The organism is Aeromonas sp. QDB20 (genome assembly GCF_027707805.1).
GTDB classification, from domain to species: Bacteria; Pseudomonadota; Gammaproteobacteria; order Enterobacterales; family Aeromonadaceae; genus Aeromonas; species Aeromonas dhakensis.
Window position 1 is genome coordinate 284550 of record NZ_JAPCJC010000004.1, and the last position, 94694, is coordinate 379243.

At 61.3% G+C, this 94694-nt stretch carries 74 protein-coding genes, 2 tRNA genes, 1 pseudogene and 1 riboswitch (1 of these 78 only partly in view); of the genes and pseudogenes, 52 read left to right on the forward strand and 25 right to left on the reverse strand.

The window, feature by feature from the left end:
* Positions 1 to 398, forward strand: the final stretch of a protein-coding gene (locus tag PG897_RS07035; RefSeq protein ID WP_201880508.1) for a DUF945 family protein. Its footprint begins 865 nt before the window's first position; only the last 398 of its 1263 coding nucleotides appear in the window; its start codon lies beyond the left edge, outside the window; the stop codon is at positions 396 to 398.
* Between the two features lie 69 nt (positions 399 to 467).
* Here the strand turns inward: PG897_RS07035 and purU are convergent, their stop codons facing one another.
* Positions 468 to 1304: a formyltetrahydrofolate deformylase gene (purU, locus tag PG897_RS07040; protein ID WP_011705222.1), complete on the reverse strand. Its 837-nt coding sequence runs from the start codon at positions 1302 to 1304 to the stop codon at positions 468 to 470.
* Between the two features lie 199 nt (positions 1305 to 1503).
* Positions 1504 to 1661, forward strand: a riboswitch (FMN riboswitch).
* Between the two features lie 105 nt (positions 1662 to 1766).
* Here purU and ribB point away from each other — a divergent pair.
* Positions 1767 to 2420, forward strand: coding sequence for a 3,4-dihydroxy-2-butanone-4-phosphate synthase (ribB, locus tag PG897_RS07045; protein WP_005298666.1), 654 nt, complete (start codon positions 1767 to 1769; stop codon positions 2418 to 2420).
* 224 nt (positions 2421 to 2644) lie between these two features.
* On the forward strand, positions 2645 to 2887 hold the full coding sequence (locus tag PG897_RS07050) for an Lpp/OprI family alanine-zipper lipoprotein (protein WP_010634682.1): 243 nt from the start codon (positions 2645 to 2647) through the stop codon (positions 2885 to 2887).
* A 143-nt stretch (positions 2888 to 3030) separates the two neighbouring features.
* On the opposite strand, the gene PG897_RS07055 is transcribed toward PG897_RS07050, so the two are convergent.
* Both PG897_RS07055 and PG897_RS07060 read right to left on the reverse strand, forming a co-directional pair.
* Positions 3031 to 3879, reverse strand: a complete 849-nt coding sequence (locus tag PG897_RS07055) for a tetratricopeptide repeat protein (protein ID WP_019839645.1) — start codon at positions 3877 to 3879, stop codon at positions 3031 to 3033.
* Complete coding sequence (locus tag PG897_RS07060; RefSeq protein WP_201880519.1) at positions 3876 to 4598, reverse strand: 4'-phosphopantetheinyl transferase family protein; 723 nt, start codon at positions 4596 to 4598, stop codon at positions 3876 to 3878. The genes PG897_RS07055 and PG897_RS07060 overlap by 4 nt, the downstream gene beginning before the upstream one ends.
* Positions 4599 to 4873: 275 nt before the next feature.
* Here PG897_RS07060 and PG897_RS07065 point away from each other — a divergent pair, with 275 nt between their 5' ends.
* The 3 genes from PG897_RS07065 (at position 4874) to PG897_RS07075 (ending at position 7411) form a co-directional block, all read left to right on the forward strand.
* Positions 4874 to 5362 (forward strand): C40 family peptidase, encoded by a 489-nt coding sequence (locus tag PG897_RS07065; RefSeq protein ID WP_005298673.1) that lies wholly within the window; start codon positions 4874 to 4876, stop codon positions 5360 to 5362.
* A 151-nt stretch (positions 5363 to 5513) separates the two neighbouring features.
* Entirely contained in the window at positions 5514 to 6458 is a 945-nt protein-coding gene (gene rlmF, locus PG897_RS07070; protein ID WP_043170858.1) for a 23S rRNA (adenine(1618)-N(6))-methyltransferase RlmF, read from the forward strand.
* A 233-nt stretch (positions 6459 to 6691) separates the two neighbouring features.
* Positions 6692 to 7411: a MaoC family dehydratase gene (locus tag PG897_RS07075; RefSeq protein ID WP_043170859.1), complete on the forward strand. Its 720-nt coding sequence runs from the start codon at positions 6692 to 6694 to the stop codon at positions 7409 to 7411.
* Between the two features lie 94 nt (positions 7412 to 7505).
* Here the strand turns inward: PG897_RS07075 and PG897_RS07080 are convergent, their stop codons facing one another.
* Both PG897_RS07080 and PG897_RS07085 read right to left on the reverse strand, forming a co-directional pair.
* Positions 7506 to 8501, reverse strand: coding sequence for a DUF481 domain-containing protein (locus PG897_RS07080; protein WP_017785840.1), 996 nt, complete (start codon positions 8499 to 8501; stop codon positions 7506 to 7508).
* Positions 8502 to 8528: 27 nt separating this feature from the next.
* The gene (locus tag PG897_RS07085) at positions 8529 to 9446 is read right to left on the reverse strand and encodes a L,D-transpeptidase family protein (RefSeq protein WP_270828801.1); all 918 of its coding nucleotides are present in this window, start codon (positions 9444 to 9446) and stop codon (positions 8529 to 8531) included.
* Between the two features lie 416 nt (positions 9447 to 9862).
* Between PG897_RS07085 and PG897_RS07090 the strand changes: the two genes are divergently transcribed.
* Positions 9863 to 9952: transfer RNA gene (locus PG897_RS07090), tRNA-Ser, on the forward strand.
* Between the two features lie 240 nt (positions 9953 to 10192).
* On the opposite strand, the gene PG897_RS07095 is transcribed toward PG897_RS07090, so the two are convergent.
* The 4 genes from PG897_RS07095 to PG897_RS07110 form a co-directional block, all read right to left on the reverse strand.
* Positions 10193 to 10435 (reverse strand): hypothetical protein, encoded by a 243-nt coding sequence (locus PG897_RS07095; RefSeq protein WP_052248715.1) that lies wholly within the window; start codon positions 10433 to 10435, stop codon positions 10193 to 10195.
* A gap of 198 nt (positions 10436 to 10633) precedes the next feature.
* A complete protein-coding gene (locus PG897_RS07100; RefSeq protein WP_196249025.1) occupies positions 10634 to 11020 on the reverse strand; it encodes a hypothetical protein in 387 nt (128 codons plus the stop codon).
* 117 nt (positions 11021 to 11137) lie between these two features.
* Complete coding sequence (locus PG897_RS07105; protein ID WP_043170888.1) at positions 11138 to 14266, reverse strand: multidrug efflux RND transporter permease subunit; 3129 nt, start codon at positions 14264 to 14266, stop codon at positions 11138 to 11140.
* Positions 14267 to 14302: 36 nt separating this feature from the next.
* A complete protein-coding gene (locus PG897_RS07110) occupies positions 14303 to 15439 on the reverse strand; it encodes an efflux RND transporter periplasmic adaptor subunit (protein ID WP_201880522.1) in 1137 nt (378 codons plus the stop codon).
* Between the two features lie 155 nt (positions 15440 to 15594).
* Between PG897_RS07110 and PG897_RS07115 the strand changes: the two genes are divergently transcribed.
* Positions 15595 to 16323, forward strand: coding sequence for a response regulator (locus PG897_RS07115; RefSeq protein ID WP_043170890.1), 729 nt, complete (start codon positions 15595 to 15597; stop codon positions 16321 to 16323).
* On the forward strand, positions 16320 to 17399 hold the full coding sequence (locus PG897_RS07120) for an ATP-binding protein (protein ID WP_043170891.1): 1080 nt from the start codon (positions 16320 to 16322) through the stop codon (positions 17397 to 17399). Before PG897_RS07115 ends, PG897_RS07120 begins: the two co-directional genes overlap by 4 nt.
* Positions 17400 to 17768: 369 nt before the next feature.
* On the opposite strand, the gene PG897_RS07125 is transcribed toward PG897_RS07120, so the two are convergent.
* From PG897_RS07125 to PG897_RS07135, 3 genes are all read right to left on the reverse strand, one after another.
* A complete protein-coding gene (locus tag PG897_RS07125; protein ID WP_226009536.1) occupies positions 17769 to 18062 on the reverse strand; it encodes a hypothetical protein in 294 nt (97 codons plus the stop codon).
* A 351-nt stretch (positions 18063 to 18413) separates the two neighbouring features.
* Positions 18414 to 18617, reverse strand: coding sequence for a hypothetical protein (locus PG897_RS07130; protein ID WP_043170893.1), 204 nt, complete (start codon positions 18615 to 18617; stop codon positions 18414 to 18416).
* A 267-nt stretch (positions 18618 to 18884) separates the two neighbouring features.
* Positions 18885 to 19802, reverse strand: coding sequence for a LysR family transcriptional regulator (locus PG897_RS07135; RefSeq protein WP_201882937.1), 918 nt, complete (start codon positions 19800 to 19802; stop codon positions 18885 to 18887).
* A 153-nt stretch (positions 19803 to 19955) separates the two neighbouring features.
* On the opposite strand from PG897_RS07135, the gene fdhD reads away from it, so the two are divergent.
* Positions 19956 to 20762 (forward strand): formate dehydrogenase accessory sulfurtransferase FdhD, encoded by an 807-nt coding sequence (fdhD, locus tag PG897_RS07140; protein ID WP_162518998.1) that lies wholly within the window; start codon positions 19956 to 19958, stop codon positions 20760 to 20762.
* On the forward strand, positions 20749 to 23037 hold the full coding sequence (locus PG897_RS07145) for an FdhF/YdeP family oxidoreductase (RefSeq protein WP_201882939.1): 2289 nt from the start codon (positions 20749 to 20751) through the stop codon (positions 23035 to 23037). Before fdhD ends, PG897_RS07145 begins: the two co-directional genes overlap by 14 nt.
* A gap of 115 nt (positions 23038 to 23152) precedes the next feature.
* Here PG897_RS07145 and PG897_RS07150 read toward each other — a convergent pair.
* A tRNA-Thr gene (locus PG897_RS07150) sits at positions 23153 to 23228 on the reverse strand.
* A gap of 85 nt (positions 23229 to 23313) precedes the next feature.
* Positions 23314 to 24054 (reverse strand): phosphatase, encoded by a 741-nt coding sequence (locus PG897_RS07155; RefSeq protein ID WP_094698106.1) that lies wholly within the window; start codon positions 24052 to 24054, stop codon positions 23314 to 23316.
* A 479-nt stretch (positions 24055 to 24533) separates the two neighbouring features.
* On the opposite strand from PG897_RS07155, the gene PG897_RS07160 reads away from it, so the two are divergent.
* From PG897_RS07160 to PG897_RS07175, 4 genes are all read left to right on the forward strand, one after another.
* Positions 24534 to 25187 (forward strand): TetR/AcrR family transcriptional regulator, encoded by a 654-nt coding sequence (locus tag PG897_RS07160; protein WP_005298722.1) that lies wholly within the window; start codon positions 24534 to 24536, stop codon positions 25185 to 25187.
* 48 nt (positions 25188 to 25235) lie between these two features.
* On the forward strand, positions 25236 to 27560 hold the full coding sequence (locus PG897_RS07165) for an acyl-CoA dehydrogenase (RefSeq protein WP_017781125.1): 2325 nt from the start codon (positions 25236 to 25238) through the stop codon (positions 27558 to 27560).
* A 170-nt stretch (positions 27561 to 27730) separates the two neighbouring features.
* Positions 27731 to 30793: an efflux RND transporter permease subunit gene (locus PG897_RS07170; RefSeq protein WP_017781126.1), complete on the forward strand. Its 3063-nt coding sequence runs from the start codon at positions 27731 to 27733 to the stop codon at positions 30791 to 30793.
* A gap of 15 nt (positions 30794 to 30808) precedes the next feature.
* Entirely contained in the window at positions 30809 to 31855 is a 1047-nt protein-coding gene (locus PG897_RS07175; RefSeq protein WP_017766576.1) for an efflux RND transporter periplasmic adaptor subunit, read from the forward strand.
* Positions 31856 to 31921: 66 nt separating this feature from the next.
* Here the strand turns inward: PG897_RS07175 and pyk are convergent, their stop codons facing one another.
* Together pyk and PG897_RS07185 are read right to left on the reverse strand one after the other, a co-directional pair.
* Complete coding sequence (gene pyk / locus PG897_RS07180) at positions 31922 to 33361, reverse strand: pyruvate kinase (protein WP_201882920.1); 1440 nt, start codon at positions 33359 to 33361, stop codon at positions 31922 to 31924.
* 163 nt (positions 33362 to 33524) lie between these two features.
* Positions 33525 to 34379: a MurR/RpiR family transcriptional regulator gene (locus tag PG897_RS07185; protein ID WP_005298732.1), complete on the reverse strand. Its 855-nt coding sequence runs from the start codon at positions 34377 to 34379 to the stop codon at positions 33525 to 33527.
* Positions 34380 to 34728: 349 nt separating this feature from the next.
* Here PG897_RS07185 and glk point away from each other — a divergent pair, with 349 nt between their 5' ends.
* On the forward strand, positions 34729 to 35697 hold the full coding sequence (gene glk, locus PG897_RS07190) for a glucokinase (RefSeq protein ID WP_017780203.1): 969 nt from the start codon (positions 34729 to 34731) through the stop codon (positions 35695 to 35697).
* Between the two features lie 316 nt (positions 35698 to 36013).
* Here glk and PG897_RS07195 read toward each other — a convergent pair whose 3' ends face one another.
* From PG897_RS07195 to PG897_RS07215, 5 genes are all read right to left on the reverse strand, one after another.
* Positions 36014 to 37396, reverse strand: coding sequence for an ATP-binding protein (locus PG897_RS07195; RefSeq protein WP_005298736.1), 1383 nt, complete (start codon positions 37394 to 37396; stop codon positions 36014 to 36016).
* Entirely contained in the window at positions 37396 to 38070 is a 675-nt protein-coding gene (locus PG897_RS07200) for a response regulator transcription factor (protein WP_010634645.1), read from the reverse strand. Before PG897_RS07200 ends, PG897_RS07195 begins: the two co-directional genes overlap by 1 nt.
* A 127-nt stretch (positions 38071 to 38197) precedes the next feature.
* The gene (locus PG897_RS07205) at positions 38198 to 40366 is read right to left on the reverse strand and encodes a type I secretion system permease/ATPase (protein ID WP_236660734.1); all 2169 of its coding nucleotides are present in this window, start codon (positions 40364 to 40366) and stop codon (positions 38198 to 38200) included.
* Positions 40367 to 40368: 2 nt separating this feature from the next.
* Positions 40369 to 41733 (reverse strand): HlyD family type I secretion periplasmic adaptor subunit, encoded by a 1365-nt coding sequence (locus PG897_RS07210; protein ID WP_201882922.1) that lies wholly within the window; start codon positions 41731 to 41733, stop codon positions 40369 to 40371.
* On the reverse strand, positions 41730 to 43817 hold the full coding sequence (locus PG897_RS07215) for a peptidase domain-containing ABC transporter (RefSeq protein WP_201882923.1): 2088 nt from the start codon (positions 43815 to 43817) through the stop codon (positions 41730 to 41732). The genes PG897_RS07210 and PG897_RS07215 overlap by 4 nt, the downstream gene beginning before the upstream one ends.
* Before the next feature lie 307 nt (positions 43818 to 44124).
* Between PG897_RS07215 and rtxH the strand changes: the two genes are divergently transcribed.
* Genes rtxH through rtxA form a run of 3 tightly spaced genes read left to right on the forward strand, consistent with a single transcriptional unit; the run spans position 44125 to position 59104 of the window.
* On the forward strand, positions 44125 to 44523 hold the full coding sequence (rtxH, locus tag PG897_RS07220; protein ID WP_201882924.1) for a protein RtxH: 399 nt from the start codon (positions 44125 to 44127) through the stop codon (positions 44521 to 44523).
* Between the two features lie 20 nt (positions 44524 to 44543).
* On the forward strand, positions 44544 to 45005 hold the full coding sequence (rtxC, locus tag PG897_RS07225; protein ID WP_010634639.1) for an RTX toxin-activating lysine-acyltransferase RtxC: 462 nt from the start codon (positions 44544 to 44546) through the stop codon (positions 45003 to 45005).
* 17 nt (positions 45006 to 45022) lie between these two features.
* Positions 45023 to 59104 (forward strand): MARTX multifunctional-autoprocessing repeats-in-toxin holotoxin RtxA, encoded by a 14082-nt coding sequence (gene rtxA / locus PG897_RS07230; RefSeq protein WP_270828805.1) that lies wholly within the window; start codon positions 45023 to 45025, stop codon positions 59102 to 59104.
* Between the two features lie 147 nt (positions 59105 to 59251).
* On the opposite strand, the gene rimO is transcribed toward rtxA, so the two are convergent.
* Positions 59252 to 60580, reverse strand: coding sequence for a 30S ribosomal protein S12 methylthiotransferase RimO (gene rimO, locus PG897_RS07235; RefSeq protein WP_270828806.1), 1329 nt, complete (start codon positions 60578 to 60580; stop codon positions 59252 to 59254).
* Positions 60581 to 60597: 17 nt separating this feature from the next.
* Here rimO and PG897_RS07240 point away from each other — a divergent pair, with 17 nt between their 5' ends.
* The 4 genes from PG897_RS07240 to PG897_RS07255 all read left to right on the forward strand — a co-directional run bounded on the left by PG897_RS07240 (position 60598) and on the right by PG897_RS07255 (position 64886).
* Positions 60598 to 62442: a recombinase family protein gene (locus tag PG897_RS07240; protein WP_270828807.1), complete on the forward strand. Its 1845-nt coding sequence runs from the start codon at positions 60598 to 60600 to the stop codon at positions 62440 to 62442.
* Positions 62443 to 62597: 155 nt separating this feature from the next.
* The gene (locus tag PG897_RS07245) at positions 62598 to 62861 is read left to right on the forward strand and encodes a hypothetical protein (RefSeq protein ID WP_270828808.1); all 264 of its coding nucleotides are present in this window, start codon (positions 62598 to 62600) and stop codon (positions 62859 to 62861) included.
* 52 nt (positions 62862 to 62913) lie between these two features.
* On the forward strand, positions 62914 to 63384 hold the full coding sequence (locus PG897_RS07250) for a hypothetical protein (protein WP_270828809.1): 471 nt from the start codon (positions 62914 to 62916) through the stop codon (positions 63382 to 63384).
* A 239-nt stretch (positions 63385 to 63623) separates the two neighbouring features.
* On the forward strand, positions 63624 to 64886 hold the full coding sequence (locus PG897_RS07255) for a primase-helicase family protein (protein WP_270828810.1): 1263 nt from the start codon (positions 63624 to 63626) through the stop codon (positions 64884 to 64886).
* A gap of 530 nt (positions 64887 to 65416) precedes the next feature.
* Here the strand turns inward: PG897_RS07255 and PG897_RS07260 are convergent.
* Positions 65417 to 65995: a recombinase family protein gene (locus tag PG897_RS07260; protein ID WP_270828811.1), complete on the reverse strand. Its 579-nt coding sequence runs from the start codon at positions 65993 to 65995 to the stop codon at positions 65417 to 65419.
* Between the two features lie 643 nt (positions 65996 to 66638).
* Here PG897_RS07260 and PG897_RS07265 point away from each other — a divergent pair.
* On the forward strand, positions 66639 to 67730 hold the full coding sequence (locus tag PG897_RS07265) for an HD-GYP domain-containing protein (RefSeq protein ID WP_139725475.1): 1092 nt from the start codon (positions 66639 to 66641) through the stop codon (positions 67728 to 67730).
* 213 nt (positions 67731 to 67943) lie between these two features.
* On the opposite strand, the gene PG897_RS07270 is transcribed toward PG897_RS07265, so the two are convergent.
* Both PG897_RS07270 and PG897_RS07275 read right to left on the reverse strand, forming a co-directional pair.
* Positions 67944 to 68465 carry a NifB/NifX family molybdenum-iron cluster-binding protein gene (locus tag PG897_RS07270; protein ID WP_270828812.1) on the reverse strand — a complete coding sequence of 174 codons (522 nt, stop codon included), beginning with the start codon at positions 68463 to 68465 and terminating at the stop codon, positions 67944 to 67946.
* A complete protein-coding gene (locus tag PG897_RS07275) occupies positions 68462 to 68770 on the reverse strand; it encodes a DUF134 domain-containing protein (RefSeq protein ID WP_025201994.1) in 309 nt (102 codons plus the stop codon). The genes PG897_RS07270 and PG897_RS07275 overlap by 4 nt, the downstream gene beginning before the upstream one ends.
* Positions 68771 to 68962: 192 nt before the next feature.
* On the opposite strand from PG897_RS07275, the gene PG897_RS07280 reads away from it, so the two are divergent.
* The 28 genes and pseudogenes from PG897_RS07280 to PG897_RS07415 form a co-directional block, all read left to right on the forward strand.
* Positions 68963 to 69331 carry an ArsR/SmtB family transcription factor gene (locus PG897_RS07280; RefSeq protein WP_270828814.1) on the forward strand — a complete coding sequence of 123 codons (369 nt, stop codon included), beginning with the start codon at positions 68963 to 68965 and terminating at the stop codon, positions 69329 to 69331.
* Positions 69332 to 69335: 4 nt separating this feature from the next.
* Complete coding sequence (gene arsD, locus PG897_RS07285) at positions 69336 to 69704, forward strand: arsenite efflux transporter metallochaperone ArsD (RefSeq protein ID WP_216974050.1); 369 nt, start codon at positions 69336 to 69338, stop codon at positions 69702 to 69704.
* A 39-nt stretch (positions 69705 to 69743) separates the two neighbouring features.
* On the forward strand, positions 69744 to 71507 hold the full coding sequence (arsA, locus tag PG897_RS07290; protein ID WP_270828819.1) for an arsenical pump-driving ATPase: 1764 nt from the start codon (positions 69744 to 69746) through the stop codon (positions 71505 to 71507).
* A gap of 84 nt (positions 71508 to 71591) precedes the next feature.
* Complete coding sequence (gene arsB / locus PG897_RS07295; protein ID WP_017785772.1) at positions 71592 to 72656, forward strand: ACR3 family arsenite efflux transporter; 1065 nt, start codon at positions 71592 to 71594, stop codon at positions 72654 to 72656.
* 63 nt (positions 72657 to 72719) lie between these two features.
* Entirely contained in the window at positions 72720 to 73145 is a 426-nt protein-coding gene (arsC, locus tag PG897_RS07300) for a glutaredoxin-dependent arsenate reductase (protein WP_185450537.1), read from the forward strand.
* 112 nt (positions 73146 to 73257) lie between these two features.
* On the forward strand, positions 73258 to 74034 hold the full coding sequence (befA, locus tag PG897_RS07305; protein WP_010634629.1) for a beta cell expansion factor BefA: 777 nt from the start codon (positions 73258 to 73260) through the stop codon (positions 74032 to 74034).
* A gap of 148 nt (positions 74035 to 74182) precedes the next feature.
* Entirely contained in the window at positions 74183 to 74572 is a 390-nt protein-coding gene (locus PG897_RS07310) for a hypothetical protein (protein WP_024942923.1), read from the forward strand.
* Between the two features lie 118 nt (positions 74573 to 74690).
* Complete coding sequence (gene fliE / locus PG897_RS07315) at positions 74691 to 75008, forward strand: flagellar hook-basal body complex protein FliE (protein WP_005298759.1); 318 nt, start codon at positions 74691 to 74693, stop codon at positions 75006 to 75008.
* A gap of 55 nt (positions 75009 to 75063) precedes the next feature.
* Positions 75064 to 76776: a flagellar basal-body MS-ring/collar protein FliF gene (fliF, locus tag PG897_RS07320; protein WP_005298761.1), complete on the forward strand. Its 1713-nt coding sequence runs from the start codon at positions 75064 to 75066 to the stop codon at positions 76774 to 76776.
* On the forward strand, positions 76769 to 77830 hold the full coding sequence (fliG, locus tag PG897_RS07325) for a flagellar motor switch protein FliG (protein WP_005298762.1): 1062 nt from the start codon (positions 76769 to 76771) through the stop codon (positions 77828 to 77830). Before fliF ends, fliG begins: the two co-directional genes overlap by 8 nt.
* Before the next feature lie 64 nt (positions 77831 to 77894).
* Complete coding sequence (fliH, locus tag PG897_RS07330) at positions 77895 to 78701, forward strand: flagellar assembly protein FliH (RefSeq protein ID WP_270828822.1); 807 nt, start codon at positions 77895 to 77897, stop codon at positions 78699 to 78701.
* A 63-nt stretch (positions 78702 to 78764) separates the two neighbouring features.
* Complete coding sequence (fliI, locus tag PG897_RS07335; RefSeq protein WP_005298767.1) at positions 78765 to 80096, forward strand: flagellar protein export ATPase FliI; 1332 nt, start codon at positions 78765 to 78767, stop codon at positions 80094 to 80096.
* Positions 80097 to 80122: 26 nt separating this feature from the next.
* Positions 80123 to 80563: a flagellar export protein FliJ gene (gene fliJ, locus PG897_RS07340; protein ID WP_005298769.1), complete on the forward strand. Its 441-nt coding sequence runs from the start codon at positions 80123 to 80125 to the stop codon at positions 80561 to 80563.
* 91 nt (positions 80564 to 80654) lie between these two features.
* Positions 80655 to 82661 carry a flagellar hook-length control protein FliK gene (locus PG897_RS07345; protein ID WP_270828823.1) on the forward strand — a complete coding sequence of 669 codons (2007 nt, stop codon included), beginning with the start codon at positions 80655 to 80657 and terminating at the stop codon, positions 82659 to 82661.
* Between the two features lie 57 nt (positions 82662 to 82718).
* Complete coding sequence (gene fliL, locus PG897_RS07350; protein ID WP_270828824.1) at positions 82719 to 83237, forward strand: flagellar basal body-associated protein FliL; 519 nt, start codon at positions 82719 to 82721, stop codon at positions 83235 to 83237.
* Between the two features lie 9 nt (positions 83238 to 83246).
* On the forward strand, positions 83247 to 84317 hold the full coding sequence (gene fliM / locus PG897_RS07355) for a flagellar motor switch protein FliM (protein ID WP_005298775.1): 1071 nt from the start codon (positions 83247 to 83249) through the stop codon (positions 84315 to 84317).
* 51 nt (positions 84318 to 84368) lie between these two features.
* Positions 84369 to 84761, forward strand: coding sequence for a flagellar motor switch protein FliN (gene fliN / locus PG897_RS07360; protein ID WP_005298791.1), 393 nt, complete (start codon positions 84369 to 84371; stop codon positions 84759 to 84761).
* Entirely contained in the window at positions 84758 to 85141 is a 384-nt protein-coding gene (fliO, locus tag PG897_RS07365) for a flagellar biosynthetic protein FliO (RefSeq protein ID WP_010634624.1), read from the forward strand. Before fliN ends, fliO begins: the two co-directional genes overlap by 4 nt.
* On the forward strand, positions 85128 to 85907 hold the full coding sequence (gene fliP / locus PG897_RS07370) for a flagellar type III secretion system pore protein FliP (protein WP_201882533.1): 780 nt from the start codon (positions 85128 to 85130) through the stop codon (positions 85905 to 85907). Before fliO ends, fliP begins: the two co-directional genes overlap by 14 nt.
* Positions 85908 to 85934: 27 nt before the next feature.
* Positions 85935 to 86204 (forward strand): flagellar biosynthesis protein FliQ, encoded by a 270-nt coding sequence (gene fliQ, locus PG897_RS07375; protein WP_005298799.1) that lies wholly within the window; start codon positions 85935 to 85937, stop codon positions 86202 to 86204.
* Positions 86205 to 86253: 49 nt separating this feature from the next.
* A complete protein-coding gene (gene fliR, locus PG897_RS07380) occupies positions 86254 to 87045 on the forward strand; it encodes a flagellar biosynthetic protein FliR (protein ID WP_017766596.1) in 792 nt (263 codons plus the stop codon).
* A 125-nt stretch (positions 87046 to 87170) separates the two neighbouring features.
* Positions 87171 to 88301: a flagellar biosynthesis protein FlhB gene (gene flhB / locus PG897_RS07385; protein WP_201882534.1), complete on the forward strand. Its 1131-nt coding sequence runs from the start codon at positions 87171 to 87173 to the stop codon at positions 88299 to 88301.
* A gap of 107 nt (positions 88302 to 88408) precedes the next feature.
* Complete coding sequence (gene flhA, locus PG897_RS07390) at positions 88409 to 90511, forward strand: flagellar biosynthesis protein FlhA (protein ID WP_005298806.1); 2103 nt, start codon at positions 88409 to 88411, stop codon at positions 90509 to 90511.
* A gap of 16 nt (positions 90512 to 90527) precedes the next feature.
* Positions 90528 to 91940, forward strand: coding sequence for a flagellar biosynthesis protein FlhF (gene flhF / locus PG897_RS07395; protein WP_005298808.1), 1413 nt, complete (start codon positions 90528 to 90530; stop codon positions 91938 to 91940).
* A 1-nt stretch (position 91941) separates the two neighbouring features.
* Entirely contained in the window at positions 91942 to 92817 is an 876-nt protein-coding gene (locus PG897_RS07400; RefSeq protein WP_010634619.1) for a MinD/ParA family protein, read from the forward strand.
* The gene (locus PG897_RS07405; protein ID WP_117405197.1) at positions 92810 to 93529 is read left to right on the forward strand and encodes an RNA polymerase sigma factor FliA; all 720 of its coding nucleotides are present in this window, start codon (positions 92810 to 92812) and stop codon (positions 93527 to 93529) included. The genes PG897_RS07400 and PG897_RS07405 overlap by 8 nt, the downstream gene beginning before the upstream one ends.
* A 123-nt stretch (positions 93530 to 93652) precedes the next feature.
* On the forward strand, positions 93653 to 94024 hold the full coding sequence (cheY, locus tag PG897_RS07410; protein ID WP_005298814.1) for a chemotaxis response regulator CheY: 372 nt from the start codon (positions 93653 to 93655) through the stop codon (positions 94022 to 94024).
* Positions 94025 to 94036: 12 nt separating this feature from the next.
* Positions 94037 to 94618 (forward strand): annotated as a pseudogene (locus PG897_RS07415) (protein phosphatase CheZ); the annotation flags it as partial.
* Between the last annotated feature and the right edge of the window lie 76 nt (positions 94619 to 94694).

The window sequence follows — 94694 nt, forward strand, 5'->3', positions numbered from 1 at the left end:
ATCTGGAAGGCTATCAGGCGCTGCAGGCCTCCAGCGGCCAGGGCGTGGAAGAGGAGGCTATTCAGCAGGCGCTGGACAAGATGCTCAAGCGTGGCGCCACGCTGGAGCTGGTGGACTTGAGCTCCCATCTCAACGGCGAACCGGTGGCCATGAAGGGCGACATCAAGCTGGCGAGCACCTCGCTCGAGCAGCTGTTCAACAGCGAAGAGGGGATGCACGCCCTCTCCGGCCTGCTGCACGCCAACCTGAGCGGCAAACTGGGCAAGGCGGTGCCGCAGCTGGCACCCATGCTGGATCAGTTCGCGGCCATGGGGTATCTCAAGGCAGACAAGGAGCAGCTGACGGCCGAGATCAAGCTCGACAAGGGCGCCATGACCATCAACGATCTGCCGCTCTGATTGACGTCTCGTCAGTGCACATGGAACAAAGGCTCCCGCGGGAGCCTTTGTCGTTTTCAGGGGCCGGAATTACTTGAACACCACCGTCTTGTTGCCGTAGACGAACACCCGTTCGTTCAGCACTAGCTCGAGGGCCCGGCTCAGCACGGACTTCTCCACGTCGCGGCCGGCCTTGGCCATGTCGTCGGCACTGAAGGTGTGATCGACGTGGATCACATCCTGCTCTACGATGGGGCCCTCATCCAGATCGTCGGTGACGAAGTGGGCGGTGGCACCGATCAGCTTGACCCCGCGATCGAAGGCCTGACGATAGGGGCGGGCACCGATGAAGGCGGGCAGGAAGGAGTGGTGGATGTTGATGATCTTGCGTGGATAGGCCTCGACGAAACTCGGGGTCAGCACCCGCATGTACTTGGCCAGCACCACGTAGTCGGGCTGGTAGCCGTCGATGATGGCGCGCACCTGCTCTTCATGCTCGGTGCGGCTCAGATCCTCGTGGCTGACGGTGTGGAACGGAATGTCGAACTTGCCGGTCAGCTCGGCGAGGGTGTCGTAGTTGCCGATCACCGCCACTATGTCCATGTCCAGCGCACCGGCGTAGTTTTTCATCAGGATGTCGCCGAGGCAGTGGGTCTCCTTGGTCACCAGGATGACGATGCGCTTCTTGCCGGCCTTGACCAGCCGGCGCTGGGCGCCGGCGGGCAGGGCATCATCGAGGTCGGCCAGCAGGGTCTCGTCGTTGAAACGCCCCTCCAGCTCTGTGCGCATGAAGAAGCGGCCGTTTTCGTGATCCACGAACTCGTCGTTCTTGTTGATGTTGAGCTGATGCTTGTAGCAGATGTTGGTGATCTTGGCGATGAGGCCCTTGGCGTCCGGGCAGTCCGTCAGCAGTATTTTCTTTTCCATCTCTGTCATGATTCCGTTGGTGTTGTTGGCGCCTGAGTCTGCGCAGGCCGCGCGTTTTTTCTGGCACTATGCCACAAACAAAATCAGAAAGGACAGCGCGCCGTGCATCCGGGCGATCCGTGCCCAGGAGCAGGCATGCTATTCATCCTTGATGGGTTTTGTGCTGGTATCCGGCGCCGTTTTTCTTTAGGCTGTCTGCGCTTATTCTCAGGGCGGGGTGAAATTCCCCACCGGCGGTATCCCGATTTGACTCGGGGAGCCCGCGAGCGCCCGACCCGGTTTTCAGCCGGGACGGGGTCAGCAGATCCGGTGAGATGCCGGAGCCGACGGTCACAGTCCGGATGAAAGAGGATAAGACAGACTATTGCAGGCAAGCCCCCCGCGGGCCGGCCGCTGCATGCCTATCTCTGTCTGCCTTTCCATGCCCTGATTCTGGTCCTTGTCTTGTTTAGGAGTCTTACCATGAATCAGTCTCTTCTCAGTGAATTTGGTGATCCCATTGCCCGTGTCGAAGCGGCGCTGGCAGCTCTGCGTGCCGGCCGCGGCGTGCTGGTGGCCGACGATGAAGATCGGGAGAACGAAGGGGATCTCATCTTCGCCGCCGAATCCATGACCAATGAACAGATGGCCATGATGATCCGCGAGTGCTCCGGCATCGTCTGCCTCTGCCTGACCGACGAGCGGGTACGCCAGCTCGAACTGCCGATGATGGTGGAGGCCAACTCCAGCCACTATCAGACCGCCTTCACCGTGACCATCGAGGCGGCGCAGGGGGTGACCACCGGCGTCTCGGCGGCCGATCGCATCACTACCATCCGGGCCGCCATCGCCGACGGTGCCAGACCCTCCGACCTGCATCGCCCGGGCCACGTCTTCCCGCTGCGGGCCCGCACTGGCGGGGTGTTGACCCGCCGCGGCCATACCGAAGCCACGGTCGATCTGATGCAGCTTGCCGGGCTCAAACCCTTCGGTGTGTTGTGCGAATTGACCAAGGAAGATGGCTCCATGGCCCGCTTGCCGGATCTGGTGGCATTTGGCCGCCGCCATGACATGCCGGTGCTGACCATCGAGGATCTGGTGCAGTATCGTCAGTTGCTGTCAGAACGTTCAGCCTGAGCCTCATACGAAATTGTAATAAGCACAAAATTTGGTTACGCTTTGTGCGAACCTCATCCAGTGACCCTTATTTTTGACTGAACTTTGCACAAAAAGTGTACGTTTAAAAAAAAATGAGGGTTTTAATGCATTTATCTGTGATGGGGCCTATCCAAACTATGATTTTTTTGTGCCATAATCACGCCGCTTGCTAAACGTCTGGCGAGTTAAAGGGAGCTTTTAAAATGAAAAAAATGTTGTTGGTAGGTGTTGTTGGTCTGTCCGCTCTGCTGGGCGGTTGTGCAAACACCAGCGAACTGGAAACTTCCGTTCAGAATCTGTCTAACAAAGTTGACCAACTGGCTCAAGATGTTAGCGCTGTTCGTGCTGATCAGTCCAAGATCGCTGCTGATGTTGCAGAAGCCAAGCAAGAAGCTATGCGTGCTAACCAGCGCATCGACAACATGGCTACTTCCTACAAGAAGTAATCCATGCGAAAAAAATGGCGCAGTTATGCGCCATTTTTTTTTGCCTGAAATTCATCAAATTCCCGCATTTTCCTCGCTGATCCCCGCCTGACAAGGCAATGCCGATCGCTCGGCATCACCCCGTTGCTCATCTTCCTTTCAAGTCAGTAGAGCAGGCTGTAGAGCTTGCGACGGTAACCCTGTGCCGCCGGGTTGGATCCCATGGTGGTCAGGATGTCGAGATAGGTCTTCTTGGCATCGCCGAAGGCGAGATCCCGCTTGAGGATGGTGAACAACAGCGCCAGCGCTTCTTCCTGGCGGCCGGCCTGGCTGTATTGCACCGCCAGCTCCTGGGCCAGGGCAAAGTTGTCAGGCTCCTGCTGGTGGCGGGCTTCCAGCGCCCGCAGCTCCGGGCTGTCCGCGGCCTGTTGGGCCAGCGCCAGACGGGAGACAAGCGTCTGGTAGTGGTCATCCTGGGCGATCATCGGGATCTTGCCGAGCAGCTCCTGAGCCTCATCAAGCAGATTGAGATCGAGTGCCGCCTGGGTCAACCACAGACTGATGTCGTGGCGATCCGGTGCCAGCTGATGGGCCTTGCCGAAGTGGCCATAGGCCACGCTCGTCTGGCCGTCCGCCAGTGCCTGTTGCCCCTGTTCGAGCAGCAGCTCCTCCTCCTTGGGGGCGAAGGCGGCGAAATAGCCGCGCAGGGTGGCCTCGTCCTGCGGGCCTTCCAGAATGGCCTGCTCGTCAGGGCGGCCCTGATGGAACAGCACCAGCGCCGGCAGGGCGCGCAGACCGAGCTGACCGGCCAGCGGTTGCAGCTGCGGATCGTTCATGTCGACCTTGGCCAGGGTCACCTGGGGATTGGCCGGGCCGACCAGCGCCTCCACCTGCGGGGTCATGGCCTGACACTCCGGCATCTGGGGGGCGTGGAAATAGATGACGATCGGCTTTTTCATGGAAGCATCGATCAGGGCGGCTTGGAAATTCTGGGGATTGATGTCGACGATCATGAGGCTGACTCTTGGAAAATGGTGTGAGTTAACATGGGGTTGATGGGCACAGAATTCAAGCTGCCATCGAGCAGCCAGCCGTTGACGGCCAGGGTCGGCGCGGCCAGGCTGAGCCAGCCCTGGCCGATGGCCCAATCCTGCACCCGGTAATCCTGTTCATCGAGCTGGTTGTCGAGCCGCCACTCTTCCTCAGGCACGAAGCGCACCTTGTCGAGGCCGGCGGCGATGCCGGCGCCGTGGGCTTTCAGCACCGCCTCCTTGCGCGACCAGAGCCGATAGAAGGCCGACTCTTGCTCCGCTTCGGGCAGGGCGAGCAGCCACTCATATTCACTGCGTGCATAAAAGCGGCGCGCCAGTGGCAGAGTCTGGCGGCGGCGCTGACCCATCTCGATGTCGACCCCGAGCGGGCCGGCGGCGCAGAGGGCGATCACCAGCCAATCCCCGCTGTGACTGAGGTTGAACTGCCAGCGTTCGTCGCTCAGCACAGGTTTACCGTGCGGGTTGCTGGCAAATTGCAGTGCATCGGGGTTGCACTGCAGCCGCTCGGCCAGCAGCCGTCGCAGCAGCCCGCGGCTGAGCAGGTACTCCTGGCGGCGCAACGGCTGGCCAATCGCCTGCCATGCCTGCCGTTCGGCGGGGGAGAGCAGGGTTTGCAGCAGAGTCAGCTGCTCGGCGTCGACCTTTGCCGGTTTTAACAAATAGAGATCCACAGAGATCATAATTTTTCACTTTAAAAGAGCGGCGAAACAGCGATAAAAGTCAGTTTAATCCGGTCAGGACGGCTTCTTTCGAGATTGTATATTGTTTGGCCACGATCACATTAATCAGGAAAAATAATGCATTTCCTTGCCGAAATGTGAGGTCGATAGGGATTTTCGCTTGCCTCGATAGAATTCTTGGATATAGTCGGGTGCTGTTGCCTTATAAATTGCCCGTTCGGGCCGTATTTTAACAAGTTTTACTATTTTGCGGGGATAAAGGATTGCGCCACCTGATGCTACTGCTGGTCGCGCTCGGAATGGTGGGTTGTGCCTCGGCACCCCAGCCCGAGGTTGCGAGCAAGATCGAAGTTTCCATGATGGAACCCGTAATTGAACCGGAAGCTTCACAAACCCCAGATGTAAACGAAATCCTGACTGTATACAAAGAGTGGCGCGGCGTACCTTACCGCATGGGAGGCAGCAGCCAGCGTGGCATCGATTGTTCCGCTTTTGCCCGTGAAGTGTTCCGCAACGCCGTCGGCATCGAACTTCCCCGCGATACCCGCTCCCAGGTCCATGAAGGCACCCGAGTCTCCAAGCAGGATCTGGTCGAAGGGGATCTGGTCTTCTTCAAAATCAATCGCCGCCTCAACCACGTCGGCATTTATGTGGGCAATGGCGAGTTCATCCACGCCTCCACTCGGGCCGGGGTAACCCGCTCCAAGCTCGACAGCTCTTATTGGCGCAGCAAGTTCTGGCAGGCACGCCGGATCGACATCTGAGTCAGGCTGGACAAACGGCTCGCAGTACGGACTGTTTTTCCAACCTCACTTGAACCGGGCTCCCGCAGCCCGGTTTTTTATGGCTGCGATTTAGACTTTCGGGGGCCGAATCACTATAGTGTGGGCCCGTTTTTTCCCCGGCAGGCCCAGCATGAAGACCCGTTCAGACCATAAATCCGGATTGCACCCGCGCAATCGCCACCAGGCTCCCTACGACTTTGCCGCGCTCTGCCTGCGTACTCCCGAGCTGCAGCCCTTCGTCTTCGTCAATCCCTACGGCGCCAGCACCATCGACTTTGCCGACCCCGCCGCCGTCAAGGCGCTGAACAAGGCCCTGCTGGCACTGCATTACGGTATCCAGCACTGGGATCTGCCGGCTGGCTACCTTTGTCCGCCCATTCCTGGGCGTGTGGACTATCTGCACAGAGTGGCTGACTTGCTGGCCGAGAGCGCGGGCAAGGTGCCGACCGGCAAGGGCGTGCGGGTGCTGGATGTTGGGGTGGGGGCGAACTGTATCTACCCCCTGCTGGGCGCCCGCGAATATGGCTGGCGCTTCGTCGGCTCCGACATCGACCCGGTGTCGGTCAAGGCCGCCTCTCTGCTGGCCAACAGCAACGGGTTGGGCAGCCAGATCGAGTGTCGCCTGCAGTGCAGGGCCGGCGACATCTTTCAGGGCATAGTGGCGCCGCGCGAGCGTTTCGCGCTGACCCTCTGCAACCCTCCCTTTCACGCGTCGCTGGCGGAGGCGAGCAAGGGGACTGAGCGCAAGCTGCGCAATCTGGGCAAGGAGGTCAAGGACAAGCCGGTGCTCAACTTCGGCGGCCAGAAGGCCGAGCTCTGGTGCGAAGGGGGAGAGGCCGCCTTTCTGGCCGCGATGATCAACCAGAGCCGGGCCTTTGCCGAACAGTGCCTCTGGTTCAGCTCGCTGGTATCGAAAAAGGATAATCTGCCGGCGGCGAAGAAGGCGCTGACCCGGGTCGGTGCTCGTCAGGTGCGGGTGCTCGAGATGGCGCAGGGCAACAAGGTGAGCCGGGTGCTGGCCTGGACCTTCTTCGATGAGGCAGGGTGCCGCGAGTGGTGGTCAGCAGCGCGCTGATCTCCACACAGGCCCGTGACGGGCCTTTTTCATCTCAATGCCAACATGATCGGATAAAAAACAGGCAATCGTTTTCTTCGTTGGTTCATCATGCTGTTATGTAGCTATCCTGTAGTGATTTTTGCCTTGGTACAGCTGTACGCCGAGATTTTTTTGCACTTTCAGCTGTAACTTTAATAAAATAGGACTGGTTAGACCTCTTTACAGGCTTTGAATCGAATAGGGATCGGTACATGAAAGTTGTCGATTTTCTGAAGCGCAAGCGCGAAATTCTGGCGCAGCACCCCTTTGAGCTCAAGGATTGGCTCTCCCCGGCTATCCGCGACTACTGGCGTGAGTTTCAGCAAAAGGCACACCTCCACCCTCTGCTGGGGCGAGTGCTGGATTTGCAGGGCGACAACCAGTCCATGCTGCAGCAGCAGGGTGCGGCCCAGGCCGTCAACGGCCAGCCCGTGCCACCGCAAGAGTCGATCATCGAACTCGACGGTGAGGCGGCGACCCTGTTTGCCACCTTGCAGGCGCGCATCGGTGAAGAGACCCACGTGGGCGAATGGCTGCATGTCAGCCAGCAGATGATCGATCAGTTTGCCGCCGTGACTGGGGATCATCAGTGGATCCACACCAACCCCGAGCGTGCCGCCGCCGAATCGCCGTTCAAGACCACCATCGCTCACGGCTTCCTGACTCTGGCCCTGCTGCCGCAGCTGACCGGCTCGGTGGACGAGGCCAATCCGGAGTTTCCGACCGCCCGTATGGTGGTGAACTTCGGTCTGGATCAGGTTCGTTTCCCGTACCCCATCAAGGTGGACAGCAACATCCGCGCGCGCACCAAGCTGGCTCGGGTTACCCCGATCAAGGGCGGGTTGGAGCTGCTCAAGGAGATCAAGGTGGAGATCGAGGGGGTACGCCGCCCCGGCTGCGTCATCGAGTCTGTCACCCGACTCTACTTCTAGGCCGCGGCTCACCCCCAGTCTTGCCAAAAATCAGGCCCACCTAGGTGGGCCTGATTTTTTTTGTGGCTGCTGGGTCATCTGTGATCGGTCTGGCTCAGAAACTGGCTCCCAGAGTGAGCAGGTGGCGCCACTCCTTGCTGCTTTTGAGCTCGAAGCCCGGCAAGTGGATGCGATAGTCTTGCCAGTCGAGCTCGCTCGACCAGGAGAGGCGCAGGTGATCGTTGAAGTAGTAGCGTACTCCCAGGTTGCCTTGCACTGTCTGCTCCCGGGTGATGTAGGGCGAGGGCTGGTCCAGATAGCGCTTGTAGCCGCCCTTGCTGAACAACTCCAGCTTCTCCGACCAGAGGTCGACGGGTTGACGATAGTCCCAGCCAAGGCCCAGCAGGGGATAGTTGATGATCCTGTCGTTGAACAGGCTGATGATGAAGAGGGTGTTGAGGTCATCCGGTCTGGTGTATGAGCGCTCCAGCCCGGCCTGGCCGATCAGCTCCAGTCGCCGCCGCTTGTCGTTCCAGAACCGGTAGCCAGGGCCAGAGGAGTAGGCAAGGCTCATGTAGTCGGCTTCCAGCATGCGATATTCGAAGTCGACGGCTGAGCGCAGAAACCAGTTTTGGTCGAAGAAAAAGTCCAACATGGGTTGGAGCCGGTACTCATGGCTGTTGGTGACGTTGTTGGCGGTCTCGTAGATGTACTCCCCGTCCAGCGTATAACGCCAGTCGAGGTTGGCCACCTCGGTGGATGCCTTCAGGTTGACGTTGTTGGTCTTCTTGTCGTTGTGCTTGAGCTTGACGTTCAGATCGCCGCTGCCACTCCACAGCCAGGCCTTCTGATCATCCGGCGTCAGGGCGAGCAGGGTAATGCCGCTCTTGACGGTCGGTTTCGGCTTGTCCTGCTTCTCGATGCGCCAGCGCTTGACCGCCTCGCGTTTGACCGTGACGGGCTCGCTATAAGGGAGCGCGATGCGCACCTCCTCGTCACCTATCTCCTCTATGGTGCCGGTCAGCCGGTCACCGTTGTCCATCCAGAGGATGTCGGCCAGAGCCGCCGGGCTCAGCAGCAGGGCAAGCAGGCAAAAAACGCGGTAGCTCATGAAGATCCTCGTGAACATGGTTGGCTATCAGCCGCTGACGGGACGGGGAATGCCGTTCTTGCTGTTGAGCGCGCTGGCAGCCTTGTCCCCGTCGACTTCTGGTTTGGCGATGAAGGCCTGCGCCTCGGCGGAGAGGATCAGCGGGGCGCCCTGTTTCAGCTCCAGCTCGGTGCGAGAGAGGGGAGAGTGAACCTCCAGCCAGTGGCGGCCATCGGGCTCGATGGCGGTCTTGACCGGCTGGTTGATCACCCGCACCTGAGTGCCGACGGGGACAATCTTGAACAGGGCCTCGATGTCGTCAGGACGCAGTCGAATGCAGCCGGCACTGACCCGCAGGCCAACGCCGAAATCCTTGTTGGTGCCGTGAATGAGATAGTCCTGCTTGCCATAGCCAAGGCGCATGGCGAACTTGCCGAGGGGGTTGTCGGGGCCTGGTGGCACGACCGCCGGCAGGGTGATCCCTTTTTGTTCCAGCCAGGATTTGCGCACCATGGGGCCGGGCACCCAGGTTGGATTGGGGTTCTTGGCAATGATGGTGGTGGTCATTTCGGGAGTCTCCCGCCCTATGTCACCGATGCCGATGGGCAGCACCATCACCTCGTTCTTGCCCTTGGGGAAATAGTAGAGGCGCAGCTCCGGCAGATTGATCACTATGCCTTCGCGGGGCACGTCCGGCAGCAGCATCTGGGTCGGCAGGGTCAGCCGGGTGCCCGGCTTGGGCAAATAGGGGTCGACTCCCGGATTGGCTTCCAGCAGCGCCAAAAAACCAATCTGGGTGTGCTTGCCGATGAGCTCGAGATGTTCATCTGGCTGGACTATGTAGTCCTCCAGCTCGCCGATCAGGCGGCTGCCTGCCGGGGGCAGTGGATAGGTGGTAGCCAAGGCCGGAGCCGTCAGCAGGCTGGCGGTCAGTGCCAGCAATGAGAGGGTTCGTGCGATGAACATGTACTTCCTGTCTGATTGGATGAGAGGCCGCGCCGCGACCTCCTGGGAAAAAGGGGGAAATTGTCAGTCAAATGCGCGCCGATTGCCAGCCTGGCCGACAAGGGCTGCAGCCGGGTCCCTGCACGGCAATCCGTCATGTTGACCCTGTCTTGCCTGTTTTTAATGCAAAGCCAAGTCATCTGCAATGAGCAGAGGAACGCTGACTGGAGGGGGATGGCGGTTCAGCGCCATCGAATGCACGGGACGCAATGCAGGGGGCTGATCGCCCTGGATTGGGTACCAGTACCGGGAGCGACAGGCTCGGACGCCCGTTTGCCTGGTGTGTACTTATCTGCTGGTTTTGTGTGCAGTTGTTTGATCTTTAAAGAGATTCAAGTTGATTTCCAGAGGCGGCTCCGGTAACAATGAAGCCCCGTGGAGAGATGCCGGAGTGGCCGAACGGGATTGACTCGAAATCAATTGTGGCAGCAATGCCACCCAGGGTTCGAATCCCTGTCTCTCCGCCATCTTCAAGGCCCAACCTGTCTGACAGGTTGGGCTTTTTCATTTTGTGATTTTTATAGTACGCCATTAGAAGGTGCTCCCGAACCCCGCCCCTGGTTCATAGACTGTTGCCTCCCTGCACCTCTGTCCGCCTCCATTGCGTCCATGTTGGCAATGGAGGAAGCCGTCAGACCGATGCTGAGACAGAGTCCCAGCAGGGCCAGCGTTGCTGGCATCCTGACATTGGGATGGTGAAAGTCCACCTAGGTCAGATAGCAGAGTGCGGCCGCAGAGATTGCCAGCGATGAGCTGGCGACGGTGCGCAGGCTACAGAGGTTGAAGAGGTAACCTGCGTTCGGGCCGCCCACGGCGGCTGCGGCCATGATGGGGATGATGAACATGCCGGCTTGTAGTGGCGTGTTGCCCAGCACGTATTGCAGCGCCTGCGCCAGGGTCAGCTCGACCCCCGTCAGGGCGCCGAGGATAAGCAGCAGCGCCTGGCCCAATCCCCATCTACCCGACGTCGTCCGTTCGATTGGCGGCAATAGGATGAATACCAGCGGCGCGACCAACAGCATGACCGGGACATAGATAAAAAAGGTCGATCCCCGTCAGTAGTGGGCCAGCCGCACTCCGCCGATCAACGGCCCGAGGACCGTCCCGCAACCCTAACTGTTTCCCACTGGCCCAGCGCAATGGCACGCTCATTTTCCTCTTGGAAGGTGCGACGTATGGTGCCCAGCACGCAGGGCATGATCATCGCGCCCACCAGGGCCAGCAGCCCCTGTGCATTGGTGAGCATGTCTGGCGTCGGCGCAAAGGTGGCCAACAGGGAAGCCATCCCGAAGATGGCAAGCCCGGTCGGTGAGCAGCACACGCCGGTTGCCGATACGATCCGCCAGAGTGCCCATGGCCACCAGCAGTCCCGGCATCAGCAGCGGATAGATGTCGATGATCCACAGTACCTCGGTAGCGGATGCACCGAGGGCCTGGGTCAGCGAAGGTACGGCAATGTGCAATATGGTCATGTCGATGACTACCGGCAAGAAGGCCAGGAGGATCAGCCAGCGGCGTTGAGTGTCAGAAAACATGGCGTGGCTCCTCCGTAATGGTGGGTGAATGAGGGCTGGCAACGCAGACCTCAACCAGAGCTGTCTGGCGGCCCTCGTTCAGGCCGCACAACAGGCTCAGGGGGCAAAGCCTGGCCATTATTGCTCTCCCCATTGCTGAGCACGCCGGGCCAGCCAGACCTGCAGGCGCTCCTGCGCCCCGATGATGAAGACAAAGAAGACCGGCACGAAGAAGATGGCCAGCAGGGTGCCGCTGATCATGCCGCCGAACACGCCGGTGCCGATGGCATGCTGGGTCTCCGCGCTGGCGCCGCTGGCGAGCATCAGCGGCACCACGCCGAGGGTGAAGGCGAGCGACGTCATCAAGATGGGGCGCAGACGCAGGCGTGCGGCGGTCACCGCGGCATCAAGCAGCGTGCGACCCTCGGTGTGCAACTGGCGCGCAAACTCCACGATGAGGATGGCGTTCTTGGCCGACAGCCCGATGATGGTGATCATGCCCACCTTGAAGAAGACGTCGTTGGGCATGCCGCGCAGCATCACTGCCGCCACGGCACCGAGCAGGCCCAGGGGGACCACCAGCATCACGGAGAGCGGGATGGACCAGCTCTCGTAGAGCGCGGCCAGCACCAGGAAGACCACCAGCGCCGACAGCAGCATCAGCATGGGGGCCTGGGCCGCCGACTGGCGCTCCTGCAGCGACTGCCCCGTCCAGGCCAGGGCAAAGCCTGGCGGCAGCTGTGCCACCAGACGCTCCATTTCCGCCATCGCGGCGCCGCTGGAAACCCCGGGGGTGGCACTCCCGGAGAGACGCACGGCAGGGAAGCCCTCGAAGCGCATCATCTGCTGCGGCGACTGGTGCCAGGTTGGCGTCACCACCTCCCGCAGGGGCACCATGCCGCCGCTGGCATTGCGCACCCGCAGGCTGAGCACGTCATCGAGTTGCATGCGCGCCTTGGCATCGGCCTGCAGAATGACCTGCTGCATGTGCCCGCCGTTGGGGAAGTCGTTGATGTAGAGCGACCCCATCGCCGCCGACAGGGTGCTGCTCACGCTGGTGAACGAGAGTCCCATGGCCTCGGCTTTCTGCCGGTTAATCTCGAGGTGAATGCTCTCGCCGGGGGGCAGGCTGTCCGGATAGACATCGCTCACCAGCTCGCTTTGGGTGGCCAGTGCCAGCAGTTGCGCCTGGGCGGCCAGCAGCGCGGCGTCCCCCTGGTTGGCCCTGTCCTGCAGGAAGAGCGTGAAACCCGAAGAGGTGCCCAGTTCGTCGATGGCGGGCGGCAGCAGGCTCATCACTGTGCCTTCCTTGCTGTTGGCCATGGCCGCCTGTGCCAGCTCTGCCTCTTCGGCAGCCGTGGCGCCATGACGCTGATCCCAGTCTTTGAGCATGGTGAAGGCCATGGCCGCATTGGGGCCGGCGCCGGAGAAGCTGAAGCCCTGCACCACCAGGTTGGTGTCCAGCACCTCGCGAGAGGCCACATGGGCCTCGAACTCCTTGATGACGGCCAGGGTGCGCTCGCTGGTGGCACCGGTCGGCAACTGGATGGAGGTCATGAAGTAGCCCTGATCCTCGTCCGGCAGGAAAGAGGAGGGCAGCTGGGCGGCGGCGATGGCCAGCACGGCGCAGAGGGCGCTGAAGGCCGCCATCATGCGTCCGCTGCGCCCGACCAGGCGGGTGACCCGAACGCCGTAGCTCGTCGTGAGTCGCTCGACGCCCCGGTTGAAGGCACCGAAGAAGCCGCGCTTCTCATGATGGCTCTGGCTGACCGGGCGCAGCAAGGTGGCGCAGAGCGCCGGCGTCAGGGTCAGGGCGAGGAAGGCGGAAATCAGGATCGAGACCGCCATCGACAGGGTGAACTGCTGGTAGATGACCCCCACTGAGCCGCTGCCGAACGCCATGGGGATGAACACCGCCGTGAGCACCAGGGTGATGCCGATCACCGCCCCGGTGATCTCCTTCATGGCTCGCGATGTCGCCTCACGGGGCGAGAGCCCCTGGGTGGCCATCAGGCGCTCGACGTTCTCCACCACCACGATGGCGTCGTCGACTATGATGCCGATGGCCAGCACCATGCCGAACATGGTCAGGGAGTTGATGGAAAAGCCGGCGAGCAGCATCACCGCGAAAGTGCCGAGCAGGGCTATGGGTGCGACGATGGCCGGGATCAGGGTGTAGCGCAGGTTCTGCAGGAAGAGGAACATCACCAGGAACACCAGCACCATGGCTTCCAGCAGGGTGTGGATCACCTTGTCGATGGAGACCTTGACGAAGGGGGCCGAGTCGAACGGGATCGAGTAGGCCATGCCCACCGGCAGGGTGGGGGCGAGCTGGGCGAGACGGGTGCGCACCGCATCGGCGGTGCGCACGGCGTTGGCACCCGGGGAGAGCTGGATGGCGGCGCTGGTGGCGGCCACGCCGTTCTCGCGGTTGGCAAAGGCGTAGGATTGCGCCCCCAGCTCGACCCGGGCGACATCGCCCAGCACCAGCTTGGCGCCATCGCCACCGGCCCGCAGCACGATGGCGGCGAACGCCTCTGGGGTCGTCAGTTGCCCCTCTACCGTGAGGGGGACCGTCAGGCGCTGCCCCGGCAGGGCGGGTTCGTCGCCGAGGCGCCCAGGCGCTATCTGCACGTTCTGCTGCTCGATGGCCTGCGCTACCTCGCTGATGGTCAGCCCGTAGGCGGCGAGCTTACCCGGATCCACCCAGATTCGCATGGCCTGCTCTGCGCCGAACAGCTGCACCCGTCCCACGCCCTCGATGCGGCGCAGCTCCTGGACGATATTGCGCGCCATGTAGTCGTTCAGCGCTATTTCATCGAAGCGGCCATCCGGTGAAGTCATGCCGACCATCATCAGAAAGCCGGACGAGGCGGACTCCACCTGCAGGCCGTTTTGCCGCACCGCCTGTGGCAAGCGAGGCTCGACCGCCTTGATGCGATTTTGCACGTCCATCTGGGCCAGCTCGGGGTCGGTGCCCGGCTTGAAGGTGGCGGTGATCTGCGCGCTGCCCGAGGTGTCCACCGACGACTCGAAGTAGAGCAGGTTCTTGACTCCCGACAGCTCGCGCTCGATAAGGCTCACCACCGCATCGTTCAGGGTCTGTGGCGTGGCGCCCGGATAGGTGGCATAGAGGGTCACCGACACCGGCGCCACCGAGGGATAGCGGGAGATGGGCAACTTGGGAATGGCGATGACCCCCGCCAGCACGATGAAGAGGGCTATCACCCAGGCAAACACCGGGCGATGAATGAAAAACTGCGGCATGAAAACGTCTCCGATTCAGCGGGTGTGGGTGCCGGCTTACTGGCCGGCAACAAGGGGCTGCCAGGGATGGGCAATGACTTGCGCCCCCGGGGTCAGGCGGTCGATCCCCTCGATCACCACCCGTTGTCCGGCGCTGAGCCCGGATACGATGCGGTACTGGCGCGCCACCAGCTCACCGGTTGTGACAGCTATTTGCTGTGCCTGCCCCTGGTCATCCACCACCCACACGCTGGTCTGGCCCGATGTACGCACCACCGCCTGCTGAGGCACGCTCAGGGCGTTGGCATAGTGAGCCCGGGGAATGCGCGCCTGCACGTAGAGGCCGGGCAACAGGCGCCGCTCCGGGTTGTCCACCAGCACCCGCAGCAGTACGTCACCGGTACCGGCATCCACCTCGATGCCGGAGAAGAGGATGTGCCCCTGCATGCCGAGCGGCTTGCCATTGCTGCCGAGGATCTCCACCGTCAGTTCAGGCGCCGTCGACCCTGCCTGCTGGCGCAGGGCTTCCAGTACCGAGGCAGGTTGGCGCACATCGACGTAGACCTGATCGATCTGCTGGATCCTGGCCATGGGGGTGGTATCGGTGGGTGACACCAGGGCTCCTTCGCTCACCAGCGCCTGATCGATGCGCCCGGCGATGGGAGCCTCCACGCTGGCAAATTGCAGGTTCAGCTGGTGCCGGGCCAGGGTCGCCCTGGCCTGAGCCACGTCGGCGGCAGCCTGATCCCGCTGGGAGACGGCGTCGTCATAGGTCTGGCGGCTGATGGCCTCGGTGCGCAGCAGCGGCACCAGGCGGTCAATCTGGATGCGGGCACGGGCCAGCACGGCCTCGGCCCGCTGCAATGCGGCGGCGGCGCTGTCGACATCCGCCTTGAAGGGGGCCGGGTTTATCTGGAACAACACGGTGCCTGCGCCGATTTCGGCGCCCTGCTCGAACAGGCGGCGCTGCACAATGCCGCTTATCTGGGCGCGAATTTCGGCGCTGCGCACCGCGGCCACCCGGGCGGGCAGATCCTCGCTGATGACCAGCTCCTGCCCTGCCAGCGTCATCACCGACACCTGAGGAAGGGCTGGCGCGTCTTGCGCTTGCGGCGCCCCATCGCAACCTGCCAACCCGAATACGGCAATGACGGCAAGCAGAGCGCCCGCATACCGCTGTCTGACAAACATCATACTCACCTCGTTAAACCGTCTCCCCGGCATGGTGTTGCCGCGAGAGCACATCGAGCGGGCATTATGGAGAGGGGCTATTGCGAATGATTCGAGGCTTTGTGGAGAATCCATGGAGGCGGTGATAAAGTTCAAACCCACCATTTTCGAGGCCGACCATGTCGTATCTTCCAGCCTCCGCCAGCCCGGCGGCCCAGTCACTGGTACTGATTGCAGAGGATGAAGCCGAGATCGCCGAGATCCTCGCCGCTTACCTGCAACGCCACGGATTGCGCACTTTGCATGCCGCCGATGGCCGCGTAGCCCTGGCCATGCACCAGACATGCAAACCCGATCTCCTGCTGCTGGATGTGCAGATGCCGCAGCTCGACGGCTGGCAGGTGCTCAGCGAGATCCGGGCCCGTGGCGACACGCCGGTGATCATGCTGACCGCCCTGGATCAGGACCTCGACAAGCTGATGGGGCTGCGCATGGGGGCGGATGACTATGTGGTCAAACCCTTCAATCCGGCTGAAGTGGTGGCCCGGGTACAGGCGGTGCTCAGACGCAGCCAGGCAGCAAAACAGGCCACGGCCCGGGTGTTGCGGGTCGGCCCCTTCCAGATCGATCTGGAGAGCCACGAGGCCAGCCTTTGCCGCGATGAGGGGCAACTGGTGCTGGATCTGACCCTGACCGAGTTCAAGTTGCTCGCCTCCCTGATGCGGGCGCCGAAACGGGTGTTCAGCCGCGCCGAACTGCTGACCAACTGCTTGCCCGAGGGGGATACCCAGGAGCGCACGGTGGACAGCCACATCAGCAAGCTGCGCAAGAAGCTGGAGGCACACGGCATCCAGGGGGTGCCCGCCAGTGTCTGGGGCGTAGGCTATCGCTTCGGGGGCGATGCATGACATCGGCCCCCGGCCTGCGCAGGCAGATCATCCGCTCCCTGGGGCTGATGGCGCTTGGCATCATCTCCCTCGCGGTGATCGGCACCTATGTGTTCTACGCCATTGCCGTGACCTATGTGCCTGGCAGCATCTCCGAGAGCTGGATACCCTCCAGGGTCGAGATGCTCTGGATAGGCTCGACCATTCTGATTGCATTGGGGATGGCGCTGTACGTGGCGGTTCGCCTCTCTCGGCGCATCCTGACCCCGCTCAATTCGGTGGCGAACAGCCTGCGCGAGGTGGCAGAGGGCAAACTCGATGCGCGCGTGCCGCTGGATGAACAGGCAATTGGGGAGACGGCGCAACTGGTGCGGGACTTCAACACCATGGCCGAACGGCTGCAGAGCATGACCCGCGAGCGGGAGTTCTGGAATGCCGCCATCGCCCACGAATTGCGCACCCCGGTGACCATCTTGCGCGGCCGCTTGCAGGGGCTGGCCGAAGGGGTATTTCCGCCAGAGCGTGCGCTCTTTGAAGGGCTGCTGCGTCAGGTGGAGGGATTGACCCACCTGATCGAAGACTTGCGGGTGCTCAGTCTCAACGACAGCGGCCACCTGGAGCTGCAACGGACAGAGGTCAGGCTGGCCGATGAGCTAAGTGTGGTGCTTGACGCCTTTGCCACCCCCCTGGCCGCGAGCGGTTTCACGCTGAAGCGGGAGCTCGATGCCGAACTCCTTGTTTGTTGCGATGCACTTCGCATCCGTCAGGCTCTGATGGCGCTGCTGGAGAATGCCCAGAAGCATGGGGTGCCGGGCCTGCTGACCGTGCGCCTGCATCGCTCGGGCGCCCAGTGCATCCTGAGCGTGGAAGACGAGGGGCCCGGCATCAGCAAGGAGGTCGCCGCCCATATCTTCGAGGCATTTCGCCGGGGGGATCCGTCACGTTCGCGCAAGAGCGGCGGCAGCGGGCTCGGACTGGCCGTGGTCAAGGCCATTGTCGAGGCCCACGGTGGCAGTGTGGTTTGCCAACCCGCTAAAAGTGGAGGAACAATGTTCCTTCTCTCATGGCCTATATCGTTCAATTCTCAGTTGTCCTGAAATATACCTTGTTGTTTAAATAGTCAATTTTGTCCCATTGGACTAGGTTTTCGTCATATCCCATAGCTTAATGAGTGTACTAATGGGTTAAAGCATAATTGTCCACGGGCTGGGGCAGGATGGCCCTACATTTTGGCTCCACATAGCAACTTGAGCGTTTGGGCTCTGGCCTAGTTATCGCTAAGCAAGTCGACCAATATGGTTTGTGGTGTCTGGTGGGTTATTGCTCGATGTGGTGTTGTGGTTGCTGGCCGATGGCAGCGGTTATCTGCCGAGGGATCAAAGTCTTGTAATCACGCAAGTCATGCATGGTTGGGCTTCCCAACACCCTAGATGTGAGGAACTACATGACGTTGTGGGGATGATTGTCTACAGCGATTGCTTGAGACGGATGATGTCTCGTTGATAGCTACGGCGGTGGCTATGCCAAATCACCCGCTCGGTAGCAGCCTCCAGTAGCGCAGTGGTCATGGTGCGGGGAAGAACCAGATTTGCGCCATCCCATTTATCCAGGTCCAGCACGCCGGAACGCACCAGACTGGCCAACTGCGTATCAAACTCTTGGGTCAGCTTCAGCGCAATGAACTCCTCGATATGGGCTCGGAGCACGGTAATAGCAGCCTCTGGCGCCATTGGTGATGCATTGGGCGTTGTCATGGTCATGTATGGCAGCTCCAATGCGGCTTGTCATTGGTACCATGGTTGACGTAGGCCCCGACCATTACCCGTTGCCACTCGCCAACCGGCTAACCCGCTGCATTACAGACACAGCGAAAGCGGGCGAAGTTAATCTCTCGCGGCAGATGTTCACGCATATCCCGTGGACTGACAAAGAGCGTGGTCTTGTGCAGCACCGGGTTGGGGGCTATCAGTGGCCCGCCAATTCGTCGCCTCTCCACATCGTGGGCATAGGCAAATCCCGGCATTATCAACTGTTGACAGATGAGCTTGGAGAGAGCTGGATGGGTACACATGGCTTCCGCTACGGCGGCCTGGCTAAAGCTATCGTTGAACTCAATCATTGGTGTTTGAACGGTAGGCCGCTGCCAGCAGCGCAAACTGTTCGACCAGGTGACTGATGCTGATGCCCAGTTCATCACTTACCCCATCACCCAGACGGTGATGCAGGTGTGCCATGTCTTCAGAGATACGTTGGGCTATCTGGGCGGTTGAGCTCGATAGTGAGCTTGTCAGCGTTAGGGTGATGGCGAGATTCATCGCATCTCTCCCCAAGGAACTTGGTCCCACAGTGGCAGTCGGGTCAGCACGTCTTGCGCCAACGCTTGCTGAAACTGCTGTATTACCTTGACCAAACGAGGTGCCTGCTCAGGGCTCCCTCTCCATTCGCTCGACTGGTACAGCTTAGCGCGGCTTGCTTCTCATCTTCTCATCGTTGCCAAGATTCTGGCTTTGTACTCGAGTCATGTCAGCTGGCTGAAATAGACAAAGGTGGATCAATCCAGCGGAGTTTGCGTTCGCCACTGCTCAGCCCTGTGTGCTGGTTTGCTCACTCTCCCTCACCAGCTCGAGGAAGGCGCGCATGGCGGGGGTGATGCTGTGCTGGCGGGTGATGAAGGCGGTGTGGCCGATGTCGCGTTGCGGCGCCAGCGGCAGGCAGACCAGATCCGAGAGCTTGCTGGCGGATCGGGCGAGGCCGGCACTGACGATGGCCCAGCCCAGCCGGTGGCGCACGGCGCTCACCAGGTGAAACAGGGAGTCGGTTTCCAGCACCACGTCAAGCCGGATGCCGGCCCGCTCGGCGGCGCGGTCCAGATACTTGCGAAACTGCATGGTGCGGCTGGGCAGTACCAGCGGCCGCTGCTGCAGTGCCGTCAGGGTCAGCTTATCGCCGGGGAGGCGCTGATCCGCCTCGTCGCGGTTCATCAGCACCGCCATCTGGTTGTGCCCCTGGGGATAGAGGTGGAAGGTCTGTCTGGCGGCACCGATGAGCGGTTCGTCAAATCCCAGTCCGATGTCGCACTGGTGCAGCTCCAGCTGTGACAGCAGGGCTTCGTTGCTGAGCACCGAGAGACGAATGACGATGTCGGGGTAGCGCTGCTTGCAGCGGGCGATGAGCGGCATGATGTCGACATTGGACTGGGGCACTATGCCGATGCGCAGGGTGCCGGATAGTTCGCCATGAAACAGCGCCAGCTCCTGCTTGAGCGCCTCCTGCTCCAGCAGCATCCGCTCGGCATACTGGCGCACCAGCTCGCCCGCTTCGGTGAGGGCGACGAACTGGCTGGTACGTACCACCAGATCGGTGCCGAGGTTCTTCTCCAGCGCCGTGATGCTGGCCGAGAGGGTCGGCTGGGTGATGTGGCAGGCCTTGGCCGCTCTGGCAAAATGCTGATGTTTGGCCAGTTCGTGGAAATAGTGCAACTGCTTGATGTTCATCGTCATACGGGAGGCGAGGGGAGGATGGATTTAAAAATTAATCAATTGAAAAAACGTCGTCAATAGAATGACTCTATTACCATATAGATTTATTTCATTGGTTTTGCGTCTGCCGCCTCTCTAAACTTGAATGCAGTTTGCATTTTTAGGCCAACCTGCATGCCTGCCTACACGCCCGTCGACATCCCCGTAAATTTGCCTGTCTCGCCCGCACTGGATCATCTGGTGGAGGAGGTCGCCGTCGCCATCAACATCAATGGCATCAACCATGCGGTGATGATGGCGACCCCGGACGATCTCGATGACTTTGCCGTCGGCTTTCTGTTTGGCGAGGGGATCATCCGGCACAACCACGAGGTCCACGACATCCAGATTGGGCAGGCCGAGCAGGGGATGGTGTTGGACATCACCATCGCCAACCGCTCCCAGGCCGCTCTGGCCCAGCACAAGCGCCGGCTGACCGGGGCGACCGGTTGCGGCATCTGCGGCGTGGCGGCGGTGGAGCAGGCGCTGCCCGCACTGCCGGTGTTGCCACTGACGCCGCCGCTGGATGGGGCCTTGCTGGCGGGGCTGCGTGCGCAGATCGCCCAGTGGCAGCTCAAGGGTCAGCAGCATGGCGCCCTGCATGCGGCGCTGGCGCTGGATGCCGAGGGGCGGATCCTCCATTGCCGGGAAGATATCGGGCGCCACAATGCCCTCGACAAGCTGATTGGCCTGCTGCTGCGCGGGCACAGTGCGTGCGACACTTTGGTGGTGACCAGCCGCTGCGGCAGCGAGCTGGTGCAAAAAGCCGCCCGTTTCGGTGCCCGTCATCTCATCTGCCTGGCATCGCCCAGCCAGCTGGCGGTCAGGCTGGCCCTCAAATACAACCTCAACGTCGTTCATATTCCCAAGTTTGATGCCCCGGTCAGCTACTCCAGCTATCGCCCGGCGGATCCCATCGGAGAGTGCCATGAGTCATATTGAAAAGCCCGCCAAAGCCGGCGGTTTTTCGTCCCTGCAATCCACCATGAAACAGGTGCTGCGCAGCCAGAAGACCCGTCAGAACATCAAGAACCTGCTGCGGGTCAACCAGACCGACGGCTTCGACTGCCCGGGCTGCGCCTGGGGTGACAACGACCACGGCACCTTCCAGTTCTGTGAGAACGGCGCCAAGGCGGTGGCCTGGGAATCCACCGGCAAGACGGTGGGGGCCGAGTTTTTCGCGGCCCATTCGGTGCGCCAGCTGGCCACCCAGAGCGACTACTGGCTCGAGTATCAGGGGCGGTTGACCGAGCCGATGCGCTACAACCCGGCGACCGATCACTACGAGTCGATAAGCTGGGATGATGCCTTTGCCCTGATTGCCGACACCCTCAAGGGGCTTGCCAGCCCGGACGAGGTGGAGTTCTACACCTCGGGGCGTGCCAGCAACGAAGCTTCTTATCTTTATCAGCTGTTTGGCCGCCTGTTTGGTACCAACAACTTCCCCGACTGCTCCAACATGTGCCATGAGGCGAGCGGGGTAGCGCTGATCCAGTCGGTCGGCATCGGCAAGGGGACTGTGGTGCTGGATGACTTCGACCAGGCCGATGCGGTGTTCGTCTATGGCCAGAATCCGGGTACCAACCACCCGCGCATGATGAATGCCCTGCGCCAGGCGGCACGTGGCGGCTGCAAGATCGTCAGCTTCAACAACTTGAAAGAGGTGGCGCTGGAGCGCTTCGCCAGCCCGCAGAGCCCGCTGGAGCTGCTGACCTCGGCGGCCACCACCATCAGCCACCAATACCTGACGCCGAAACTGGGTGGCGACATGGCCGCCATCCGCGGCATGGCCAAGTACATCCTGGAAGAGGCGCCAGAGGCGGTGGATCGCGACTTCATCGCTCGCCATACCCGCCACTTTGCCGAGTACGAGGTGCAGGTGCGTGCCACCGACTGGGGGGCGATCGAGCAGCAATCCGGCCTGAGTCGCGCCGACATCGTGCAGGCCGCCCGGGTCTTTGCCGCCAGCCAGCGCATCATCAGTTGCTGGGCCATGGGGGTGACCCAGCATCTGCACTCGGTCGATACCATTCGCGAAATCGTCAACCTGCACCTGATGCGCGGCCAGATTGGCAAGCCGGGGGCGGGGCTCTGTCCGGTACGGGGCCACAGCAACGTGCAGGGCAACCGCACCATGGGGATCAACGAAAAGCCGACCGCTGCCTTTATCGAGCGGCTCGAGCGTCACCTGCAGGTGAGCCTGCCGCGGGCCGCAGGTCACAACGTTTACGAGGCGCTCAAGGCGCTGCATGAGGGCAAGAGCAAGGTACTCATCTGCCTGGGTGGCAACCTGGCGGCAGCGGCGCCCGACACCGACTTCACCTACGGGGCGATGAAAAAGGCCGAGCTCAACGTGCAGATCAGCACCAAGCTCAACCGCAGCCATCTGCTGGTGGGCAAGGCGGCGCTGATCCTGCCCTGCCTCGGTCGCACCGAGCTCGATATCCAGCGCACGGGCAACCAGAAGATCACGGTGGAGGACACCTTCAGCATGGTGCACGCCTCGACCGGCGCGGCCGAGCCAGTGTCGCCCCTCTGCCTCTCCGAGACCGACATAGTGGCGCGGATGGCTCATGCCACCGTGGGCGGCGAGCGGGTCGACTGGCTGGCCCTGCGCGATGATTATGCTCGTATCCGTGATCTTATCGAACAGACCATCGCCGGTTTTGCCGATTTCAATGCCCGCATCCAGCAGCCGTGCGGTTTTCATCTCGATAACTCCGCCGCCAAGCTGGTGTGGAACACCGCCAGCGGCCAGGCCGAGTTTCGTGCCAGCACCTTGCCGCACTCTGTGTTGCCGGAGTGTACCCGTCATGCCGAGCAGATGAGCGATCAGCCGGTGTTGCTGCTGCAGAGCCTGCGCTCCCACGATCAGTACAACACCACCATCTATGGCATGGATGATCGCTATCGTGGCATCAAGGGCCAGCGCAACGTGGTGTTCATGAACGAGGCGGATGCCCGCCAGCTTGGCTTTGCCGAAGGGGACAGGGTTGACATGGCGGCCATCTGCAACGACGGGCGCGAGCGCAGCGTGACCGGTTTTGTGGTGGTGATCTACGAGATCCCGCGCGGCAACATCGCGGCCTACTATCCGGAGACCAACCCGCTGGTCCCCATTGACAGCATTGGGGCGGGCTCGTTCACCCCGACCTCCAAGTCCATCCCGGTGCTGGTGACCGCCTCCAATCGGCAGGACAATCTGTTGCTGCTATGAGCCGAGAGGTTTGCAGGCTAGCCGGTTCAAGCCGGCCTGCCCCAGGCAGCAGAACCCGGACATCCTATAAACAACAACGCCGCATAAGCTATGCGGCGTTGTTGTTTTTCAGCTCTGGTGCCGGTAACAGGAGTCGAACCCGCGACCTTCGCATTACGAATGCGCTGCTCTACCAACTGAGCTATACCGGCGTGCCACTAGATTCCTGAAAACCCGGGGGCAAGTCAATGAGCTGCACTCGGTTTTATGAGTGAGCTCATGGAGTTACGGTCAAGGTCAGAGGTCGGTGAACTCCGGAATATGGGCACGGCCGCGGCTTTCGAGAAAATCGAGCAGGGCGCGGGGGGAGCGCGCCAGGATCCGCTCTTCGGGGAAGCCGGCCTCGGTCACCAGCCGGTGGCAGTGCTCGAAATCCCCGAGGCTGAAGGCCACGTGGGAGTCGGAGCCGAAGGTGAGGTAGGCCCCCATGTCCCGCGCCGCCTCGACGATGGCGCGGCAGTTGCCTTCACTGCCCGGGCGGGAGTGGCTGAAGGAGGAGTTGTTGAGCTCCAGCGCTACCCGATACTCTGCCGCCGCCTTGACCACCGCCTGGATATCGATGGGGAAGGCGGGATTGCCGGGGTGGCTTATCATGTCGACCCGGCCGCTCTTAATGGCGTTGATCATGGCCTGGGTGTGGGTGGCCTGGTCGCAGGGGGGGAACACCGGTTCGTGAAAGCCCGCCATGATCATGTCGAGCCGCGACTCGTAGCGCTCGGGGAAGTCGATCTCGCCATCGATGTTCTTGATGTTGGCTTCGATGCCGCGCAGGATGCCGACCCCGTCGACCACCCGTGGCAATACGTGCAGGTTGACGAAGTGCCAGAAGTGGGGGGCATCCGCCATATCGGGGCCATGATCCGTGGTGGCGAACAGCTTGATCCCCTTTGCCTTCGCGATGGGCAGGTAGTCGTGAATGGTGCTGTAGGCGTGGGTGCTGGCGACGGTGTGGGTGTGGGTATCGACCGTGTACTTCATCTTATCTTCCCCTCTGGCGTGAGGGGCCAGCATAGCAAAGGCGGCGGGTCGAGACCATGTGGTGGCTTGTCATACTTTGTCACAAATTGAGGGCAGGTTGACAAAGTTTGAACACGCTTGGCAGCCATGATGGGTGTATCGATGAAAGCCTGAACTCGCATCGATGGGTTGGATCAGGATGGTGCAACCTCATTTCCCCGCCGTCGCGCCCTGCGACGGTTTTTTTTGCCCGTTTGCCAGCGTGCTGGATAGCAGCAGGGTAAAAGCAGGGTAAAAAAATGCCCAACTAGCATGGAGCAGGTTGGGCGAGACTTAATGTTTAATTGCAGTGGCATAGATATAGAGTCCGATTCGTCCGTGAAGTTCCCGCCTTGTTCCCCATTTTCACGAAAAACATTTCACTAACACCTGTTCACATTCTCTTGACACAAAAGGTTGTGAAACGTACTTTTTAAACATTCGTTTAAGTGAGGTGTCCTGTGAGTAAAATCGATACCAAAAACCGCATTCTCGATGCCGCCGAGGTGTTGTTTGCCGAACGGGGGTTCGCCGATACCTCTTTGCGTCTGATCACCAGTGAGGCCGATGTCAACCTGGCCTCGGTGAACTATCACTTCGGCTCCAAGAAGGAGCTGATCCAGGCGGTGCTCGATCGCTATCTGAGCCTGTTCATGCCCGAGCTGGATGCACGCCTGCATACCCTGATGGCGCAAGAGCAGCTGACCCTGCTGCAAGTGTTCGAGAGTTTCGTCGACCCGCTGATGAAGCTGGTGGCGGTGCGCACCAACGGTCCGGCCATCTTCATGCAGCTGCTGGGACGTGGCTACATCGACAGCCAGGGTCACCTGCGCCGCTTCATCACCGCCCATTACGGCCCCATTTTGCAGCGGATCACCCAGGCCATCTCCAAGGCCAACCCGGAGTTGTCGCCGGCGGATCTGTTCTGGCGGCTGCACTTCACCCTGGGTACCGTCGTGTTCACCATGGCTTCGGCCGATGCGCTGCGCGACATTGCCCAGGCCGATTTCGGCCAGCAGCTCGATGTGGAGGGGCTGGTACGCAACGTCATTCCTTATCTGGCGTCCGGTGTCGGGGCGCCCGTGGAGTCGACCAGGCTCTCCCTGGCCGTGTAACAACCAACAATAAATCAACGGAAACAGTGAAATAGAAGGAACTTGAGTATGATCACATTGCTTATCCTGCTGGTGCTGGCGATAGCCGTCGTGCTCGGCGTGCCCTCCATCCGTAAAAAGGTGGTCACCCGCCCGGTGTTCGGCATCTTCAAGAAGATACTGCCGCCCTTGTCTGCCACCGAGCGGGAGGCCATGGAAGCCGGCTCCGTTTGGTGGGATGGGGAGCTGTTTCGCGGCAACCCCGACTGGAAAAAACTGCACGGCTACGGCAAGGCCGAACTGACCGCAGAGGAGCAGGCCTTCATCGACAACCAGGTCGAAACCCTGCTCGCCATGGTCGACGACTTCAAGATCGTCAACGAAACCAAGGATCTTCCGGAGCCGGTGTGGGACTATCTGAAGAAGGAAGGCTTCTTCTCCCTGATCATCCCGAAATCCTACGGCGGCCGTGAATTCTCCGCGATCGCCAACTCCACCATCGTCACCCGCATTGCCACCAAGAGCCTGAGCGTGGCGGTTACCGTCATGGTGCCGAACTCCCTCGGCCCGGGCGAGTTGCTGATGCACTACGGCACCCAGGCCCAGAAGGACTTCTGGCTGCCGGGGCTGGCTAACGGCAAGGAAGTGCCCTGTTTCGCCCTGACCGGGCCGGAAGCGGGCTCCGACGCTGGCGCCATTCCGGACAAGGGGATCGTCTGCAAGGGGATGCACAAGGGTGAAGAGGTGCTGGGTATTCGCCTCAACTGGAACAAGCGCTACATCACCCTGGCGCCGCGCGCTACAGTGCTGGGGCTGGCGTTCAAACTCTATGACCCGGAAAAACTGCTGGGTGACAAGGAAGAGCTCGGTATCACCTGCGCACTCATCCCCACTAGCCACCCGGGCGTGCGCGTCGGCGATCGCCACTACCCCATGGGGCTGGCGTTCCTGAACGGCCCGACCTTCGGCAAGGACGTGTTCATTCCGCTCGACTGGATCATCGGTGGCCCGGATTACGCCGGTCGCGGCTGGCGCATGCTGGTGGAATGCCTCTCCGCCGGGCGCGGCATCTCGCTGCCTGCCCTTGGCACCGCTTGCGGTCACATGGCGAGCCGCACCGTGGGGGCCTACTCCTACGTGCGCAAGCAGTTCGGCATGTCCATCGGCAAGTTTGAAGGGGTGCAGGAAGCGCTGGCTCGCATCGGCGGCCTCACCTATCAGCTGGAAGGGGCCCGTCGCATGACTGCAGGTTCCCTGGACTTGGGTCAGGCACCGGCCATCGTCACCGCGATTTCCAAGTACCACATGACCGAGATGGCGCGCCAGATCATGGATGACTCCATGGACATCCACGCCGGCCGTGCCATCCAGCTGGGCCCGAAAAACTACACCGGCTACGCCTACATGGGCATTCCGGTGGCGATCACGGTGGAAGGGGCCAACATCCTGACCCGCAACCTGATGATCTTCGGGCAGGGGGCCACCCGCTGCCACCCGTACGTGTTTGCCGAGCTGGAAGCGGCGGCCGACACCGACGTGGAGCGCGGCCTCGAGAAGTTTGACGCCCTGCTGATGAAGCACATCGCCTTTGGCGCCGGCAACTTCTTCGGTTCCCTGTTCCAGGGGCTGACCCTGGGCCAGTTCAACAGTGCCCCGGTGGCCGGTGAAACCGCCCGCTACTACAAGCAGCTCTCTCGCATGAGTAAGGGGCTGGCCCTGTGCGCCGACGTCTCCATGCTGATGCTGGGTGGCGATCTCAAGCGCAAGGAGATGATCTCCGCCCGTCTGGGTGACGTGCTGAGTCACCTCTACCTGGCCTCTGCCACCCTCAAGCACTACGAGGATCAGGGCCGCATGGTCTCCGATCTGCCGTTCGTGCAGTACGCGGTGGAGCGCAACCTCTACCTGATTGGCAAGGCGTTCGAGGGCTTCTTCCAGAACTTCCCGAACAAGGTGGTGGGCGCCGTGCTCAAGCGGGTGGTGTTCCCGTTCGGCGTGGGTTACAAGATGCCGGCCGACGATCGCTGCCATGCCATCTGCCTGGCCATGATGAAGCCGGGCGAGTTCCGCGACCGTCTGACCGCGCTCTGCTATGTGGGCAAGGACGAGGCGGACCCGGTCGGCCTGATGGAGCGCGCTTTCCAGGCCATGGTCGCAGTGCAGCCCTACGAGAAGAAACTGGTGCAGGCCCAGAAAGAGGGCAAGCTGCCCCGCAAACTGGCGTTGCCGGAGCTGGTTGCTGCTGCCCTGTCCCAATCCATCCTGAGCAAGGACGAGGCGGACAAGCTGCTGGCCGCCGATGCCCTGCGCTACGAAGCCATTCAGGTAGACAACTTCGCCCCGGGCGAGCTGGAGGGGTTATCCCAGCAAAATCCGGTGGTGCACGCCGCCTGAGAGTGCACTCGCTCCTGAATCTGAAACCGGCCGATATGGCCGGTTTTTTTGTTTGTTAACCATGCATTTACAACCTCGATTAATTCCAGTTTAATGCAATGGCCCCCCACCCTTGGGGCAGGAAGCAAGGCCAGCGGAATGGCCGACAACAACAAACTCAGGAAGAGTGAATGAACCTCGCCAAAACGGCGATCGAACGTCCCATCTGGGTGGCGGTCTCGATCGTGCTGATTTTTCTGCTGGGCCTGCTTAGCATCCGGGGGCTGCCGATCCAGCTGTTTCCCGACATCGATCGCCCGCACCTCAACATCTCGGTGGACTGGCGCTCGGCCTCACCCCAGGAGATGGAGTCGGAGATAACCGACCCCATCGAGCAGGAGATGCAGGGGGTGCAGGGGCTCAAGAATCTCACCAGCAACAGCTTCCCCGGCTTCACCGAGATCGATCTGGAGTTTGCCCTCGGCACCGACATGCAGCGGGCCCAGCTTGACGTCATCTCCCGCCTGAACCGGGTCTCCGGCCTGCCGGACAAGATTGGCGGTCCCTACGTCAACAACTACAGCAGCAACGACACCCTCACCTTCTTCTTCATCCAGCAGCTGCCCGGCGCCAAGGGGCCGATCGACGATCACCAGGCGTTGATCGAGGCGCGGATAAAACCCGAGCTGGAGCGCATTCCCGGGGTGTCGACGGTCGACATCCAGGGGATCAACGAGCGCCAGATCCAGATCCGCTTCGACCCCTACCGCGCCGCCGAGCTGGGGGTGGAGATCCCGGTGCTGGCCAGCCGGGCCAGCACCGGTTGGGATGTCTCCGCCGGCACCCTCGACATCGGCCGCTGGGAGTACAAGCTGCGCTTTGCCGGCCGCTACGACGTGGCGACCCTGGGAGACAAGGTGGTGGACTGGCGCGACGGCCTGCCCATCTATCTGCGGGACGTGGCGGAGATCCAGCTGGCCCGGGAGGAGAACCCGGTGCTGCGCATCCAGAACGGCAACACCGCCATCGCGGCGCAGATCTTCAAGGAGAGTGGGGCCAACGCCCTGGCGGCGCTGGAGGCGATCAAGCTCAAGGTGGGCGAGCTCAACCGCGAGGTGCTGGAGCCGGTCGGTCTGCACATGGAGCAGTCGTTCGACGCCTCCCTCTACATCAACCGGGCGGTGAGCATGGTGACCGCCAACCTGGGGCTCGGCGTGCTGCTCTCCTGCGCCATCCTCTGGGTCTTTCTGCGCCGGCTCAAGGCGACCCTGATGATCGCGATCGCCATCCCCATCAGCATCATGCTCACCTTCTGTCTGCTCAAGGTGCTGGGACGCACCCTCAACGTCATCTCGCTGGCGGGCATCGCCTTTGCGGTCGGCATGGTGCTCGATGCCGCCATCGTGGTGCTGGAGAGCATCTATCGGCGCCACGAGCGAGGGGATCTCAGCAAGGGGGAGGCGGCGCTGGAAGGTGCCAGCCGGGTGTGGACCGCCCTGGTGGCCTCCACCCTGACCACGGTCGCCATCTTCCTGCCGGTGCTGCTGCTCAATGACGTGGAGGGGCAGCTGTTTGCAGACCTTGCGCTCACCATCGCCTGCGCGGTGACCGTCTCCATGCTGGTGGCGGTGACCGTGCTGCCGGCGGTGGCGGCGCGCTGGATGGGGCGCGAGCGGCTGACTGACCCCTATGAGAGGCTGTGGCAGGGCACCACCCGCCACGTGATCCGCTGGACTGCGACGCCCCGCCGGCGCTGGACCGTCATCACCCTGATGATGAGCCTGCCGGCGCTGGCCACCTGGGCCCTGCTGCCGAAGATGGACTACCTGCCGGACGTGAAGCGCGACGCGGTGGATGTCTGGATGAACTTCACCCCGGGCTTCAACCTCAAGGCCCAGCGCGAGGAGGTGATCGACACGCTCATCGCCAGGCTGGATCCCTATATGAAGGGGGAGCAGGAGCCGGCCCTCAAGAACTACTACATATTGCGCTACCCGGGAGGCGCCCAGATCGGGGTACGGCCGAAAGAGGAGGACCAGATCAAGGTGCTGGAGCAGCTGTTGATGAAGCAGTTGCTGGTGGGCATCCCCGACACCCAGGTGTTTGGCGGTCAGGGGTCGCTGTTCGGCGGCTTTGACAGCGAGAACGGTATCTCCCTGTTGCTGCAGGGAGGTGATCTGGTCGAGCTCTATCGGGCGGCGCGGGCCGCCATGGCCATCGTCAAGCAGGATCTGCCGGGGGCCCAGGTCAGGCCGCAGCCGGATCTCGATTTCACCGCCCCCGAGCTGCGGCTGGTGCCGCAAGACAGGCGCCTCGCCGAGGTGGGTTGGGATCGTACCCCCATGCCCGCCATCATCCAGACCTTCGGCGACGGGTTGCGGGTTGGCGAGTATTTCGACGGGGAGGAGCGGCTCGACATCATGCTGATGGGACAGACCTCGGCCAACCCGGACGAGCTCAAGGCGGTGCCGCTGGCGACCCCGTCCGGGCGCATCGTGCCGCTCGGCGAGCTGCTGCGGGTGGAGCACGACATGGGTCCGGCCAGCATCTTTCGGGCCGACGGCCGGCGCAGCATCAGCCTGCAGATCTCGCCCCCGGCGGGGATGAGCATGGAGCAGGTGCTCGATACCCTGCAGAGCAAAAGCTTTGCCGCCATCCGGCCACTGCTGCCCGCCGGTGGCGAGCTGCGGGTCTCCGGCAATGCCGACAGCCTGCAGCAGGCGCTGGGCAACCTGGGGGCCATCTTCCTGTTTGCGGTGATGATCCTGCTGATCCTGTTGTGGGGGGTCTTTGCCTCCCTCAAGGATGCGGTGCTGGTGTTGCTCACCCTGCCGCTTGCCACCGTCGGCGGTGTGTTGGCGCTCTACCTGAGCGGCCTGCTGGTGCCGCTGCCGATGGATCTGCTGACAATCATCGGTTTCGTCATCCTGCTGGGGCTGGTGGTCAACAACGCCATCCTGCTGGTGCACCAGACCCGCACGGCGGAGCGGGAGGGGATGAGCCGCCAGCAGGCGGTGGCCGATGCCCTGCAAAGCCGGATGCGACCCATCGCCATGACCAGCCTCACCAGCATCTTCGGCATGCTGCCGCTGATGCTGAGCCCGAGCGAGGGCAGCGAAATCTACCGGGGGCTGGCCACCGTCATCGTTGGCGGCATGAGTTGCAGCACCCTGTTTACCCTGGTCCTGCTGCCCGCCTTCCTGCGGCTGGGTGAGCGGGTCGACGTGCCGCAGGCCATTCGGCAGCGGGCCTGAGCAAGGAGCTCATCGATGACACACGGTTTTACAAGGATGGTTGTGGGCGCGGCGCTGCTGGCGGGGGGCGTGTTCCCCGCGCTGGCACAGGGCAAGATGGTGACCCTGGCGGACGTGACCCGGGGGGAGGCGGCGGCCAGCATCTGGGTCAGCGGCACGGTGGCGAGCCGCCAGCAGGCCGCGCTCAGCGCCGAGGTGAGCGGCCGGGTGGAGTGGATCGCCGAGTTCGGCAGCCGGGTCAGCAAGGGGGATGAGCTGCTGCGCCTCGACAGCGCGGCGCTGCGGCTCTCGCTGGAGCAGGCCCAGGCCGAGCAGGCCAAGTGGGAGAGCAACGTGCGCTTCGCCCGCGCCGAGTTTGGCCGGCTGGCGACCCTGCATCGCCAGAAGAGCGCCTCCCAGAGCCAGTACGACAAGGCGCGCTACGACGTGGAGCAGGCTGAACTGGCCGAGCGGCTGGCGCGGGTGCAGGTGCGCCAGATTGAGGAGCAGCTGCGCAGAAGCCACATCTTCGCGCCGTTCGACGGGGTGGTGAACAACCACTTCATCCAGCCGGGGGAACATGTGGATGCCGGCGAGCAGGCGCTGGAGCTGGTCAACCCCGATCAGCCCGACATCCGCCTGCAGGCCCCCATCGTCTGGGCCGGCCAGCTGGCGCCCCAGACCCGGCTGCGGGTGGAAGGGGATCAGCTCAGCGGCCACGGGGTCTATTACCAGCGGGCGGCCAGCGCCGATCCCAAGTCGCGCCTCATCGAACTGCGCCTCAAGCCGGAGGGGGGGCGCTTCATCATCGGCTCGCCGGTGCGGGTGGCGCTGCCACTGGCGGAGCAGCAGACCATGCTGCTGCCGCGCGATGCTCTGGTGCTCAACACCGAGGGGAGCGTGGTCTATCAGGTGGAGCAGCACGGCGAAGAGCTCAAGGTGAACCGGGTGCCGGTGACCGTGCTGTTCGGCGACAGCCGGCAGGTGGCAGTGAGCGGGGCGCTCAAGCAGGGGGACAGGGTGGTGGTGCGCGGCGCCGGCAGCCTGCAGGATGGCGACAAGGTGGAGCTGTTTCGCGGCTGATACTGTTTGGTCTCCATGAAAAACGGCTCCCGCGGGAGCCGTTTTTGTTGCAGGCAGGAGGGGCGATTACTCGACCATCATCACCTTGCAGGTGTTGGTACTGCCGACGGTTTCCATCTTGTCGCCGTGGGTGAGCAACACCATGTCGCCGCTTTGCAGCAGCCCCTTGGCCTTGAGCACGTCCAGCGCATCGCGGCACACTTCGTAGACCGGCTTGGTCTCGTCGCCGTCAAACAGCACAGGGGTCACGCCGCGGTAGAGGTTGGTCCAGGCCAGGGTCTTGTTGTGCGGCGACAGGGCGAAGATCGGCAGGCCGGAGCTGATACGGGACATCAGCAGCGGGGTGGTGCCCGACTCGGTCAGCGCCACGATTGCCTTGACCCCTTCCAGGTGGTTGGCCGCATACATGGTGGACATGGCAACCGCCTCTTCCACCGAGGTGAAGGTGTAGCTCATGCGGTGGTTGGAGACGTTCAGGCTCGGATGCTTCTCGGCGCCCACGCAGACGCTGGCCATGGAGGTCACTGTCTCGATGGGGAACTGGCCGGCGGCGGTCTCGGCGGAGAGCATCACCGCATCGGTCCCGTCCAGCACGGCGTTGGCCACGTCCATCACTTCGGCACGGGTCGGCAGCGGCGCGTTGATCATCGACTCCATCATCTGGGTCGCGGTGATGACCACCCGGTTCAGGCGGCGGGAGTGGCGAATGAGCTTCTTCTGCACGCCGACCAGCTCGGGATCGCCGATTTCGACGCCAAGGTCACCACGGGCCACCATGACGGCATCGGAGCCGAGGATGATGTCTTCCATCGCCTCGTCGGTGGCGACGGTTTCGGCGCGCTCGACCTTGGCCACGATCTTGGCGTTGGAGCCGGCTTCGCGGGCCAGCTCGCGGGCGTAGCGCAGGTCATCGCCGCAACGGGGGAAGGAGACGGCCAGGTAGTCCACGTTCATGCGGGCGGCGGTCTTGATGTCTTCCTTGTCCTTCTCGGTCAGGGCCGGGGCGGAGAGGCCGCCACCCTTCTTGTTGATGCCCTTGTTGTTGGAGAGCGGACCGGCCACGGTGACCGTGGTGTGGATGCGGGTGCCTTCGACCTGCTCCACTTTCAGTTGCACGCGGCCGTCGTCCAGCAGCAGGGTGTCGCCGGGCACCACGTCATTGGGCAGGCTCTTGTAGTCGATGCCGACCTGCTCCTGGCAGCCTTCACCCTTGCCGAGGGCGGCGTCGAGGATGAACTTGTCACCGATGGCCAGATAGATCTTGCCGTCCTTGAAGGTGGAAACGCGGATCTTGGGGCCCTGCAGGTCGCCCATGATGGCGACGTGACGGCCCAGCTTGGCGGCGATGTCACGCACCTGGTTGGCGCGCAGGATGTGGTCTTCAGCAGTGCCGTGGGAGAAGTTCATCCGCACCATGTCGGCACCGGCACGGATGATCCCTTCGAGGATCCCTTCGCGATCGGTGGCCGGACCGAGTGTGGTTACAATCTTTGTACGTCTTGGCATGAAAGACTCCAGTTTTGAAGTTGATATGACTTGAGATACTGCCCCGTCAAGCGCATGACCCATTGCACCCGCTTGCAAGCCATCTGGGTGGCTTTTGTTACTAAATTACAATACTACACCAAGGAAGGTGGCAGAGACAGCCGGGGGCCGGGGCCCCCGTTGTTCACGAAGAGTGGGGTGTATCAAAGCGGGATTCGCGCAAACCTTCTTTGACTTTCTTCAGGTTTTCGCGAAATTTCATGCCGCGGCGCAGGGTGAAACCGGTCGCCAGCACGTCCACCAGGGCGAGTTGGGCGATGCGCGAAGCCATCGGCATATAGACGTCGGTGTCTTCCGGCACGTCCATGGAGAGCACCAGGTTGCACTCGCGCGCCAGCGGGGAGTCCTTGGCGGTCATGCCGATGACGGTGGCGTCGTTTTCACGGGCCAGCGCGGCAATCTCCACCAGCGCCTTGGTGCGGCCGGTGTGGGAGATGAGCACCACCACGTCCCCTTCGCTGCTGTTGATGCAGCTCATGCGCATCATGACGATGTCGTCGAAGCTCACCACCGGGATGTTGAAGCGGAAGAACTTGTTCTGGGCATCGCGGGCGACGGCGGAGGAGGCCCCAAGGCCGAAGAAGCTGATCTTCTTGGATTGGGTCAGGATGTCGACGCAGCGATTGATGGCCGAGATATCCAGGCTGTTCTTGGCGGCATCGAGGCAGGCCATGGTGGATTCGAAGATCTTGGCGGTATAGGTATCGGGCCCGTCTTCTGCCTCCACGTGGCGGTTCACATAGGGCGTGCCGTTGGCCAGGCTCTGGGCCAGATGCAGTTTGAAATCAGGAAAGCCCTTGGTATCGAGCCGGCGACAGAAACGGTTGACGGTCGGTTCACTGACGTCAGCCATCTTGGCGAGGGTGGCGATACTGGAGTGGATGGCCGTCTGTGGGGAGGCCAGGATGACCTCGGCTACTTTACGCTCTGATTTACTGAAACTTTCCAAATTATTAGTAATTTTATCAAGGGTATTCATCATCACCACCAGGCGTTTTTGTAATTTAGCTTCAGTGTCTTTGCACTAAATTCATGGCTAAGCAGGTTTCCAATCAACTTGATGACTATACAAGACAAGCTCTTATCGAAACTAATCTTGGCCCTGCAAAGTATGACTCATGTCTAATTATTTCGTTGTTTTGGTTACAAACTTCCAGTCATTCCGTGAAAGCGCTTACAAATGTTGCAAAGCAACAACACTGTGAGCGGGCGCACAGTTGCACCCATCAAACGCGCCGCAAGGGGAGGGGCTCGGGTAGAATTGGCACCAAATAATAAGTGCGGGACGGTAACGGCCGCCCCGACCCCAGTAACGAAGGAGTTGTTTTATGCAGCATACCCATGCGCTGGTCGGCGACGTAGGCGGCACCAATGCCCGGTTGGCCCTGTGCGAGCTGGCAACCGGCACCATTTCCCGGGCCAAGACCTATTCCGGGCTGGCCCATCCCACTCTCGAAGCCGTGGTTCGCCTCTATCTGGATGAGCACAAGGTGCAGGTGGGCGAAGCCTGCATTGCCATCGCCTGCCCCATCAACGGCGACTGGGTCGCCATGACCAACCACAGCTGGGAGTTCTCCATCAGCGAGATGCAGGCCAATCTGGGGCTGACCCGGCTGCAGGTGATCAACGATTTTACCGCCGTCTCCATGGCGGTGCCCGTGCTGGAGGAGAGCGATCGCATCCAGCTGGGTGGCGCGGCCCCTGTGGCCGGCAAGCCCATCGCCATCTACGGGGCCGGCACCGGCCTTGGCGTCGCCCACCTGGTGCAGGCGGGTGAGCAGTGGCTGAGCCTGCCGGGCGAAGGCGGTCACGTGGACTTTGCCGCCAACAGCGAAGAGGAGGATGCGGTGCTGCAGGTGATGCGCGCCGAGCTGGGCCATGTCTCGGCCGAGCGGCTGCTCTCCGGCCCTGGCCTCGTCAACATCTACCGCGGTCTGGTGAAGTCCGATGGCCGCGAGCCGCAGGCGTTCGAACCCAAGGACATCACCGAGCGCGCGCTGGCGGGCGAGTGCCTGGACTGCCGTCGCACCTTGAGCCTGTTCTGCGTGCTGATGGGCCGTTTTGCCGGCAACCTGGCGCTCAACATGGGCACCTTCGGCGGCGTCTACATCGCCGGTGGCATAGTGCCGCGCTTCCAGGAGTTCTTCATCGGCTCGGGCTTTCGGGTGGCCTTCGAGGACAAGGGGCGTTTCAAATCCTATCTCAAGGATATCCCGGTTTTCCTCATCACCCATGAAGGGCCGGGCCTGCTCGGTGCCGGTGCCTATCTGCGCCAGTCGCTGGGCATCAAGTTGTAAGCAACGACAGACAGGGCGGGTGACGCAATGGCCATGGTTCAGCCTTGATTCAGTGACCATGGCGTAGAGTGTCCCTACGTACTCAAGAAGAGAGGGCGCCATAAGGAATTGGGACTTCTCTTCATCCGCTGGGTGCGTTTGTCACCTGACAAGCCTGAACTGTTTCACCGGCCCTTGCGGCCGGTTTTTTTATGCCCGCCATTTACTGCCGGTTTGTTTTGCTGGCGATGGCGGCAGCCGGGTCTGTGTGAGGTGGCGGGGCCACAATGCAGTGCGCCTGCCGGCTGGCAGGCGCACTGGGTGGGCAGAGATGGTCTCAGGGCAGGTCGAGGGTGAAGCGGGCGCCGCCTAGCGGGGACTCGTCCACCATGATCTGGCCGCCGTAGCTGTGCACGATTTCGGTGACCACCGCCAGTCCGATCCCCTGACCGGGGGAGCTGTCGGCGCGCACCCCGCGCTGGAAGATCTGCTGCGACTTGCCCGGGTCGATGCCGGGGCCGTCGTCCTCGATCTCGATCCGCAGCCGGTCGAGCCGGCGGCTCACCGTCACCTTGATCTCGCTGATGGCGAACTTGAAGGCGTTGTCGAGCAGGTTGCCCATCAGCTCCATCAGGTCCCCCTGTTCGCCGGCGAAGAAGACGTCGTCGTCGAACTTGAAGCGGGTCTGCAGCTTCTTATGGCGATAGACCTTGGCGAGGCTGGCCAGCAGCTTCTCGATGAGGGGCACCGGCTCGGTCCCCTTGCTGGCGAGCCGCTTGCGGCCGGTGACGGCGCGGCGCAGCTGGTACTGGATGATCTGATCCATGGTCAGGATCTGCTCATTGATGTTGTCGTGAATGTCGCGCCCGAGCTTGACCTCCTGCGCCGTCATCTGGATCAGCGCCAGCCGGGTTTTCAGACTGTGGGCCAGGTCGTTGAGGGCATGCTGGTAGCGCTGGGTCTGCTGGCGCTCGTTCTCCAGCAGCTGGTTGACCGACTCGGTCAGCGGCGTCAGCTCCCGCTCATAGTCGTTGGAGAGCGCCTCCCGCTTGCCGGCCCGGATCTCGTCGATCTGGCGCGCCATGGTGCGCAGGGAGCCCAGGCTCCAGAAGCTGGTGAGCAGCAGCAGGGCGCCGAGCAGGGCGTAGGCGAGCAGGGCCTGGCGGATGCACTGGTAGAGGTAGTCGCGGGTCTGCAGCAGGTAGCGCTTGGCGGAATCGACCATCACCACGTAATAGGTGGTGGGGCCGTCACCGTGGTTGCGCAAGAAGCGCAGGCTGTAGATGAAGTAGCTCTCGCCGTTCTTGATGGTGAGGCGCTTGAAGAAGTAGTCCTGATCCAGCCCGCCCAGGTACTTCATCAGATCGTCGCAGATGGAGTCCTTGACCTGGATCACCTCCGGCATGTGCAGGCTGGACCAGCTCAGCTGGCCGTCGGCCCGGCAGATCAGGGTATCAAGGTTGGGGTCGATGGCATCCGGTGTGAGCCGGCCCAGATCCGTGCTGGCCTGGGCGTCTGGCATCTTGGAGGAGAACAGCTTGGAGAGGTTCTCCTGCATGCGGGTGCTGGCCTTCTGGGCCTGCTCATCGGTGTGGCCCAGATAGAGGATGTAGACCGAGAAGGACATGATGAGCGCGATGACCAGCATGGCGCTCAGCATCAGCTTGATGTGCAGCGAGCGGCGGATGAAGCGCATGGGGCGCGGCAGACGAAAGCCCATCAGCTGCACGACAGATTGAAGATGTAGCCCTGGCGGCGGATGGTGGAGATGGGCTGGATGAGCCCCTCCGGATCCAGCTTCTTGCGCAGCCGGCTCACCATCACCTCTATGGTGTTGGGGTCCCCCTCGCCATCGCCGTAGAGCTGATCCAGCAGCTGCTGCTTGGAGACCACCTGGCGGGCGTTGCGCATCAGGTATTCGAGGATCAGGTACTCAAAGCTGGTGAGCACCACCGGTGTTCCGGCGATGGTCAGCTCCTTGCGGGAGAGATCCAGCTCGTAGTCGCCAGCCTTGACCCTGGGAGAGATGAAGCCGGCGCTGCGGCGCACCAGGGCGTTGAGGCGGGCCAGCAGCTCGTCCTTCTGGAACGGCTTGACCAGGTAGTCGTCCGCCCCCGCTTCCAGCCCCTCCACCTTGTCCTGCCAGTTGCCACGCGCGGTCAATACGATGATGGGGAAGGGGATCTGCTGCTCGCGCAGCTGGCGGATGAGCTGCAGACCGTCCATGTCCGGCAGGCCCAGATCGATGATGGCCACGTCGATGGGGTAGTCGGCGGCGTAATGGAGCGCCACCTGGGCGCTCTCGGTGCTGTGCACCTGATTCTGGGCTTCGGTCAGCAGGGTGGTGAGGTGGTGATTGAGCAGCTTGTCGTCTTCGACCAACAAAATTTTCATAAGGTGCGCGATCATGGGGATCCAGGCTGTCAATTAGAGGGCTTATGACGGGGAGAGTCAATCCGGATCCTAACAGCCCCGCCTGTATCGGGACTGAATCAGCCTGCCATTATTCACAACCCAGTCATTAGCCGGTGCGGGCCATGGCCGGGAGCTCGTCATCAGAGGTCTGCTGGCGCCACAGCCTGGCATAGAGCCCCTCGCGAGCCAGCAGTTCATGGTGGCTGCCCGACTCCACTATCTGCCCCGCCTCCATCACCAGGATACGGTCCGCCTCGCGCAGGGTATTGAGGCGATGGGCGATGCTGATGAGGGTGCGGCCGCGGCGGATTGCTGCCATGTTGGCCATGATGGCCGCTTCCGACTCATAGTCGAGGGCCGAGGTGGCCTCGTCGAGCAGCAGGATCCTGGGGTTGACCAGCAGGGCGCGGGCCAGGGCGATGCGCTGGCGCTGCCCGCCCGACAGGCGGGCCCCCTTCTCTCCTACCTGTTGCTCGAAGCCCTGGGGCAGTTCGCGAATGAAGGTGAGGGCGCCGGCCAGCTGCGCCGCCAGCTCCAGCTCGGCCTGAGTGGCATCGGGGCGGCAGATGCGGATGTTGTCGGCGATGGTGCCGGAGAAGAGCACGCTCTCCTGCAGCACCACGCTCATGTTGCGGCGCAGGGAGACGGGATCGGCGATGGCGAGATCCATGTTGTCCACCAACACCTGACCGTGCTGGGGCACATAGAGCCGCTGCAACAAACGGGTGAGGGTGCTCTTGCCACAGCCGGACGGGCCCGTGATACCGATAAACTGCCCCGGTTCGATGGCGAAGGAGAGGTTGGCCAGCACCTCGGGCGCATCCGGCTGGTAACGAAAGCGGATGTGGCGAAACTCGATGGCGCCTTGAAGGGCTGGCACGGAGGCGAGCCCGTGGTTGCCATGCTCCGGTGCCTCGTCGAGGATGTCGCCGACCCGGCGCAGGGCGATCAGGGTGTGCTGAAAATCCTGCCACACCTGGGCAAGGCGCAGCACCGGCTGGGTGACGTGGCCGGCCAGCATGTTGAAGGCGACCAGCTCCCCCGGGCTCATGCGACCGTTCAGTACCTCGCCGACCCCAAGCCAGAGCAGCAGGGCGGCGGTGAGCTTTTGTACCAGGTCGATGCCCTGGCCGGCCGCCAGCCCCACCTTCTTGGCCTGAAAGCCGCGCCTGAGCTGACGCGCCAGCAGGCGTTGCCACTCCTGGTAGAAGCGGCGTTCGGTGGCCGTGGTCTTGATGGTTTCAATGCCAGTGACCGCCTCGGTCAGGAAGCTGGTGGCATCGGCATCTGCCTGATACTCCGCCTCGACCTTCTTGCGCACCAGGGGGCCTATCAGCAGCCAAAGCAGGAAGTAGATCAGCAGCGAGCCCAGCACGCAGGCGGTCAGGCGCGGGGCATAGTGAAACATGACCCCGACGAACAGCAGAATGAACAGCAGATCCAGCACCAGCATCAGGGTCGAGCCGGTGAGGAATTGGCGGATCTGGGCCATCTCCTTGACCCGGGCGATGATCTGGCCGGTCTGGCGGGTCTTGAAGTAGCCGATGGGCAGTCCGACCAGATGGCGATAGAGCTTGCCGGAGAGCTCGGCATTGACCTGGTTGGCCAGATGGCCGAACACCTGGCCGCGCAGAAAGCCGTAGAGCGGCTCGGCGCAGGCCAGTGCCACCATGGCCAGAGCCAGCACGTGCAGGCTGCCGAGGCTGCGTCCCACCAGCACCTTGTCGATGATGTTCTCGAACAGCAGCGGGCTGGCGAGGGCGATGAGCTGCAGCAGAATGGCGAAGCAGAAGACGTCCCGCAGCTGTTTCTGCTGGCGCAGCACCGCCGGGCTGAACCAGCCCAGCCCGAACTTGACCTCGGCCGGGGTGAGATCCTGCTGGGCCAGCAACAGAAAGTGCCACTGCGCCGCCTCGGCTTGGCTCGGCAGCGGCTGCAGGCTGCTGGTGCCGCTGGCGGGATCAAACAGCTGCCAGCCCGCTGGCGTGATGGCAGTGATGGCAGTGATGGTGTACCAGCGGCCATCCCGCTTGAGCAAGGCCGGCAGCGGCAGCGCCGCGAGCGGGCAGCCAGGCCCCTGTGACAAGGCGCTGCGCAGGCCAAGGTGGGCGGCGGCTTCCCGCACCGTCAGGTCGGGCGGTGCCAGATCGCAACCCAGGGCGTGGGCCAGCTGATCGGCATCGGCGGTCAGCATCAGTTGATGGGCCGCGTGGGTGAGGGCGGCGAGGGCGCCATTGGCGACGGGAGCGCGGTCGGCGGCGTGGGTCTGGTCCATTTTCATCGCTCCCGCAGCGCCTCGGCCTGATACTCGCGAATGGGGCTCAGCAGGTAGTCGATGACCCGGCGCCGGTCGGTCTTGATCTCCGCTACCACCGACATGCCCGGAGTGAGCCTGACGGGCTGGTTGTCGATCAGCATCTCGCCCTGGCTCAGCTTGACCCTGGCGGCAAAGACCAGCCCCAGCTGCTCATCGGCGGTGGCGTCGCGCGACACGCTCACCAGCTCGCCATCTATGGTGCCGTAGCGGGTGTAGGGGAAGGCGTCCACCTTGATGCTCACCGCCTGCCCCTCGTGCACGAAGCCGATGTCCTTGTTGAGGATCTTCACCTCGGCGAGCTGTACCCCCTCGTTGGGTACAATCACCAGCAACTGCTGGGCCGGCTGCACCACGGCGCCCTGGGTGTGGATTGCCAGCTGTTGCACCGTGCCGGCCACGGGGGCACGGATCACCTCCAGGTGCTCCCGCTCGCGCAGCTTGGCGAGCTCCTGCTCGATGGCGGTGAGCTGCAGCCTGGCCTGCTGGCGCTTCTCGATCCACTCCCGCTGCTTCTGTGCCTTGAAGCCGGCCAGCCGCTCCTGCAGGCTCTGCTGCTGGGATTGCAGCACCTCCAGCTCCGCCCGCTGCTGGGCGAGCTGGCGCTGGGTTTCCAGCAGCTCTTTTTCCTGCTCCAGATACTCCACCCGGGAGATTGCCTGGGACTGGCTCAGGGTCTGACGGGCCTGCAGGCGGGGCCGGATGTTGGCCAGCAGGGTAGTGAGGGAGGCCATGTCACCCCGCCTGGCGGCCTGGTTGGCCTGGTTGACCCCGAGCTCGGCCTGCAGATTGCTGAGGGTGCTGTGAAATTCGTGCAGCTCGCTCTGGTAGTTCTCTACCAGTGCCTGCTGCTGCTCCGGGGTGAGCCTGACATAGTCCGGATGCTGGTCGGGTGTCTGCTCCCGGTAAAGCGCCTGGTAGCGGATCAGCGTCTGGTACTGGAAGGCCTGCTGCTGGCGCAAGCGGCTCAGATCCTGGCTGACCCCCAGGGTATTGAGGGTCAGCAGCGGCGCATCGGCGGCCACCACCTGACCGTCTTCCACGTGGATGGTCACCACCCTGGCCTGCTCGTAGGACTGGATCAGCTGGCTGCGGCCAAGCACCAGCAGGCGGCCGCTGGCGGTGGCCTGGATGTCGAGCTCGCCCCAGCAGGCCCACAGCAGGGTCAGCAGCACGCCGGCACTGAGGGTCAGCGCCGTGATGCGGGCAAAGGGAGAGGGGGGCGTCTCGGCCAGCGCCAGGTGGGCCGGCAGAAAGCCGTAGTGGGTATCCGCCTGCCGGGGTGGACGGGGTTGGCGAAAGCGAGCCAGCCAGATACGCAGATTCATGGGGTCTCCTCGTGCAAGTCCTGCTGCAGTCGCCACAAGCGGGCGTAGTGCTCTCCTCGCGCCAGCAGGCTGGCGTGGTCGCCCTGCTCCACTATCTTGCCGCGCTGCAGGACTATGATGCGGTCGCACTGGCGCACGGTGGAGAGACGGTGGGCGATGGTGATGACGGTGCGGCCACAGGCGATCTGGCGCATGTTGCGCTGGATCAGGGCCTGCGACTCATCGTCGAGGGCGCTGGTGGCCTCGTCGAAGATGAGGATCCTGGGGTCGGCCAGCAGGGTGCGGGCGATGGCGAGGCGCTGGCGCTGGCCGCCGGAGAGCGAGCTGCCCCCCTCCGCCAGCACTGTGTCATAGCCAAGGGGCAGCCGCAGAATGAAGTCGTGGGCGCCGGCCAGGGTGGCGGCCCGGATGATCTGGTCCAGGCTGGCATGGGGCACCGACTGGGCGATGTTGTCCCGTACCGACTTGTTGAACAGGTGGTTCTCCTGCAGCACCACCCCCATCTGCTGGCGCAGGTGGTGGAGGGGGAGCTGGCGGATGGGCTGGCCGTCGATGAAGATCTCGCCCTGCTCGGGCTGATAGAGGCGCAGCAGCAACCTGGCCAGGGTGCTCTTGCCCGAGCCTGAGCCGCCGACCACCCCCAGCGTTTCACCGGGCGCTATGGTCAGGGAGAGATCATCGATGATGAGGGGGGCGTCCGGCTGATAGCGAAAGCGCACCCGCTCCAGTTGAATGGCGCCGGCACTCACCTGACCCGCGCCGTCACGCTGATGCTCGGGGGGCAGGTTGAGCATGTCCCCCAATTTGTCCACTGCGATCCGGGTCTGGATGAACTGGCCCCACAGCTCCACCAGCCGTGACAAGGGCTGGGCCACGTGGCCGGCCATCATGTTGAAGGCGATGAGCTGGCCTATGGTGAGCTGCAGGCTGATCACCTCGCTCGCACCGAGCCAGAGCACGCCGGCGCTCACCAGTTTTTGCAGCCACATGACGCCGTGCTGGGAGGCGTTGTTGAGCTGCTGCACCCGGTAACCGGCGGTCACCATCTGGCTGGTCTGCTCATCCCAGCGCCGCACGAAGCGCGGTTCCAGCGCCAGGCTCTTGAGGGTCTCGGCGCCGGCGACCGTCTCGTTCAAGAAGGCGGTGTTGACGGCGGCGTGGCCGAACTGCTGTTCGACCGCATGCTGCATGCGCGGCGTGATCCACCAGGCGATCAGCACATAGGCGGGGATGGAGAGCAGGATCACCAGAGTCAGCATGCCGGAGAGGCTGGCCATGACCGCCAGGAAGACGAACATGAACAGCACGTCCACCGTCAGGGTGAACATGGTGCCGGTCAGGAACTCGCGGATGGTGTTGAGCTCCTGCACCCGGGTCACGATGGCCCCTACCTGGCGGCTCTTGAAATAGAGCAGAGGCAGGGCAAACAGGTGCTGCACCATGCGCAAGCCGAGCTGGATGTCGATCCGGTTGGCGGTGTGGGCGTACTGATACTCCCGCAACCCGCGCAGGCAGACCTCCACCAGGGCGGTGATCAGCAGCCCGAACACCAGCACGTCCAGTGTCGACCAGGCCTGATGCACCAGCACCTTGTCCATGACGACCTGAAAAAAGAGCGGGGAGATCAGCGCCAGGAGCTGCAAGACCAGTGAAAAGAGCAGTATCTCCCCCAGCAGCCGCTTCTGCTGCAGGAAGGCGGGAATGAACCAGCGGATGTCAAAGCGGCTCTGTTGCCTGCGCACTTCATAGACACGCCCGTTCCAGCGAGTCAGCAATTCCTGCTGGTCGATGATCTGCGGGTTGCCGACGGCGGGGTCCAGGATCAGGGCCTGTTCCCCCTGGCGCTGGGCCAGCACGAAGGGGGCGCCGCTGTCACTGAGCAGCACCAGGGGGAGCGTCTGTTTGGCGAGTTTGCGGGGAGCAATGTGACGTTGGCGGATCCGGCTGTCGGTCTGCTGTTGCAGCCTATCGACAATAATATCAAAGGGTTCGTCTGGCGTGATATCTATATCTTTAGGGGGACAGCCCAATAATCCGGTAATAATCTTCAAGCATGCCAAAACAGACTCGTCATGCGCAGTCATAATATACCCCGTTGCCGCGTTTAAACCCCTCCTGTTTATATGGGGCAAGGTGACCTGTTGCAGGCAGGGCGCGCATACTAACGAGCCGATAATTCCCTGTCAAATTTTATATACACTGACAAACTCCATAATAAATTATTGAGTCCATATATCCTGACGTGTTCCCAGGAGGTGTGCCTCAATTAACCTTAATGAGTTCATTGATATTTATTTTGACGTAATTACTCTATTTTTGAATCATTGTTTAATTGAACCGGTTAATATTTTCAAATATGGTAAATATAGCGAAAAATGAGATGTTAGCGCCATGTTGATTTATCTTTGGCGGGATTTTTGTTTTTTGTTTTACCTTATATTTATTGATAATGGAATTTATATGACAGAGCAGTTTGTACAGACAGTATCCAGCGTCAACTACAACAAGGGTATTTTTTCCCTCTATTTCGTCGGCCAGGATCCGCTCAAGATGGCGCAGGGCGTCATGGCGGAAAGTGACAGTGAGCTGGCGCTGAAACAGACGGTTCACATGCCGGCTGCTGGCTTTATGTATATGGTTTCAATGATAAAAAACATGCTTGAAGATCCGCGCATGGCCGCCGAGTTCGACAAGCTGATTGCCGCAGGCCTGATCCCGGCCGCCCCTGCCGATGCGCAGGAAAGCGCTCCTGCCGCCACAGCACAGGCTGCACCGCGCAAGAAGAAATAAATTTCCTGTTTGGGGAGTCAATGCACTTGGTATTGCAACCAACGGAACCGAACTGGCAACAAAAACAACATATGTTGGGAGGAGTCATGCTGCTCAGTCAGCACTCCTCTCTCCATCGGCGTTATTCCGTCGCCGAGTGGCAGCAACGTATATTGCCAGCATTTGAGTTGAACCAGTTCTGCTATTATGAAGACTCACACGGACGCCCGGTTGCATTTTGTAACTGGGCGTTTGTCTCTTTATCCATTCGTAACACCTTGCTGGCCGCCGAGCGCGAGCTGATCCGTGAGGATTGGCAATCCGGCGACCATATTTTTATTCCGGAGATGATAGCGCCATACGGACATGCCCGCGCCGTGGTGAGCGATCTGCGTCGCCGGATATTCTTGCCATGGAAAGGGCAGCGGGTCTGCACCGTGCGTGGTCATGTTCATGCCGAGCATGGTCAATGTGTTCGCAGGGTGCAGTGGTTTTCCATTTAATCATAATGAGTTAATACATGGGAAAGAGTGTATGGAGAAGTATTGAGTACTTCTTTACCGGTAATTACACGGCAGATGACGGAAACAATGATATCGATGCCTATGGCTTCGGTGGCGTCATCCGTGCCTATGGTGGTGACGACACCATCCGGGTCGGATCCATCGGTGCGACCGTCTATACCGGTACGGGCAACGACAGCGTCTATGGCGGTGCCGCCTATCTCAAGGTGGTTGACGACTCCGGCAACCTGACCGTCAAGGGGGCGGCGGGTTACGCCGACATCAGCAAGTCCCAGTCCGGCAACGTTCACTTTGCCGGTGCCAGCGGGGCGACCAACATCGATCACCAGGGGCGCGACGGCGACATCCGCTATCAGGGGGCGGCGCTGGCCAACTTCCTGACCCGCAAGGGGATCAGCGGCAATGTCAGCTTCGAGGGGGCCGGCGGCTACAACAAGCTCTGGCACCAGACCGACCGCGGCGATCTGAGCTACAGCGGCGCCGGGGCGGCCAACAAGCTGGACCGCACCTGGCACAGCCAGTATCAGGGCTCGCAGGGCAACATCCACTTCTCGGGGGCCGGTGCGGCCAACATCATCAGCTCCCTGGTGGAATCCGGCAACATCACCCTGAACGGGGCCGGTGCCTACAACAAGGTGTTCCGCAAGGGGCGCGAGGGGGATATCAGCTTCAACGGGGCCGGCGGCTGGAACGAGCTCTCCCGGCTGCGCAACGAGCAGGACGAGTACCTGCAGACCCGTGGCGACATCCACTTCAACGGGGCCGGCGGCTACAACCGGCTGCTGTCGGATGTGGCCGAGGGCAACATCCACTTCAAGGGGGCGGGGGGTTACAACCATCTCTCCCGCAAGGGCGCGGACAGTGACAGCTCCCCCTTCGCCGGCGCCCGTGCCGACGAGATCGCGCTGACTACCGCCACCATGGGCGGCAGCTGGATCAACCAGTCCCAGGCCGTCACGGCCATCAAGTCCAGCCTGCAGCCCAATACCTACCTGTTTGCCTTCTTCGATGGCATGTACACCAAGATCAACCGGGTAGAGCTCTCCAACGATGGCGCGAGCGGTGCACTGCGTTATCACGCCACCTCCTGGTACAAGGAGGGGAACCAGCTCGACGGGCTGGCCGGTCGTCAGATCGACGAGCACAACGGCTTCATCTCGACGCAAACCGACGGCGCCTATCGGCTGAGCGATCTGGTGTTCGAGCGGCGCCAGCGCATCAAGCTGGAGGCGGTGGAAGCGGATCTGACCGAAAACAGCTGGATCAACTACGGTGGCGGCGTGAACGTGGCGGCGGCCGACGTGACGCTCTCCAGCGCCAAGATGAGCGGTTACGCCATTTTTGAGGATGGCACCAAGGTTGACGTGAGCGCGCTGAAATCCCGGGTGCAGGCCAACACCTATGTGTTTGCCAAGCAGCTTGGCCCCTACACCAAGATAGTGGTGGTGGAGCTGGCCAACGACCGGGAGACCGGGGCGCTCAAGTACCTGTCCAAGGCCTGGTACAAGGAGGGCAACCACCTGGCGGGATTGGCCGATCAGGTCATATCGGAGCGTACCGGCTTCACCGCCATGGGGACGGGGGGCTACTCCCTGAGCGAGGTACACTACCAGCTCGACACCGTCACGGCCGTGTCGGATCGACTGCCGGCCACCCGCGAGTTCTCCAGCCAGCTGCTGCTGCCCCGTCAGCAAAGTGGCGGCAAGAGCAAGGGTGACATCTTCTTTGACGGCGCCGGTGGCGGCAACGTCATCGAATCCGACGTGACCGAGGGCAACATCCACTTCAACGGTGCCGGTGCGGCCAACGTGCTGATCAAGCGCGGTCAACGTGGCGACCTGGTGTTCCGTGGGGCGGGCCTTGCCAACGTGCTGGTCCACCAGGGGGCCCAGGGCCGGATGGATGTCTATGCCGCCGGTGCGGCCAACGTGCTGGTGCGCAGCGGGGATGGCGAGTACCTGGCCCGTCTGCTGGCCTATGGCAACATCTCGGTGCAGCAGGGCCGTGGCGACAGCCAGGTGGTCATGCTGGGCGGTTACAACACCCATACCCAGCTGGGCGATGGCCAGGGGGTGTGGCTGGCGGGGGGCGGTTTCAACCTGCTGACCCAGGTCGGCAACGGCCGGCTCGACGCCCTGTCGGTGGGCGGTGCCAACGTGCTGACCAAGTTCGGCGCGGGCCAGCTGACGGCCGGACTGCTGGGCGGGGCCAACGTGTTGACTCACGTCACCCAGGGGGACGAGGCTGCCGATACCCGCGCCGTGCTGCTGGGGGGCGCCAACGTGCTGACCAAGAAGGGCAACGGCAAGGTACAGGCCATTCTGGGGGGCGGCGCCAACGTGCTGACCCAGATTGGTCAGGGGGATACCCAGGCGCTGCTGCTGGGGGCTGCCAACGTGCTGACCCGGGTCGGTGATGGTGATCTCTCCGCGGTGATGCTGGGGGGCGCCAACGTGCTGACCCATGTCGGCAATGGCGACACCCTGGGTGTGATGGGGGCCGCCGGCAACCTGTTTACCAAGGTGGGCGACGGCACGGCGATTGCCGCCATGATCGGCGCCGGCAACCTGTTTACCCAGATAGGCCAAGGTGATGCCTGGGCCCTGATGGGCGGGGTGGCCAACGTCTTCACCAAGGTCGGCGATGGCAATGCGCTGGCGTTGATGGTGGCCAAGGCCAACGTCTTCACCCATATCGGTGACGGCCTGACCGTGGCGCTGATGCTGGCCCAGGGCAATCTGGCGACCAAGGTGGGCAACGGCATGACGCTGGCCGCCATGGTAGGCAATGCCAACGTCTTCACCCACGTCGGTGCTGGCGAGACCTTCGCCGCCATGCTGGGGCAGGCCAACCTGTTCACCAAGGTAGGCGATGGCCTGACGGCCGCGCTGATGATCGGCAAGGCCAACGTCTACAGCCACATCGGCAACGGCACCAGCTTGGGGCTGTTTGCCGGCGAGCTGAACGTGATGACCAAGGTGGGCAACGGCACCACGCTGGCAGCCCTGTTCGGCAAGGCCAACATAGTGACCCATGTCGGCAGCGGTCTGACCGGCGTGCTGGCGCTGGGCAAGGCCAACATCATCACCAAGGTGGGGGATGACTTCCTCGGCGCCATCGCCAAGGCCGATGCCAACGTGCTGACCCATGTGGGCAATGGCACCACCGCTGGCGTGCTGTGGGGCAAGGGCAACCTGCTGACCAAGATAGGTGACGGCACCACGGTGGGCCTGCTCATCTCCGAGGTGGGCAACGTGATGACCCACGTCGGGGCCGGCAGTACCATAGGCCTGGCCAAGGGGCGCGCCAACCTCATCACCAAGGTGGGTGACGGGCTGGTGGTGCAGGGCGCCTGGGGTGACGTCAACCTGCTGACCCAGGTCGGCAACGGCGATCGCTACAGCTTCGCCAAGGGCCGCGCCAACGTGTTGACCAAGGTGGGGGATGGCCGTGAAGTGGCCGTGTTGCAAGGGGAGGCCAACCTGGTCACCCAGATCGGCAACGGCGACGGCTACACCGGCGCCTGGGGCAAGGCCAACGTCATCACCAAGGTGGGGGATGGTCGTCAGGTCGTGCTGGCCAAGGGCGATGCGAACATAGTGACCCAGGTCGGGGATGGCGAAGGCTATCAGGCGCTGCTTGGCAAGGCCAACATCGTCACCCGGGTGGGGGACGGCATCCAGGTCACCCTCGCCAAGGGGGAGGTCAACCAGACCACCACGGTCGGGGACGGTCTGAGCGTGACGGCCGCCTACGGCAAGTTCAACAACAACGTCAAGGTGGGTGACGGCACCACCGTCAACCTGGCCTGGGGTGATTACAACCTCAACACCAAGGTGGGGAACGGCCTCAACGTTGCTGTCATGAAAGGCAAGGGCAATGCCAATGTCCAGATCGGCGACGGGCTGGACATCACGGCCGCCTATGCCCGCCACAACGTGGCCATCAAGATCGGCAACGGCGACTTCTACAGCCTGGCCATCGCCAGCAGCAATACCAGCAGCAACAAGCTCGGCACCCTGTTTGACAACATCAAGCAGACCCTGCTCGGCAGCGCGGGCAACCAGGCCATCAACTATCTGGTGCAGGGCGATGAACATGGCCCGATCAAGACCCCGCAAGCGGCCAGCCTGGGCGAGGTACAGGGACTGAGCGGCTTTGGTCTGGACGAGATCAGCGAGGTGAAATCCTCCCTGGCCGGCAGTCTGACCGGCAAGGTGAGCCAGGCCGGCGAGCGCGACGAGCAGGCCATGGACAAGGCGCTGCAGCTCGATGAGCAGGGGCTGGCCAGAGGGGGCGAGAACCTCATCGTCAACGGCGATTTCGAACAGGGTGCACACGGCTGGCAACATGCCGGCGCCGGCATCGAGGCCGATTTTTCCGCCGCCACTTACGGGCTGGCGACCGACGGGCACGGTGCCCGGGTCAGCGAACTGTCGACTGACCGCAATACCCAGATTTCCCAGGATCTTGCCGGCCTCAAGGCGGGCGAGACCGTCAACCTGACATTTGATTTTGCCCGTCGGGCCAATATTTCCCTGCAACACGGCATCGAGGTGCTGTGGAATGGCGAGCGGGTGTTTGCCAGCGAAGGGGACGCCAGCAGCTGGCAGAGCAAGGCGCTGACGCTGACGGCCAGAGAGGGGGCCAATACCTTGGCGTTCCGCGGCACCGGTGAGAACAACGGCCTTGGCTACCTGCTCGACAACGTGGTGGCCACCGCCGCCGGCAAGGCCGAGATAGGCCAGGTCAGCGCCCAGCTGGCACAAGACGACAACGCCGCCCGGGCGAGAGGCGATCAGACGAGTGCCGATGCCGACAAACAGCGGCTCGAGCAGGAGAAGGCGCAGCAGCTGGCCGCCATCGCCGAGAGCCAGTCCCAGCTGGAGGCTACCGACCAGCAGAAGCTGGCGGAGAATGGCCAGCAGCAGCGTGCCGCCATCGAGGCGGAAGCCCGCGACATGACGGCGCAGCTCGATACGCTGGCCCGCCAGTTTGACCAGGTCAGAACCCCTGACGCGGCGAGCGAGCCGTCCGGCCAGCACTGGCGCACCGGCTTTGCCGACCACCTGTTGAGCACGGTTCAGGAAGATCTGGACGATGCCGGCAGCACGGCCGGCACGGCGATCGAAGATGCCAGGCTCCGCCATGAGGCGCAGCATCAGCAGGTCGATAGCGCGCTGGCCAAGTCCAAGACGGGTCAGCAGCGCAGCGAACAGCTGCAAGGTGACGCCGAGGCGGCTGGCCAGCAGCGGGCCGCCCAGGCCGAGCAGCGCCGTCTCGACGCGCTGGCTCGCCAGGGAGAGGCTGCATCGCGACAGCAGCAGGGCGAAGCGAGTGCCAGCCAGGCGCAGCTCGCCGGCGAGCAGGCGGCCAGCCAGGCCGGTTTGCAGGCCAATCAGGCCAAACAGAATGCGGCGAGCCTCAAGCAGAGCGGCGACAAGCCGAACCGCCAGGGTGCCCAGCCCGGCCAGCCCTCGGTCACCGCACAGCCCCTGCCGCAGGCCGGCGAGCTGGATGTGCCTGCCGTCGGCACCGTGTCGGCTCCTGATGAGGTCCAACCCTCGGCCATCGACACTGCCACCGGGCTGAGCGAGCAGGAGCAGTCCGCCCTCGACGGGGCGCTGGCGGCGGTCAACCGCCTGCAGATCAATGCCGGGATCCGTCAACAGGCGACACCGCCGGTGGCCCCGACTCCAACGCCGACCCCAACACCGAGCCTGGTGCAGGAGGAGGCGCAGGCGACAGCCACGGCGACCAAGCCGGTGCAGCAGCATGAGGTACTGGCCACGGCGGCCGTGGATCTCACCGGCCTGCATGGCCCCCGCACGGGCAGCAAGGCCGTGCCTGAGTTCAGCAGTCACTTCAACGGCTCCTCCATCGGCATCGAGAACGAGCTGACGGGACTGGTGGTGGCGTTGCCGAAGAACTCGGCACAGAAGTTTGGCTACGTGCACGACGCGGCAGGCAACCCGCTGTTCATGCTGACCAAGGACATGAACCAGGGGGGGTACACCAATCCCGCCGGAATAAGCGATGTCAAAGGGATCAGCCAGTGGCAGACCCATACCATCGAGTTGGTGACCTACCCAAGCGAGATGCAGGACCAGCAGGCGGTGGAAGCACGCAAGGAGGCCATGCTCTGGCTTGCCAGAGAGTTCACCCAGCACATCAGCCAGACCAACCACACCAGGCTCTCTGATCTGGTGAGCGAGGATGGTCGCTTCACCCTGGTCATCTCCAATGCCAACCACGTGATCGCCGCTGGCAATGGCGCCGCCCGTGACGGTCAGGGACAGACCATCGGCATGACGCCGAGCGGCCAGCAGGCGACCGTGGCGGTCAGTGCCAAGGCGTTTGGTACCGGCTCGTCCCAGGAGATCCGGCTGCTGGAGTCCGCTCCCTGGTATCACCCCGAGCTGAAGGAGCTGTTGCTGTCCAACACGGCCAATGTGCAGTGGGAGGATGCGGCCACCGCACAGAATGTGTTTGCCTACCTCACCTCCATTTACGGCAAGACGGCCGATCTGGCCCGGGAATACGGCATTCACATCAATGACTGGGATCCGCTGGCCGAGGGGATCACGCCCAACGCCCAGGGGTTGACCGATCCCAAGGTGAAGAATGCCTGGGAAATCTTGCCAAGAACCAAGCCGGTGGCCATGTTGGCGCTGCTCAGTGCCCATGACCGCAAGCTGGTGTCCGAGCAGATCCTGGCGACCCTCAAGTCGGCCTATTCACCGGCGCTGGCACAGAACATCTATGACTATTTCAAGTTTGGTGGCGAGGTGGCCGGGCATGGCATCAACAATGCCACCACGGGGGATGGCAAGCACCCCGAGCCTGCCATCCTGTTCGAGTTCCGTCAGGTGCCGAACGAGCTGAGCCAGTTTGTGCCGAAGTCGGAGTCGACCGCCAGGGTGGAGGTTAAGACCCTCGACCAGTTCGACCCGGTCAGTCGCCGCACCATAGTGGCGGCGGTCAACAACCTGGTCGAGCAGAGCGCGGACTTCGACAGCTGGTATCAGGCCTATCGGGAGAGCCAGGGGCTGCCGCCGGTCAAGAATGCCAAGAAGGTGGCCTCTGCCAACCACAAGGCCGAGTGGGTGATGGCCAACCATGCCGAGGCATGGAGCCAGCTCACCGCCGAGCATCAAGCGGAGGATGCAAACGGACTGCAGGCCCTGGGTGGCCACAAGCCGGGAGACCAGAGCCCGGGCGCGGCGGATGCCGATACGGCGCCGCTGGACAAGCAGCCGCTCAATCCGCTGACCCGCTTCCTCAACGACAACCTCTACGGCACCCGCGATGAGCGGCGCCAGGTGGGCGACATCACCCGCCAACTGCTCGACCATGCGGTGAGCAAGGGCGAGGCCGAGCAGGTGACCCTGCAAGGGGATGCCGGCCGTCTGTCCGGTTACCTGCACAAGGGGGCCGAGCGGCCAGGGACGTCGCAGGATGGCAAGCCCGAGGTGGTGCTGTTCCTGCACGGTTCGGGTTCCTCTGCCGAGGAGCAGGCCGATGCGGTTCGCAGCCACTACCAGAAGCAGGGCATCGACATGCTGGCGGTCAACCTGCGCGGCTATGGGGCCAGCGATGGCGGTCCCAGCGAGCAGGGGGTCTATCAGGATGCCCGCACCATGTTCCGCTATCTGGTGGAAGAGCGTGGGGTGGCCCCTGGCAAGATCCTGATCCATGGCTACTCCATGGGCGGCCCCATCGCCGCCGATCTGGCCCGTTATGCCGCAGAGCAGGGCAAGCCGGTGGGCGGGCTGCTGCTCGATCGCCCCATGCCCAGCATGAGCAAGGCGATCAAGGCCCACGAGCTGCCCAATCCGGGCGGTCTGGTGGGGGCGATCGCCAAGGCGATCAACGGTCGTTTCTCGGTGGAGAAAAACCTCGACGGCCTGCCCAAGAGCACGCCCATCATGCTGCTGACCGACAACGAAGGGCTCGGCAGCGAAGGGGAAAAACTGCGGGCCAAGCTGGCCGTGGCTGGTTATCAGGTCAGCGGTGAGCAGACCTTCTATGGCCATCTGGCCAGCAACCGCCTGATGGGCCAGTACGCCGAGCAGATCGTGGGTGACTTGTTCAACCGCACGCCGCCGGCTGCAGACATTGAGGCACCGCTCAAGGGCATCGAGGCCATCAGACGCGATCTCAAGCGCTACCAGGAGGCGCTCACTCCACAGGTGGGCAGCAACGGGGCGACCAGAGACATCCGTACCACCAAGGCCTTCCTGGCCGGATATCAGCAAGGGCTGGCCGGCAAGGTGGTCGAGGGCTTCCAGTCCGACATGAGCATGACCCAGCTGGTGGACCTGTTCGTCCAGCCGACCCTGACGCCACAGCAACAGGGCGCGCTGGCCTGGGAGATCGAAAACCGGGCGCTCAAGAGCACCATCAAACCCAGGATTGAGCAGTCCAACCGTCTGTTCCGCGACGTGGCCTCGCAAGGTGGCACGGATCCATATGCCAGAGAGCATCTGGCTCCCCAGCTGTTGCTGCTCAATCTGGCGGATGACGGCTTCGGCGGGCGCTGCGATCCCCTCTCCAAGCTGGTGCTGGTCGCCAAGCAGCTGGAGAGCGAGGGGCAACCCGATCTGGCGCGGCGCATGATGGAGAAGCTCTACTCCGCAGCGGCGGTGATCAACAACCCGGATCGCTACTCGGCTACCGAGCTGGACAACGCCCGCAAGCTGGTGGGCAGCCTGGCGGAGATCCACACCAACACGCCGGCCGCCTACAACTACGACAGCCTGCGCAGTATCAAGTACGACATCGTCAAGGAGAAGTGGGAGGGCAAGAACGCCATCTCCCTCGATACCGTGCTCACCAAGCTGACTGCCAAGGGCAGCGATGCCCCCGTGTTGCTGGAGCTGGATGCGCCGGGCCACGCCATGGCGGCCTGGGCCAAGCAGGGAGAGTCTGGCCGGATCTACGGCTTCTACGATCCCAATGCCGGCATCGTCGAATTCTCCTCCGCCGAGAAGTTCAGTCGTTACATGACCCGCTTCTTCGGCAAAGAGGGGCTGGACATGGCCAATGGCTACCACCTCAAGCCGGGGCCGGATGGCAAGCCGCTGTTCTTCAGGGTCAGCGAGATGAACGGCGCCGAGCTCGCCCGCTTCAAGCCATCCAAGGATCTGGCCAACAAGGTCACCCTGCAGGAGATCCTGCAGTTGCCGGTATTTGACGAGAGTCCGATGGCGGAGCTGCCGGGCAAAACGGGAGTGACGGAGCGCACAGCCAGGCTGTTTGCCGACGTCTACAGCCCGGAAGAGCTGAAAAAAGCTGCCCAGGTCTTTGCCAAGCCCATTGGCGAGTCTTATCAGCAGATCCTGGATCAGCTCGCCACGCTGCACGGTGCCAGCGGACAGGCCAAGGTAGAAGCCGCATTGCGGTTGAACAATCTGATCGACGACTACCTGGTCAAGCACGAAGGTTCCGGCAGAAACCCGGCGCTGAGCAAGCTGCAGAGTCAGCTTCACGGAAATCTCTATCGCGGCGAGCTGGCCTCGTTGCAGGCCGAGGTGACGGCGCTGGCCAAGACCCGCCCGGACCTGGCTGCCATTGTTATCGGCAAGGCCGCCGAAGAGGCGCAGGGCCAGCATCCGGGTCTCACCCAGATGGTGCTGCACTGGGCGGCGCAAGACCCCTATCTGGCAGCCAAGGCTGGGTACCGGGGGGTCGTGCCGGCGGATCTGCCGTTTGAGGCCAGATTCCACGTCGTCCTCGGCGAACAGCATGACAATCTGAAGAAGTGGCTGAGCGAAGCCCAGGGGGAGGGACTGCTGAGCCGTGCCGTGCTGGACGACACCCGCAAGGTGCTGCATCTGGGTTACTCCTACCAGGAGCTGCAGGACATGACGGGGGAGCAGTCCGCCCAGATGGCGGTCTACTTCATCAAGGAGGCCGCCAAGCAGGCAGCACCCGGATCTGAGCTCTCCGCCGAGCTCATCATGCTGGACAAGTTCGGTGACCGCCGTTACCTCGGCGAGCTGGAGTCCCGCCGTATCGCACAGGTCGAGAACATCTATCACAGCAGCAAGCAGACCGATGTGGCGGCCTGGGATGCCCGCTATGGCGGCGATGCCCTGCGGACGCTGAACAACCAGCTGGACGGGGAGAGCACGCTGGCCGGACAGCTGTCGCGCCTGCTGGATAACCGTAACGGTCTGCTGATCGGCGAAACCCACGGTAGCGACGTCAACGGTCTGCGGTTCGTCAACGAGCAGATGGATGCGCTCAAGACCCAGGGGGTGACTGTCATCGCTCTGGAACACCTGCGCAGTGAGCTGGCTCAGCCGCTGATCGACCGTTATCTGGCGGGGGGAGAGATGTCTCCCGAGCTGACGAGCATGCTCAAGAACAAGCACCTGGAGCCCTCCCTGTTCGAGCGGGCCCGGGAGCGGGGAATGCGGATCGTGGCGCTGGACGATGGCAGCACCGCCAGACCCGCCATCGCCGGCACCGAGCACGGCCTGATGTACCGGGCCGGGGCGGCCAACAACGTCGCCGTCGAGGTATTGGGCAAGCTGCCAGCCGGCGAGAAGTTCGTCGCCATCTACGGCAGTGCGCACCTGGCGTCCCACAAGGGGATCGAAGGCTTCGTGCCCGGCATCACCCATCGCCTGGGGCTGCCGGCCCTGAAGGTGGATGCGGACAATCGCTTCCATCTGCAGGCGGATGATGTCAGTCAGCGGGTCGAGTACGCCGATGTCGGCAGGAAGTGGACGCCGCCGGCGGCGCTGGATGGCGCGGACCAGCCGGTTCGCAACCAGCGGGTCAACCAGTGGCAGCAACCTGAGGTGACGCCGGGCAACCAGGGGGGCGAGACCCGCTTCACCAGCCAGATCATCATCCAGACCGAAGATGATCCTGTGGCTGCCAAGGCCGCGGCCAGCCTGGCCGGCAAACACCCCGACCACAGCGTGGTGGTGCAGCTGGATGCAGATGGCAACTATCGGGTGGTCTATGGCGATCCGGCTCAGCTGGCCGGCAATATCCGCTGGCAGGTGGTCGGCCATGGCCGCGATGAGGATGGACAGAACAACAGCCGCCTCAGTGGCTACAGTGCCGACGAGCTGGCCGGGCGCCTGCACCGCCTGGGCGATCGTCTGCAACAAGAGGCCGGCGTGGCCACCAAACCGAGTCACGTCAGCCTGGTGGGTTGCTCCCTGGTGAGCGACGACCTGCAGGCCGGCTTTGCCCGTCGCTTCATCCAGGCGCTGGATAACGAGGGGATCCGTACCCAGGTGTCGGCTCGCAGCAGCGAGGTGGCGGTGGACCAGGGGGGTCGCAAGCACACCCGTGGTGAGGCGGATGTGTGGGCCCGCAAGGTTGCCGCCAACAAGGTGGTGCTGACCCTCAACGACGCCGGCGAACCCGTGGTGTACAACGAGCGGGTGCGCGGCGGCGTGGCTGAAGGGGACATCGACCTGGCGAAAGTGGGCCAGAGCGAGGGCGAAAGCCGTGCCCGGGGCGCCATCGCCGACAACGACGAGACCTTCGTTGCACCCGAGAAACAGCGCCAGCCGGAGACGGCATCGAGCCAGACCAGCAGTGCGGTCAGCTACTCCGGCAACGTTCAGGTCAACGTGGGGGATGGCGAGTTTACCGCCCTCAACTGGGGGACCACCAACCTGGGGGTCAAGGTAGGCACGGGCGGCATGAAGTCGCTGGCCTTCGGCGACAACAACGTCATGGTGCACATCGGGGATGGCGACAGCAAACACAGCGTCGACATCGCCGGCTACCGGGCGCTGGAAGGGGCCCAGCTGTTCGTTGGGCAACGCAACGTCAGCTTCAACCTGGGGCGCAGCAACGATCTTATCGTGATGCTGGAGAAATCCATCCCCACTCCGCCGCTGGTCAATCCGTTTGACGGGGCCGCCCGCATTGCCGGTGCCCTGCAGCAGATCGCCGGTGACGGTGCCAAGCCGGATTGGGTTGCCAGCCAGTGGGATCAGTGGACCCTGGCCGGCGCCAACAAGTTCGTGGCCGACATGGCCGGTCTGGATCAGACCAGCAGCGTCGAATACGGCTCGCTCACCACCCTGGACAGCGGCAACGAGCGCAGCAGTCGCGGGCTCAAGAGCGACCTGGAAGCGACCCTCAACAAGGAGTTCAACAAGCGCATTTCCGGCGGTGGCCAGGGTGCACAGGGCCCTTTGGACCGGGCGGGCAAGTTGCGCCAGGCCAACGAGAAGCTGGTCTTCAACTTTGCCGTTGCCGGTCAGGGGGCCGATATCCAGGTCACCACGGGCAACTGGAACTTCGTGTTCGGTGACAACATCCAGGCGATCCTGGATACCAACCTGGGCTCCCTGTTCGGGTTGATGACCCAGGAGTTCACCGCCAGCGGGCAGGCCAAGACCACCTTTACCTTCACCCCGACCGATCTGCCGCGCCAGCTGCAGAACCGGTTGCTGGGTCGTCTGGCTGGGGTGGGGGCCGATACCACGCTGGCGGATATCTTCGGCGTGGATTACAACGCCCGTGGCCAGCTGGTGGCCCGTGATGGGGCGGCCATCGATGCGCCGGCCCTGTTGCAGGAGATGCTGGGGGTCATCGCCGAGTTTGGCGGCGATCAGCTCAAGAGCCTGACCGATCCGGCCAAATGGCTCGATCAGCTCAAGGCCGGGCTGGATCTGGGGGAAGATGCCCTCAGCAGCTTTGCCCGTACCCACGGCCTGCAGGACGAGGCGCCCGAAGAGGCCAAGTCCGGGACCGTGACGGTGCAGCAGGGGAACGAGGCCAAGCCGGCGGCGCTGCCATCCGCCACCGAGGAGCGGGCCTTCGGCTTCAACGCCCTGAGCCTGCCCAACCTGTTTGCCACCCTGTTCAACCGGGACAAGCAGGCGGAGGTGGTGGCGCTGGCCAAGAACCTCAAGCAGAACCTGACGGCCGATCTGCTCAACATGAAGGAGCAGACCTTCGACTTCCTGCGCAACAGCGGCCATCTGCAGGGAGATGGCGACATGCATATCTCCCTTGGCAACTACAACTTCAACTGGGGGGGAGACGGCAAGGATCTGGGGGCCTACCTCGGCGACAACAACAACTTCTGGGGTGGTCGTGGGGACGATGTCTTCTACGCCACCGGCACCTCCAACATCTTCACCGGCGGCGCCGGTCAGGACACCGGGATCATGATGGGACGGGAGAACATGATGTTCGGCGGGCAGGGTGACGACGTCGCCGTGCTGGCCGGCCGTGTCAACCGCGCCTTCATGGGCGAGGGCAACGATCAGGCCTTCATCTTCGGTGAAGAGGGCATAGTGGAAGGGGGCGCCGGCCAGGATTATCTGGTGACCTCCGGCAACTACAACCAGATCGATGCCGGCGCGGATCAGGATTTCACGGTGACCATAGGTCATCACAACCAGATCCGGCTCGGCGAGGGCGACGACTTTGCCATGGTGTTTGGCAATCACAACCGCTTGCTGGCCGAGCATGGCAACAACCAGGTCAAGCTGATGGGCTATCACGCCACCATCCGGGGCGGTGACGGCCGGGATCGCTTGATCGCCGACCAGGTCGCCAAGTTCAGCCAGCTCGATGGCGGTGCCGGCGATGATCTGCTGGTGCTGGGCGGTTACCAGAACCAGTTCAGCGGTGGTACCGGCGTCGACAGCTTCGTGTTCAGTGGCGCCGTGATAGAGAACCTGGTGCAGGACATCGGCAAGGAGGACTTCATCGTCTTCAACGATGTCAGCTGGCGGGATCTCTGGTTCAAGCGCAGCGGCTACGATCTGCAACTGCTGGTCAACCGTCGTGCCGATGGCACCAGCGAGCAGGGCAAGTTCGAGCAGCTGGGCAGTGCCACCTTCAGCAACTACTTCGCCGACAACCGGGCCCAGCTGGTGATCGGGCTTGGCGAGCAGCAGGCTGACGGCGAGCGCAGCTACAGCGCGCTCTCCCATCAGGCGGTGGACAACCTGATCCAGGCCATGAGCAACTTCGCCCCCGAAGCGGGCGACATGGGCCTGCTCAACCGGCTCGACAGCCAGGCCAACAGCCTGGTGCAGTCGGCCTGGGGTGATGTGATCCAGGGCAAGGGACGGGTTGCCTGAGCAACCTGATTTCCCTCCCGTAAGGTAAAAACCTGCTCTTCGGAGCAGGTTTTTTTATGCCTGTCGCATCCGAAACGGGGGCGGCGCAGGCACCAACAAAAAAGCCAGTCAGGAGCTGACTGGCTTTTTATTGGTGCTTATCGGGGATCAGTCGATGAGACTGGCCCACAGGTCGTACTCGTCCGCTTCGTCGATACGGACCTTGACCATGTCGCCGGGCTTGAGGCCGGTTTCACCGTTCAGGTAGACCAGGCCGTCGATCTCGGGGGCATCGGCGGCGGAGCGGCCTGTGGCTCCCTCTTCGTCCACCTCGTCGATCAGCACCAGCATCTCTTTGCCGACCTTGCGGGCCAGCTTGCGGATGGAGACCTGCTGTTGCAGCTCCATGAAGCGCTGGAAGCGCTCTTCCTGCACTTCTTCCGGTACCGGATCCGGCAGCTCGTTGGCCTTGGCGCCCTCGACCGGGCTGTACTTGAAGCAGCCGACCCGATCCAGCTCCGCCTTGTCGATGAAGTCCAGCAGCATCTGGAACTCTTCTTCGGTCTCGCCGGGGAAGCCGACGATGAAGGTGGAGCGCAGGGTGATCTCGGGGCAGATCTCGCGCCACTTCTGGATCCGCTCCAGGGTGCGCTCGACGGTGCCGGGGCGCTTCATCAGTTTCAGGATGCGCGGGCTGGCGTGCTGCAGCGGGATGTCGAGGTAGGGCAGTACCTTGCCGTCGCGCATCAGCGGGATGACGTCATCCACGTGCGGGTAGGGGTAGACGTAGTGCAGGCGCACCCACATGCCGAGCTTGGCCAGCTCTTCGCACAGGGCCACCATGCTGGTCTTGACCGGCATGCCGTCGTAGAAGCCGGTGCGGTGCTTGACGTCGACGCCATAGGCGGAGGTGTCCTGGGAGATCACCAGGATCTCCTTCACGCCGGCCTCTTTCAGGCGCTTGGCTTCGGCCAGTACCTCGCCGATGGGGCGGCTCACCAGATCCCCGCGCATGGAGGGGATGATGCAGAAGGTGCAGCGGTGGTTGCAGCCTTCGGAAATCTTCAGATAGGCGTAGTGACGGGGGGTCAGCTTGACACCCTGGGCCGGCACCAGGCTGGTGAAGGGGTTGTGGGTCGGCTTCTCCACGTATTTGTGGACGTGGCCGAGCACCTCTTCATAGGCGTGGGGGCCGGTGATCTCGAGCACCTTGGGGTGGATCTCGCGGATCTGGTTCTCTTTGGCGCCGAGGCAACCGGTGACGATTACCTTGCCGTTTTCGGCCAGGGCCTCGCCGATGGCTTCCAGCGACTCCTGTACCGCGCTGTCGATGAAGCCGCAGGTGTTGACCACCACCAGCTCCGCATCGTCATAGCTGGGCACCACGTCGTACCCTTCGGTACGCAGCTGGGTCAGGATGCGCTCGGAATCGACCAGGTTTTTGGGGCAACCTAAAGAAACAAAGCCTACTTTCGGTGCGTGTTTTGTGTTAGTCATTAAGGGGAGAGCTCACATTGCATCATGTCTATAAGGCGCGGGATTTTACAGGAATGGTACAAAACCACAAAGGCCAAAATTTATACAGTTATATTCGTTGGAGTTCAGAGAAGCAGGGACAGGGCACAAGCCATGCCCGACAGGTATCACAAGCCCGTCAGTTCGCATTAGAACACGGTTTAAACTTCATTGAAGTCTTAGATAGTGGTGTCAGTGCCTATCGTGGCGCAAATGCGTCACAGGGCGCTTTAGGTGCATTCATTGCAGCCGTTGAGGGTGGCGCTATCCCTTCAGACTCGTGGCTGTATGTCGAGAACCTAGATCGCCTGTCTCGCCAAGCTATCACAAACTCTCAAGAATTGTTTCTCAAACTGTTGCGTCTTGGCTTAACCGTCGTCACAGGCATTGATAGCCGGATCTACACCACCGAAACTGTAAACACGAATCCAACGGATTTGATGTTATCTATCCTCCTGTTTAGTAGGGCTCACGAAGAATCAAAGACGAAATCAGACCGAACAAATAAGAATGTGTTAGCACTGATAGACCGTCACCATCAGGGTTTGCCAGTCAACATTAAAGCCGCAGGTAAGCACCCGTTCTGGATTGATGATAGTGGCGCTCAGTACGAATCAGTTAGACTACATGCCACCTATGCACCAGCAGCCAAGAAGGCTGTAGAGTTGTTCCTACAAGGTTGGGGCTCGTACCGTGTCTGCAACTATCTAAACGATCACTACCAATGCCCACCAGCACTAAAATATAAAAACAAGCATGGCACCATTAGGGCCGAAGGCTGGAGCATTACCGCACTTAGAAAGATGCGGGACAATCCCGCCTTGTTTGGTCAGCGTGTCATAAGCATTCAAAATAAAACTTATACATTAAACAATTACTATCCTCCTTTAATATCTGAGTCAGACTTCATAAACCTGAAAAGTATTAAAGAAAACAATAAGATAACGTGCAATAAGCAGTATAACACAATATCCTTATTATCCGGCTTGAATATCTTACGGTGTGCCAAATGCCGTGGCCCTATGAGTTTCTTTACTCATAGAAACAAAATCCGGTATGTGTGCGAGACAGGCAAGGCCCAAAAAGGTTGTGTTCCATGGAGTATGGACGGCACGATTGCAGAAAGGTTACTGGTGTTCCCATTGCTAAAAAATTTCATTGATTTAAAACTAAAGGGAATGTCTAACAGTGACCAATACCAGCATAAAATTACAGAATTAAATGAAACATTATCAAACATCAATACTCAAATTTCAAACTTTGAAGCGGTCATCGGTGCGGGAATCAATCTTGATTCTACTATTGCAAACCTCCGCAATCTCCAATCACAACGTGAAACAATTACACTTGAATTGAAGAAAGTAAATGAAATTGTAGCCTTGAAAACAAATAGAGAACAGACCGCCGAACAAATTGTTGATTTTTTATTTGATAATCTAACAAGCCAAATTATCAATGACATTAAGCACCCGAAGCGCCAGGAATTGAGAGAAACAATCAGAAATTTATTTGCCAATGTCTATTTAGATAAGCAAGACGATAAAACTTACATGATAGCCTTTGAATCACAGGATAATAGTTTTGTTGTTTATAGTGGGGATCCTAACATCGCACCAACGGCTGTAGCCGAGCCATCTTTCCCCTCAACTCTGTTTGAACCATCAGCACAAGACCTTAATGAAATAGAGAAGATACGTGCAACCATAGATCCGGCAACCCTAAATAAACTTGTTGATTTAACATTTAAAATCAATGAGTTAGAGGAAAAGCAATGGTCGAAAATGCAACCGATATTGTCACGTTTCGCACCAGTTTTAAATAAAGATCTAAAAGCACGAAAGTAAAAAATATATTAAAAATAACAGTTGTAACTATTGAATAATTTATGAAAATATGTTAATATAATATAACAGTTACAGATAAGATAATTATTGTGTAACAACAACAGGCACTATTCATTGGTGCCTTTTTTATTTCCATCAATAAATTACGAGGAATAATGAAAGATGAAAACCAAGAGCTAAAAGCTACATTAAACGCCTATGGATTAAGAGCTACCAAACCACAACTACGTTTGATTGAGATCCTAATAGACAATCCAATTATTTCACGCCGCGATATCTTCGAGCTTATTCCAAACATCTTGCACAGCAACCTAACAGCCATGCTTGATCGTTTTGAAAAAAATGGACTTGTTTTAAAGCATTGGGATTCTGGGATGCCCTACTTTACCGCCATATTTAAACACAACAATAATAAATAGTGCAAAGCACCGAGCCCCATGGCTCAATTAACAATAAAAACAGAGGAACAACATGACTACTAAGAAATACATCGACCCTAAAATTAAAGAATATCTCCAACAAATTAAAAAAGAATACCAGCCTGACCCATCAATTCTACAGCAGCGCATCGACCTTGCGATTTTGCGCCATCCAGTTTTCATTGAATGCTATGACCACGGGCATATTGTTATGGTTGATGTTCAGAACAAGATCCTTGAGGGATATCGCTATGAACCAAGCCCCCATGCTTTCTACTCATCTGGCTTGGGTATGTGTCGCATCAGACTAAACAAACCAGCCGCTGTGGTTGAATCAGAGCTACATCAATTACGTTCAGAAATTGAAGAAGAATACCGACAAGAAATTGAAAGAGAAATTGAGAATCGTGTCAACCAGTTAATCGCTGAGGCCGCAGCAGAACGTGAAGCACTGGCAGCACAGCAGGCTGCTGATGACCGAGCTTCCATGGCGCGGCAGCTAAAGGAATTTTTATTGTCCTAATATCCTTGTTTCTGGTGGTCAGATATTATATTGTTTCTGGCTGCCAAATTATTTTAATTTAGATTCAATGGAGATAAAATTATGCGTATAGAGCTTGAACTCGGCAGACGAGCCGATGAGAACATAAAAATCATTATGCAATCAACAAACAAATCTGCACAGTCCTTTTTGCGCCAGCTTGTTACAAACGTACCAGCAGAAGAGCTGCTGAAGTTACTATCCAGTTATCAGGAGAATCCATGCAAGACAACCAAGACAACCAGCAACTAATTGACGCCTTTGCCCAATCCCTCTCAGATCGCGGATTCGTGTTTGTGAATCGACCTAACGGCCCCGAACTCTATAGCACTCGGGATCACGATCACCTTGGCTATCATGCAGTAACCCCCCTCTATTGTCACTGGTGCAACCAGAATGGCATTGATAAAACCAGCATTCCATCCGACTTGTTTCTTGAATTGCAGAAACGCCTCTCCTTTGTGATCGGGACGGCATTCAAACCCAATGCACCTCTACACATTCCCCAGCCATCAGGGCTAACTAGGCTTAACGTTTATAAATCATACGAGCCTACCAGCACAACAATATCTAGCATAACCGGAACACCCTTTGAAACCTTTATGTTTCGCCTGTTCCCTGAACCAGAAGAGCGTCACATTGTGACTCAGTGGCTCGCCCACATGTTTCAACGGCCTGAGGAGCGCCCAAGTTGGCACCTACTGTTAACGTCTGACACTGGCACTGGCAAGGGCTTTCTGTTCCACTCGATATTAACGCCGCTACTGTGTAAGCAAACAAAACTCATCAACTCGTTTAAGCGCCTTACAGGTCAATTCTCGGGGATCTTGGCAGAGTCCATGCTGGTAATGCTGGACGATGCTAAAAGCAAATCTGACGCAACCATGACAGAGCTCAAGAGCATTCTTTCCGAATCTCATGTAGTGTTAGAGAAGAAGTATGAGGCCGAAAGAACAGTTGAAATTTTCAGCCGGATAATTTTTGCCAGCAATGAATACCGACCCCTCCGGCTCGACCCCGATGAACGCCGCTGGTACGTCCCGAGAAGGATTGAGCACACGGGATCCCGAGAAGAAACACAAAGCCTTATAGACTCTCTGGAAGATTGGTTAGATGCTGGTGGCCTTGATGTTGTTTACAATTATTTCATGTCATACAGCCTGGACGGATTTCATCACAAGCGGATCCACCAGACCGAGACACTAAAGGGCATGATAGGTGCCTCCCAAAGCGTCTTGGAAGAAGCCCTTGACGTGTGGTTAGAGGGACGGTTAGCCTTCGCTCCGGCAACGCTTTACAGTGCTTTTGATGAGCCTAAAGACCTCATTAAATCCAAGTTGACAGAACGGGGTTTCATGCAGAAAAAAGTAAATAACGCACCTTCCCGTTCAGCATACTGGTTTCACAAGAGCACAAAGCCCGCAGATGCAGCCAAGTGGTTAAACACCGAGGCATTTAACAAAATTGATGAGTGTTCATTCTAATAGGCTGCCTTCGGGTGGCCTTTATTGTCTCCACATCCCCAAAAAATCCCAATAATCCCAGTAAAAATCCCAAGAAAATCCCAATGCTAATTTTCATAATTCCCTTATAAAACAATGACCTGTAATAAAAAATCCCAAAATCCCAAAAATCCCAAAAACCTTTTTAATCCCAACGGGAGTTACCCGAGGCGAATTCACAAAGTGAATGAGACTATGGCCCAACGGCTGAGTATCAGACGGAAGGTGTATGCTTCTTTGTTCTTATTGAAGGTGTGATTGTGATTGCATTTGCCTAACAAACCGCAATCTTCAATCTGGGTATGGGTTACGAAATAAAAATTGTTTTCAATATCGGCATGGGCCACCAGCCCACATAAATACTGGCTTGCGCCATATATGGCTGTTAAATCAATTAGTTATAAATAACAATAAAATCAGACAGTTACATTGCATTTTTTGACAGTGAGAAAACAAAAAGGGCCACCATGACGGCAGCCCTCTGAATATTCATAAATTTTTAAGTTGTTGTTTTAAATCGTTTTGTTCCAATGGCGTTTAACGGTTGCAATCCCAACATCCAACGCCCTGGCTGTTTCGCTCTGGCTTAATCCATCCGCTTTACACTTCTGCACCTGCTCTGTTGTCCCTGTTGCCTCGGGCCTCCCCAGCTTCTTCCCTTCCGCCTTGGCTCTTGCTAATCCTTCGGTTGTTCTTTCTCTAATCCTATTCCTTTCAAATTCAGCAAAAGCCCCCATCAATTGCAGCATCAGCTTGCCTTCTGGACTGGACAAGTTACTGACTGGAAGATCCAAACAAACTAACTTAATGCCCTTCTGGCACAACATGCTGACAGTGTTCTGAACGTCTATGTTGTGCCTTCCCAATCTGTCCAGCTTCAACACAACCAACGTATCCCCCTCTTCCAGCTTGTTCAGAACGAGATTAGAGAATACAGGCCGCTCCATAGCGCTTACGCTGCCCGATACCACCTCAGACAGCCAACGGCTATCCTGAACCTCATAACCAGCATTACGTATCGCCAGCAACTGGTTCTCCGATGTTTGCTCTACAGTAGACACACGACCGTAACCGAAAACACGACCACCCATAATATCCCCCTAAACCTTGGTATCAACTAATCTGGTATCATTATGTAATGGTATCATCAATTGTTCAAGCTGTTTTGTCGATACTAGATGGACGGGTGATCCGTTGGTATCATTTAACATTCGTTTTTTGATACCTATAAAATCCGTTTATTTATCGTCATGCGGAACAAGAAATGCGCCGCGATATTTCAAAATCACTAGCGGCTCCATATGACCCTGGCGCCATTTGTCCAGCATTACAGCCCATTAGAAAGGGGGTTGTCATTGCAGCCGTCAGGCGGGGTGGGGGTGGCTTTTGGATTGTAATCTTTTAACCTTTAGGGCAACCCAAGGAGACGAATCCTACTTTGGGGGCCTGTTTTGTGTTGGACATCGCTCAATCACTCTTAGGTGGCTCTAGTTTTAGGGCGCGGATTTTACCGGAATGGCTAACCAAAAACTATACAGCCGGCACGCCGGAAGCGAACAATCTCTTTGCCCGGGCCACAATGGGCCGTCAAAGGAGAAAACCATGGTGGCAACAGGCCTTGCCGTCCGGTCAGCGTAGCCCTGATATCTGTTGCTGACGCTTGAGTCAATTTGGCAGGAGAGTAAAAACAGGGGTCACTATACTCCCTGCAGGAATAGCAGAAGGACGTGCGGGATGGAGAGTTCATTTGGCGAAAAAGTGCAGAACGTGCACGCCACGCTCAGGCAGCGGTTTGACAAGTTGAGCCGGGTTGCGGTCGCCATCTATGACCAGCAGACGGACAAGCTCAAGACCTTTGCCCACAGCACGGAGGGGGGCTCGCCGCTGTTGCAGTACGAGGTGAAGCTGAGCGAGGTGCCCTCCCTGCGCTATCTGGCCGAGCGCCAGCAACCCAGGGTGCTCGATACCCTGGGTTCGCTGCAGGGATCCCCCGCCGAGCACAGCCGCAAGCTGTTGGCGGCCGGTTATGAGTCGAGTTACACCGAGCCGCTGCTGTTCAACAGCCGGCTGTTCGGTTTTCTGTTTTGCGATGCCAGGGAGCCAGGCTATTTCGATGCGGCCATTCGCGGTGAACTGGCGGCCTATGCCCAGATCCTGGCGGCCATCATTGCCGTTGAGTTCTTCTCCATCCAGACCCTGAACGGAGCGTTGACCACGGCGCGGGAGTTCAGCCGCTACCGGGACGAGGAGACCGCCAACCATCTGCACCGCATGTCAGCCTATTCACGGCTCATCGCCCGCGAGGTGGCAGCCCATTATCCCCTCAACGACGAGGAGGTGGAGTTCATCCATCTCTTCTCCGAGCTGCACGACATCGGCAAGATTGCGGTGCCGGACGCCATCCTGCTCAAACCGGGCAAGCTGACCCCGGAGGAGTACGCGGTGATGAAGATCCACCCGCTCAAGGGACGGGAGATGATCGCCCTGATGATCAAGGAGTTTGGTCTGGACGGCATCCATCACACCGACATGCTCAAGAACATCATTGCCTACCATCATGAGCGTTTCGACGGCCAGGGCTACCCGGAGGGGCTGGCGGGGCAGGCGATCCCGCTGGAGGCCCGCATCGTCACGGTGGCGGATGTGTTCGACGCGCTCACCAGCGAGCGTCCCTACAAGCAGGCCTGGCCGTTCGAGACGGCCTTCGAGTACCTCAAGACCCATGCAGGCAGCCAGTTCGACCCCGTCTGTGTCGCGTCGGCGTTGCGCAGCAAGGAGGCGTTTCGCGCCATCCATCAGCAGTATCGGGATCCGGCCATAACTTGACCTCTCGTTCACGCTCTCGGTGCTAGGGTCGGCTTACCTACCGGGGTGAATGCCTGGGGGCGGGCTCTGCAATTTGATAGAGATGCTCGGAGCAAGCGCTTGCGCAGCCACAAGGCCGGTCGCTAGTGCCCTGGCGCTCTGCCGCTAGCCGGGTTTGGCGCCACCAGAGCAGGGCGCTCATGGCCAGGATCAATGCGAAGGAGGCCAGCATGCTCAGCAGCAGGTGTGACATGATTTGTCCCCCTGTTGATGATTGCAGCCGCACTGCTCCGCCTGGTGACAACCACTTTCCCTACCGATCTGTTCCCCCTTGCGGCCGTTGCAGGATGGCCGGATCCCCTTGATAAGACCCCCGGCCTTGCTGGCCTTGCGGCGTGACGGACTGCCCTGGCTGGCGTCGGTCAGCGGCTGAAGGTGGGCAGCAGACAGATCAAGGTGCGCCGAGCGGTACTGCCATACCGATATCCCGGCATCGAGCAGTCGGCCCAGCATGTGCTCACCGATGTTTCGCACCAGCACCTGAGTGACGGCATGGGCCTGTAGCGTCGCCAGCAGGGCCTGTTTGCCACGGCAACCCTCGCCGTTGGCCGGGTTGGACATTGTCGCGAGCACCTCGCCGGCTGGACTGACAATCTGCAGTTGCTCAGCCCGGCTGACGTGGGCGGATGGCCGGCCCCGGCTCAACAGGATGGCATGGTTGCCTGGCACGGCTGCTGTATTCACGTTCTGGTTCATTGCGCGGTTTCTCCACTGGGTTGCGGGACGTCGGGCTGCATCAACAGGGCCTTACCTAAACTCAGGCACTCCACCACCTTGTAGCGGGCGCGCTTGAGGGTATTGGCCAAGGTCTGGCGAGAAACGCCCATGAGTCGGGCGGCCTCCTGTTGCTGCATGCCCTCCAGATCCACCAGGCGCAGCGCCTCAAACTCATCGGCGGCGAGGGCCACCTGCTCCAGTTCATGCATGGGGACACCATTGGGCTTGAAGCAGCTGTTGGCGGGGCGCCCACAGATACGACGGGCTATTTTCGGTCTCGGCATAACGCCTCCTAATTTGCATATGCCACATATACGCCGCATAAATGGCATATGCAAATTAAAGAAAAATGTAATTGAAAGGCATGATCTTGTTGAGAGGGAGGTTGCGGCTTCACGAGCAGAATTGGTGGCAACTTGATCATTTCAATGATTCTTGTATAGTTGAAATGAAGGCGCATCCAACGAGAGACAAACATGAACAAAGAGACGGCCACCAAGGTCTTTGAATCGCTGGCATCCGGGATCCGGCTCGATGTGTGGCGGCTGCTGGTCAAGGCGGGGCTGGATGGGCGGGTCGCGGGCGAGCTGGCCGGCGAGCTCGACATCGCCCCCAACACCTTGTCGTTTCATCTCAAGGCGATGCTCAATGCCGGCCTCTTGTCGGTGGAGCAGGAGGGGCGCTTCCTGCGCTACCGCGCCAATATCCCCTTGATGCTGGACCTTATCGGCTATCTCACCGAGGAGTGCTGCGCCGGCCATCCGGAGGCGTGCGGCATGATACGCGCCGAGTCCACTTGCTCACCCCATGTGCTGCCTGCGCAGCCCTGCTGCCACAAGGAGTAATGCCATGTCAGTCATTCAGATTTTCGACCCCGCCCTCTGCTGTGCCAGCGGCGTCTGTGGCACTGAGGTCGATCAGGCGCTGGTCACCTTTGCCGCCGATCTGGCCTGGGCCAGGGAGCAGGGTGTTGCCATCGAGCGTTTCAATCTGGCCCAGCAGCCGCTGCAGTTTGCCGAGACGGCGGCGGTCAGCGCCTTTCTGACCCACGCCGGGGAGGAGGGGCTGCCGCTGGTGCTGGTGGAGGGTCAGGTGGTGCTGACCGGCCGTTATCCGAGCCGCGGCGAGCTGGCCCGCTATGCCGGACTGCCCGCACCGCAGGCCACCATCAAGGGCATAGTGAAAGCGGCCTGCCGTCCTGGCAGTGGTTGCTGCTAAGACATTGATATTCCAAACCATGTCGTAACGGGAGAGGCTATGTATCACTTTCTGACCAATCCGCCGCCGTTTCTCTTTTTCACCGGCAAGGGCGGGGTGGGCAAGACCTCGCTGGCCTGCGCCAGTGCGGTGGCCCTCTGTGACGCCGGCAAGCGGGTGCTGCTGGTGAGCACGGATCCCGCCTCCAACGTGGGGCAGGTGTTTGCCACCGACATCGGCAATCGCATCACCGCCATCGCCGCTGTGCCCGGTTTGTCGGCGCTGGAGATAGATCCCCCCGCGGCGGCCAAGGCCTATCGGGAGCGGATTGTCGGCCCGGTGCGCGGCAAGCTGCCCGAGCGCGTGGTGCGCAGCATCGAGGAGCAGCTCTCCGGCGCCTGCACCACAGAGATCGCCGCCTTTGACGAGTTCACCGCCCTGCTCACCGACCCGGCGCTGCGCTCGGAGTACGACCATATCCTCTTCGACACCGCCCCCACCGGCCACACCATCCGCCTGCTGCAGCTGCCGGGGGCCTGGAGCGAATTTCTGGCGCAGGGCAAGGGGGATGCCTCCTGCCTGGGCCCGCTGGCGGGGCTGGAGAAACAGCGCAGCCAGTATGCCGAGGCCGTCGCGGCGCTGGCCGACGACGCTCGTACCCGGCTGGTGCTGGTGGCACGCGCCCAGCATTCCACCCTGCGGGAAGTGGCCCGCACCCACGAGGAGCTGGCGGCCATCGGCCTGACAAACCAGCAGCTGGTGATCAACGGCCTCTTCCCCGCGGCGGCCATCGCCGGTGACACGCTGGCGCAGGCCATCTGGCGGCGTGAGCAGCAGGCCCTCGCCGACATGCCGCAGGGAATAAATGGGCTGGCCCGGGATCAGGTGCCGCTGCTGGCCACCAACCTGGTGGGGCTCGACAGTTTGCGCCAGCTGCTGCAACCACAGGATGCTGGTGAGCAGGCACCACTGGCAACGTCAGCCCATCTGTCAGTCCAGCCCGAGTTGAGTTCGCTGGTGGACGAGCTGGCCGCCGACGGTCACGGCCTCATCATGCTGATGGGCAAGGGCGGGGTGGGTAAAACCACCCTGGCGGCCGCCGTGGCGGTGGAGCTGGCAAGCCGTGGCCTGCCGGTACACCTCACCACCTCGGACCCGGCCGCGCACCTCGGCGAGACGCTGGCAGGCAGCCTGCCCCATCTCGAGGTGAGTCGCATCGACCCCCGCGCCGAGACCGAGCGCTACCGCGGGCAGGTGCTGGCCAGCAAGGGGGCGGCACTGGACGAGCAGGGGCGGGCGCTGCTGGAGGAGGACTTGCGCTCCCCCTGTACCGAGGAGATCGCCGTGTTTCAGGCCTTCTCGCGCATCATCCGCGAGGCGGGCAAGCGCTTCGTGGTGATGGATACCGCCCCCACCGGCCACACCCTGCTGCTGCTCGATGCCACCGGCGCCTACCACAGGGAGATCGCCCGCCAGATGGGAAACAAGGGGCTGCACTTCACCACCCCCATGATGCAGTTGCAGGACCCCAAGCAGACCAAGGTGCTGATCGTCACCCTGCCCGAGCCCACCCCGGTGCAGGAGGCGGCCAATCTGCAGGCCGATCTGCGCCGTGCCGACATCGAGCCCTGGGCCTGGCTCATCAACCACAGTCTGCAGCAAGCCGCGGTCAGCTCGCCGCTGCTGCAACTGCGGGCCGAGCGTCAGTTGCCCCATGTCGAGGCGGTCGAGCGGCAGCATGCCAGCCGCTACGCCGTGGTGCCGCTGCTTGCCGAGGAGCCGGTGGGGGCGGATGCCCTGCGCCGCCTCTGTCAGCATCACTGAACAAGGGCCCCGGCCGCGTGGTCGGGGCTAATGAACATTTGTCGTTAACGAAAGAGATGCGGGATGACCGCATCGGGAGCCCTCATGTCTGCAACCTGTGATGCCAAGAGCCAACCGGCGATTGGCTTTTTTGAACGTTACCTCACCGCCTGGGTGGCCCTCTGCATTCTGGTGGGGATTGGGCTCGGGCAGGGCCTGCCTGAACTCTTCAAGGCCATCGGCGCCATGGAGGTGGCCAAAGTCAACCTGCCGGTGGGACTGCTTATCTGGGTGATGATCATCCCCATGCTGCTCAAGATCGACTTCGGTGCCCTGCATCAGGTGAGGGGGCACCTCAAGGGGATTGGGGTCACTCTCTTCATCAACTGGCTGGTCAAGCCCTTCTCCATGGCCTTCCTCGGCTGGCTCTTCATTCGGGTGCTGTTCGCCGACTGGCTGCCGGCGGATCAGCTCGACAGTTACGTGGCGGGGCTGATCCTGCTGGCGGCGGCCCCCTGCACCGCCATGGTCTTTGTCTGGAGTCGCCTCACCAACGGCGATCCCTACTTCACCCTGTCGCAGGTGGCGGTGAACGACCTCATCATGGTGTTTGCCTTCGCTCCGCTGGTGGCGCTGCTGCTCGGGGTCTCCAGCATAGTGGTGCCCTGGGATACCCTGCTCACCTCTGTGGTGCTCTATATCGTGATCCCGGTGATCATCGCCCAGCTGCTGCGCAAGGCCTTGTTGCAAAAGGGGCAGGCCCATTTTGACAGCGTCATGACCCGCATCCAGCCCTGGTCGGTGGCGGCCCTGTTGCTCACCCTGGTGCTGCTGTTCGCCTTCCAGGGCAACGCCATCATCGAGCAACCGCTGGTCATCGCCCTGTTGGCGGTGCCGATCCTGATCCAGGTGTTGTTCAACTCGGGATTGGCTTACTGGCTCAACCGCAAGGTGGGGGAGAAGCACTCGGTGGCCTGTCCCTCCGCCCTGATCGGCGCCTCCAACTTCTTCGAGCTGGCGGTGGCCGCCGCCATCAGCCTGTTCGGCTTCCACTCCGGCGCGGCGCTCGCCACCGTGGTCGGCGTGCTGATCGAGGTGCCGGTCATGCTGCTGGTGGTGCGCATCGTCAACGCCAGCAAACCCTGGTACGAAGCGGGGCTAAGCCGTTAACAGATGGCCGCTAACCCTTTTTATCCACTGTTTTTATTCACTTAAGCCATGAGAGACATGCCAATGAGTGCAATCACCATCTATCACAATCCAGAGTGCGGCACCTCCCGCAACACCCTCGAGCTTATTCGCAACAGCGGCGTCGAGCCGACCGTCATCCACTATCTGGAGACGCCCCCCTCCCGCGATGAGCTGGTGGCGCTGATCGCCGCCATGGGGATGCCGGTGCGCGAGCTGCTGCGCAAGAACGTGCCCCCCTATGAGGCGCTGGGGCTGGCAGAAGATCGCTTCAGCGATGACGAACTGATCGACGCCATGCTGGCCCACCCCATCCTCATCAACCGTCCCATCGTCGTGACGCCCCTTGGCACCCGACTGTGCCGCCCCTCGGAGCGGGTGCTCGATATTCTGCCCGATCAACAAAAAGGGGCCTTCGCCAAGGAAGATGGCGAGCAGGTGGTGGACGAGCACGGCAAGCGGCTGCGTTGACAGGGAGCGGGGCCGAGCGTCACCGGCTGACCCGGACGGTGCAGATGCACTTACCGGGTGGGCGCCGGATCTGCTACTGTGACCCTCGACTCATCACAGCGGGGGAAACAGCATGAAGATTCGATTCCTGGTGATAGCCACGGCACTGGCGCTGACCTCGGCCCCTGGCCTAGCCGACTGGGCCAAGGTGAAGGCGGCCGCGACCGAGCTTGGCAACGCGGTGAGCGACACCAGCAAGGAGGCGTGGCAGAGCGTCACCGATTTCTCCAAGGCGACATGGGCCTCGGTCTCCCAGTGGGGCTCGGAGGCGTTCAATACTGCCGGCGCCTGGACCGACAAGAGCGTGGCCACCGGCAAGGAGTGGCTGGCGGTGGCCGACAAGAAGCTCGACGAGATGCTGGAGCCCAAGACGGCGGACGAGGCGCGCCTCGCCCTCAATACCATGGCCGACACCGCCCTGGTGCGGCTGTTCAACGAACAGCCCTCGGCCAAGCTGTTGTTTGACAAGGCATACGGCTATGCGGTGTTCGACTCGCGCAAGTTTTCCCTGATGCTGCACACCAACCAGGGGGCCGGGGTGGCCGTCAATCGTGCCACCGGCAAGCACACCTACATGAAGATGTTCGGTGCCGGGCTGGCGGCCGGGCTGGGCGGCAAGTTCTATCAGCAGGTGATCCTGTTTGAGGACAAGGCCAGGTTCGATGCCTTCGTCAGCCAGGGCTGGGAGGCCACCTCCGAGGTGGGTGCTGTGGCGGGCAAGGAGAGCGCCGAGTTGACCGCCAAGTACAACGGCGGCATGGCCATCTACCAGATTGGCGAAAAGGGACTGCTGCTGGACGCCAATATCTCGGGCTCCAAGTACTGGGTAGACAAGGATCTGACCCGCTGATTGAGCAGAGGCCCCGCCCTCGCCAGTTTTTCTTCATACTGCGCGGATTGCCGTCTGTTTAATTGGTGCGAATTACAGTAAAAAGAGGGCCTTAGGCCCTCTTTTTTATGGGCGCAGCCAGGTTCGTCAGCAAGACAAGGAGAGTGGCATGACACAAGCATCAGCACAGGACGGGGCAGATGGAGCCCTGCGTCGGGAGTGGGACAAGCAGAGCATCTATCTGCGCCTGCAGGAGGGGATCCCCACGGCCTTCTGGGTCAGCGGGGATCTGGTCTCCCCCCTCGAGCCCGGCGCCGAGGGGGCGGCATATCAGGGCCACTTCGGCTGGGGGCGTGCCGACGAGGCGACCATGGCTCTGGCGCAGGCCATCGTCGCCAGGCTGGTGGCGGTAGGACTGGTTCCCCCCGAGCTGGCGGCGAGCCGCGCGGGCTACCTGCATGACGAGGTACTGGTCAAGCTGCCCGCCGGGGAGCACTACGATCTCCACCTGAGCTATCTGAGGCTGCTGCTGGGGGAGGGGGCCGTGCCGCGCCCCTGAAGGGCCGGCTCATCATCTCGGCGAGCATCCCAACCCCTGTTTCGAGGACTCTTCTCCCTAATTGGCACTCTTATTGCTTGGAGCCTGTCAGTGTCAATGATTTGTCTGGGGATGAAATATGGAAATCAGTGCAAGCAGCCTGATGCAAGAGATGCAGGCCCTCAAGGTGGAAGCCGGCGCCACGCCGCTCACCCAGCCTGGCCGTCAGGTCAGCTCCGATTTTGGTCAACTGCTGCAGCAGGCCCTTGGCAACGTCAACGAGCTGCAAGGGGCCGCCAACGATCTGCGCACCCGTTTCGACATGGGCGACAACTCGGTCGACTTGTCCGAAGTGATGATCGCCGGACAAAAATCCTCCATCGCCTTCGAGGCGACGGTGCAGGTGCGCAACAAGATGGTCGATGCCTACAAGACCATCATGAACATGCCGGTGTAACTCAGGCCCATGGCGACTGAGCATCATGAACATGTCAGCAATAAGGACATAAATCGTGGCTACTGATCAAAACGGCGAACTGCTGATGAACGATGAGGGCACCGCCGCCCTCGATGAGAATGAGCAGAAGAGTTCGGCACTCGGCTTTCTCTCCAACACGGACGTGCTGCGCCAGATCACCCTGATCCTGGGGCTGGCCATCTGTCTGGCCATCGCCGTTTTCATCCTGTTGTGGGGCAAGGAGCCGGACATGCGTCCCCTTGGCACCTACACCACCCAGGAGCTGGTCAAGACCCTCGACTTCCTCGATCAGCAGAAGATCCCCTATCAGGTGGATGGCAAGAGCGTGCTGGTCAATGCCGAAAACTTCTCCAACATCCGGCTGGCGCTGACCCGTGCCGGTCTGGCCAACGCCACTGACGCCAGCACCGACGGGGAAGACATCCTGCTCAAGGACTCCAGCTTCGGGGTCAGCCAGCGGATGGAGAGCGAGCGCCTCAAGCTGAGCCGCGAGCGCCAGCTGGCCAGCGCCATCGAACAGTTCCAGAACGTGGCCAAGGCCCAGGTGCTGCTGGCCATCCCGAAAGACAACGTGTTTGCCCGCAACGAACGCAAGCCCAGCGCCACCGTGGTGCTGAGCCTCAAGGGCAATGCCCTCGGTCAGGGGGAAGTGGACTCCATCGTCGACATGGTCGCCTCCGCCGTGCACGGTCTGGAGCCGACCCGCGTCACCGTGACCGACCAGAACGGCCGCCTGCTCAACTCCGGCTCCCAGGATCCAGTCTCTGCCCAGACTCGCAAGGAGTTTGCGATGCAGCAGAAGCAGGAGCTGGAATACAAACAAAAAATTGACGCCATCCTGATCCCGGTGCTCGGCGCCGACAATTATACGGCGGAGGTTGACCTCTCCCTCGACTTCTCCCAGCAGGAGCAGACCCGCAAGACCTACAACCCGGACCTGCCGGCGGTGCGCTCCGAAATGACCATGGAAGAGAACAGCGCCAACGGCAGCAACGGTGGCGTGCCCGGGGCGCTCTCCAACCAGCCGCCCGCCGCCTCCAACATTCCGCAGCAGGCGACCGGCCCCAACGCCGAAACCACCGCGTCCTCTTCCGGCCGCTCCCGCAAAGAGGCGACCCGCAACTTCGAACTGGATACCACCGTCAGCCATATCCGGCGCCAGATGGGTGGCATTCGCCGCATGACCGTCTCGGTGGCGGTGGACTACAAGTCGGCCACTGCCGCCGATGGCAAGGTGAGCCGTGAGCCGCGCACCCAGGCCGAACTCGATACCCTGCGTCGTCTGCTGAGCGGCGGCCTTGGCTTTGATGTGACCCGTGGTGATACTCTGGAAGTGGTCGCCATCCCGTTCAACCGGCCCGAGCTTGAAAACGTGGCCGAGGCGCCGCTCTACGAGCAGCCCTGGTTCTGGCGCGCGGTGCGCATCGCCGCCTCCGTGCTGGTCATCATAGTGCTGATTGTCACCGTGGTGCGCCCCATGCTCAAGCGCCTGCTCTATCCGGATGCCAAGCCGGAAGGGGAACTGGATTTCGACAACCACACCGTGCTGGGTGGGGATGACGAGCTCAGTCTGCTGGCGGCTCAGGCTGAAGCCGAGCCGGTGTTCGGAGTACGTGACGGCCATCTGAAGCTGCCGGATCTGCACCGTGACGAAGACTTGCTCAAGGCGGTACGTGCCCTGGTGGCGAACGAACCGGATCTGGCCGCACAGGTCATTAAAGAATGGGTAGCGAACAAAGATGGCTGACGAAAACAAGACACAGGTCACCGGCAATGACATCACCGACAGTCAGCGCCAGATCCTGGATCAGATGAGCGGCATGGAGATGGCGGCGGTATTGATGCTGAGCCTCAACGAAGAGGACGCCGCCCAGATCTTCCGCCATCTCGAGCCCAAGCAGGTGCAGCGGCTCGGCATGTCGATGGCCTCCATGTCGGATTTCAGTCACGACCGGGTGGCGGCGGTCCACCGTCAATTCATCGACGACATCCAGAAATACACCAACATCGGTATCGGCAGCGAAGACTTCGTGCGCAAGGCGCTGGTGGCCGCCCTTGGCGAGGACAAGGCCAGCAACCTGGTGGATCAGATCATCCTTGGGTCCGGTGCCCGCGGTCTCGACTCCCTCAAGTGGATGGATGCCCGCCAGGTGGCCAGCATCATCCAGAACGAACACCCGCAGATCCAGACCATCGTCCTCTCTTATCTGGAGCCGGAGCAGTCCGCCGAGATCCTGAGCCAGTTCCCGGAGCAGGTTCGTCTGGATCTGGTGATGCGTATCGCCAACCTGGAAGAGGTGCAACCGGCGGCGCTGCAAGAGCTCAACGACATCATGGAGAAACAGTTCGCCGGTGCGGCGGGTGCCCAGGCAGCCAAGATGGGCGGCCTGAAGGCGGCGGCCAACATCATGAACTACCTCGACACCAACATCGAGGGTCAGCTGATGGACTCCATCCGCGAGTCGGACGAGGAGATGAGCCAGCAGATCCAGGACTTGATGTTCGTGTTCGAGAACCTCATCGACGTGGACGATCGCGGCATCCAGACCATGCTGCGGGAAGTGCCTGGCGATCTGCTGCAGCGAGCCCTCAAGGGCTCCGACGACCAGATGCGCGAAAAGATTTTCAAGAACATGTCCAAGCGGGCCGCCGAGATGCTGGCAGACGATCTGGAGGCTATGGGGCCGATCCGGGTCTCCGAAGTGGAGGCCGCCCAGAAGGAGATCCTCTCCATCGCCCGCCGTCTGGCGGATGCCGGCGAGATCATGCTGGGTGCCGGTGGCGGCGAGGAGTTCCTCTGATGAACGCTCGCTTCGACGTGCATAACACTCCCGGCAGCGTGATGACGAGGAGTGCGGCAGCCAGATGAACAACAACAAACTGCGCGGCTATGTCAGACCCGACGGGGACGAGAGCCAGGTTCAGACCTGGGGCTGGCCGGAGATGGAGGTCGAGGCCGAGGTCGAGACCAATGCCCTCGGATTGACCCCGGACTGGTATCGGCAGGAGGAAGAGGTGCCGGTCGAAGAGCCGGCCGAGGAGCCGGCCCCCAGCATCACCGCCGAGGAGCTGGAAGCCATTCGCCAGGCCGCCTGGGAAGAGGGGATGGCCGAGGGGCGTGACGCCGGTTACGCCAAGGGGCTCGAGGAGGGCAAGCTGGAAGGCTTGCAGCAGGGCCATGCCGCCGGACTGGAGCAGGGCAAGGAGGAGGGGCTGGCCCTCGGCCGCGAGCTGGTGGAGCAGCAGATGAACCACTGGCAGGGGCTGATCGATCGCCTCGCCAACCCGCTCAAGGAGCTGGACAGCGCGGTGGAGCAGCAGCTCATCGCGCTGGTGATGCAACTGGCCCGCGCCCTCATCCGTCACGAAGCCGAGACCTCGCCCAGGCTGCTGCTCGAAGCGCTCAAGCAGGGGCTGGCGCTGCTGCCCGCCGCCGAGCTGGGGGTCACCCTGATGCTGCATCCGGACGATCTGGCCCGGGTCGAGCAGGCATTTGGCGCCGAGGAGTGCGCCAAGCGCCACTGGCGACTGCAAAGCGATCCCACCCTCTCCCCCGGCGATCTGCAACTGGCCACCGAGCTCTCCAGCATCGATCTGACCCTCTCCGGGCGCATCGACCAGCTGCTGCGCAACTTTCTGCGGGACAATGCCGGCCAGGATGGCCGCGGCTAGCGGCCCGGCCTGCTTGCCCCGTCTATTTTTCAACGCATTCAACACCAGCTTTCAGGAGGCCGGATGAGCGGCTCGTTACTCAATCGGTTGCAGGGGTATCGGGTACGCGATATCGCCCCCAAACCCCCGGTGGCCGGCAAGCTCACCCGGGTGGTGGGCTTGACCCTGGAGGCCATCGGCTGTCGCGCCGCCATCGGGGCACTCTGTCGCATCGATACCCAGGATGGTTCGCTTGAGGCCGAAGTGGTCGGCTTCTCCGGCGATCGCCTGTTTCTGATGCCGAGCGAACAGCTCAAGGGGGTCATTCCCGGCGCCCGGGTGGTGCCCATCACCGAGGAGCACGGCATTCCGGTCGGCATGAACCTGCTGGGCCGGGTCATCGACGGCATCGGCCAGCCGCTGGACGGGCTCGGTCCCATCCTCTCTTCCCAGACGGTGCAGTTTGCCCAGCACCGCATCAACCCGCTCTCCCGCCGCCCGATCCATCAGCCGATGGACGTGGGGGTGCGCGCCATCAACGCCGTGCTGACCGTGGGGCAGGGCCAGCGGATGGGGCTGTTCGCCGGCTCCGGCGTCGGCAAATCCGTGCTGCTCGGCATGATGACCCGCGGCTCGGTGGCAGACGTGGTGGTGGTGGGGCTCATCGGCGAACGGGGCCGCGAGGTGAAGGAGTTCATCGAGGAGATCCTGGGAGAGGAGGGGCGCGAGCGCGCCGTGGTGGTGGCGGCGCCGGCCGATGCCTCGCCGCTGATGCGGCTCAAGGGGTGTGAAACGGCGCTGGCCATCGCCGAGTACTTCCGCGATCAGGGGCTCAACGTGCTGCTGCTGATGGATTCGCTCACCCGTTACGCCCAGGCCCAGCGCGAGATCGCCCTGGCGGTGGGCGAGCCGCCGGCCACCAAGGGCTATCCCCCCTCGGTGTTCGCCAAATTGCCGGCGCTGGTGGAGCGGGCCGGCAACGGCAGCGACGGCCAGGGCTCGATCACGGCATTCTTCACCGTGCTGACGGAGGGGGACGATCTGCAGGATCCCATCGCCGACGCGGCGCGGGCCATCCTCGACGGCCACATAGTGCTGTCGCGCGAGCTGGCCGACTCCGGCCACTACCCGGCCATCGACATCGAGAAGTCCATCAGCCGGGTCATGCCCATGGTGACCTCGCCGGAACACATGGAGCTGGCGCGCACCCTCAAGCAGTTCTACTCCCTCTACCAGCAGAACCGGGATCTCATCACCATCGGCGCCTACAGCCAGGGCTCCGACCCCCGCATCGACCGCGCCATCATCCAGAAACCCTATCTGGATCAGTTCTTGCAGCAGGGAATGCGCGAGGTCATTCACTACGATGCCGGCCTGCAGGCCCTGCAGCTGGTGGCCATGCCGCTGATGCGTTGACGAGAAGATGAAGGGGAGGCGTGACCATGAGTAAAGGCTTGATGATGTTGTCGGAGCGGCTGGTGGAGGCCGAGCAGCAGGCCGCACTGGCGCTGGCCAAGGCCCAGCAGGATCTGAAAATCTTTCTGGAGCAGCAGGATGCGCTCAACCAGTACCGCCAGATCTACCACCAGCAGTGGACCGACCGCGGTCTGCAGGGGATCGGTGCCCAGCAGAACAGCCAGTATCACGCCTTCATCAACAAGCTCGAGCAGGCGGCTACCCAGCAGTACGAAGGGGTGCTGCAGGTACGCCAGGCGCTGGAGCTGCGCCGTGAAGAGTGGCTGGCCGCCCAGCAGCGGCGCAAGGCGGTGGAGCTGCTGCTGGCCAAGCAGGCGGGGCGCGAGCAGCTTAAAGCCCAGCGCCAGGAGCAGAAGATGCTGGATGAGTACGCCACGCTGCGCCGTTTCCACCATTCTGGCCTGTAACTTGCTTTCTTCTTGCCATCCCGTGTGCGCCTCACTCCCTGCGGGGAGCTGAGGAGAAACCCGAAGCCGAATGCCGTCAGGAATCTTCACCATGATGCAGACACTGTTAACCAATTCTTCCGCCGCACCGACAGCCGCCGCTGCCGACAAGAGTGCGGTGCTGACGGCGAGTCAGGATGGTAGCGAAGGAGCCCTGCAGAGCGACGGCAAGGGTGGCTTTTCCGAGGTGATGAACCGGGTGCAGCAGGCCGGCAAGGGCAATGCCAAAGCCGATGGCCATGTTGCGAATGCTGATGGCAAGGCCACGTCGCGGCCCGGCACCGGGCAGGAGCGTGCCGGTGCAGTGGAGAGCGACAAGCCACTGCAGAACGCCAAGGGCGAGGCTGCCAAATCTTTGGCGAATGAAGCCGAAGAGGCCGCTGGTGCCGACGACAAGCCACAGAAGGGGAGCGATCCCGACCCCACCCTCGCCCCCAACGACTTCCTGCAGCGTCTGCAGGATGCCCTCAAACAGGACACCTCCCTGGTCGCCCCGGCGGCCATCACACTGGTCGCCAGCACACCCGTGGTCGAGACGGACGGCAAGATGTTGCCGCCGGATGACGCGCAGGCTGCGTCGGCCGAGACATCGGCCACCCTCACCCAGCCGCTCGCCGGCAGCGGTGACAAGCAGGGAACGACGACCGCTGCCGCCGCGCTGGCCCGTCAGGCTGCCAGCTTGCTCACGGGCGAAACCAGTGCACCGGTTGATGCGAAAGCCACGCAGCCGGATGCCGTCGTGACGGATGACGCCGCCCTGGCGGCTCAGTTGCAGGAAGCCGGGAAAGAGGGCAGTGGCAAGGAGAGCGGCGCCGGTGGCGCCAATGCCGACCAGCATGCCGATAAAAATGGCAAGGATGCCAAGGGGAGCAAAAGCGAGCTCTCCGCCGCCGAGCGGGCGGCCTTGCAGAGCAAGGTGCCAGCCGCTGCCGCGGTAAGCGGACAGGATAAGGAGAACGTCCAAATCCAGGTGGAGGGTACCGACAAGGCAGCCAAGCCTGTGGTGCCGCCCATGGCCGGCAAGGATGAACCTGCCAAGCCTTCCCCGCTGCAGACCACCCACAGCACAGTGGCCGCTCAGCCGGGAGCCGCCAGGGCGTTCGCCGAGGGGATGAGCCGGGCCGATGGCGAGGCGAACCAGACCTCTGAAAAGGCGCCGCCGCAGGGCGTTGCCGAGGGGGATGGCCACTCCAAACCCGCGACGGCGGCCAAGACGGAGAGCCAGCCCGCGCCTGCAGCCGGCAGCACGCCGGCACCGGCCGCCGCCCAGAGCGAACCCGTGCTGGTGGCGCCGCAGCAGGTGCTGGCCAGCAGTGAACCCCAGGGCCCGCAAGCCTCCCTGGCCAGCCTGTCGGCCGGACTCAAGCAGATGGAAGCCACCGAGCGCAGCGACAGCGCCAGAGGCAGAAGCGAGGTCAAAGTTGACCTGAAACAGAAGACGGCAGAGCTGGCTCGCGGCACCAGCCAGGGCAGCAGTGAGACGACTGCCACCCCGGAGAGCAGCCACAGCCAGCAGGTTCAGCAGAACAGCCAGCCCCAAGCGGTTGGCCATGACAACCGGCCTGCCACCGCCGAACTGGCCGCGCGGCGGGATCCCGCCAATCTGCCCCACCTCAAGCTGGCCGACCCGGAGGCGCCGGCCCAGCTGCACCAGAAGGTCAACCTGATGCTGGCGGACAAGCTGCAGCAGGCGGAGATCCAGCTCGACCCGCTCGGGCTTGGCAAGATGAAGATCCAGATCCAGATAGACTCGTCCAACCAGGCCAACGTGCACTTCGTGGTCCAGCATGGCCAGACCCGGGAAATGCTGGAGCAGGCCATGCCCCGGCTGCGTGATATGCTGGCAGGGCAGGGCATCCAGCTTGGCCAGACCCAGGTGCAGCAACAGCCGCAACAGCAGTCACAGGGGCAGTCTGGCTTCTCCGGTCAGGGCCAGCAGGGACAAAAAGGCAGCGGATCTTTTGCCGAAACAGGCCAAACTGAGGCAGAGGTCACGGGCGCCGGCATGAGTTTGTCGAGGGAATCGACAAACGACCGCGGAATTGATTTCTATGCTTGATGCCAGCCCGAGTAAGTTTATGATATCGAACAAGTTTGAGACTAGGGTGGACAAGGGATGGCAGACGATAACGAACTGACGCTGAAAGATCCGGCGGCAGGCAAGAAAAAGAAGCTGATCATGATTATCGCCCTGGCCGTGATTGTGCTGGGCGGCGGTGGTGCCGGTGCCTGGTTCATGCTGGCCGGCGGTGACAAGCCGGCGGCCGAAGCCGCGGGGGAGGGCAAGGATGCCAAGCCCAAGGAGGCGGCGCCTCAGCCCTCACTCTACGTGGGCATGCCGCGCCCCTTCGTGTTCAACGTCTCCGGCGGTCAGCGCGACCGGCTGGTGCAGATCAAGATCCAGTTGATGGTGCGCGGTACCGCCGACGAAACGCTGGTCAAGCAGAATATCCCCCTCATCGAAGGCACCCTGCTGCGGGTCTTCAGTGCGGCCACCAGCGAGCAGCTGATGACCTTCGAGGGCAAGGAGAAGCTGCGCAAGGATTCACTGGAAGAGTGCCGTCGGGTGCTCAATGACCTGGTCTCTTCCCCCGTTATCGAACAAGTGCTGTTTACCGGCTTTGTCATGCAATAAGGGTGAAGCGTGAGCGATCTGTTAAGTCAGGACGAAATTGATGCCCTCTTGCACGGGGTCGATGATGTCGAAGAGGAGGAGATAGGCGCGGCGGGGGATCCCGGTGTCGCCCAGTTTGATTTCTCCTCCCAGGACCGCATCGTCCGTGGTCGCATGCCGACCCTGGAGCTGGTGAACGAGCGTTTCGCCCGCCACATGCGGATCAGCCTGTTCAACATGATGCGCCGCACCGCCGAGGTCTCCATCAACGGCGTGCAGATGCTGAAATTCGGTGAATACGTCCACACCCTGTTCGTGCCGACCAGTCTCAACATGGTACGTTTCCGCCCCCTCAAGGGGACGGCGCTCATCACCATGGAGGCGCGGCTGGTCTTCATCCTGGTGGAGAACTTCTTCGGTGGCGACGGCCGCTACCACGCCAAGATCGAGGGGCGCGAGTTCACCCCCACCGAGCGACGCATCATCCAGATGCTGCTCAAGCTGGTGTTCGAGGACTACAAGGATGCCTGGGCGCCGGTGATGGACGTGGGCTTCGAGTACCTCGACTCCGAGGTGAACCCGGCCATGGCCAACATCGTCAGCCCCACCGAGGTGATCGTGGTGAGTTCGTTCCACATCGAGCTGGACGGCGGCGGTGGCGACTTCCACGTGGCCATGCCCTACTCCATGCTGGAGCCGATCCGAGAGCTGCTGGATGCCGGCGTGCAGAGCGACAAGGGCGACACCGACGTGCGCTGGAGCAAGGCGCTGCGCGACGAGATCATGGACGTCAAGGTGGAGCTGCGGGCCAAGTTGCTGGAGACCGAGCTCACCCTGCGAGAGCTGATGGAGCTGCAGCCTGGCGACATCATCCCGGTGGAGATGCCGGAGAACCTGCTGGTGTTCGTGGAGGACTTGCCCACCTTCCACGCCAAGATGGGCCGTACCAAGGACAATGTGGCGCTCAAGATCACCGACAAACTCAAACGCCCGGAAGGGGTCAAGACAGAGATGCATCTGGTGACCCGGGGCGGCGTACGCATCGATGGCGAGGCCGAGCTGGAAGAGCTCGAGCGCAGCATCGGAGACCAACAGCAATAAACGACGGCCTGCCTGGGCAGACCGTCACGAAAACAGCATAAGGAATTCAAGATGAGCGGAACTGAGGAAGAGGATCTGATGGCGGACGCCTGGGCTGCCGCGCTGGAAGAGCAGGTGACTGCCGAAGCCAAGCCCGCTCCTCTCGAGGAGCTCAAGGACGATGCCCCCATCAGTGCCGAGGAGCGGCGCAAGCTGGATACCATTCTGGATATCCCGGTCACCATCGCCATGGAGGTTGGCCGCAGCCAGATCAGCATCCGCAACCTGCTGCAGCTCAACCAGGGCTCGGTGGTGGAGCTGGATCGGGTGGCGGGCGAGCCGCTGGACGTGCTGGTCAACGGCACCCTGATCGCCCACGGCGAGGTGGTGGTGGTGAACGACAAGTTCGGTATTCGACTGACTGACGTCATCAGTCAGATTGAAAGGATCAAGAAACTCAAATGATCCGTCTCTTGTCGCTGTGGCTGCTCTCCCTCCCCGCACTGGCCGAACCCGGTGCGGGCGCCAATCCGCCCAGCCTCACCTCCTGGCTGCTCTCCAGTCTGATGGTGATTGGCCTCATCCTGGTGCTCGGTTTCCTGCTCAAGAAAAGCAAGATTGCCACCGCCATGGGCGGCGGCCAGATGCGCGTCATCGCCAGCCTGCCGGTGGGCTACAAGGAGAAGCTGCTGGTGGTCAAGGTGGGCGAGCAGCAACTGCTGCTCGGGGTGACGCCGCAGCAGGTCAACTTTCTCTATCGCCTGGAAGAGCCGCTGGACGAGAGCCAGCCCCAGGCGTTTTCCCAGCAGCTTGGCAAATTGATGGGCAAGCATGAAAAAAGCTAACGGCTCACGGCCGCACGGTCGGCTGCTGGTCGGCCTGTTATCCCTCCTGATCCTCTGCTCGCCGCTGGCGCTGGCCCAGGACGGCATGTCGGCGGTCACCATCAAGACCATGGCGGACGGCAGCCAGGAATACAGCCTGACCCTGCAGGTGCTGGCGCTGATGACGGCGCTCTCCTTCCTGCCGGCCATGGTCATCATGATGACCTCCTTCACCCGCATTATCATAGTGCTCGGCATCCTGCGTCAGGCCATCGGCCTGCAGCAGAGCCCCTCCAACCAGGTGTTGATCGGCATCGCCCTGTTCATGTCGTTCTTCATCATGTCGCCGGTGCTGGATCGCATCAACAACGAGGCGCTGCAACCCTATCTGGCCGAGACCATTCAGGCCAAGGAGGCGCTGGAGCGGGCCGAGCTGCCCATCCACCAGTTCATGCTGGCCCAGACCCGGATCAAGGATCTCAACACCTTCATGGAGATAGCGAACGTGCAGGTGGACAAGCCCGCCGACGTGCCGCTGCGGGTGCTTATCCCGGCGTTTGTCACCAGCGAGCTCAAGACCGCCTTCCAGATAGGCTTCATGCTGTTTCTGCCCTTCCTGGTGATAGACCTGGTGGTGGCCAGTATCCTGATGGCGATGGGGATGATGATGTTGTCGCCGATGCTGGTGTCGCTGCCGTTCAAGCTGATGCTGTTCGTCATGGTGGATGGTTGGAACCTCATTCTGGGATCCCTGGCCAACAGTTTTGGTCTGGGTGCCGGTGGTTAAGGGCGAACGACGCAAGGAGCGAATGGCATGAGTCCTGAAACCTTTATCGACGTCTTTCGCGAGGCGCTCTGGCTGGTCACCATCATGGTGTGTGCCGTGATCCTGCCGAGCCTCTGCGTCGGTCTGCTGGTGGCCATCTTCCAGGCCGCCACCTCCATCAACGAACAGACCCTGAGCTTTCTGCCCCGTCTCATCGTCACCCTGTTTGCGCTGGGGGCGGGGGCGCACTGGGGCCTGCAGAGTCTGATGGACTTCTTCATGCTGATGGTGAGTCAAATTCCCGAGGTGGTGGGATGAGTAGCCAGGCCGTGCGCCTGCCGCTGCCGCAGGCCGGCAAGGTGCCCGCATGACCTATACAACCGCTCTCATCATGGAGTGGTTGTCTTCCATCGTCTGGCCGTTGGCGCGAGTGAGTGGGCTGCTGATGGTGATGGCAGTATTCGGCAGCCGGCTGACCCCGGCCCGCATTCGCATCAGCCTGGCGCTGGCGCTGACCCTGATGATCGCCCCTCTCTTGCCCGCCATGCCCAGGATTGAGCTCTTCTCCGTCGGCAGTTTTCTGGTGCTGGGGCAGCAGCTGCTCATCGGCATCGCCCTCGGCCTCATGACCCAGTTTCTGATGGAAAGCTTCGTGATGGCCGGCCAGATCATCGCCATGCAGACCAGCCTGGGGTTCGCTACTCTGGTGGATCCCATGAACGGCCAGTCGGCCCCTGTGGTGGGTCAGTTCTATCTGATGCTGGCGACCCTGGTGTTTCTGGCGGTGGATGGCCACCTCATCATGCTGCGCATGGTGGTGTTGAGCTTCGAGACCCTGCCGGTGTCTGACAGCGGCCTCAGCCTGCCCTCCATCCGCGATCTGATCGGTTTTCTCGGGGTCATGTATCAGGCCTCGCTGGTGATGGCGCTCTCCGCCATCGTCGCCCTGCTGCTCATCAACTTTGCCTTCGGCGTCATGACCCGCGCCGCCCCCCAGCTCAACATCTTCAGCATCGGTTTTGCGGTCAGCATGATGTCGGGCCTGCTGATCCTCTGGCTCACCATCGGCGGCTTCCTTGGCCATTTCGACAGCATGTGGGAGCGGGTGCAGGAGACCAGTTGCACCCTCATCGGCACCCAGTGTCTGGGGGGCCAGTAAGATGGCAGTGGGGCGCCGTTATCTGCCGCAGGCCGCGCTGGCCTGCGGCCTTGCATTCGCTCTGCTGAACGGCGGCGAGCGGGCGGGCGTTTCGGCTCGCCCACTCAACCTGTGCGGGGGTCAGCATGGCTGATACTGATCAGGAACGTACCGAACAACCCACGGGCAAACGACTGCAACAAGCCCGGGAAAAAGGGCAGATTGCACGATCCAAGGAGCTGGGCACCGCCAGCGTCCTGCTGGCGGCCGTATTCGGCCTGCTGATGGTCAAGGAGAGCCTGGCCGGCGCCATGGTCAAAGTGCTCACCATGGGCTTTACCCTGGACAGGGAGCAGGCGTTCGATCCCAACGCCATGATGACCATGCTGCCGGCCCTGCTGCGCGAACTGCTGCAGCCTCTTGGTCTGCTGTTCATGCTGGTGGCCATTGCGGCCTTCGTCGGCAACGTGCTAATGGGGGGGATGAACTTCTCCTCCGAGGCCATGCTGCCCAAGTGGAGCAAGCTGAGCCCCCTCAACGGCATCAAGCGGATGTTCGGGGTGCAGTCCCTGGTCGAGCTGATCAAGTCCATCGCCAAGGTGGTGTTCATCACCCTGTTCGCCTGGTGGATGCTCTCCAGCCAGTTCAACCACCTGCTCAACCTCTCCCTCGAGGGCTACCCGGGCGGCATCATAGACGCGCTGGATCTGCTGCTGTGGATGCTGATCATCCTCTGCTGCGCCCTTATTCCCATCGTCGCCATCGACGTGCCGTTCCAGCAGTGGAACCACATGCGCCAGCTCAAGATGACCAAGCAGGAGGTCAAGGACGAGTTCAAGGACAGCGAGGGTAAACCCGAGGTGAAAGGGCGGATCCGTCGCCTGCAGATGGAGATGGCGATGCGCCGCATGATGGGGGACGTGCCCAAGGCGGACGTGGTGATCATCAACCCGACCCACTACTCGGTGGCGCTCAAGTACGATTCCGCCAAGCCCGGTAGCGCGCCCAAGGTGGTAGCCAAGGGTACCGATGAAATCGCGATGAAGATCAGGGAGATAGCCCGAGAGTACGAGATCCCTGTGATGCCCTCTCCGGCGCTGACCCGCGCCATCTACCACGCTACCGAGATTGGCCACGAGATCCCGGAGGGGCTATTTGCCGCCGTGGCTCAGGTGCTGGCCTATGTCTATCAGCTCAGGAAGTTCCGCCGTGGCCGTGGTCGTCGCCCCAACCCGCTGGCCAAGGATCTGCCCATCCCGCCCGAATTTCGCAAATGACAAACTTCTGACACAGTCAAAATAAAAGCATTGTATTTCAATGCGTTGCATTATTGGCTTGATGTTTGCTTTAATCTGGCATCAGCGGTTTGAGATTGAGAAAAACGATGAAACTCCAGGCATCATTGGGCCGTATCAAAGAGTACAAGTGGCTGTTGACCAAGGGCGTGGGGACGCCGCTGCTGGTACTGGCCTCCCTTGGTATGGTGGTGCTGCCCATCCCGCCACTGATGCTGGATATCCTCTTCTCCTTCAACATCGCCCTCTCCATCGTGGTGCTGCTGGTGGCGGTCTATACCCGCCGGCCGCTGGAATTTGCCGCCTTTCCGACCGTGTTGCTGATAGCCACCCTGCTACGTCTCGCCCTCAACGTCGCCTCCACCCGGGTGGTGCTGCTGGAAGGCCACAACGGCAGTGCGGCGGCTGGCCACGTGATCGAGGCCTTCGGCAACGTGGTGATCGGCGGCAACTACACGGTCGGCATCATCGTCTTCATGATCCTGATGATCATCAACTTCGTGGTGGTCACCAAGGGTGCGGGCCGGATCTCCGAGGTGAGTGCACGCTTCACCCTGGATGCCATGCCCGGCAAACAGATGGCCATCGACGCGGATCTGAACGCCGGCCTCATCAATCAGGAAGAGGCCAAGAAGCGTCGTCAGGACGTGACTCAGGAAGCCGACTTCTACGGCTCCATGGACGGTGCCTCGAAATTCGTGAAAGGGGATGCGGTGGCGGGGATCATGATCCTCTTCATCAACATCCTGGGCGGCTTCATCATCGGCATGGTGCAACATCAGCTGAGCTTCGGCGAAGCGGCCCAGATCTACACCCTGCTGGCGATAGGTGACGGTCTGGTCGCCCAGATCCCGTCGCTGCTGCTCTCCATCGCCGCCGCCATCATCGTCACCCGTCAGAATACCGATCAGGACATGGGTACCGCGGTGTTGGGTCAACTGTTCGACAACCCCAGAGCCCTCATCATCTCGGCCGGTATCCTGCTGATGATGGGCAGCGTGCCCGGCATGCCCCATCTGGCGTTTCTGAGCCTGGGTGGCGTCGCCGCTGCCGGTGCCTGGTGGCTGCTGCGCCGCGAGAAACAGCTGGCCGCCAAGGCCGCCAAGGGCGAGCTGATGCCGGCGAACGCGGAGCAGCCTCACGAGCAGAAAGACTTGAGCTGGGACGACGTGATGCCGGTGGACATCATCGGACTGGAGGTGGGCTATCAGCTTATCCCGCTGGTGGACCGCAATCAGGGCGGCGAGCTGCTCAACCGGATCAAGGGGGTGCGCAAGAAGCTCTCCCAGGAGCTGGGTTTTCTGGTGCCTGCGGTGCATATCCGTGACAACCTGGATCTCGCCCCGAACCAGTATCGCATCACCTTGATGGGGGTCAGTACCGGCGAGGCCAATGTTTACCATGATAAGGAAATGGCCATCAATCCGGGTCAGGTGTTCGGCCAGATCCAGGGGATTGCCACCCGGGACCCGGCCTTCGGACTGGAGGCGGTGTGGGTTGCCAAGGAGCAGGTCTCCCAGGCGCAGACTCTGGGTTATACCGTGGTGGATACCGCGACCGTGGTGGCCACTCACCTCAGCCAAATCCTCTCCAACCATGCCGCCCTGCTGCTGGGTCACGATGAAGTGCAGCAACTGCTCGACATGATAGGGAAGCATCAGAACAAGCTGGTGGAAGGGCTGGTTCCTGAGGTCATCTCCATGGGTAACCTGGTGAAGGTATTGCAGAATTTGCTCAATGAAGGCGTGCCAATCCGCGATATGCGCACTATCCTGCAGACCCTGGTGGAATATGCCCCGCGCAGCCAGGATCCGGAAGTGCTGACGGCCGCCTGCCGTATCGCCCTGCGGCGCCTGATCGTGCAGGAGATTGCCGGACCGGATCCCGAACTGCCGGTGATCACCTTGGCGCCTGAATTGGAACGTATATTGCATCAATCCCTGCAGGCAGGGGGTGGTGATGGTGCCGGCATCGAGCCGGGACTGGCGGAGCGGATGCAACGCTCGCTGGTGGAAGCCACACAACGACAAGAACTGGAAGGCCAGCCGGCCGTGCTTCTGACATCAGGGATACTGCGCAATACCCTGGCGAAATTTGTCAAGAATGCCATTCCTGGATTGCGCGTTCTGTCTTATCAGGAAGTGCCTGATGACAAGCAAATCCGCATCGTCAGTGCGGTAGGACAGAACTAGTTAGCGGAGATGACGGGTGAAGATTAAGCGGTTTTTTGCCAAGGACATGCGAACGGCTCTGGCCGAGGTCAAGGAGACTCTCGGGCCCGATGCCGTCATCATGTCCAATAAGAAGGTCACCGGTGGGGTGGAGATAGTCGCTGCTGTCGATTATCAGTCCCAGGTGCCGGGACCCAAGGACGCGCCGGTTCGCCGTCAGTTGAACGATGAGAGCGTCAATATCTCGTCTGCCGGCCGGCAGATGACGCGCTCCGCGCCGAGCCCGGCCAAAGAGCAGAATGAACACTATGCCGATACCCTGGCCGCCCTGCTGGCTCGCCAGCAAAAACTGAACCCGGCCGGTCAGGGGCTCAACGGCGCCGCGCCAGCAGCTGCCAGCGGTGCTCCCCGCACTCTGGCCGAACAGGGACAGTGGGGCAATGCTCCCGAACCGGCCAAGCCGAAGGCGAGGGCTGCCGCGCCCGGCCGTGCTCCCCAATCCCCTCAGCGGGATCAGGAGATGGAAGGGATGCGCAAGGAGATGGCCAGCATCCGCAAGCTGCTGGAGCACCAGATCTCCGGTCTGATGTGGCAGGAGGTGGAACGCCGCGAGCCGATGCGCGCCCTGCTCATCAAGGAGCTCAAAAAGATGGGCTTCGACGATGCCTTCGCCGATCAGCTGGCCGGCATGATCCCCGAGGATATGCCAATTCATCAAGCCATGGCCCAGCTGGCCGAGGTGCTGACGGCCCAGCTCAAGATCAGCGAAGACGAGATTCTGCGCCAGGGCGGGGCGGTTGCCCTGCTCGGGCCGACCGGGGTGGGCAAGACCACCACCATCGCCAAACTGGCGGCGCGGTTTGCCATGAAGTACGGCGCCGAGCAGGTGGCACTCATCACCACCGACAACTACCGGATCGGGGCCCATGAACAGCTGCAGACCTATGGTCGTATCATGGGCTGCCCGGTGCGCCAGGTGCGTGATGCCGAGGAGCTGGCCAATGCCCTCTATCAGTTCCGCCACCGCCGGCTAGTGCTGATCGACACGGCGGGGGTCGGGCAGCGGGATATCCGGCTGACCGAGCAGCTCGATACCCTGGTCAAGAATGCCAAGGTGCGCATCCGCAGCTACCTGGTGATGTCGGCCACCTCCCAGCGTCGAGTGATGCAGGAGGCGGTGGACCATTTCCGGCGTATTCCATTGAGCGGCTGCATACTTACCAAATTGGATGAGAGTCTGAATCTGGGCGAAGTGATTAACGTGTGTATCCAGAATGCGTTGCCCATCAGCTATATCACTGATGGACAAAGGGTTCCGGAAGATATTCAGGTCGCCAATGCGGCGCAGCTCGTCGGAGCTGCCATGGGCTCGCTGGAGCGGGAAACAGAAGAACCCTATTTCTGGGGCACAGGCTTTGGCGAGGCCGAAGATTCGGAGTTTTATGAGTAACATGTATATGGATCAGGCGAGTGGTCTGCGCAAAATGCGTCAAAACAATCGAGTAAAAGTGATCGCCGTGTCTGGTGGCAAGGGGGGCGTCGGCAAGACCAACGTAACCCTGAACGTGGCGGGAGCCATGGCCGCACAAGGCAAACGGGTGATGGTGCTGGACGCCGACCTTGGCCTCGCCAACGTGGACGTCATGCTGGGGCTGCGGGTGCATCGCAACCTCTCCCATGTATTGGCGGGCGAATGCACCATCGACGACATCATAGTCGAAGGCCCTTACGGCATGATGATAGTGCCGGCGACCTCGGGCACCCAGTCCATGGTCGAGCTCTCGCCGGTGCAACACGCCGAGCTTATCCGCGCCTTCAGCGAGATGAAGACCCAGGTCGACATCCTGCTGGTGGATACCGCGGCAGGCATCTCTGACATGGTGCTGAGTTTCACCCGCGCTGCCCAGGACATCATGGTGGTGGTCTGCGATGAACCGACCTCCATCACGGATGCCTACGCGCTCATCAAGATCCTCTCCAAGGAGCACGGGGTGTTTCGCTTCAAGGTGGTGGCCAACATGGTGCGCTCCTTGCGCGAAGGGCAGGAGCTCTACGCCAAGCTGACCCGGGTGACCGACCGCTTCCTGGATACCTCACTGGAGCTGGTTGCCTGCGTGCCTTATGACACCAATCTGCGGGCTGCCGTGCGCAAGCAGAAGCTGATTGTCGAAGCCTTCCCCAAGTCTCCGGCCGCACTGGCATTCAGAGCGCTGGCCAACAAGGCGGCAAGCTGGCCCATTCCTAACCAACCCGGCGGTCATCTCGAATTTTTCCTGGAAAATTTGCTGCAAAAGCCGGTCATAGCACAGGAAGGTTCCCGTGAATAAAGCCCAAGCGTACTTGCGTCATCAGGATTCCTACGTGCTGGTCGAGCGCCATGCTCCGCTGGTGAAGCGGATCGCCCAGCATTTGTTGGCTCGCCTGCCAAGCAGTGTCTTGCTGGATGACCTGATCCAGGCAGGTATGATTGGGCTGCTCGAAGCCTCTCGCAACTTTGATGGCAGCAAGGGGGCCAGTTTTGAAACCTACGCCGGGATCCGCATCCGCGGCTCCATGCTGGACGAGATCCGGCGCGGTGACTGGGTGCCGCGCTCGGTGCACCGCAACAGCCGCACCATAGCCGAAGCCATCGAAAATGTTGAACAAACCCACGGTCGTGATGCTCGCGACACCGAAGTGGCCGCCCAGATGGGGGTCAGCCTCGCCGAGTATCACACCATGCTGCAGGATGTGTCCTGCGGCAAGATCATCGGCATCGAGGATCTTGGTGTCAGCGAGGACGTCATCGGTCACCCCGATGACGAGTCGGGCAGCAACGGCTTTGATGAACTGGCGGCCGAACGTTTCCAGGGGGCACTGGCCGAACACATTGCCCGCCTGCCGGAACGGGAAGCGCTGGTGCTCTCCCTTTACTACGATGAAGAACTGAACTTGCGTGAAATAGGCGAGGTATTGAACGTCAGCGAGTCTCGCGTGAGCCAGATACACAGTCAGGCGATGCACAGATTACGCGCGCGTTTAAGAGATTGGCATGTATAAGTGTTTGTACTGGCTACACTGAAACAAAACTCTAAGGCATAATCCGCAAAACAAAACCTGCGATCTGCATCATGTAAGTGAGCCGCTCTGGCGGCTATTTAGGAGGGAATTTTGGACAAGAACATGAAAATCCTCATTGTTGACGATTTTTCAACGATGCGCCGGATTATCAAGAACTTGCTGCGTGACTTGGGATTCAACAACACCCACGAAGCAGACGATGGCAACACGGCCTTGCCAATGTTGAAAAATGGCGATTTTCAATTTGTCGTGACCGACTGGAACATGCCCGGCATGCAAGGCATCGACTTGCTCAAGGCTATTCGCGTCGATGACAAGCTCAAACACCTGCCGGTACTGATGGTGACTGCTGAAGCCAAGCGCGAGCAGATCATTGAAGCCGCTCAGGCCGGCGTCAATGGTTATATCGTCAAGCCTTTCACTGCTGCAACGCTCAAAGAGAAACTCGACAAAATCTTTGAACGAATCGGCTAAGGAGCAGCAGGGATGAAGGCCAAAACGAGTGCAATGATTTCGCTCGATCAGGCAAGGATGCTTGTTGCCCATCTTGAGCAAGGTGAATTCGAACAGGCCGACACTCTCATCGCCGATGCGTGTGCACCCAATGCGGCGGCCCTGTTTGACAAAGTGGGTCAGTTGACCCGACAACTGCATGATTCCCTACAAGATTTTCGGCTGGATCCCAGGATCCCCGATCTGGCCACCCATGAAATTCCCGATGCGCGGGAGCGCCTCAGCTATGTCATCGACATGACGGACAAGGCTGCCAATCGCACCATGGATGCGGTGGAAGCCAGTCTGCCCATTGCCGATCGGTTAAATGACAACATTCAACTCGTTCTGCCCAACTGGAATGCCCTGATGAGCAGAGACATGAGTGTTGGGCAATTCAAGTCTTTGTGTCACCAACTGGATGATTTTATTAAGGCTTCTGAATCTGATGCCGATAAATTACGGCAACTGCTGACAGAAATCCTGATGGCGCAAGATTTTCAGGATTTGACCGGCCAAATGATCCGCAAGGTCATCAAGTTGGTCCAGGAAGTTGAAACTAAATTAATAGAAATGCGCGAATTCAACTTCGAAGTGCGACACTCGCCTATGCCGCCTGACGGTACTCTTCGAATACCTTGACAGGCTGCCT

Coding starts and splice junctions, on each gene's coding strand:
- purU (WP_011705222.1), bottom strand. CDS start 1,304: ATGGAAAAGAAAATACTGCTGACGGACTGCCCGGACGCCAAGGGCCTC.
- ribB (WP_005298666.1), top strand. CDS start 1,767: ATGAATCAGTCTCTTCTCAGTGAATTTGGTGATCCCATTGCCCGTGTC.
- PG897_RS07050 (WP_010634682.1), top strand. CDS start 2,645: ATGAAAAAAATGTTGTTGGTAGGTGTTGTTGGTCTGTCCGCTCTGCTG.
- PG897_RS07055 (WP_019839645.1), bottom strand. CDS start 3,879: ATGATCGTCGACATCAATCCCCAGAATTTCCAAGCCGCCCTGATCGAT.
- PG897_RS07060 (WP_201880519.1), bottom strand. CDS start 4,598: ATGATCTCTGTGGATCTCTATTTGTTAAAACCGGCAAAGGTCGACGCC.
- PG897_RS07065 (WP_005298673.1), top strand. CDS start 4,874: ATGCTACTGCTGGTCGCGCTCGGAATGGTGGGTTGTGCCTCGGCACCC.
- rlmF (WP_043170858.1), top strand. CDS start 5,514: ATGAAGACCCGTTCAGACCATAAATCCGGATTGCACCCGCGCAATCGC.
- PG897_RS07075 (WP_043170859.1), top strand. CDS start 6,692: ATGAAAGTTGTCGATTTTCTGAAGCGCAAGCGCGAAATTCTGGCGCAG.
- PG897_RS07080 (WP_017785840.1), bottom strand. CDS start 8,501: ATGAGCTACCGCGTTTTTTGCCTGCTTGCCCTGCTGCTGAGCCCGGCG.
- PG897_RS07085 (WP_270828801.1), bottom strand. CDS start 9,446: ATGTTCATCGCACGAACCCTCTCATTGCTGGCACTGACCGCCAGCCTG.
- PG897_RS07100 (WP_196249025.1), bottom strand. CDS start 11,020: ATGTTTTCTGACACTCAACGCCGCTGGCTGATCCTCCTGGCCTTCTTG.
- PG897_RS07105 (WP_043170888.1), bottom strand. CDS start 14,266: ATGCCGCAGTTTTTCATTCATCGCCCGGTGTTTGCCTGGGTGATAGCC.
- PG897_RS07110 (WP_201880522.1), bottom strand. CDS start 15,439: ATGATGTTTGTCAGACAGCGGTATGCGGGCGCTCTGCTTGCCGTCATT.
- PG897_RS07115 (WP_043170890.1), top strand. CDS start 15,595: ATGTCGTATCTTCCAGCCTCCGCCAGCCCGGCGGCCCAGTCACTGGTA.
- PG897_RS07120 (WP_043170891.1), top strand. CDS start 16,320: ATGACATCGGCCCCCGGCCTGCGCAGGCAGATCATCCGCTCCCTGGGG.
- PG897_RS07125 (WP_226009536.1), bottom strand. CDS start 18,062: ATGACCATGACAACGCCCAATGCATCACCAATGGCGCCAGAGGCTGCT.
- PG897_RS07130 (WP_043170893.1), bottom strand. CDS start 18,617: ATGAATCTCGCCATCACCCTAACGCTGACAAGCTCACTATCGAGCTCA.
- PG897_RS07135 (WP_201882937.1), bottom strand. CDS start 19,802: ATGACGATGAACATCAAGCAGTTGCACTATTTCCACGAACTGGCCAAA.
- fdhD (WP_162518998.1), top strand. CDS start 19,956: ATGCCTGCCTACACGCCCGTCGACATCCCCGTAAATTTGCCTGTCTCG.
- PG897_RS07145 (WP_201882939.1), top strand. CDS start 20,749: ATGAGTCATATTGAAAAGCCCGCCAAAGCCGGCGGTTTTTCGTCCCTG.
- PG897_RS07155 (WP_094698106.1), bottom strand. CDS start 24,054: ATGAAGTACACGGTCGATACCCACACCCACACCGTCGCCAGCACCCAC.
- PG897_RS07165 (WP_017781125.1), top strand. CDS start 25,236: ATGATCACATTGCTTATCCTGCTGGTGCTGGCGATAGCCGTCGTGCTC.
- PG897_RS07170 (WP_017781126.1), top strand. CDS start 27,731: ATGAACCTCGCCAAAACGGCGATCGAACGTCCCATCTGGGTGGCGGTC.
- PG897_RS07175 (WP_017766576.1), top strand. CDS start 30,809: ATGACACACGGTTTTACAAGGATGGTTGTGGGCGCGGCGCTGCTGGCG.
- pyk (WP_201882920.1), bottom strand. CDS start 33,361: ATGCCAAGACGTACAAAGATTGTAACCACACTCGGTCCGGCCACCGAT.
- PG897_RS07185 (WP_005298732.1), bottom strand. CDS start 34,379: ATGAATACCCTTGATAAAATTACTAATAATTTGGAAAGTTTCAGTAAA.
- glk (WP_017780203.1), top strand. CDS start 34,729: ATGCAGCATACCCATGCGCTGGTCGGCGACGTAGGCGGCACCAATGCC.
- PG897_RS07195 (WP_005298736.1), bottom strand. CDS start 37,396: ATGGGCTTTCGTCTGCCGCGCCCCATGCGCTTCATCCGCCGCTCGCTG.
- PG897_RS07200 (WP_010634645.1), bottom strand. CDS start 38,070: ATGAAAATTTTGTTGGTCGAAGACGACAAGCTGCTCAATCACCACCTC.
- PG897_RS07205 (WP_236660734.1), bottom strand. CDS start 40,366: ATGGACCAGACCCACGCCGCCGACCGCGCTCCCGTCGCCAATGGCGCC.
- PG897_RS07210 (WP_201882922.1), bottom strand. CDS start 41,733: ATGAATCTGCGTATCTGGCTGGCTCGCTTTCGCCAACCCCGTCCACCC.
- PG897_RS07215 (WP_201882923.1), bottom strand. CDS start 43,817: ATGACTGCGCATGACGAGTCTGTTTTGGCATGCTTGAAGATTATTACC.
- rtxH (WP_201882924.1), top strand. CDS start 44,125: ATGTTGATTTATCTTTGGCGGGATTTTTGTTTTTTGTTTTACCTTATA.
- rtxC (WP_010634639.1), top strand. CDS start 44,544: ATGCACTTGGTATTGCAACCAACGGAACCGAACTGGCAACAAAAACAA.
- rtxA (WP_270828805.1), top strand. CDS start 45,023: ATGGGAAAGAGTGTATGGAGAAGTATTGAGTACTTCTTTACCGGTAAT.
- rimO (WP_270828806.1), bottom strand. CDS start 60,580: ATGACTAACACAAAACACGCACCGAAAGTAGGCTTTGTTTCTTTAGGT.
- PG897_RS07245 (WP_270828808.1), top strand. CDS start 62,598: ATGAAAGATGAAAACCAAGAGCTAAAAGCTACATTAAACGCCTATGGA.
- PG897_RS07250 (WP_270828809.1), top strand. CDS start 62,914: ATGACTACTAAGAAATACATCGACCCTAAAATTAAAGAATATCTCCAA.
- PG897_RS07255 (WP_270828810.1), top strand. CDS start 63,624: ATGCAAGACAACCAAGACAACCAGCAACTAATTGACGCCTTTGCCCAA.
- PG897_RS07260 (WP_270828811.1), bottom strand. CDS start 65,995: ATGGGTGGTCGTGTTTTCGGTTACGGTCGTGTGTCTACTGTAGAGCAA.
- PG897_RS07265 (WP_139725475.1), top strand. CDS start 66,639: ATGGAGAGTTCATTTGGCGAAAAAGTGCAGAACGTGCACGCCACGCTC.
- PG897_RS07270 (WP_270828812.1), bottom strand. CDS start 68,465: ATGAACCAGAACGTGAATACAGCAGCCGTGCCAGGCAACCATGCCATC.
- PG897_RS07275 (WP_025201994.1), bottom strand. CDS start 68,770: ATGCCGAGACCGAAAATAGCCCGTCGTATCTGTGGGCGCCCCGCCAAC.
- PG897_RS07280 (WP_270828814.1), top strand. CDS start 68,963: ATGAACAAAGAGACGGCCACCAAGGTCTTTGAATCGCTGGCATCCGGG.
- arsD (WP_216974050.1), top strand. CDS start 69,336: ATGTCAGTCATTCAGATTTTCGACCCCGCCCTCTGCTGTGCCAGCGGC.
- arsA (WP_270828819.1), top strand. CDS start 69,744: ATGTATCACTTTCTGACCAATCCGCCGCCGTTTCTCTTTTTCACCGGC.
- arsB (WP_017785772.1), top strand. CDS start 71,592: ATGTCTGCAACCTGTGATGCCAAGAGCCAACCGGCGATTGGCTTTTTT.
- arsC (WP_185450537.1), top strand. CDS start 72,720: ATGAGTGCAATCACCATCTATCACAATCCAGAGTGCGGCACCTCCCGC.
- befA (WP_010634629.1), top strand. CDS start 73,258: ATGAAGATTCGATTCCTGGTGATAGCCACGGCACTGGCGCTGACCTCG.
- PG897_RS07310 (WP_024942923.1), top strand. CDS start 74,183: ATGACACAAGCATCAGCACAGGACGGGGCAGATGGAGCCCTGCGTCGG.
- fliE (WP_005298759.1), top strand. CDS start 74,691: ATGGAAATCAGTGCAAGCAGCCTGATGCAAGAGATGCAGGCCCTCAAG.
- fliG (WP_005298762.1), top strand. CDS start 76,769: ATGGCTGACGAAAACAAGACACAGGTCACCGGCAATGACATCACCGAC.
- fliH (WP_270828822.1), top strand. CDS start 77,895: ATGAACAACAACAAACTGCGCGGCTATGTCAGACCCGACGGGGACGAG.
- fliI (WP_005298767.1), top strand. CDS start 78,765: ATGAGCGGCTCGTTACTCAATCGGTTGCAGGGGTATCGGGTACGCGAT.
- fliJ (WP_005298769.1), top strand. CDS start 80,123: ATGAGTAAAGGCTTGATGATGTTGTCGGAGCGGCTGGTGGAGGCCGAG.
- PG897_RS07345 (WP_270828823.1), top strand. CDS start 80,655: ATGATGCAGACACTGTTAACCAATTCTTCCGCCGCACCGACAGCCGCC.
- fliL (WP_270828824.1), top strand. CDS start 82,719: ATGGCAGACGATAACGAACTGACGCTGAAAGATCCGGCGGCAGGCAAG.
- fliN (WP_005298791.1), top strand. CDS start 84,369: ATGAGCGGAACTGAGGAAGAGGATCTGATGGCGGACGCCTGGGCTGCC.
- fliO (WP_010634624.1), top strand. CDS start 84,758: ATGATCCGTCTCTTGTCGCTGTGGCTGCTCTCCCTCCCCGCACTGGCC.
- fliP (WP_201882533.1), top strand. CDS start 85,128: ATGAAAAAAGCTAACGGCTCACGGCCGCACGGTCGGCTGCTGGTCGGC.
- fliQ (WP_005298799.1), top strand. CDS start 85,935: ATGAGTCCTGAAACCTTTATCGACGTCTTTCGCGAGGCGCTCTGGCTG.
- fliR (WP_017766596.1), top strand. CDS start 86,254: ATGACCTATACAACCGCTCTCATCATGGAGTGGTTGTCTTCCATCGTC.
- flhB (WP_201882534.1), top strand. CDS start 87,171: ATGGCTGATACTGATCAGGAACGTACCGAACAACCCACGGGCAAACGA.
- flhA (WP_005298806.1), top strand. CDS start 88,409: ATGAAACTCCAGGCATCATTGGGCCGTATCAAAGAGTACAAGTGGCTG.
- PG897_RS07400 (WP_010634619.1), top strand. CDS start 91,942: ATGTATATGGATCAGGCGAGTGGTCTGCGCAAAATGCGTCAAAACAAT.
- cheY (WP_005298814.1), top strand. CDS start 93,653: ATGAAAATCCTCATTGTTGACGATTTTTCAACGATGCGCCGGATTATC.